This window comes from Streptomyces sp. NPDC093064 (assembly GCF_044754605.1).
GTDB lineage: Bacteria > Actinomycetota > Actinomycetes > Streptomycetales > Streptomycetaceae > Streptomyces.
Map to the genome: position 1 here is coordinate 114284 of NZ_JBIVPK010000012.1, position 114080 is coordinate 228363.

At 72.1% G+C, this 114080-nt stretch carries 101 protein-coding genes and 3 pseudogenes (2 of these 104 running past the window's edge); 58 read left to right on the top strand and 46 right to left on the bottom strand.

All coding sequences use genetic code 11. The features are described from left to right. From ACIQFZ_RS17080 to ACIQFZ_RS17095, 4 genes are all read left to right on the top strand, one after another. Positions 1-259: the 3' portion of a 6-carboxytetrahydropterin synthase gene (locus ACIQFZ_RS17080; protein WP_361410197.1), read on the top strand. The gene continues 140 nt to the left of window position 1, outside the view; the window shows 259 of its 399 coding nt (coding positions 141-399); its start codon lies beyond the left edge, outside the window; its stop codon occupies positions 257-259. Further along, on the top strand, positions 256-1440 hold the full coding sequence (locus tag ACIQFZ_RS17085) for a glycosyltransferase family 4 protein (protein ID WP_402691559.1): 1185 nt from the start codon (positions 256-258) through the stop codon (positions 1438-1440). Before ACIQFZ_RS17080 ends, ACIQFZ_RS17085 begins: the two co-directional genes overlap by 4 nt. Before the next feature lie 161 nt (positions 1441-1601). Continuing rightward, the gene (locus tag ACIQFZ_RS17090; RefSeq protein ID WP_402691608.1) at positions 1602-2570 is read left to right on the top strand and encodes a methyltransferase domain-containing protein; all 969 of its coding nucleotides are present in this window, start codon (positions 1602-1604) and stop codon (positions 2568-2570) included. Next, positions 2567-3892, top strand: coding sequence for a lysylphosphatidylglycerol synthase transmembrane domain-containing protein (locus ACIQFZ_RS17095; protein ID WP_402691560.1), 1326 nt, complete (start codon positions 2567-2569; stop codon positions 3890-3892). Before ACIQFZ_RS17090 ends, ACIQFZ_RS17095 begins: the two co-directional genes overlap by 4 nt. On the opposite strand, the pseudogene ACIQFZ_RS17100 reads toward ACIQFZ_RS17095, so the two are convergent. Then, positions 3775-4524: pseudogene (locus ACIQFZ_RS17100) on the bottom strand (creatininase family protein); the annotation flags it as partial. The gene ACIQFZ_RS17095 and the pseudogene ACIQFZ_RS17100 sit on opposite strands and share 118 nt — an antisense overlap. 38 nt (positions 4525-4562) lie before the next feature. On the opposite strand from ACIQFZ_RS17100, the gene ribA reads away from it, so the two are divergent. Next, positions 4563-5222, top strand: a complete 660-nt coding sequence (ribA, locus tag ACIQFZ_RS17105; RefSeq protein ID WP_383056847.1) for a GTP cyclohydrolase II — start codon at positions 4563-4565, stop codon at positions 5220-5222. Positions 5223-5415: 193 nt separating this feature from the next. Beyond that, a complete protein-coding gene (locus tag ACIQFZ_RS17110; RefSeq protein WP_402691561.1) occupies positions 5416-5877 on the top strand; it encodes a PPOX class F420-dependent oxidoreductase in 462 nt (153 codons plus the stop codon). On the opposite strand, the gene ACIQFZ_RS17115 is transcribed toward ACIQFZ_RS17110, so the two are convergent. After that, a complete protein-coding gene (locus ACIQFZ_RS17115) occupies positions 5844-6773 on the bottom strand; it encodes an NAD(P)-dependent oxidoreductase (RefSeq protein ID WP_365775219.1) in 930 nt (309 codons plus the stop codon). The two genes, ACIQFZ_RS17110 and ACIQFZ_RS17115, sit on opposite strands and share 34 nt — an antisense overlap. A gap of 111 nt (positions 6774-6884) precedes the next feature. On the opposite strand from ACIQFZ_RS17115, the gene ACIQFZ_RS17120 reads away from it, so the two are divergent. Further along, on the top strand, positions 6885-7475 hold the full coding sequence (locus ACIQFZ_RS17120) for a TetR/AcrR family transcriptional regulator (protein ID WP_402691562.1): 591 nt from the start codon (positions 6885-6887) through the stop codon (positions 7473-7475). An 829-nt stretch (positions 7476-8304) separates the two neighbouring features. Here the strand turns inward: ACIQFZ_RS17120 and gnd are convergent. The 5 genes from gnd to ACIQFZ_RS17145 all read right to left on the bottom strand — a co-directional run bounded on the left by gnd (position 8305) and on the right by ACIQFZ_RS17145 (position 13852). Beyond that, entirely contained in the window at positions 8305-9204 is a 900-nt protein-coding gene (gnd, locus tag ACIQFZ_RS17125) for a phosphogluconate dehydrogenase (NAD(+)-dependent, decarboxylating) (RefSeq protein WP_383056889.1), read from the bottom strand. Positions 9205-9241: 37 nt separating this feature from the next. Further along, positions 9242-10168 carry a glucose-6-phosphate dehydrogenase assembly protein OpcA gene (gene opcA, locus ACIQFZ_RS17130; RefSeq protein WP_365429720.1) on the bottom strand — a complete coding sequence of 309 codons (927 nt, stop codon included), beginning with the start codon at positions 10166-10168 and terminating at the stop codon, positions 9242-9244. Continuing rightward, positions 10165-11985, bottom strand: a complete 1821-nt coding sequence (gene zwf, locus ACIQFZ_RS17135; protein ID WP_402691563.1) for a glucose-6-phosphate dehydrogenase — start codon at positions 11983-11985, stop codon at positions 10165-10167. The genes opcA and zwf overlap by 4 nt, the downstream gene beginning before the upstream one ends. Before the next feature lie 113 nt (positions 11986-12098). Continuing rightward, on the bottom strand, positions 12099-12269 hold the full coding sequence (locus ACIQFZ_RS17140; protein WP_365429722.1) for a hypothetical protein: 171 nt from the start codon (positions 12267-12269) through the stop codon (positions 12099-12101). A gap of 170 nt (positions 12270-12439) precedes the next feature. Further along, positions 12440-13852, bottom strand: coding sequence for a glycoside hydrolase family 16 protein (locus ACIQFZ_RS17145; protein ID WP_402691564.1), 1413 nt, complete (start codon positions 13850-13852; stop codon positions 12440-12442). Positions 13853-14114: 262 nt separating this feature from the next. On the opposite strand from ACIQFZ_RS17145, the gene ACIQFZ_RS17150 reads away from it, so the two are divergent. After that, a complete protein-coding gene (locus tag ACIQFZ_RS17150; RefSeq protein ID WP_402691565.1) occupies positions 14115-15452 on the top strand; it encodes a 6-phospho-beta-glucosidase in 1338 nt (445 codons plus the stop codon). A 281-nt stretch (positions 15453-15733) separates the two neighbouring features. Here the strand turns inward: ACIQFZ_RS17150 and ACIQFZ_RS17155 are convergent, their stop codons facing one another. Next, positions 15734-17419, bottom strand: a complete 1686-nt coding sequence (locus tag ACIQFZ_RS17155; protein ID WP_402691566.1) for a carbohydrate binding domain-containing protein — start codon at positions 17417-17419, stop codon at positions 15734-15736. A 157-nt stretch (positions 17420-17576) separates the two neighbouring features. After that, on the bottom strand, positions 17577-18668 hold the full coding sequence (locus ACIQFZ_RS17160; RefSeq protein WP_402691609.1) for an ATP-grasp domain-containing protein: 1092 nt from the start codon (positions 18666-18668) through the stop codon (positions 17577-17579). Between the two features lie 271 nt (positions 18669-18939). Here ACIQFZ_RS17160 and ACIQFZ_RS17165 point away from each other — a divergent pair, with 271 nt between their 5' ends. Beyond that, a complete protein-coding gene (locus ACIQFZ_RS17165; protein ID WP_402691567.1) occupies positions 18940-19800 on the top strand; it encodes a metallophosphoesterase family protein in 861 nt (286 codons plus the stop codon). Continuing rightward, on the top strand, positions 19797-20477 hold the full coding sequence (locus tag ACIQFZ_RS17170; RefSeq protein WP_383056861.1) for a 4'-phosphopantetheinyl transferase: 681 nt from the start codon (positions 19797-19799) through the stop codon (positions 20475-20477). Before ACIQFZ_RS17165 ends, ACIQFZ_RS17170 begins: the two co-directional genes overlap by 4 nt. A 4-nt stretch (positions 20478-20481) precedes the next feature. On the opposite strand, the gene ACIQFZ_RS17175 is transcribed toward ACIQFZ_RS17170, so the two are convergent. The 3 genes and pseudogenes from ACIQFZ_RS17175 to ACIQFZ_RS17185 form a co-directional block, all read right to left on the bottom strand. Then, positions 20482-20709 carry a hypothetical protein gene (locus tag ACIQFZ_RS17175; RefSeq protein WP_402691568.1) on the bottom strand — a complete coding sequence of 76 codons (228 nt, stop codon included), beginning with the start codon at positions 20707-20709 and terminating at the stop codon, positions 20482-20484. Between the two features lie 190 nt (positions 20710-20899). Continuing rightward, positions 20900-21489, bottom strand: a pseudogene (locus ACIQFZ_RS17180) (toxin-antitoxin system, toxin component). Between the two features lie 2 nt (positions 21490-21491). Further along, complete coding sequence (locus tag ACIQFZ_RS17185; RefSeq protein WP_402691569.1) at positions 21492-22145, bottom strand: helix-turn-helix domain-containing protein; 654 nt, start codon at positions 22143-22145, stop codon at positions 21492-21494. A 226-nt stretch (positions 22146-22371) separates the two neighbouring features. Between ACIQFZ_RS17185 and ACIQFZ_RS17190 the strand changes: the two genes are divergently transcribed. After that, entirely contained in the window at positions 22372-23043 is a 672-nt protein-coding gene (locus ACIQFZ_RS17190; protein ID WP_365775228.1) for a hypothetical protein, read from the top strand. A 109-nt stretch (positions 23044-23152) separates the two neighbouring features. Here ACIQFZ_RS17190 and ACIQFZ_RS17195 read toward each other — a convergent pair whose 3' ends face one another. Continuing rightward, entirely contained in the window at positions 23153-23929 is a 777-nt protein-coding gene (locus ACIQFZ_RS17195; RefSeq protein WP_402691570.1) for a cache domain-containing protein, read from the bottom strand. Between the two features lie 42 nt (positions 23930-23971). Then, complete coding sequence (locus ACIQFZ_RS17200; protein ID WP_365418786.1) at positions 23972-24706, bottom strand: GntR family transcriptional regulator; 735 nt, start codon at positions 24704-24706, stop codon at positions 23972-23974. Positions 24707-24864: 158 nt separating this feature from the next. On the opposite strand from ACIQFZ_RS17200, the gene ACIQFZ_RS17205 reads away from it, so the two are divergent. The 10 genes from ACIQFZ_RS17205 (at position 24865) to ACIQFZ_RS17250 (ending at position 37139) form a co-directional block, all read left to right on the top strand. Continuing rightward, positions 24865-25902: an ABC transporter ATP-binding protein gene (locus ACIQFZ_RS17205; RefSeq protein ID WP_365418723.1), complete on the top strand. Its 1038-nt coding sequence runs from the start codon at positions 24865-24867 to the stop codon at positions 25900-25902. Positions 25903-25933: 31 nt separating this feature from the next. Beyond that, positions 25934-27133 (top strand): ABC transporter substrate-binding protein, encoded by a 1200-nt coding sequence (locus ACIQFZ_RS17210; RefSeq protein ID WP_376651184.1) that lies wholly within the window; start codon positions 25934-25936, stop codon positions 27131-27133. A 3-nt stretch (positions 27134-27136) separates the two neighbouring features. Beyond that, entirely contained in the window at positions 27137-28039 is a 903-nt protein-coding gene (locus ACIQFZ_RS17215) for an ABC transporter permease (protein WP_365418728.1), read from the top strand. A gap of 38 nt (positions 28040-28077) precedes the next feature. Beyond that, entirely contained in the window at positions 28078-28893 is an 816-nt protein-coding gene (locus tag ACIQFZ_RS17220) for an ABC transporter permease (protein ID WP_383056868.1), read from the top strand. 63 nt (positions 28894-28956) lie between these two features. Beyond that, positions 28957-29955: a LacI family DNA-binding transcriptional regulator gene (locus tag ACIQFZ_RS17225; RefSeq protein ID WP_383056869.1), complete on the top strand. Its 999-nt coding sequence runs from the start codon at positions 28957-28959 to the stop codon at positions 29953-29955. Positions 29956-30065: 110 nt separating this feature from the next. Then, positions 30066-31418, top strand: coding sequence for an ABC transporter substrate-binding protein (locus ACIQFZ_RS17230; RefSeq protein ID WP_402691571.1), 1353 nt, complete (start codon positions 30066-30068; stop codon positions 31416-31418). Between the two features lie 5 nt (positions 31419-31423). Next, the gene (locus tag ACIQFZ_RS17235) at positions 31424-32377 is read left to right on the top strand and encodes a carbohydrate ABC transporter permease (RefSeq protein WP_402691572.1); all 954 of its coding nucleotides are present in this window, start codon (positions 31424-31426) and stop codon (positions 32375-32377) included. After that, a complete protein-coding gene (locus tag ACIQFZ_RS17240) occupies positions 32374-33249 on the top strand; it encodes a carbohydrate ABC transporter permease (protein WP_376408405.1) in 876 nt (291 codons plus the stop codon). Before ACIQFZ_RS17235 ends, ACIQFZ_RS17240 begins: the two co-directional genes overlap by 4 nt. A 29-nt stretch (positions 33250-33278) precedes the next feature. After that, positions 33279-34886 carry an alpha-amylase family glycosyl hydrolase gene (locus tag ACIQFZ_RS17245; RefSeq protein WP_402691573.1) on the top strand — a complete coding sequence of 536 codons (1608 nt, stop codon included), beginning with the start codon at positions 33279-33281 and terminating at the stop codon, positions 34884-34886. Between the two features lie 69 nt (positions 34887-34955). Beyond that, positions 34956-37139, top strand: a complete 2184-nt coding sequence (locus tag ACIQFZ_RS17250) for a discoidin domain-containing protein (RefSeq protein WP_402691574.1) — start codon at positions 34956-34958, stop codon at positions 37137-37139. Positions 37140-37226: 87 nt separating this feature from the next. On the opposite strand, the gene ACIQFZ_RS17255 is transcribed toward ACIQFZ_RS17250, so the two are convergent. Together ACIQFZ_RS17255 and ACIQFZ_RS17260 are read right to left on the bottom strand one after the other, a co-directional pair. Then, complete coding sequence (locus ACIQFZ_RS17255) at positions 37227-37889, bottom strand: response regulator (protein WP_402691575.1); 663 nt, start codon at positions 37887-37889, stop codon at positions 37227-37229. Positions 37890-37903: 14 nt separating this feature from the next. Next, on the bottom strand, positions 37904-39118 hold the full coding sequence (locus ACIQFZ_RS17260; RefSeq protein ID WP_402691576.1) for a sensor histidine kinase: 1215 nt from the start codon (positions 39116-39118) through the stop codon (positions 37904-37906). Positions 39119-39226: 108 nt separating this feature from the next. Here ACIQFZ_RS17260 and ACIQFZ_RS17265 point away from each other — a divergent pair, with 108 nt between their 5' ends. The 4 genes from ACIQFZ_RS17265 to ACIQFZ_RS17280 all read left to right on the top strand — a co-directional run bounded on the left by ACIQFZ_RS17265 (position 39227) and on the right by ACIQFZ_RS17280 (position 44518). Further along, positions 39227-40168 (top strand): ABC transporter ATP-binding protein, encoded by a 942-nt coding sequence (locus ACIQFZ_RS17265; protein ID WP_402691577.1) that lies wholly within the window; start codon positions 39227-39229, stop codon positions 40166-40168. A gap of 2 nt (positions 40169-40170) precedes the next feature. Next, positions 40171-40905 carry an ABC transporter permease gene (locus tag ACIQFZ_RS17270; RefSeq protein ID WP_402691578.1) on the top strand — a complete coding sequence of 245 codons (735 nt, stop codon included), beginning with the start codon at positions 40171-40173 and terminating at the stop codon, positions 40903-40905. Positions 40906-41306: 401 nt separating this feature from the next. Then, a complete protein-coding gene (locus tag ACIQFZ_RS17275; RefSeq protein WP_365775234.1) occupies positions 41307-43067 on the top strand; it encodes an ABC transporter permease subunit in 1761 nt (586 codons plus the stop codon). A gap of 68 nt (positions 43068-43135) precedes the next feature. Beyond that, on the top strand, positions 43136-44518 hold the full coding sequence (locus ACIQFZ_RS17280) for a nitrate/sulfonate/bicarbonate ABC transporter ATP-binding protein (RefSeq protein WP_365418766.1): 1383 nt from the start codon (positions 43136-43138) through the stop codon (positions 44516-44518). A gap of 19 nt (positions 44519-44537) precedes the next feature. Here ACIQFZ_RS17280 and ACIQFZ_RS17285 read toward each other — a convergent pair whose 3' ends face one another. Continuing rightward, on the bottom strand, positions 44538-44948 hold the full coding sequence (locus ACIQFZ_RS17285; protein ID WP_365418769.1) for a metalloregulator ArsR/SmtB family transcription factor: 411 nt from the start codon (positions 44946-44948) through the stop codon (positions 44538-44540). Between the two features lie 4 nt (positions 44949-44952). After that, positions 44953-46791, bottom strand: coding sequence for a phosphatidylglycerol lysyltransferase domain-containing protein (locus ACIQFZ_RS17290; protein WP_402691579.1), 1839 nt, complete (start codon positions 46789-46791; stop codon positions 44953-44955). 249 nt (positions 46792-47040) lie between these two features. Here ACIQFZ_RS17290 and rodA point away from each other — a divergent pair. Next, positions 47041-48220, top strand: a pseudogene (rodA, locus tag ACIQFZ_RS17295) (rod shape-determining protein RodA). Positions 48221-48230: 10 nt separating this feature from the next. Here the strand turns inward: rodA and ftsW are convergent. Together ftsW and ACIQFZ_RS17305 are read right to left on the bottom strand one after the other, a co-directional pair. After that, positions 48231-49601: a putative lipid II flippase FtsW gene (gene ftsW, locus ACIQFZ_RS17300; protein WP_383058643.1), complete on the bottom strand. Its 1371-nt coding sequence runs from the start codon at positions 49599-49601 to the stop codon at positions 48231-48233. 146 nt (positions 49602-49747) lie between these two features. Then, positions 49748-50134 carry a hypothetical protein gene (locus tag ACIQFZ_RS17305; protein ID WP_383058641.1) on the bottom strand — a complete coding sequence of 129 codons (387 nt, stop codon included), beginning with the start codon at positions 50132-50134 and terminating at the stop codon, positions 49748-49750. A 146-nt stretch (positions 50135-50280) separates the two neighbouring features. On the opposite strand from ACIQFZ_RS17305, the gene ACIQFZ_RS17310 reads away from it, so the two are divergent. Further along, positions 50281-50514, top strand: coding sequence for a hypothetical protein (locus ACIQFZ_RS17310; protein WP_365418778.1), 234 nt, complete (start codon positions 50281-50283; stop codon positions 50512-50514). Between the two features lie 151 nt (positions 50515-50665). Further along, on the top strand, positions 50666-52207 hold the full coding sequence (locus ACIQFZ_RS17315) for an LCP family protein (protein ID WP_383058640.1): 1542 nt from the start codon (positions 50666-50668) through the stop codon (positions 52205-52207). A gap of 122 nt (positions 52208-52329) precedes the next feature. Here ACIQFZ_RS17315 and ACIQFZ_RS17320 read toward each other — a convergent pair whose 3' ends face one another. Continuing rightward, positions 52330-53358, bottom strand: coding sequence for an LAETG motif-containing sortase-dependent surface protein (locus tag ACIQFZ_RS17320; RefSeq protein ID WP_402691580.1), 1029 nt, complete (start codon positions 53356-53358; stop codon positions 52330-52332). Between the two features lie 204 nt (positions 53359-53562). Here ACIQFZ_RS17320 and ACIQFZ_RS17325 point away from each other — a divergent pair, with 204 nt between their 5' ends. Next, positions 53563-54384, top strand: a complete 822-nt coding sequence (locus tag ACIQFZ_RS17325; RefSeq protein ID WP_402691581.1) for a phospholipid scramblase-related protein — start codon at positions 53563-53565, stop codon at positions 54382-54384. A gap of 7 nt (positions 54385-54391) precedes the next feature. On the opposite strand, the gene ACIQFZ_RS17330 is transcribed toward ACIQFZ_RS17325, so the two are convergent. Next, positions 54392-55372 (bottom strand): hypothetical protein, encoded by a 981-nt coding sequence (locus tag ACIQFZ_RS17330; protein ID WP_402691582.1) that lies wholly within the window; start codon positions 55370-55372, stop codon positions 54392-54394. A gap of 317 nt (positions 55373-55689) precedes the next feature. Here ACIQFZ_RS17330 and ACIQFZ_RS17335 point away from each other — a divergent pair, with 317 nt between their 5' ends. Continuing rightward, a complete protein-coding gene (locus tag ACIQFZ_RS17335; RefSeq protein ID WP_402691583.1) occupies positions 55690-56307 on the top strand; it encodes a TetR/AcrR family transcriptional regulator in 618 nt (205 codons plus the stop codon). 156 nt (positions 56308-56463) lie between these two features. On the opposite strand, the gene ACIQFZ_RS17340 is transcribed toward ACIQFZ_RS17335, so the two are convergent. Then, on the bottom strand, positions 56464-57495 hold the full coding sequence (locus ACIQFZ_RS17340; RefSeq protein WP_365421261.1) for a DUF2510 domain-containing protein: 1032 nt from the start codon (positions 57493-57495) through the stop codon (positions 56464-56466). A gap of 184 nt (positions 57496-57679) precedes the next feature. Between ACIQFZ_RS17340 and ACIQFZ_RS17345 the strand changes: the two genes are divergently transcribed. After that, complete coding sequence (locus ACIQFZ_RS17345) at positions 57680-60349, top strand: ATP-binding protein (RefSeq protein ID WP_402691584.1); 2670 nt, start codon at positions 57680-57682, stop codon at positions 60347-60349. Positions 60350-60650: 301 nt separating this feature from the next. Here the strand turns inward: ACIQFZ_RS17345 and pcaD are convergent, their stop codons facing one another. Genes pcaD through ACIQFZ_RS17380 form a run of 7 tightly spaced genes read right to left on the bottom strand, consistent with a single transcriptional unit; the run spans position 60651 to position 67142 of the window. Beyond that, on the bottom strand, positions 60651-61766 hold the full coding sequence (gene pcaD / locus ACIQFZ_RS17350; RefSeq protein ID WP_365775238.1) for a 3-oxoadipate enol-lactonase: 1116 nt from the start codon (positions 61764-61766) through the stop codon (positions 60651-60653). Continuing rightward, positions 61763-63115 (bottom strand): 3-carboxy-cis,cis-muconate cycloisomerase, encoded by a 1353-nt coding sequence (gene pcaB, locus ACIQFZ_RS17355; protein WP_365421252.1) that lies wholly within the window; start codon positions 63113-63115, stop codon positions 61763-61765. Before pcaB ends, pcaD begins: the two co-directional genes overlap by 4 nt. Beyond that, positions 63112-63717, bottom strand: a complete 606-nt coding sequence (gene pcaG / locus ACIQFZ_RS17360) for a protocatechuate 3,4-dioxygenase subunit alpha (RefSeq protein ID WP_402691585.1) — start codon at positions 63715-63717, stop codon at positions 63112-63114. The genes pcaB and pcaG overlap by 4 nt, the downstream gene beginning before the upstream one ends. Positions 63718-63723: 6 nt before the next feature. Then, complete coding sequence (pcaH, locus tag ACIQFZ_RS17365) at positions 63724-64497, bottom strand: protocatechuate 3,4-dioxygenase subunit beta (protein WP_402691586.1); 774 nt, start codon at positions 64495-64497, stop codon at positions 63724-63726. Positions 64498-64516: 19 nt separating this feature from the next. Beyond that, the gene (locus tag ACIQFZ_RS17370; RefSeq protein ID WP_402691587.1) at positions 64517-65719 is read right to left on the bottom strand and encodes a thiolase family protein; all 1203 of its coding nucleotides are present in this window, start codon (positions 65717-65719) and stop codon (positions 64517-64519) included. Beyond that, positions 65716-66360: a CoA transferase subunit B gene (locus ACIQFZ_RS17375; RefSeq protein ID WP_365421240.1), complete on the bottom strand. Its 645-nt coding sequence runs from the start codon at positions 66358-66360 to the stop codon at positions 65716-65718. Before ACIQFZ_RS17375 ends, ACIQFZ_RS17370 begins: the two co-directional genes overlap by 4 nt. Continuing rightward, the gene (locus ACIQFZ_RS17380) at positions 66360-67142 is read right to left on the bottom strand and encodes a CoA transferase subunit A (protein WP_402691610.1); all 783 of its coding nucleotides are present in this window, start codon (positions 67140-67142) and stop codon (positions 66360-66362) included. Before ACIQFZ_RS17380 ends, ACIQFZ_RS17375 begins: the two co-directional genes overlap by 1 nt. Before the next feature lie 241 nt (positions 67143-67383). Between ACIQFZ_RS17380 and ACIQFZ_RS17385 the strand changes: the two genes are divergently transcribed. After that, positions 67384-67848 (top strand): MarR family winged helix-turn-helix transcriptional regulator, encoded by a 465-nt coding sequence (locus ACIQFZ_RS17385; protein ID WP_402691588.1) that lies wholly within the window; start codon positions 67384-67386, stop codon positions 67846-67848. 36 nt (positions 67849-67884) lie between these two features. On the opposite strand, the gene ACIQFZ_RS17390 is transcribed toward ACIQFZ_RS17385, so the two are convergent. Beyond that, positions 67885-68889, bottom strand: a complete 1005-nt coding sequence (locus tag ACIQFZ_RS17390; RefSeq protein WP_383058660.1) for a DUF3048 domain-containing protein — start codon at positions 68887-68889, stop codon at positions 67885-67887. A 204-nt stretch (positions 68890-69093) separates the two neighbouring features. Here ACIQFZ_RS17390 and ACIQFZ_RS17395 point away from each other — a divergent pair, with 204 nt between their 5' ends. Further along, positions 69094-70284, top strand: a complete 1191-nt coding sequence (locus ACIQFZ_RS17395) for a zinc-dependent alcohol dehydrogenase (RefSeq protein ID WP_402691589.1) — start codon at positions 69094-69096, stop codon at positions 70282-70284. Between the two features lie 80 nt (positions 70285-70364). Here ACIQFZ_RS17395 and ACIQFZ_RS17400 read toward each other — a convergent pair whose 3' ends face one another. After that, the gene (locus tag ACIQFZ_RS17400; protein ID WP_365421231.1) at positions 70365-71435 is read right to left on the bottom strand and encodes an ATP-dependent DNA ligase; all 1071 of its coding nucleotides are present in this window, start codon (positions 71433-71435) and stop codon (positions 70365-70367) included. Between the two features lie 74 nt (positions 71436-71509). Here ACIQFZ_RS17400 and ligD point away from each other — a divergent pair, with 74 nt between their 5' ends. Both ligD and ACIQFZ_RS17410 read left to right on the top strand, forming a co-directional pair. Beyond that, positions 71510-72535, top strand: coding sequence for a non-homologous end-joining DNA ligase (gene ligD / locus ACIQFZ_RS17405; RefSeq protein WP_383058626.1), 1026 nt, complete (start codon positions 71510-71512; stop codon positions 72533-72535). A gap of 120 nt (positions 72536-72655) precedes the next feature. Further along, a complete protein-coding gene (locus ACIQFZ_RS17410; RefSeq protein WP_376651204.1) occupies positions 72656-73732 on the top strand; it encodes a LacI family DNA-binding transcriptional regulator in 1077 nt (358 codons plus the stop codon). Positions 73733-73757: 25 nt separating this feature from the next. On the opposite strand, the gene ACIQFZ_RS17415 is transcribed toward ACIQFZ_RS17410, so the two are convergent. Both ACIQFZ_RS17415 and ACIQFZ_RS17420 read right to left on the bottom strand, forming a co-directional pair. Then, positions 73758-74549 carry a VOC family protein gene (locus tag ACIQFZ_RS17415; protein WP_365775242.1) on the bottom strand — a complete coding sequence of 264 codons (792 nt, stop codon included), beginning with the start codon at positions 74547-74549 and terminating at the stop codon, positions 73758-73760. 273 nt (positions 74550-74822) lie between these two features. After that, complete coding sequence (locus ACIQFZ_RS17420; protein WP_402691590.1) at positions 74823-75128, bottom strand: hypothetical protein; 306 nt, start codon at positions 75126-75128, stop codon at positions 74823-74825. Positions 75129-75681: 553 nt separating this feature from the next. Between ACIQFZ_RS17420 and ACIQFZ_RS17425 the strand changes: the two genes are divergently transcribed. After that, positions 75682-75948: a WhiB family transcriptional regulator gene (locus ACIQFZ_RS17425; RefSeq protein WP_376651205.1), complete on the top strand. Its 267-nt coding sequence runs from the start codon at positions 75682-75684 to the stop codon at positions 75946-75948. Here the strand turns inward: ACIQFZ_RS17425 and ACIQFZ_RS17430 are convergent, their stop codons facing one another. The 3 genes from ACIQFZ_RS17430 to ACIQFZ_RS17440 all read right to left on the bottom strand — a co-directional run bounded on the left by ACIQFZ_RS17430 (position 75949) and on the right by ACIQFZ_RS17440 (position 79669). After that, positions 75949-76923, bottom strand: coding sequence for an acyl-ACP desaturase (locus tag ACIQFZ_RS17430; RefSeq protein WP_365432023.1), 975 nt, complete (start codon positions 76921-76923; stop codon positions 75949-75951). 238 nt (positions 76924-77161) lie between these two features. Next, on the bottom strand, positions 77162-77938 hold the full coding sequence (ddaH, locus tag ACIQFZ_RS17435; RefSeq protein WP_365432020.1) for a dimethylargininase: 777 nt from the start codon (positions 77936-77938) through the stop codon (positions 77162-77164). Between the two features lie 105 nt (positions 77939-78043). Further along, the gene (locus tag ACIQFZ_RS17440; RefSeq protein ID WP_402691591.1) at positions 78044-79669 is read right to left on the bottom strand and encodes an ABC-F family ATP-binding cassette domain-containing protein; all 1626 of its coding nucleotides are present in this window, start codon (positions 79667-79669) and stop codon (positions 78044-78046) included. Between the two features lie 311 nt (positions 79670-79980). Between ACIQFZ_RS17440 and ACIQFZ_RS17445 the strand changes: the two genes are divergently transcribed. After that, positions 79981-80655 carry a GPP34 family phosphoprotein gene (locus tag ACIQFZ_RS17445; RefSeq protein ID WP_402691592.1) on the top strand — a complete coding sequence of 225 codons (675 nt, stop codon included), beginning with the start codon at positions 79981-79983 and terminating at the stop codon, positions 80653-80655. A gap of 73 nt (positions 80656-80728) precedes the next feature. Here the strand turns inward: ACIQFZ_RS17445 and ACIQFZ_RS17450 are convergent, their stop codons facing one another. Beyond that, positions 80729-81145 carry an SsgA family sporulation/cell division regulator gene (locus ACIQFZ_RS17450; RefSeq protein WP_383058621.1) on the bottom strand — a complete coding sequence of 139 codons (417 nt, stop codon included), beginning with the start codon at positions 81143-81145 and terminating at the stop codon, positions 80729-80731. 240 nt (positions 81146-81385) lie between these two features. Between ACIQFZ_RS17450 and ACIQFZ_RS17455 the strand changes: the two genes are divergently transcribed. The 3 genes from ACIQFZ_RS17455 (at position 81386) to mmpA (ending at position 82820) form a co-directional block, all read left to right on the top strand. Beyond that, positions 81386-81712, top strand: a complete 327-nt coding sequence (locus ACIQFZ_RS17455; RefSeq protein ID WP_365432008.1) for a plasmid stabilization protein — start codon at positions 81386-81388, stop codon at positions 81710-81712. A 92-nt stretch (positions 81713-81804) separates the two neighbouring features. Further along, positions 81805-82506: an endonuclease V gene (locus ACIQFZ_RS17460; RefSeq protein ID WP_402691593.1), complete on the top strand. Its 702-nt coding sequence runs from the start codon at positions 81805-81807 to the stop codon at positions 82504-82506. Positions 82507-82673: 167 nt separating this feature from the next. Then, positions 82674-82820 carry a morphogenic membrane protein MmpA gene (gene mmpA / locus ACIQFZ_RS17465; protein WP_361410381.1) on the top strand — a complete coding sequence of 49 codons (147 nt, stop codon included), beginning with the start codon at positions 82674-82676 and terminating at the stop codon, positions 82818-82820. Positions 82821-82847: 27 nt separating this feature from the next. Here mmpA and ACIQFZ_RS17470 read toward each other — a convergent pair whose 3' ends face one another. Continuing rightward, positions 82848-84026 carry a saccharopine dehydrogenase NADP-binding domain-containing protein gene (locus ACIQFZ_RS17470; protein WP_365422676.1) on the bottom strand — a complete coding sequence of 393 codons (1179 nt, stop codon included), beginning with the start codon at positions 84024-84026 and terminating at the stop codon, positions 82848-82850. A 231-nt stretch (positions 84027-84257) separates the two neighbouring features. Here ACIQFZ_RS17470 and ACIQFZ_RS17475 point away from each other — a divergent pair, with 231 nt between their 5' ends. The 3 genes from ACIQFZ_RS17475 (at position 84258) to ACIQFZ_RS17485 (ending at position 89015) form a co-directional block, all read left to right on the top strand. Further along, positions 84258-85466 (top strand): CaiB/BaiF CoA transferase family protein, encoded by a 1209-nt coding sequence (locus ACIQFZ_RS17475; RefSeq protein ID WP_402691594.1) that lies wholly within the window; start codon positions 84258-84260, stop codon positions 85464-85466. Between the two features lie 88 nt (positions 85467-85554). After that, complete coding sequence (locus ACIQFZ_RS17480) at positions 85555-86769, top strand: acetyl-CoA C-acetyltransferase (RefSeq protein ID WP_365422681.1); 1215 nt, start codon at positions 85555-85557, stop codon at positions 86767-86769. Positions 86770-86819: 50 nt separating this feature from the next. Beyond that, the gene (locus tag ACIQFZ_RS17485) at positions 86820-89015 is read left to right on the top strand and encodes a 3-hydroxyacyl-CoA dehydrogenase NAD-binding domain-containing protein (RefSeq protein ID WP_402691595.1); all 2196 of its coding nucleotides are present in this window, start codon (positions 86820-86822) and stop codon (positions 89013-89015) included. 8 nt (positions 89016-89023) lie between these two features. Here ACIQFZ_RS17485 and ACIQFZ_RS17490 read toward each other — a convergent pair whose 3' ends face one another. After that, positions 89024-89776 (bottom strand): MerR family transcriptional regulator, encoded by a 753-nt coding sequence (locus ACIQFZ_RS17490; RefSeq protein ID WP_365422686.1) that lies wholly within the window; start codon positions 89774-89776, stop codon positions 89024-89026. 241 nt (positions 89777-90017) lie between these two features. On the opposite strand from ACIQFZ_RS17490, the gene ACIQFZ_RS17495 reads away from it, so the two are divergent. Next, positions 90018-91484 carry an amino acid permease gene (locus tag ACIQFZ_RS17495; RefSeq protein ID WP_365422689.1) on the top strand — a complete coding sequence of 489 codons (1467 nt, stop codon included), beginning with the start codon at positions 90018-90020 and terminating at the stop codon, positions 91482-91484. A 42-nt stretch (positions 91485-91526) separates the two neighbouring features. Then, complete coding sequence (locus ACIQFZ_RS17500; RefSeq protein ID WP_376651211.1) at positions 91527-92009, top strand: macro domain-containing protein; 483 nt, start codon at positions 91527-91529, stop codon at positions 92007-92009. 42 nt (positions 92010-92051) lie between these two features. Here ACIQFZ_RS17500 and ACIQFZ_RS17505 read toward each other — a convergent pair whose 3' ends face one another. Both ACIQFZ_RS17505 and ACIQFZ_RS17510 read right to left on the bottom strand, forming a co-directional pair. After that, entirely contained in the window at positions 92052-93545 is a 1494-nt protein-coding gene (locus ACIQFZ_RS17505) for a M1 family metallopeptidase (protein WP_402691596.1), read from the bottom strand. 150 nt (positions 93546-93695) lie between these two features. Continuing rightward, positions 93696-94631: an FAD-dependent oxidoreductase gene (locus ACIQFZ_RS17510; RefSeq protein ID WP_402691611.1), complete on the bottom strand. Its 936-nt coding sequence runs from the start codon at positions 94629-94631 to the stop codon at positions 93696-93698. Positions 94632-94721: 90 nt separating this feature from the next. Between ACIQFZ_RS17510 and ACIQFZ_RS17515 the strand changes: the two genes are divergently transcribed. Together ACIQFZ_RS17515 and ACIQFZ_RS17520 are read left to right on the top strand one after the other, a co-directional pair. Further along, the gene (locus tag ACIQFZ_RS17515; RefSeq protein WP_383058608.1) at positions 94722-95753 is read left to right on the top strand and encodes an oxidoreductase; all 1032 of its coding nucleotides are present in this window, start codon (positions 94722-94724) and stop codon (positions 95751-95753) included. Between the two features lie 36 nt (positions 95754-95789). Beyond that, positions 95790-97430 carry an ABC-F family ATP-binding cassette domain-containing protein gene (locus ACIQFZ_RS17520; RefSeq protein ID WP_383058607.1) on the top strand — a complete coding sequence of 547 codons (1641 nt, stop codon included), beginning with the start codon at positions 95790-95792 and terminating at the stop codon, positions 97428-97430. A gap of 1003 nt (positions 97431-98433) precedes the next feature. Here the strand turns inward: ACIQFZ_RS17520 and ACIQFZ_RS17525 are convergent. After that, positions 98434-100809: a Tex family protein gene (locus ACIQFZ_RS17525; RefSeq protein ID WP_402691597.1), complete on the bottom strand. Its 2376-nt coding sequence runs from the start codon at positions 100807-100809 to the stop codon at positions 98434-98436. 195 nt (positions 100810-101004) lie between these two features. Here ACIQFZ_RS17525 and ACIQFZ_RS17530 point away from each other — a divergent pair, with 195 nt between their 5' ends. Both ACIQFZ_RS17530 and ACIQFZ_RS17535 read left to right on the top strand, forming a co-directional pair. Further along, positions 101005-101964 carry a GlxA family transcriptional regulator gene (locus ACIQFZ_RS17530; RefSeq protein ID WP_383058603.1) on the top strand — a complete coding sequence of 320 codons (960 nt, stop codon included), beginning with the start codon at positions 101005-101007 and terminating at the stop codon, positions 101962-101964. A gap of 20 nt (positions 101965-101984) precedes the next feature. Then, on the top strand, positions 101985-102620 hold the full coding sequence (locus ACIQFZ_RS17535; RefSeq protein ID WP_402691598.1) for a DJ-1/PfpI family protein: 636 nt from the start codon (positions 101985-101987) through the stop codon (positions 102618-102620). A gap of 8 nt (positions 102621-102628) precedes the next feature. Here the strand turns inward: ACIQFZ_RS17535 and ACIQFZ_RS17540 are convergent, their stop codons facing one another. Continuing rightward, entirely contained in the window at positions 102629-103375 is a 747-nt protein-coding gene (locus ACIQFZ_RS17540) for an enoyl-CoA hydratase/isomerase family protein (RefSeq protein WP_402691599.1), read from the bottom strand. A gap of 124 nt (positions 103376-103499) precedes the next feature. On the opposite strand from ACIQFZ_RS17540, the gene ACIQFZ_RS17545 reads away from it, so the two are divergent. Continuing rightward, positions 103500-104078: a DUF308 domain-containing protein gene (locus ACIQFZ_RS17545; RefSeq protein WP_365422715.1), complete on the top strand. Its 579-nt coding sequence runs from the start codon at positions 103500-103502 to the stop codon at positions 104076-104078. A 233-nt stretch (positions 104079-104311) separates the two neighbouring features. Then, positions 104312-104833: an ATP-binding protein gene (locus ACIQFZ_RS17550; protein ID WP_383058659.1), complete on the top strand. Its 522-nt coding sequence runs from the start codon at positions 104312-104314 to the stop codon at positions 104831-104833. Between the two features lie 8 nt (positions 104834-104841). On the opposite strand, the gene idi is transcribed toward ACIQFZ_RS17550, so the two are convergent. Both idi and ACIQFZ_RS17560 read right to left on the bottom strand, forming a co-directional pair. Next, complete coding sequence (gene idi / locus ACIQFZ_RS17555; protein WP_365422718.1) at positions 104842-105432, bottom strand: isopentenyl-diphosphate Delta-isomerase; 591 nt, start codon at positions 105430-105432, stop codon at positions 104842-104844. A gap of 261 nt (positions 105433-105693) precedes the next feature. After that, the gene (locus tag ACIQFZ_RS17560) at positions 105694-106626 is read right to left on the bottom strand and encodes a cation diffusion facilitator family transporter (RefSeq protein ID WP_376651214.1); all 933 of its coding nucleotides are present in this window, start codon (positions 106624-106626) and stop codon (positions 105694-105696) included. Between the two features lie 468 nt (positions 106627-107094). Between ACIQFZ_RS17560 and ACIQFZ_RS17565 the strand changes: the two genes are divergently transcribed. The 7 genes from ACIQFZ_RS17565 to ACIQFZ_RS17595 all read left to right on the top strand — a co-directional run. Continuing rightward, complete coding sequence (locus ACIQFZ_RS17565) at positions 107095-108894, top strand: DUF5941 domain-containing protein (RefSeq protein WP_365775255.1); 1800 nt, start codon at positions 107095-107097, stop codon at positions 108892-108894. Continuing rightward, positions 108891-109643 carry a sugar phosphate nucleotidyltransferase gene (locus ACIQFZ_RS17570; RefSeq protein WP_383058598.1) on the top strand — a complete coding sequence of 251 codons (753 nt, stop codon included), beginning with the start codon at positions 108891-108893 and terminating at the stop codon, positions 109641-109643. Before ACIQFZ_RS17565 ends, ACIQFZ_RS17570 begins: the two co-directional genes overlap by 4 nt. Then, positions 109631-110695 (top strand): iron-containing alcohol dehydrogenase family protein, encoded by a 1065-nt coding sequence (locus tag ACIQFZ_RS17575; RefSeq protein ID WP_402691600.1) that lies wholly within the window; start codon positions 109631-109633, stop codon positions 110693-110695. The genes ACIQFZ_RS17570 and ACIQFZ_RS17575 overlap by 13 nt, the downstream gene beginning before the upstream one ends. Next, positions 110673-111452, top strand: a complete 780-nt coding sequence (locus ACIQFZ_RS17580) for a CDP-alcohol phosphatidyltransferase family protein (protein ID WP_361410443.1) — start codon at positions 110673-110675, stop codon at positions 111450-111452. Before ACIQFZ_RS17575 ends, ACIQFZ_RS17580 begins: the two co-directional genes overlap by 23 nt. Positions 111453-111505: 53 nt before the next feature. Then, positions 111506-112360 (top strand): glycosyltransferase family 2 protein, encoded by an 855-nt coding sequence (locus tag ACIQFZ_RS17585; RefSeq protein ID WP_376651222.1) that lies wholly within the window; start codon positions 111506-111508, stop codon positions 112358-112360. 101 nt (positions 112361-112461) lie between these two features. Next, a complete protein-coding gene (locus tag ACIQFZ_RS17590) occupies positions 112462-113391 on the top strand; it encodes an ABC transporter permease (RefSeq protein WP_402691601.1) in 930 nt (309 codons plus the stop codon). 13 nt (positions 113392-113404) lie between these two features. Continuing rightward, positions 113405-114080 carry the 5' portion of an ABC transporter ATP-binding protein gene (locus tag ACIQFZ_RS17595; protein WP_365775265.1) on the top strand. Its footprint extends 104 nt past the window's final position, so the window shows 676 of its 780 coding nt (coding positions 1-676); it begins with the start codon at positions 113405-113407; the stop codon falls past the right edge of the window.

Consider the following 114080-nt stretch of genomic DNA (forward strand, 5'->3'; position numbering starts at 1 on the left):
CATCGTCGTCGACATCGGACTGGCCACGCAGGAACTGGGCGCCGTGGTCGGCGAGCTGAACTACCGCAACCTCGACCACGAGCCCGACTTCGCCGGCGTCAACACCTCCACGGAGTTCCTGGCCAAGGTCATCGCCGACCGGCTCGCCGAACGGATCCACAAGGGCGCCCTGGGCGAGGGAGCCAAGGGCCTGGCCGGCCTCACCGTCACCCTCCACGAGTCGCACGTCGCCTGGGCGAGCTACGAGCGTGCGCTGTGACCGACACGACCGTCCACCGCCCCTCGCCCCTGGCCTACCTGCCCGCGCAGCGCGCCGGCTCGGAGAACGTCGGGATCATCCCCATGTCCCTGCGCACCGTGCACTTCGTCCTGCCGGGCGGCGTCGACGACCCGGCCACCCCGAGCGGCGGCAACGCCTACGACCGCCGCGTGAGCCTGGACCTGCCCGGCTTCGGCTGGCAGGTCAGGGCGCATCCCGTGGACGGTTCCTGGCCCCGCCCCGACGCCCGGGCCCGTGACGAACTCGCCCGCGTCCTGCGGGAGTTGCCGGACGGTGCCGTCGTCCTCCTCGACGGGCTGGTCGCCTGCGGCGTGCCCGAGACCATCGTGCCCGAGGCCGAGCGGCTGCGCCTGGCCGTCCTCGTCCACCTGCCGCTCGGCGACGAGACGGGACTCGACCCGGCCGTGGCGGCGGAACTGGACGCCAGGGAACGCCAGGTGCTGCGCGCGGTGTCCGCCGTCGTCGCCACCAGCGACTGGGCGGTGCGCCGCCTCGTCTCCCACCACGGCCTCGCCCCCGACCGGGTCCACGCCGCCACCCCCGGCGCCGACATCGCGCCGCTCGCGCCCGGCACCGACGGGGTCTCCCGGCTGCTGTGCGTCGCCTCCGTCACCCCGCGCAAGGGGCAGCACCGGCTGGTGGAGGCGCTGGCCGCGGTCACCGACCTGCCCTGGAGCTGCACGTGCGTCGGCGCGCTCACCCAGGACCCCGCCTACGTCGACCGGTTGCGCGACCTGATCGCGGAGTACGGCCTGCAGGACCGTTTCCACCTGGTCGGACCGCGGACCGGAGCCGAGCTCGACGCCAGCTACGCCGCCGCTGACCTGATGGTCCTCGCCTCCTACGCGGAGACGTACGGCATGGCGGTCACCGAGGCCCTCGCCCGGGGCGTCCCGGTGCTCGCGACCGACGTCGGAGGGGTGGGAGAGGCGGTCGGCCGCGCTCCCGACGGCGGGGTGCCCGGCATCCTCGTACCGCCGGAGGACCCCGCGGCCCTCGCCGCCGAGCTGCGTGGCTGGTTCGGCGAGACCGACGTCCGGCGCCGGCTGAAGTCTGCCGCCCGCGGCCGGCGCGCCGCCCTCGACGGCTGGGCCAACACCGCGCGCAGCCTGGCCGGCGTGCTCGGCCGGCTGCCGAAGGAACCCAGGAGGGCGGCATGACCACGCCGGATACGTCCACGGAGGCCGCCCGGCCCACCGACGCCGTCCCGTCCCGGCCGGGCCCGCGGGAGCGGTTCGGCCCCGCCCACGGCGCCGCTTCGGGCGCGGCGGGGCGGTCGGCCCCCGAGACGGCGCGGCTCGCAGGAAAGGACCCCTCGGCCATGGCGGAATCCGGCGCGTTCTCCCCGCAGGCGGCTCAGTACTCCGAGACCCCGGCGGTGATTCCGGGGGCCGGGCCCGCGCAGCGGCCCGGGGAGCGGGCCACCGTAAGGCTTCGGGAGGACGTGGCGCAGGAGGAGCCGCCTCGGTACGCCCCCGAGTGGTTGCAGCTCCGGGAGGCGGCGGACGCCGCCGCGCGGGCGACGGAACTGCTCGATCCGCTGCGGATCCGGCTGGTCAACCTGCCGAGCCGGCACGGCGGGCTCGTCGTGCACGACCTGGGGTGCGGCACCGGCTCGATGGGCCGCTGGCTCGCCTCCCGGCTGGACGGCGCCCAGCACTGGGTCCTGCACGACCGCGACCCCTACCTGCTGCACTTCGCGGCGGTGGCCTCCCCGCGCGCGGCCGCCGACGGCAGCCGGGTCACCGTCGAGACGCGGCGCGGCGACGTGGCCCGGCTCACCCCGGACGCTCTGTCCGGCGCGTCCCTGGTCACGGCCTCCGCGCTGCTGGACGTCCTGACCCGCGAGGAGATCGACACCCTCGCCGCGGCCTGCGCCGGGGCGGGCTGCCCGGCGCTGCTGACCCTCTCGGTGGCCGGCCGGGTCGAACTGACCCCGGCCGATCCGCTGGACGCCGAGATCACCGAGGCGTTCAACGCCCACCAGAGGCGCAGCGGGCTGCTCGGTCCCGACGCGGTCGACGCGGCCTGCGAGGCCTTCGCCGCGCACGGCGCCACCGTACGGCTGCACCCGAGTGCCTGGCGGCTCGGCCCCGACCAGCGCGAACTGACCGCCCAGTGGCTACGCGGCTGGGTCGGCGCGGCCGTGGAACAGCGTCCCGAGCTGAAGCCGCGCGCCGACCGCTACCTCGCCGACCGCCTGGAGGCCTGCGCGGCGGGGGAGTTGAGGGCCGTCGTGCACCACAACGACCTGCTGGCGCTGTCCCGGCCGACGGATCGTGCCGCATGAGCGCGCAGACGGTGGACGCACCTCTCGTACGCGACCGGGAGGCGGGGGAGCACGACGCGTCCGGCGCCCCCGACGCGCTCGGCGCACCTGACGGGACCGACGCTCCCAACGTGTCCGACGCGCCCAATGTGTCCCGTCCCCGCGGCACATCAGGCGGCGCCCTCCGCGGTCGTACCCTCCTCGCGGCGCTCTCCCGCCTCAACACCCGTGCCCTGCGTACCCACTTCGGCACTGTCGCCGGAGTCGCCATCCTCGCCGTCCTGTTGTGGCGGCTGGGCACCGGCGTCTTCCTGGACGGGCTGCGGCGGATCGACACGCCGACCCTCCTCCTGGCGCTGGGCATCGGGCTGGTCACCACCGTGTTCAGTGCCTGGCGCTGGCAGTTGGTGGCCCGTGGCCTGCGCATCCGGCTGCCGCTCGGCCAGGCGGTGGCCGACTACTACCGTGCGCTGTTCCTGAACGCTGCGCTGCCCGGCGGCGTCCTGGGTGACGTGCACCGGGCGGTGCGGCACGGGCAGAGTGCCGGCGATCTGGGGCGCGGCGTGCGGGCCGTGGTCCTCGAACGGGTCGCCGGGCAGATCGCGCTCGCCGTCACCGGCGCGGCGGTCCTGCTCGCCCTGCCGTCCCCCGTGCGCGACCAGACGCGGCACCTCGCGGCCCTGCTCGCCTTCGCCGCCGCCGGCGCGTTCGCCATCGTCCTCGCCCTGCGTATGAACCGCGCGCCCTCGCGTCGGGGGCGGGCCCTGCGCCGCACCCTCGCCGAGGCCCGCGAGGGGCTGCTGTCCCGCCGCAACGGGCCGGGCGTCGCGCTGTCCTCGGCCGTCGTCCTGGCCGGACACATCGGGATGTTCGTGGTCGCCGCGCACGTCGCCGGCCCCGCCGCCCCGGTGCTCGTCCTGCTGCCCCTGGCCGTCCTCGCGCTCGTCGCGATGGGACTGCCGCTGAACGTGGGCGGGTTCGGGCCCCGCGAGGGCGTCGCCGCCTGGGCGTTCGGTGCCGCCGGACTCGGCGCGAGCACCGGAGTGGCCGTGGCCGTGGTGTACGGGGTGCTGAGCTTCGTGGCCGGCCTGCCGGGCGCGCTCGTCCTCGTCGCCCGCTGGTACACCGGGATGCGCGCCGGGTCCCGTCCCGCCGAACCGGCCCCGGAACTCGGCCGCGCCTTCGACGGGGACTATCCGCGCCCGCTCCCCGGCAACTCCAAGCCCTCGGACGTGAGCAGCGAGAAATACGGACCGAAGGAATCCGCCAGGCTGTTCAGCAGTTCCTCGCCCTTTTCCGCGGAACCCAGGGAAGGGCGGCCGATGACGCCCGATTCGGTATAGGCGGACATTCCGGCGGTGAGCAGATGCCGCCGGTCGTCCGCGACGAAATCGGCGGACTCGTAACCGGCCCGGACCATTTCCGGATGGGCGTGCAGAAGAATGGAGGTCTCGATTTCCCCCGCGTGCATGTCGGTGAGCGGCGAGGTGCGCACCCCGGCCGCATCGAGGGCCGTCTGCCAGTCCTCCGCGGCGGGGAACAGCGCGAGGCGCTCACCGCGCGCGGAGGCCTCCTGAACGACGTTGCCCAGCACGTAGTTGCCACCGTGACCGTTGACGACCACCAGGGCCTCGACGCCGGAGCGGCGCAGTGAGTCCGCGATGTCCCGCACCACCGCATGAAGGGTCACGGAAGAGATGCTGACGGTTCCCGGCCAGGCGGCGTGCTCGTGCGAGCAGGAGATCGTCACCGGTGGAAGGAGGTGCACCGGGTACGCGTCGGCCATCCGGCGGGCGATGGCACAGGCGACCAGCGTGTCGGTCGCCAACGGGAGGAACGGGCCGTGCTGTTCGAAACTGCCCACCGGCAGGACCGCCACCTGTCGTGAGAGGTCCGCCCCCCGCGTCCGTACGTCTTGCGTGGTGTCCGCCGGCAACAGACCATGTGCCGTCGGCCGCGTTCCCGAACCACTCATTGTTTTCCGGCCTTTCGTCTCTGCTTAGGAATCAGATCATGACAGAAGACCTCGGCGTACTCGGCAAGAAGTCGACCCGGCGCACGGGCGTGGAGCGCGTCGTGAATGCCCCGCTGCCCAGCGTGTACGGGAAATTCCAGGCGGTCGGCTACCTGGACCACGACCGCGGTGACGAACAAGTCGCGCTGGTGCACGGGGACATCGGCACCGACCGGGTCCTGGTCCGGCTGCACTCGGAGTGCCTGACCGGGGACGCCTTCGGCTCCCAGCACTGCGAGTGCGGCGACCAGCTCGCCGCCGCGCTGCGCGCGGTCGTCGCCGAAGGCAGCGGCATCGTCGTCTACTTGCGAGGTCACGAGGGCCGGGGCATCGGGCTGCTCGCCAAGCTGCGGGCGATGGCCCTTCAGGCGGAGGGCCTGGACACGGTCGAGGCCAACCTGGCGCTCGGCCTGCCGGTCGACGCCCGCGACTACGGCGTCGCCGCCGGGATGCTGCACGACCTGGGCGTGCGCTCGGTACGTCTGCTGTCCAACAACCCGCGCAAGCGGGAGGCGTTGGTGCGGCACGGCATCCAAGTCGCCGAGCAGGTCCCGCTGCTGATCCCGCCGTGCGAGAACAACATCACCTACCTGCGGACCAAGCGGGAGCGGCTCGACCACCACCTGCCCCATCTGGACGCGGTGGCGCACCTTTCCTGAGGCGGGCGGACCAGGGCCGCACCGGCGGCCGGACCCGGACCAGGCTGCTCCCGACCGGGCAGTCGGCGACGAAGCGGGAAACCCGGCGGGCGACCGCCGGGATCCCCGCTCCCACCCTCTACGGCAGCAGTCTCTCGGCCGGGGGAGCGACCACTGGGGAATGCGCGGCTCGGCCCCCCTGGTTGACCGGGATATGACTCAGGACACGCCGTACGACGCTGTGCAGGAAGCCCTGCTCGCGCTGCTCTCCGAAAGCCGCGGCGGGGTGCTGGTCACCCTCAAGCGGGACGGTCGGCCCCAGCTGTCGAACGTCGCTCACGCCTACGACCCTGACGAGCGGGTCGTCCGCGTCTCGATCACCGACGACCGCGCCAAGACCCGCAATCTGCGCCGGGACCCGCGGGCGTCCTACCACGTCACCAGCCCGGACCGGTGGGCCTACACGGTCGCCGAGGGCACCGCGGACCTGTCACCGGTCGCCGCGGACCGGTACGACGAGACCGTCGAGGAACTGGTCCGCCTCTACCGGGACGTCCTCGGCGAGCACCCCGACTGGGACGATTACCGCGCCGCCATGGTCCGCGAGCGCCGCCTGGTGCTCCGCCTGCGGGTGGAACGGGCCTACGGCATCCCCAAGGGCGCCGCCGGCGGGTGAGGCGCGCCCTGCTCAGCGGCGGCGCCCGTGCGGGTCCGGCTCTCGATCGCCCGCAGGACCGCCACCATGTCCTGTCCGCCGTGGCCGAGCGACACCGTCTCCTCGAACAGGGCGTGGCACACGTCGAGCAGCGGGGAGGCGGTGCCGGACACGCGTGCCGCCTCGGCGATCAGCCGGTTGTTCTTCAGCACGTCGAGGACGGCCGCCTGGACGTCGAAGTCCCCGGACAGCAGCTTGGGCGCCTTCATCCGGGAGACCGGGCTGGCCATCGGGCCCGCGTCCAGGACCTCGAGGAACAGCCGCGGGTCGAGTCCCTGCCGCTCGGCGAAGTGGAACGCCTCGGTGAGCCCGGTCACCAGCGTGATCAGGAAGAGGTTCACCGACAGCTTCGTCAGCAGCGCGCCCGGCGCGGGGCCGCACACGAACGTCTGCCGGCACAGGGGGGCGAGCAGCGGGCGTACGGTCCGCACCGCTCGCTCCTCACCGGCCAGCATCGCCACCAGGTGGCCGTTCTCCGCCGGGACGCGGGAACCGGAGACGGGCGCCTCGACGTAACTCCCGCCCGCCGCGCGTACGTCGGCCTCCAGGGCGCGTGAGTAGGCGGGCGAGGTGGTGCCCATGTGGACGACCACCCGCCCCGCGACACGCGCGGCGAAGTCCGGCCCGCCCCGGCCAAGGGCCGCGTCGGTGGCGGCGTCGTCCGCCAGCATCGACAGCACCACGTCCGACCGGGCGAACACCCCGCCGGGGTCAGCCGCCACCTCGGCGCCGGCCGCGCGCAGGGGAGCGGTACGGGAGGCCGTGCGGTTCCACACGGTGAGGGGAGTGCCGGAGCGGGCCAGCCGGAGCGCCATGGGCTGCCCCATGACTCCGAGACCGATGAAGCCGACGTTCACGAGGACCGCCCTGAGGTCGAGACCTTGCTATGACAGCGGTCATAGTAGCCGCGCTCATGACGGCGGTCATAGGGTGGGGCGCGAGATGCGTACGGAGCCGGGAGGCCGACGATGACGGGTACCGAGCGGGGACCGCGCGAGCGGATGGTCTTCAGCGCGGCCCAGCTCATCCGGCGCGACGGCGTGGGCGCGACCGGGATGCGGGAGGTGGCCGCCCACGCGGACGCGCCCCGTGGATCCCTCCAGCACTACTTCCCGGGCGGCAAGGAGCAGCTGGTCAACGAGGCGGTGGCCTGGGCCGGCCGGTACGCGGGCCGGCGCGTCGCCCGCTTCATGGCGGGCCTGGTCGAGCCGACACCGGGCGGGCTCTTCGCCGCCATGGTCCGGCAGTGGACCGACGAGTACGAGACGGCCGGATCCCTCTCGGGCTGCCCGGTTGCCGCGGCGACGGTGGACTGCGCCTCGACCCACGCGTCCACCCGGGAGGCGGCGGCCGCCGCGTTCACGGCCTGGCGGGCGCCGGTCGCGGAGGCCCTGGCAGGCATGGGCGTACCGGCCGAGCGGGCCGAGCCGCTGGCCACGCTGATGATCAGCTCCCTGGAAGGAGCGATCATCATGGCCCGCGCCGAAGGAGGCGTACGTCCCCTGGAAACCGTGGCCCGCGAACTGAGCCCCCTCCTGGACACAGCCACACCTCACTGACCACCTCCCGACGCCCCAACGCGCGCCCCGACCGGCACACACGGGGGTACGGCCCCCAATCGCACTCGTACACCTGGCGGCGCGGGGCTCCCCGGGCGTGCCCGTGCGCCTGTCGGCGCGGCACCCGGGCGTGCTCGTGAGCCTGTCAGCAGGGCACCCCGAGCGTGCGGGGATGCCCGTTGGGCGGGCGCCTCGGACGTGCGTGCGCCCCGAGTTCGCCAGTGAGCTTGTCGTCGCGGCCCCCGGGCGTGCTCGTGCGCCTGCCGATGCGGCCTCCGTGCGTGCTTGTGTGCCCGTTGGGCGGGGCACCCCGTGCGTGCTCGCGCGCCTGGAGGCGCGGCCCCCGAGCGTGCTTGTGCGCCCGTTGGGCGGGCGTCTCGCGCGTGCCTGTGCGCTTGGCGGCGCGGCGTGCCGAAAGCACCCGTGTGCCTGCTGGCGCGGCGTCCCGAGCGGGCCCTGCGCTCTGCGGCGCAGTGCGCCTGGTGCTCCGCGTGCCGAGTGGTGCGTCCGGGGCGGAGTGCGCCCGGTGGTGGGCCAAGCGTCTCGTGCCCCTGTCGGCACCGCCCCCGTGTGTGCCTTTGGGGCGGGCGCCTCCGCCCCGAGCTTGCCAGTGCGCCTGTCGGCATGGCGCCCCGGGCGTGCCGGTGTGCCCCTTGGGCGGACGTCTCGGGCGTGCTCGTGCCCCTGGCGGCGCGGTGCCCCGAATGCGTCCGTGCGCGTGGCGGCGCCGCGCCCCGAGCAGGCCCTGCGCCCCGCGGAGCAGCGCGCCCGGTGCTCCGCGTGCTGGGTGGTGCGTCCGGAGCGGAGCGCACCGGCGGTGGGCCGAGCGTCAGTCCTTCTTCGTCCGTTCCTCCGGTGCCGCCTCCACCGCGTGACCGCCGAACTGGTTGCGCAGCGCCGAGACCATCTTCATCTGCGGGGAGTCCTCCTGCCGGGAGGCGAACCGCGCGAACAGGGCGGAGGTGATGGCCGGCATCGGCACGGCGTTGTCGATGCCGGCCTCCACCGTCCAGCGGCCCTCGCCGGAGTCCTCCGCGTAGCCGCGCAGCTTCTCCAGGTGCTCGTCGTCGTCCAGGGCGTCGACGGCGAGGTCCAGCAGCCAGGAGCGGATGACGGTGCCCTGTGTCCAGGAGCGGAACACCTCGCGCACGTCGGTGACCGAGTCGACCTTCTCCAGCAGCTCCCAGCCCTCGGCGTAGGCCTGCATCATCGCGTACTCGATGCCGTTGTGGACCATCTTCGCGAAGTGGCCCGCGCCCACCTTGCCCGCGTGGACGAAGCCGTACGGACCCTGTGGCTTGAGCGCGTCGAAGATCGGCTCCAGCCACCGGACGTGCTCCTTGTCGCCGCCCACCATCAGCGCGTAGCCGTTCTTCAGGCCCCACACGCCCCCGGAGACGCCCGCGTCGACGAAGCCGATGTCCCGCGCGCGCAGCTGCTTGGCGTGCTTCTCGTCGTCCGTCCACCGGGAGTTGCCGCCGTCGACGACGATGTCGCCGGGCTTGAGCAGGGTCGCCAACTGGTCGATGACACCCTGGGTGGCGGCACCGGCAGGCACCATCACCCAGACCGTGCGCGGTGCCTCGAGCCGGTCCACGAGATCGACCAGGTTGTCCACGTCGGAGAGGTCCGGATCGCGGTCGTAGCCCACCACGGTGATGCCGGCGTTGCGGAGGCGTTCCCGCATGTTGCCGCCCATCTTGCCGAGGCCGACGAGACCCAACTGCATCGATGCCATGTCAGTTCACTTCCTGGATGTCGGACATTCAGACGGTCTCCTTGGCGCCCTCGCCGCGCAGGGCGACGGCGTACATCTCGTCGGCGTCGAGGCGGCGCAGCTCCTCGGCGATGAGTTCGGAGAGCGGGCGGACCTTCAGCGCGAGGGTGCGCGGCGGCTGGCCCGGCAGGGTCAGCGTGGCCAGCGGGCCCTCGGGCCGGTCGATGACGACCTCGCCGTTGTCGGTGCCCAGCCGTACGGCCGTGACGACCGGGCCGCCCGAGACCACGCGGTCCGTGCGCACGTCCAGCCGGGCCTCCAGCCAGCGGGCCAGCAGCTCCGCGCTCGGGTTGTCCGCCTCGGCCTCCACGGCCGCCGAGGTCACCCGCATCCGGGCCTGGTCCAGGGCCGCGGCCAGCATCGAGCGCCACAGGGTGAGCCGGGTCCAGGCGAGGTCGGTGTCGCCGGGGGCGTAGTTGCGCGCGCGCGTCTGGAGGATCTCCAGCGGTCGCTCGAAGGCGTACAGGTCGGTGATCCTGCGCTGCGCCAGCTTGCCCAGCGGGTCCTTCGAGGGGTTCTCGGGCGCGTCCACCGGCCACCAGACGACGACCGGCGCGTCCGGCAGCAGCAGCGGCAGCACCACCGAGTCGGCGTGGTCGGACACCTCGCCGTAGGTGCGCAGCACGACCGTCTCGCCCGTGCCGGCCTCGGAGCCGACCCGCACCTCCGCGTCCAGCCGGGAGTGCGTGCGGTCCCGCAGCGTACGGGTGTGCCGCTTGATGACGAGCAGGGTGCGCGAGGGGTGCTCGTGAGAGGCCTCCTCGGCGGCCCTCAGCGAGTCGTAGGCGTTCTCCTCGTCCGTGACGATGACCATCGTCAGGACCATGCCCACGGCGGGTGTGCCGATGGCGCGGCGGCCCCGCACCAGCGCCTTGTTGATGTCTCCCGCTGTGGTGTCGGTGAGGTCGATCTTCATGGCCTGCGCCAGCTCCGTCCGTCTCGTGCGAGCATCTCGTCGGCTTCCGGCGGACCCCACGTGCCCGACGGGTACTGCGCCGGCCTGCCGTGGTCGTCCCAGTACGCCTCCACCGGGTCGAGGATCCTCCAGGACTCTTCCACTTCCTGGGTGCGGGGGAACAGGTTCGCGTCGCCGAGCAGCACGTCCAGGATGAGGCGTTCGTAGGCCTCCGGGCTGGACTCCGTGAAGGACTCGCCGTAGGCGAAGTCCATCGTCACGTCCCGGATCTCCATGGAGGTGCCGGGCACCTTCGAGCCGAAGCGGACCGTCATGCCCTCGTCCGGCTGGACGCGGATCACGATCGCGTTCTCGCCCAGTTCCTCGGTGGCGGTGGTGTCGAAGGGGGAGTGCGGGGCCCGCTGGAAGACGACCGCGATCTCGGTGACCCGGCGGCCCAGGCGCTTGCCGGTGCGCAGGTAGAACGGGACACCGGCCCAGCGGCGGTTGTCGATCTCCAGGCGCAGCGCCGCGTAGGTGTCGGTCTTCGACCGCGCGTTGATGCCCTCCTCCTGGAGGTAGCCGGCGACCTGCCTGCCGCCCTGCCAGCCCGTCGCGTACTGGGCGCGCACGGTGTGGGTGCCCAGGTCCTCGGGCAGCCGCACCGACTTCAGCACCTTCAGTTTCTCGGTGAGCAGCGCCTCGGCGTCGAAGGCGATGGGTTCCTCCATCGTGGTGAGCGCCATCAGTTGCAGCAGGTGGTTCTGGAGTACGTCGCGGGCGGCGCCGATGCCGTCGTAGTAGCCGGCCCGGCCGCCGATGCCGATGTCCTCGGCCATGGTGATCTGCACATGATCGACGTAGGAGCGGTTCCAGACCGGCTCGTACATCTGGTTGGCGAAACGCAGCGCCAGGATGTTCTGGACGGTCTCCTTGCCCAGGTAGTGGTCGATGCGGAAGACCTGCTCCGGGTCGAACACCTCGTGCACGATCCGGTTCAGCTCCCGGGCGCTGGCCAGGTCGTGACCGAACGGCTTTTCGATGACCGCTCGCCTCCAGGAGCCCTGCGGCCCCTCCGCCAGGCCGTGCTTCTTCAGCTGCTGCACGACCTTGGGGAAGAACCTCGGCGGTACGGAGAGGTAGAAGGCGAAGTTGCCGCCCGTACCGCGCGAGGAGTCCAGGTTCTCCACCGCCGCGCGCAGGTGCTTGAACGCCGTGTCGTCGTCGAAGTCGCCGGGGACGAACCGCATGCCCTCGGAGAGCTGCTGCCAGACCTCCTCGCGGAACGGCGTACGAGCGTGCTCCTGCACCGCGTCGTGCACCACCCGCGCGAAGTCCTGGTCCTCCCAGTCCCGCCGGGCGAAGCCGACCAGGGAGAAGCCCGGCGGCAGCAGCCCGCGGTTGGCCAGGTCGTACACGGCGGGCATCAGCTTCTTACGTGACAGGTCCCCGGTGACGCCGAAGATCACGAGTCCGGACGGCCCCGCGATGCGCGGCAGCCGCCGGTCCCGGGGATCACGCAGCGGATTCACCCAATCGGCGGCCGGCGCCACCGGCACCCGGACATCGGCACCCGCGTCCGGTGCCTGGTCTTCCTTGCTGCGGGAGGCTGTGGCCCCGGTGGGGGCCTTGCGGTCGGGCGGTGCGGACCGCGACTCCGGCGCCTGGGCGTGGGTGGTCGCCGACGCCTGGCTGTCCGTGGGGCCGGGACCGGGGCTCGGGGCCGTGGGCTTCGTGGCCGCGGTCGGCGTCCGGCCGCGGGCGGCCGCGGCGGACGGGGGCCCGGTATCGGTCGCCCGGGAGGCCTGCGTCGCCACCTCGGTGGGCTTCTTGCTCATTCCGCGTCAACTCCCTTGCTGTCGAGGGACCTGGCCACCGCGCCCGGCAGGTCGCCTTGCGGCGTGGCCTTCGGTGTGGTGATCACCGTGCCGGGCGCGACCGGCTCGTCCGTCTACAGGGTGTCCTCGTAATACAGGGTGTCCTCGTATGGCGGATCCTTCACCTCGATCGGCGGACCCGCCAGGGTGGAGGCGCCCGCGCCGGACAGGTACCCCGGGGTTGCCGCGGTCACGACTGCCGCGGTCATGGCTGCTTCGATCACGGTGAGCGTCTTCCATGCCACGTTCGGATCATGCACACGACACACGACACACGACACACGACACACGGCACGCGATACGCGACGCACGTCGCCGACGGCAAGGCACGGCAGCGGCCACGGCACGGGTCACGACACGGCACCGGGGCCCCACGCGCGTGCGTGGAGCCCCGGCGCCCGGAGACGCGTGCCGGTCAGTGACCGAAGTCGAACCAGTTGACGTTCACGAAGTCCGCCGGCTGGCCGCTGCTGAAGGTGAGGTACACGTCGTGGGTGCCGGTCACCGGGCTGATGTTCGCCGGGACCGTCCTCCAGGACTGCCAGCCTCCCGTGTTGGCCAGCGCGAAGCTGCCGATGGGGGCGTTGGCGCGGCTGTCCAGGCGCACCTCGACCAGTCCACTGACCCCGCTCGCGGCGCCGCTGGCGACCCGCGCGTAGAACTGCCGGGCCGCGGTGGAGCCGAAGTTCACGCCCTTGTAGAGGGCCCAGTCGCCGTTTGCGACGGAGCCGATGTTCTGGCCGCCGCCGGTGTCGGTGGTCGACTCGGTGACGACGCCGCTCTGGCTGTCGTAGGACTCGGCCTGGATGGGGCTGTAGGCGTCCCGGTTGCCGGACGGGGGAGGTGTCGTACCGCTCCCACCGCCGGAGGACTGGAGCACCTGCACGTAGTCCACGGTCATCGGGTGGCCGGGCTCGGTGCCGCCGTCGGGGCCGCCGCCGAACGCGCCGGGGAAGCCGCCGCCCATCGCCACGTTCAGGATGACGAAGTACCCGTGGTTGGTGGCGTTGGCCCAGGTCGTCGCGTCCACCTGGTTGGCTCGCACGGTGTGGAAGTTGACGTCGTCGAGGTAGAAGCGGATCTCCTCGGGGCCGGTCGACCTGTCCCACTCCATCGCGTAGGTGTGGAAGCCGGCCTGGCAGGTGCTGCCCGTGCACGACGCCGAACCGCCGATGCCCGTCGTCTCCTTGCACGGCCCGTCCGGGTTGGTGCCGCAGTGCATGGTCGCCCAGTTGGTGTTGAGGCCCTGGACGTTCTCCATGATGTCCAGCTCGCCGACCCCGGGCCAGTTCCAGTAGTTGCCGCGGAAGGGCGCGCCCAGCGTCCAGAAGGCGGGCCAGTACCCCTTGGCCGCGGCGCCGGTGACGTTGGGCATCTGGATACGGGCCTGCACGCGCAGCTTGCCGCCGGACGGGGGCTGGAAGTCGGTGCGCTTGGTCTCGATACGTCCCGAGGTCCAGTTGCCGGAGGCGTCCCGGCGCGGGGTGATGAGCAGGTTGCCGCTGCCGTCCAGGGAGACGTTGCTGGTGCTGGAGGTCATCGTCTCGACCTCGCCGGTACCCCAGTTGGCGGCGCCGCCCAGGTACGAAGTGCCGATGTCGTACTGCCAGTTGGCAGTGTTGACACCGCTACCGGCCGGGCCGTCGAAGTCGTCGAGGAAGACCTGTGTCCAGCCCGACGGGGGTGTGGGGGCGGAGGCGTTCGCGGGCAGGGTCCCGGCGGTGGCGGCGGCCGCCGCCAGGCCGAGTGTGCCGAGGGCGGCGACGAGCGCGCGCCGCACGGAACGTCTGCGGCGCGTATCGGCGGGTGCGACGGGGGGTTCACTCATGGGGGGTGCCTCTCGGGTACGGAGTGGGGGTGCTCGGATGCCTTGCTCCAACACGTACGGGGAGGTCGTGAGAGCGCTCTCAATCGTGTTTGCGCGGCCAATGTGCCCCCGGGCTCCGCCACCGTCAAGAGTTGAAACAGAGAAAGTCCTTGCGCGGAACGGGAGTTCAAGGCTTCACCACAACAGAACGGACGTCCGACGTGTCCCTGGCCCGCGTCACCGGCCCCCGGCGCGGGGGCGGACGTGGACGTAGGGTGCAGGCGTGAGGCTGACGATTCTGGGCGGCGGCGGATTCCGCGTGCCGCTGGTGTACGGGGCACTGCTCGCCGACCGTGCCGAGGGCCGGGTCACCGAGGTCGTCCTGCACGACCTGGACGCCGGACGGCTGTCCGCGGTCACCAGGGTGCTGGCCGAACAGGCCGCCGGGGCACCGGACGCGCCGGTGGTGCGGGCCACCACCGACCTGGACGAGGCCCTGCGCGGCGCCGACTTCGTGTTCTCCGCCATCCGCGTCGGCGGCCTGGAGGGGCGCGCGGACGACGAGCGGGTGGCGCTCGCCGAGGGCGTGCTCGGCCAGGAGACGGTGGGCGCGGGCGGCATCGCCTACGGACTGCGCACGGTACCCGTCGCCGTCGGGATCGCCCGGCGGGTGGCCCGGCTGGCACCCGACGCCTGGGTCATCAACTTCACCAACCCGGCCGGACTGGTCACCGAGGCCATGTCCCGTCACCTCGGCGACCGGGTGATCGGCATCTGCGACTCGCCGGTCGGCCTCGGCCGGCGCATCGCCCGGGTGCTGGGCGCGGACCCCGGGCGGGCGTGGATCGACTACGCCGGCCTCAACCACCTCGGCTGGGTGCGCGGACTGCGCGTGGACGGCCGCGACGAACTCCCGCGCCTGCTCGCCGACCCCGAACTGCTCGGCTCCTTCGAGGAGGGCAGGCTCTTCGGCGCCGAATGGCTCCGGTCGCTGGGCGCGATCCCCAACGAGTACCTGCACTACTACTACTTCAACCGCGAGGCCGTACAGGCCCACCAGGGGCCCGGGAAGACCCGCGGCGCCTTCCTGCGCGACCAGCAGGCCCGGTTCTACGAGGAGTTGCGGGATCCGCAGGCCGCCGCCCTCCCGGCCTGGAACCGCACCCGCGCCGAGCGCGAGGCCACCTACATGGCGGAGAACCGCGAGGCGGCGGGGGCGGGGGAGCGGGAAGCCGACGACCTCTCCGGCGGCTACGAGAAGGTCGCCCTCGCCCTGATGCGGGCCATCGCCCGCGACGAGCGCACCACGCTGATCCTCAACGTCCGCAACCGGGACACCCTTTCGGCGCTGGACGCCGAGGCCGTCGTCGAGGTGCCCTGCCTGGTCGACGCGAACGGCGCCCACCCGGTTTCGGTCGGCCCGCTGCCCGGGCACGCGACCGGGCTGGTCTGCGCGGTCAAGGCGGTCGAGCGGGAGGTGCTCGCCGCGGCGGGGACGGGCTCCCGTGCGACGGCCGTGAAGGCCTTCGCGCTGCACCCGCTGGTCGACTCCGTGAACGTCGCCCGCCGGCTCGTCGACGGCTACCTCGCCGTCCATCCCGGCCTGGCGTATCTCAGGTAGTCCGCCGGGCCGGCCGGTCGCTCCCCCGTACGGCGACCGACCGCCCCGACCCCCCGTCCCCCGTTTCCCCCGTGGTCCCCCGTGGTCCCCCGTCTTCCCCGTTCCCCCACCCTTGAGAGTCGCTGGTCCGGGCCCTGATACACCCCCGGCGGAAAAAAACCGGAAGAAGTTGCGGACGAAGTCCCGGAAGCGGTCCCGGAAGAAGCCCGAAGAGGGCGTCCCCCCAGGTCCGGGGACCCGGGGGGACGTCAACGGCGTGCGGTATGCGACTGGTTGTGGGCTCAGCCGGTGAAGCCCGCCGTAATCGAGGTGAACTGCCAGTTGTTCTGGCTGATGCCGGAGCAGTTCTCCGCCACGCCGCCGCCCGGGCAGGGCCGGTCGCGGTTGACCGACCAGAAGGCGAGCCGTGCGATGTGGTGGCCGTTGGCCCAGTCCCGTACCTGGGTCCAGATCGCCGGGGTCGTGTTCTCCTGCTGGTCGGACAGGCCGTTCATGCCGGAGATGCCGATGTGGGAGTAGGCGGTGGCGTCGTCCCAGCCGAAGGTCGACTTCAGCTTGGCCTTCAGGCCCTCGGCCGCGTTCACGGTGTTGCCGTACATGTCCGCGCCGCCGCCGAAGTCGAACGGCATGATGGTGAAGACGTCGATGTCCGCGTTCAGCGACTTGGCCTGCTCGATGAGCCGGTTGCCGTAGTAGGTCGGGCCGGTCGTCGAGGTGCCGAAGGTGACGATCGTCTTGAGACCGGGGTTGTTGGCCTTGACCGTCTTGAGTGCGGTGAGGATCTTGGCCTGCACGGCCTCGTTCTCGAACTCGTCCGAGTTCTCGACGTCCATGTCGACCGCCTTCAGGCCGTAGGCGTCGATCACCTTCTGGATCGCCCCGGCGAGCGCGCTCGCGGAGGAGCAGTTGGCCCCGAGCTTGCTGCCGCTCCAGCCGCCGAACGAGGGGACGACGTCACCGCCCGCCGAGCGGATCTGGTTGATGGCGGTCTGGTCGACGCCGCCGGTCAGCGGCCGCTGGCTGTCCCAGGACGGGGTGCAGCCGCCCGAGTCGAGCACGAACGCCATCGTGAACCACTTGATGCCGGTCGTGCTCATCACCGAGGTCGCGCTCGGTGGGCTGCCCCAGCCCTCGTACAGGTACGGAGCCGCCTGCTTGAAGCCGCCGCCACCGCCGCCGCTGCCCGCGTCGGTGGTGACCGTGACGGAGTTGGAGGCGCCGGAGACGTTCCCGGCGGCGTCGCGCGCCTTGACCGTGAAGGTGTAGGAGGTGCTCGGCGACAGGCCGCTCACCGTGGCGGACGTACCGGAGACGCTCAGCACCTGGCCGGCGCCGCTGTAGACGTCGTACGCCGTGACGCCGACGTTGTCCGTGGCGGCGTTCCACTTCAGCGACACGCTGGAGGACGTCTTGCCGGTGGAGGTCAGGCCCGCCGGCGCGGTGGGCGCCTGGGTGTCGCCGCCGCCACCGCCGGGGCCGTCCAGGCTGATGTCGTCGGCGTAGTAGGTGCCCTGCGCGTACCAGCCGTGGACGTAGACGGTCGCGCTGGTCTGGCCGGCGCCGGTGGTGAAGGAGACCGACAACTGGCTGTACGCCGACGGGGACGAGGTCCAGGTCGAGGCGCCGCCGTCGACGCCGAGGTAGACATAGGAGCCGCGCACCCAGCCGCTCAGCTTGTACGTCGTGTTGGGCTGGACCGGGACGGTCTGGGTGCACTGGGCGTTGTCGCTCGACGTCACCGCGCCGGCGAGGGCCTTGGAGCCGCCGTGCACGGGGGAGGAGACCACCGAACCGAGGTTGCCGGTGCAGGTCCAGGGGGAGAGGCCGCCCGACTCGAAGCCGGGGTTGTTCAGGATGTTGGCCGCGTGGGCCGTGCCCGGCAGGGCGATGGCCCCGGCGAGCGCCAGGGCCGCGGAGCCGAGCAGGGCGAGGAACCGACGTCCGGGACGTCTCAATGTGTCGCGCACGCTATCTCCCTGAAGATATGGGGGTGTTCGGGAGGCACAGAGGTGCAGAGAGGTGCAGGGCGGGCCGTGCAGGAGGTGCGCAACCAAGTTGGTATGGACCAATCCGGGTGTCAAGACATGACGCCGTGATTGGTCCCTACCGATCCCGGAGGGGCCGCTACGCCGGGGCCCCCGTGCGGGCCACGGTCGCTTGTGCGGGCATCTCGCTCCGCGGCCGGACCATCGCCTCCGGCCGCAGCGGACGCGGCCCCGACACCACCGTGTAGTCCTGCCCGAGGAACGGCGGCGCCACCACCCCCTGATCCTCACCGAGCGCCAACTGCACGGCGGCCCACGGGGCGTTGACCCCGCACTGCGCGAGCTGGTGCAGTCCGCCCGCCGGGCGCGGGTTCACATCCAGCAGTACCGGGCGGTCGCCGTACATCCGGAACTGGATGTTGGACAGATAGTGCAGCCCGAAGCCCTCCGCGATCCGCCGGGCGGGCTCCAGCCACTGCTCGTGCAGCGTGAAGCCGCGGCGGCGGCCGTTCTTGGTGCGCCCCACGGCCAGCCGGATCCGGTTGTCCGGCCCGGTCAGGCAGTCGACCGACACCTCCGGCTGCTCCAGCCGGGGCATCACCAGCCAGTCCACCGGACCGTCCGCCTGCTCCAGGGCCCGCAGGACCAGGTCCAGCGGGACGTGCGGGCCGGGGAAGCCGCTCAGCTGCCTCAGTGAGAAGGGCGCGCGCGTGATGACGCGGAAGCCGACGCCGCCCGCACCTGCCGCGGGCTTGAAGCACGCCAGATGCCCGGACTCCTCCAACGCTGTTACCGCGGTCACGAGTTCGCAGGCCGTGCGGACCCGCCACCACGGCGGCACCGGTACGCCGATCGACCGGGCCGCCTCGTACGCCGTCGCCTTGTCCGCGAAGACGGCCACCGCCTCCGGCGTCGGCGCGAGCAGCGCGGTGCCCGCGGCCGCGAAGTCGGCGCGGTGCGCCACGATCGCGGCCTGGTTCAGCCGCGGCACGAACACGTCGATGCCGCGCCGCGCGCACTGGTCCAGCGCGTACTCGACGTAGGCGGCGGGGGACAGGCCCTCCGGTTCGAGCTCCGCGGTGTCGGCGGCGGCCAGCACGGGCGAGTCGGCGTCGCCGTGCGTGGCATGGATCTCGACGGTCCGGTCGCCGGGATTTCTCCGCAGCTGATCCATGAAGAAGACGTTCTCCGCGTACGTGCGGTTGAGCCAGACGCGTACGCGGGAGACCATGCGGGCCGCCTTTCGGGGGGTCGCGGGCAGGGCGAAGTGGGCCGAGCCCGGCCAGAGGGGAAGGAGGGACACCAAGCCGCCCTGCGCGAAAGGGAGTTGAGGCGGCGGTGTTGGGGTGATCATACGACTTCCGCAGACCGGGTCGTGCCACACGGAGGCACCGCCCGACCCCCTGTGGCGCAACGTCCACGACCGCCGCGGGCCGCGCTTGTCTCCGTGCCGCCGGATGTGCTCTTGTGGTGCCCATGATGTGGGCGACAGGGGGCGAGAGGTGACGGGGAAGGCCGGTGAGGCCGGGCGGCTGCTCGCCATCAGCGACCTGCACATCGGCTACAGCGAGAACCGCGCCCTGGTCGAGCGGATGGCCCCGGAACGGGAGGACGACTGGCTGCTCGTGGCCGGCGACGTCGCGGAGACCGTCGCCGACATCCGCTGGGCCCTGAAGACACTGGCGGGCCGGTTCCGCAAGGTGGTCTGGGTCCCCGGCAACCACGAGCTGTGGACCCATCCGCGCGACACCGTCACCCTGCGTGGCGTCGCCCGCTACGAGCACCTGGTCGAGCTGTGCCGCGAACTGGGCGTGACGACGCCCGAGGACCCCTACCCGGTCTGGGACGGGCCGGGCGGCCCGGTGGCCGTGGCACCGCTGTTCCTGCTCTACGACTACTCCTTCCTGCCGGCCGGCTGCGCGACCAAGGACGAGGGACTGGCCTACGCGCACGGCACGGGCGTGGTCTGCTCGGACGAGTTCCTGCTGCATCCGGACCCGTATCCGACTCGCGAGGCCTGGTGCGCGGCCCGAGTCGCCGAGACCGAACGCAGACTCGCCGCACTCCCCGGCGACCTGCCGACCGTGCTCGTCAACCACTACCCGCTCCACCGGCACCCGACGGACGTCCTGTGGTACCCGGAGTTCGCCATGTGGTGCGGCACCCGGCGCACCGCCGACTGGCACCGCAGATTCCGCGCGGCCGCCGTGGTCTACGGCCACCTCCACATTCCGCGGACCACCCACCACGAGGGCGTCCGCTTCGAGGAGGTGTCGGTCGGGTACCCCCGAGAGTGGCGCAAGCGCAAGGACCCCCCGGGCAGGCTGCGCCCCATTCTTCCCCTGGAGGTCGGAACCCGGTGATCGAGGAGTTGCTGCCGGACTCGGTGGTGGCCGTGGAGGCGTACGGCGACGACGAGACCGACCTGGCCCCGCTGCACCCCGAGGAGCAGGCGGCGGTGGCGCGGGCGGTCGGCAAGCGCCGGCGCGAGTTCGCCGGCGTGCGCGCCTGCGCCCGCGTCGCCATGGAGAAGCTCGGCGTGCCGCCGCGGCCCGTGCTGCCCGGCGAGCGGGGCGCCCCGCGCTGGCCGGAGGGGCTGGCGGGCAGCATGACCCACTGCGAGGGCTACCGCGCCGCCGCCCTGGTCCGCGCCACCGACCTGGCCTCCCTCGGCATCGACGCCGAACCGCACGCTCCGCTCCCCGAGGGCGTGCTGTCCACCATCGCCCTGCCCGCCGAGGCACGGCGTCTGGCGCGGTTGGCCGCGCTGCACCCCGGTGTGCACTGGGACCGGCTGCTGTTCAGCGCGAAGGAGTCCGTCTACAAGGCCTGGTTCCCGCTCACCGGCAAGTGGCTGGACTTCGAGGAGGCGGACGTCGAGGTGAGCACCGCCGCGGGCCCGGCGTCGCGCGGCGAATTCCGCGCCCGGCTCCTCGTCCCGGGCCCCCTGGTCGACGGACGGCGCCTCGGCCACTTCGAGGGGCGCTGGACCGTGCGTCAGGGCCTGGTGGTCACCGCGGTGACGGTCCCGCGCGCCTGAGGGGTCACGGCCCCGGGCACCAGCTGTGCAGAAGCCGGAAGAACGCCTCCTCGTTGCCCGTCAGGCCCGCCCGGGCCAGCGCCTGTTCCGCCTCGGCGAGCACGGAGGGCGGGACCACCGGTGGGCGGGCGCCGCCCGGAGGGCTGTCGAAGGCAGCGCGAACCGTGTGCAGGAGCCTGAGATAGGCCTGGACGGCGGTGCGTTCGTGGTCGGTCAGTACGACGGTGGGCATGGATCGCTCTCCCCGGTTTCGGCGTCACACGGTCGCGCGCCCGGTCGCCCGGACGGCGCACGGCGCCTCCGCACGGCGGTGGCGCGGCCTCCAGCTTGCCGCCCACCACTGACAATGCCCTCGCGCTCCGCGCCGGTTCGCCCACTCAGCTCAGGCGAATCAAACCCCGGGCGCCTCGGACATCTTGCCCCTACGGCCGGTTCCTGCCCGGGCCGTCCCCTTCCACCCGCCGCCCCAGGTAGCCGAGGGACGCCTCGATCCGCCCGGCCGGATGGTCGCGCCGCACCGGCCCGCGCAGGGACGAACCCGCGAGCCACGTACGGAACTTGCCGGCCGGCGGCAGACCGAAGCTCTTCGCCTCCTCCTCGGCGAGGGCGAACCGGCTGCGCGCGGCGGCATGGCGCACGGCCGCCCGGAGATCGGTGCCGTCGTCGAGCAGGCGTGTGGCGACCCCGGCACCGTCCTCGTGATGGCCGCGGTGCCCGGCCCGCATGTGCCGCAGCTCGTGGCCGAGGATCACCAACTGGTGGTCGGGGGCGGTGCGTTTCTCGACGAGGACCAGGTCCTGGTCGGTCATGTCGGGCCACAGCCCGCCGGCGGTTCCGGGCGGGAAGGCGGCCGTACGGAAGCGGACGGGCCGCCGCGGCGCCGGCTCATCGCCTCGCACAGCGCGGCGTACGGGCCGGCGGGCCGGGCCCGGGCCGGCAGTGTCACCTCGCCGACCGGATCGGCGCACAGCCGGCGCGTGTCCCTGCCGATGCGCACGCGTCTTTTCGGCATCACTACTCGGGCCGCTTGACGCTCTCCAGAAGCATGTCCAGCCACTCGGCGACCTTGTCGCGGTGCTGGTCGGTGGGCAGCTGCGCGGCCCGCCAGGCGATTCCGCGCACGCCGTGGTCCTGGAGCAGCCGCTCCAGCGGGTCGTCGGCGGCCGTCTCCGCCTCCCGCTCGCGGTCGGCGAGCCGCTGGAGGAGTTCCTGCTCGGTGTGCTGAAGGGCCCCCGCGAGCGCCTCGGGGTCCTCGGCGGTGAGGAATCCGGCGTGCACCCGGAAGAACCGCTGGATGGCGTCGCAGTGCTCCATGGTGGGGCGCCGGTCGCCGTTGATGAGGGCGCCCGCCTGCTGCCGCGACATGCTCGCGCCGTCGGCGATCTCCTGCTGGGTGTAGCGGCGCCCGTTGGGCTTGAGCCGGGTGCGGCGCAGCAGGCCGAGCCGTTGCAGGAAGCGGGCCTGCACGTCCGGCTCGCCCGCGGTCCGGCCGCTCAGCAGGGTTCTGACCACGGGCTCCGGCACGCCGCAGGCCGCGGACAGGCGGCCGACGTCGAAGACCTCCGCCTGGGGCACGTCGAGCCGGTCGGCCAGCGCGGTGACGCGTGCGACGACGGCCGGCAGCACGGCCGAGGCCGTGGCGCCCGGATCCTCGATGCCATCCGTCACCGACAGATCTCCTACGTCTCTCACAGGCTTCTCACAAAGGCGGGGTGCCGTGAACTTCCCGGAGAGTAACCGGTCGTTCGAACTCGCATCCAGGTCTCGCCACAACTGTGGCCAATTTCAGCCGTCAACCGGCATGGAATGCCACGATAGTTGACACGCCTCACGGAGGGGAAGCAGGATCAAGGCGCCGCGTGAAGGCCGCAGAGGCAAGAGGGGTGACCTCCCGATGGCACATCAGGCAGGAGGGCAGCGGCCGGCGCCGCGGGCCGTCCCCGTTCGTTCCGAGGCGCAGGCCTACCTCCGGGACTACACCACGTTCCTGGAGGCCGTCCCCTTCCCGTCCCTCGTCGTCGACCACGCCTGGGACGTGGTCCTGACCAACAGCGCTTTCACGTCACTCTTCCGTGGCGTCGGTCCGCACCCGACGGCCATGCCGGGCGACAACTTCCTCCGGTTCGTGCTGTTCCACCCGGACGCGGGCACGGTCCTCGGCGAGCACGAGTCCCGCTGGTGCCTGCCGATGCTGGCGCACTTCGCCGCCACGGTGGAGCGCAGTGGCCACGACCACGGACTTCAGGCCATCCTCCAGGACATCGCCGAGGACCCCATCATGGAGGCCGCGTACCGGCAGGGGCTGCCGCACTGGCTCCGCGCGGTCGGCGAGACGGCGGTCGTGTCCGACGGCTCGGTGCGTCCCCTGCTGCACCCGGACCCGCGCTGGGGCGCCACCGAGTGCCGCATCATCGAGGAGACCCCGGCGACCCTCCAGGACCTCGGCTACACCCGCCTCACCCTGGTCCTCCGCGAGGCCCGCCGTCCCGCGCCCGTGCGGCGCAGGACGGGGCGGGCCCGCCGTCCGGCCGGCCACCTGAGCGTGGTCTCGGCCCCGGAGGGCTGACCCGGCACCGTCGGCGTTCAGGTCGCCGACGGCGCCGGGCCGCTCCGGCCACGGGGGCGACCGGAGACGGTGAGCCCTCCGGGCGCCGGTCGTCGACATCCCGGCCCGGTCACGAGGGCCTGATCACCAGGATCAGGGGCACGCCTCGGCACGGCACCAGGTGGTTTCCGTCGTGGGTTCTGGGGTGGCCCCGTTCCAGAACCGCCGAGAAGTCCGGGCCCCTGGTCAGGGAGCCGGCCAGATGGGCCGGGTCGGCGGAGGCCGCCACGCGGCCGCGGGCGTTCACCAGGTGGGCGGGGCCGGGCAGTTCGCGCAGCAGTGGCAGTACGGCCGCCTCGAAGTGCCGTAGATACACATCGGCCGCGGCCACGCCCGCGAAACGGCCCGCCACCTGGACCGGCGCGGACAGGGTCAGGCTGTACTCGTCGGAGCACAAGTAGTCGACGTAGGGCCCGGCGACGGCCCGCCGCCCGGTGTCGCGGGGCAGGACGAACCAGTCCCAGTGGGTGTAGTCCGAGTACGCCGACTGCCGCGGATCCAGGTCGAGCAGCAGCGGCCGCACGTCCCCCCGCGCGGTGCACTGCCACCACTCCAGCCAGGCCGGCACGTCGGCCAGCAGCCCCGGCGCGGCGACGAAACCGGCCCCCGACACGAGTTCCTCGCGGCCCAGGCGCAGATGCAGCCCCGGCCGCAGCGCGGCGAGGTCGGCGCTCGCCGGTGCGCGGCCCTCGGCGACCACCCGCGCCAGCAGACCCGCCGTCTCGGCGCGGATCTCGGCGACCGCGTCGAAGACCGCCTCCAGCGTGCGGCCCACGCGCGCGGCGACACGTTCCCCGGCACACGCCTCGTGGGTCGTGGTCGCCGCCCCGGCACCTACGCGGCTCATGCTCATGGCGTCCTCCAGCGGACAGGGCCGGACGCCGTGTCGTCAGAGGCCCAGCCGCACGGCGATGAGTCGCGCCGCGGACTCCTGGACGCACCGCTCCGCCAGCGTACGGGCCGTATCACGGGCCCCATCCTGCACGGCGGAGACGACGGCGCGATGACGATCTGCGACTTCTTCACGATATTCGTCGTCGCCGAGCACCAGGCACAGCAGCGCACCGACCTCCGTCTGGAGCGCGATCTGCTCCCGGGTGAGCCGCGCGGACTGCGCGGCCGCCGCCAGTTCCACATGGAACCGGCCGTAGACCCGGCTGCGGGCCGCCGCGTCCTCGGCCGCCGCCAACTCCTCGACGGTACGCAGGAGCGGGCCCAGATCGCCGGACTCGGTGCGCTCGGCCGCCAGTCCGGCCGCCGCGCCCGACAGGGCGGCCCAGTGGTCGCTGAGGTCGCGCAGCTCCTCCGTGCTCCAGCCGCGCAGCCGGGTCTTCAGCCGTTCCTCGCCCGGAACTTCGGGCAGGGAGACAAAGCTGCCGCCGCCGCGCCCCCGCCGGGTGGTGACCAGACCCTGCTGCCGCAGCGCCATCAGCGCCTCCCGCAGGGTCACCGTGGACACACCGAGCTGCCCGGCCAGTTCGCTCTCGCCGGGCAGCTGCTCCCCCTCGGCGAGCAGCCCGAGTTCGATGGCGTCGCCGATCCTGCGCACCACCGCGTCCACCCGTGCCCGGCTCTCCACCGGCGCGAAGACGACTCTGCGGGGGCCGGCTTCACCCGCGTCCACCGTCCCGCGCGGGCTCCCGGCCCCGTTCTCGACGTGTCGCTGCTTCACGGCCACCACCTTGCCAGTTGACCCAAGTTTTACCCAGAGACGGTCTTGAGCTTTGAACTATGAGTTCATAGGTTTCCGCTCAACGTTCATGAGCGTCAGAAAGGTTCCGCATGAGGGGAGTTGCCGTCCGGCTGCAGGGTCTGCGCAGGACGTTCGGGGAGACGACCGCCGTGGACGGGGTCGACCTGGAGATCCGGGACGGGGAGTTCTTCTCCATGCTCGGCCCCTCCGGCTCGGGCAAGACCACGGTCCTGCGTCTGATCGCCGGCTTCGAGTCCCCGGACGTGGGCCGCGTGGAACTCGCCGGGCAGGAGGTCACCGGCCTCGCCCCCTTCGAACGGGACGTCCACACCGTCTTCCAGGACTACGCCCTCTTCCCGCACATGACCGTCGAGCAGAACGTCGCCTATGCCCTGAAGATCCGCAAGGTGCCCAAGGCCGAACGGCTCGTCCGCGCCCGCAAGGCCCTCGCCGAGGTGCGCCTCGAAGGCTACGGCGGACGCCGCCCGGCCGAACTCTCCGGCGGCCAGCGCCAGCGCGTCGCCCTCGCCCGCGCCCTGGTCGGCCGTCCCCGCGTGCTGCTGCTCGACGAGCCCCTCGGCGCCCTCGACCTCAAGCTGCGCGAGCAGATGCAGGTCGAACTCAAGGCGCTCCAGCGGGAGGTCGGCATCACCTTCGTGTTCGTCACCCACGACCAGGAGGAGGCCCTGACGATGAGCGACCGCATCGCCGTCTTCCACCAGGGCCGCGTCGAACAGGTCGGCACCCCCGCCGAGATCTACGAACGCCCGGCGACCCCCTTCGTGGCGTCCTTCGTCGGCAGCTCCAACCTCCTCGAGGGCGAGTCGGCCCGGCGGATCCTCGGCACCCCCGGAACGCACAGCATCCGGCCGGAGAAGATCCGCGTCCTGAAGGAGTCCGCCGTCGCCGACGAGCCCGAGCAGGCGACCGCCACGGGCACCGTCGCCGAGGTCGTCTACCTGGGCGACTCCACCCGCTTCCTGGTCGACCTCGACACCGGCGGCCGCCTCACCGCACTCCAGCAGAACCTGGAGACCTCCGCCGAGGACGTCGCCGCCTACCGCGGCACCCGGGTACGGCTGGCATGGCACCGCCGCCACGCCGTCCAGGTCCCCGACGCCCGCTGAGCACCGCACCCCCTCACCCATGGAGTACGTCGTGCGCCTGACCCGAACCCTCCAGACGGCCGCCGCCCTCACCCTGCTGCTCGCCGCCACCGCATGCGGCTCCTCCGACTCGGGGAGCGGCAACTCCGCGACCGGCCTCAACCCTCCCGACCTCAAGGCGCAGTCCGAACTCGGCAAGACCGAGGGCCGGGTCAACGTGATCGCCTGGGCCGGCTACGTCGAGGACGGCTCCAACGACCCGAAGGTCGACTGGGTCGGCGACTTCGAGAAGCAGACCGGCTGCCAGGTCCACTCCAAGGTCGCGGCCAGCTCCGACGAGATGGTCAAGCTGATGAAGACGGGGGAGTACGACACCGTGTCCGCCTCCGGCGACGCCTCCCTGCGCCTGATCGCCTCCGGCGACGCCGCCCCGGTCAACACCGACCTCGTGCCGAACTACAAGGACGTCTTCGACGACCTGAAGATGCAGGCCTGGAACTCCGTCAAGGGCAAGGCCTACGGCATCCCGCACGGCCGCGGCGCCAACCTGCTGATGTACAACACCGAGAAGGTGCGGCCCGCGCCCACCTCCTGGTCGGCCGTCTTCGACGACGCGGCCACGTACAAGGGCCACGTCACGGCCTACGACTCGCCCATCTACATCGCCGACGCCGCCCTGTATCTCAAGGCCACCAGGCCCGAGTTGAAGATCAAGGACCCGTACGCGCTCGACCAGAAGCAGTTCGACGCCGCCGTCGCCCTGCTGAAGAAGCAGAACGCCGACGTCGGAGAGTACTGGGGCGACTACCTCAAGGAGGTCTCCGCCTTCAAGAGCGGGGACTCCCTGGTCGGCACCACCTGGCAGGTGATCGTGAACCTCGCCGCCTCCGAGGGCGCCAAGGTCAAGGCGTTCGTGCCGAAGGAGGGCGCGACCGGCTGGTCCGACACCTGGATGATCTCCGCCAAGGCCAAGCACCCCAACTGCGCCTACAAGTGGCTGGACTGGATCGTCTCCCCGAAGGCCAACGCCCAGGTGGCCGAGTACTTCGGTGAGGCCCCCGCCAACGCCAAGGCCTGCGACCAGACCGGCGACAAGAACTTCTGCGCCACCTACCACGCGGCCGACACCGCCTACTGGAAGCGCGTCGCCTTCTGGAACACGCCGATCCCGCAGTGCCTGGACGGTCGTACGGACGTCAAGTGCGTCCCGTACGCCAAGTGGGTGCAGGCCTGGACCGAGATCAAGGGCTGAACCATGACCGTCACCGCCCAGGCCGCCGCACGGCAAGGCTCCAGGGCCACCGTCCGGCGGCTGGCCGGGATGCTGCACCGCCGCCCCCGGCTGCGCCTCTCCCTGCTGCTGACCGCCCCGCTGATGTGGCTGGCCGTGCTGTACCTCGGCTCGCTGACCGTGCTGTTCCTCTCCGCCTTCTGGACGACGAACTCCTTCACCTCCGAGGTCGTCAAGGTCTGGTCGGTGGACAACTTCCGCGCCCTGCTGACGACTTCCGTCTTCCACCAGGTGATCCTGCGCAGCGTCGGCGTGGCCCTGGCGGTCACCGCCCTGTGCGCGGTGATCGCCTTCCCGCTCGCCTTCTGCACCGCGCGCGTCGCCCGGCCCCGGTGGCGCCCCCTGCTCGTGGTCGCCATCCTCACGCCGCTGTGGGCGAGTTACCTGGTCAAGGTGTACGCCTGGCGGCTGATCCTGTCCCAGGGCGGGCTCGCGGACTGGATGCTGAGGCCGTTCGGGCTGAGCGGCCCCGGTTTCGGCCTGCCGGCCACCCTCCTCACCCTGACCTACCTCTGGCTGCCGTACATGATCCTGCCGATCCACACCGCGCTGGAGCAGCTTCCGGCCAACCTGCTCGACGCCTCCGCCGACCTCGGGGCGCGCCCCTGGCGCACCTTCCGGTCGGTGATCCTGCCGATGGTGCTGCCGGCGGTCGCCGCCGGGTCGGTCTTCACCTTCTCACTCAGCCTGGGCGACTACATCACCGTGCAGATCGTCGGCGGCAAGACCCAGCTGATCGGCAACCTCGTCTACTCCAACATCGAACTCAACCTGCCCATGGCCGCCGCGCTCGGCACGGTCCCCGTCGTCGTCATCCTGCTCTATCTGCTGGCGATGCGGCGCACCGGCGCCCTCAGCAGCCTCTGACCGTCCTCGGCAGCCTTCCCAGGGGGGTGTACCACGTCATGCAACTCTCCCGTGGCGCGCGTATCGCGCTGCGCGCCGCCGCCGCCTTCGGCTTCGCGGTGATCTACGTCCCGCTCCTGCTGGTCCTCGTCAACTCCCTCAACCCGGATCGCAGCGCCAGTTGGCCGCCGCCCGGCCTGACCCTGCACTGGTGGTCGGTGGCCTGGGGCAACTCGGGAGCGCGCGATGCCGTCTGGGTCTCGGTGAAGGCGGGCCTGGGCGCCACCGCGATCGCCCTGGTCCTCGGCACGCTCATCGCCTTCGCGGTGGCCCGGCACCGCTTCTTCGGCCGCGACACCCTCTCCTTCGCGGTCGTCCTGCCGATCGCGCTGCCCGGCATCGTCACCGGCATCGCCCTGAACTCCGCCTTCTCCACGGTGCTCCGGCCGCTCGGCGTCGGCCTCGGCCTGTTCACCGTGGTCGTCGGGCACGCCACCTTCTGCATCGTCGTCGTCTTCAACAACGTCGTGGCCCGGCTCCGCCGCACCTCCGGCTCCTACGAGGAGGCGGCGATGGACCTCGGTGCGAACACCTTCCGCGCCTTCGCCGACGTCACCTTCCCACTGGTGCGCTCGGCCCTGTTCGCCGGCGGCCTGCTCGCCTTCGCCCTGTCCTTCGACGAGGTCGTGGTCACCACCTTCACCGCCGGACCCGGCGTCGAGACCCTGCCCATCTGGATCTTCAACAACATGACCAGACCGCAGCAGGCCCCCGTGGTGAACGTCGTGGCGGCCGTACTGGTGCTCCTGTCCGTCCTCCCGATCTACGTCGCCCAGCGCCTGTCCTCGGACACGGCGACGGAGAGCAGGCTCTAGCAGGGCAGCGGTCGGCCTGCCTTTACGCAAGCAGTTTGCGTTTCTTGCGCTAGGCTTGCGTGTATGACGCGACGACTTGCGGAAGTGGCGAAGAAGGTCGGGGTCAGTGAGGCCACGGTCAGCCGGGTGCTCAACGGGAAGCCCGGAGTGTCCGACGCCACCCGGCAGGCGGTGCTCTCCGCGCTGGATGTGCTCGGGTACGAGCGGCCCACGCAGCTGCGCGGCGAGCGGGCCCGGCTGGTGGGCCTGGTCCTGCCCGAGCTGCAGAACCCGATCTTCCCGGCCTTCGCCGAGGCCATCGGCGGCGCGCTGGCGCAACTCGGGCTCACCCCGGTGCTGTGCACCCAGACCAAGGGCGGGGTCTCCGAGGCGGACTACGTGGAGCTGCTGCTGCAACAGCAGGTCTCCGGCGTCGTGTTCGCCGGCGGGCTGTACGCGCAGGCGGACGCGCCGCACGACCACTACCGGCGGCTCGCGGACCGCAAGATCCCCGTGGTGCTGGTCAACGCGGCCATCGAGGACCTCGGATTCCCCGCGGTGTCCTGCGACGACGCGGTCGCCGTGGAGCAGGCCTGGCGCCATCTCGCCTCCCTCGGGCACGAGCGGATCGGCCTGGTGCTCGGGCCGGGCGACCATATGCCGTCGGCGCGGAAGCTGGCCGCGGCCCGCGCCCTCGCGGGCGAGCTGCCCGAGGAGTACGTGGCCCGGGCGATCTTCTCCATCGAGGGCGGCCACGCGGCCGGGGCCAAGCTGATCGACCGCGGGGTGACCGGCTTCATCTGCGCCAGCGACCCGCTCGCGCTCGGCGTCGTACGGGCCGCCCGGCGCAAGGGACTCGACGTACCCGCCCAGATCTCCGTCGTGGGATACGACGACTCCGCGCTGATGAACTGCACGGAACCGCCGCTCACCACGGTGCGCCAGCCCATCGAGTCGATGGGCAAGGCCGCGGTCGAGCTGCTCAACGCGCAGATCGGCGGCACCTCCGTACCGGCCGACGAGCTGCTGTTCGAGCCGGAACTGGTGGTCCGCGGCTCCACCGCGCAAGCACCGCGCGCCTGAGATCCAGTCTACTGTCAAATAATTACAGATTCTGCGTGACATCTTGCGGACCACTGTCGCCGGTGCTTGAGTGTGCGGCGCCCACAGCTCCTGTCCAGAGGGGTCCACCGATGTCAAGTACCGGCTTCCGCCGCACCTTTGTGGCGATCGGCGTCTGTTCCTCCCTTGCCCTCGTCGCCACGGCCTGCGGGTCGTCGGACGACGAGTCGTCCGGCGGCAAGACCCGCATCACCGTCAACTGCGAGCCGCCCAAGAGCGCCAAGGTCGACCGGAAGTTCTTCGAGGAGGACATCGCCTCCTTCGAGAAGCGGAACCCGGACATCGACGTCGTCGCGCACGACGCCTTCCCCTGTCAGGACCCGAAGACGTTCGACGCCAAACTGGCCGGCGGCCAGATGGAGGACGTCTTCTACACCTACTTCACCGACGCCAAGCACGTCGTGGACATCAACCAGGCGGCCGACCTCACCCCGTACGTCAAGGAGCTGAAGAGCTACGACACCATCCAGCAGCAGCTGCGCGACATCTACACCGTCGACGGGAAGATCTACGGCATCCCGCGCACCGGCTACTCGATGGGCCTGATCTACAACCGCAAGCTCTTCGAGAAGGCGGGCCTCGACCCCGACAAGCCGCCGGCCACCTGGGAGGAGGTCCGCGCCGCCGCCAAGAAGATCGCCGCGCTCGGCGGCGGCACCGTCGGCTACGCCGACTACAGCGCCCAGAACCAGGGCGGCTGGCACTTCACCGCCGAGCTGTACTCGCAGGGCGGCGACGTCGTCGACGCCGACGGCAAGAAGGCCACCGTCGACACCCCCGAGGGCCACGCCGTCCTGCAGAACCTGCACGACATGCGCTGGGCCGACGACTCGATGGGCAGCAAGCAGCTCCTCGTCATCAACGACGTGCAGCAGATGATGGGTTCGGGCAAGCTCGGCATGTACCTCTCCGCCCCCGACAACATCCCGATCCTGGTCAAGGAGAAGGGCGGCAACTACAAGGACCTGGCCCTCGCCCCCATGCCCGGCGGCAAGGGCACGCTCATCGGCGGCGACGGCTACATGTTCAACAAGAAGGCCACACCCGACCAGATCCGCGCCGGCCTCAAGTGGCTCGACCACATGTTCCTCACCCCGGGCGCCGGCTTCCTCGGTGACTACGCCCGCGCCAAGAAGAACGACGGCCCGGTCGGCCTGCCCGAGCCGCGCCTGTTCACCGGCGCCGCCGACGCCAAGGACCAGGAGGTCAAGAAGGCCAACGCCAACGTCCCGGTGGAGAACTACCAGGCCTTCCTCGACGGCAACAAGAACATCCAGCTCAAGATCGAGCCGCCGAACGCCCAGCAGATCTACTCCGTCCTCGACGGCGTGGTCTCCGCCGTCCTCACCAAGAAGGACGCGAACATCGACCAGCTCCTCAAGGACGCCTCCGGCAAGATCGACAGCATCCTGGCCCGGAGCTGACGGCGATGACGAAGACGGCAGCGCGGCGATCCGCCCCGGCGGTCGCCGTACGCCCCCTCCCGGCCCCGCCCCCGGCAGGGGGCCGGGGGCGGCGGCGATTGCGCGACCAGCTCCACGCCTACGGATTCCTCCTCGGCGGCCTGGTCTGCTTCGCCCTGTTCTCCTGGTACCCGGCGATCCGCGCGGTCGTGATCGCCTTCCAGAAGTACACGCCGGGCTCCGAGCCCGAGTGGGTCGGCACCGCGAACTTCACCCGTGTCCTGCACGACCCGGAGTTCGCGGCGGCCTGGCGCAACACGCTCACCTTCACGCTGCTGGCCCTGCTCATCGGCTTCGCCGTCCCGTTCGTCCTCGCCCTGGTCCTCAACGAACTCCGCCACGCCAAGGCCTTCTTCCGGGTCGTGGTCTATCTGCCGGTGATGATCCCGCCGGTGGTGAGCGCCCTGCTGTGGAAGTGGTTCTACGACCCCGGCGCCGGACTCGCCAACGAGGCGCTGCGCTTCCTGAACCTGCCCACCTCGAACTGGACCAACGGCGCCGACACCGCCCTGGTCTCCCTGGTGATCGTGGCGACCTGGGCCAACATGGGCGGCACCGTCCTGATCTACCTGGCCGCGCTCCAGTCCATCCCCGGCGAGCTGTACGAGGCCGCCGAGTTGGACGGCGCGAACCTCCTCCAGCGCGTCCGGCACGTGACGATCCAGCAGACCAGGTTCGTCATCCTGATGCTGATGCTCCTTCAGATCATCGCCACCATGCAGGTGTTCACGGAGCCGTTCGTCATCACGGGCGGCGGCCCGGAGAACGCGACGGTCACCGTCCTCTACCTGATCTACAAGTACGCCTTCCTCTACAACGACTTCGGCGGGGCCTGCGCGCTCAGCGTGATGCTCCTGGCCCTGCTCGGCGCATTCTCCGCCGGCTACCTGCGGCTCACCCGCTCCGAGGGGGACGCATGAGCACCCGGACCCTCGTCTCTCCGGCCGTCCTGGCCCGCCCGCGCGGGAAGGCCGTCTACTGGACCGTGTTCACCGGTGTCGTCCTGCTCTTCGCGCTCGCCTTCCTCTTCCCGGTCTACTGGATGGCGACCGGCGCGATGAAGTCGCCGGACGAGGTCGCGCAGACCCCGCCCACTCTGCTGCCGAAGCGCTGGCACCTCGACGGCTTCACCGACGCCTGGGACCTGATGCAGCTCCCGCAGCACCTGTGGAACACGGTGGTGCAGGCCGCCGGTGCCTGGGCGTTCCAGCTGGTCTTCTGCACGGCCGCCGCCTACGCCCTGTCCAAGCTGAGACCCGCCTTCGGCAACGTGGTCCTCGGCGGCATCCTGGCCACCCTGATGGTCCCGGCCCAGGCCCTGGTCGTACCGAAGTACCTGACGGTCGCCGACCTGCCGCTGATCCACACGAGCCTGCTCAACGACCCCCTCGCGATCTGGCTGCCGGCCGTCGCCAACGCCTTCAACCTCTATCTCCTCAAACGGTTCTTCGACCAGCTCCCGCGGGACGTGCTGGAGGCCGCCGAGATCGACGGCGCCGGACGGCTGCGCATCCTGTGGTCGGTGGTGCTGCCCATGTCCCGGCCGGTCCTCGGCGTAGTCTCGATCTTCGCGCTGGTCGCCGTGTGGCAGGACTTCCTCTGGCCGCTGATGGTCTTCTCCGACACCGACAAGCAGCCGATCAGCGTGGCCCTCGTCCAGCTGTCGCAGAACATCCAACTGACCGTGCTGGTAGCCGCGATGGTGATCGCCAGCATTCCGATGGTCGCCCTGTTCCTCGTCTTCCAGCGGCACATCATCGCCGGGATCAGCGCCGGCAGCACCAAGGGCTGACACGGCCCCTCGACAGAAAGGCACGCACTGTGGGACAGCCCACCCATGCCCGGAAGCAGACCGACTGGTGGCGCTCCGCCGTCATCTACCAGATCTACGTGCGCAGTTTCGCGGACGGCGACGGGGACGGCACCGGCGACCTCGCCGGAGTCCGCGCGAAGCTCCCGTACCTCGCCGAACTCGGCGTCGACGCCCTGTGGTTCAACCCGTGGTACCTGTCGCCGATGAAGGACGGCGGCTACGACGTCGCCGACTACCGGGCCATCGACCCGGCCTTCGGAACCCTCGCGGAGGCGGAGAAGCTGATCTCGGAGGCCCGGGAACTGGGCATCCGCACCATCGTCGACGTCGTTCCGAACCACGTCTCCGACCAGCACCCGTGGTTCCGCGCCGCGCTCGCCGCGCCGCCGGGCAGTCCGGAGCGCGAACTGTTCCACTTCCGCGTGGGGCGCGGCAAGCACGGCGAACTGCCGCCCAGCGACTGGCCGTCCCAGTTCGCCGGCTCCACCGAACCGGTGTGGACCCGGCTGCCCGACGGCGACTGGTACCTGCACCTGTTCACACCCGAGCAGCCCGACCTCAACTGGGCCCATCCGGCAGTCCGCCAGGAGCACGAGGACATCCTGCGCTTCTGGTTCGAGCGGGGCGTCGCGGGCGTCCGCATCGACTCGGCCGCCCTGCTCGCCAAGGACCCCGCGCTGCCGGACTTCGTCGAGGGCCGCGATCCCCACCCGTTCGTCGACCGCGACGAACTCCACGACATCTACCGCTCCTGGCGGGCCGTGGCCGACGCCTACGGCGGCGTCTTCGTCGGTGAGGTGTGGCTGCCCGACCCGGAGCGTTTCGCCCGCTACCTGCGCCCCGACGAACTCCACACCGCCTTCAACTTCTCCTTCCTGTCCTGTCCCTGGGACGCGGGACGGCTGCGGGACTCGATCGACACCACGCTCGCCGAGCACGCCCCCGTGGGGGCACCCGCCACCTGGGTGCTGTGCAACCACGACGTCACCCGCACGGTCACCCGCTACGGCCGCGCCGACACCGGCTTCGACTTCGCCACCAAGGCCTTCGGCACCCCCACCGACCTGCCCCTCGGCACCCGCAGGGCCCGCGCGGCCGCCCTGCTGTCCCTGGCCCTGCCCGGCTCCGTCTACGTGTACCAGGGCGAGGAACTCGGCCTGCCCGAGGCCGACATCCCCCTCGACCGCGTCGAGGACCCGATGCACTTCCGCTCCGGCGGCACCGACCCCGGCCGCGACGGCTGCCGGGTCCCGCTGCCCTGGGCGGCCGACGCGCCGTACGCCGGCTTCGGCTCCCACGAGGAACCGTGGCTGCCGCAGCCCGCCGACTGGCCCGCGTACGCCGTCGACCGGCAGCAGCGCGACCCCTCCTCGATGCTCACCCTCTACCGGGAGGCGATCCGCCTCCGCCCGGCCTTCGGCGATGCCCCCCTGACCTGGCTGCCCGCCCCCGAAGGAGTCCTCGCCTTCACCCGCTCGGCGGGCACGACCTGTGTCGTCAACCTCGCCGCCGCGCCCGCCGAACTCCCCGGACACACAGAACTCCTGCTGCGCAGCGGCCCCTTGGACGAGAACGGCCATCTCCCACAGGACACGGCGGTCTGGCTGCGCGCCTGAATCCGCGCAGCCGGCCCGTCGCAACGCACGGCGCTATCCCCGTACCCCCCACCACGAAGGGATCAGCACATGCACGCGAACACCAGGGCCAGATCAGCCCGGCGCCTGCCGGCCATCGGGGCGAGCGTCGCCCTCGCCGCCGGCATGCTCGTCACCCTCGGCGCACCCGCCGCCCACGCCGCGGCCGGCGCCACCCTCCCCTTCACCTCGGTCGAGGCCGAGTCCGCCACCACGAGCGGGACCAGGATCGGGCCGGACTACACCCAGGGCACCCTGGCCTCCGAGGCCTCCGGACGCCAGGCCGTCCGGCTGGCCACCGGGCAGCGCGTGGAGTTCACCGTGCCGCGGGCCGCCAACGCCGTGAACGTCTCCTACAGCGTCCCCGACGGCCAGTCCGGCACGCTCAACGTGTACGTCAACGGCACGAAGCTGACCAAGACGCTCGCGGTCACCTCGAAGTACTCCTACGTCGACACCGGCTGGATCGCCGGCGCCAAGACACACCACTTCTACGACAACGCCCGGCTGCTGCTGGGGCAGAACGTCCAGCCCGGCGACAAGGTCGCCGTCGAGGCCGCCAACGTCCAGGTCACCGTGGACGTCGCCGACTTCGAGCAGGTCGCCGCGGCAGCCTCCCAGCCCGCCGGATCGGTCTCCGTCACCTCCAAGGGCGCCGACCCCAGCGGCCAGGGCGACTCCACCCAGGCCTTCCGGGACGCCATCTCCGCCGCACAGGGCGGCGTGGTGTGGATCCCACCGGGCGACTACCGGCTCACCTCGTCCCTCGGCGGTGTCCAGAACGTCACCCTCCAGGGCGCGGGCAACTGGTACTCGGTCGTGCACACCTCCCGTTTCATCGACCAGTCCAACTCCTCGGGGAACGTGCGCATCAAGGACTTCGCGGTCATCGGCGAGGTCACCGAGCGCGTCGACTCCAGCCCCGACAACTTCGTCAACGGCTCGCTCGGACCGAACTCCTCCGTCTCCGGCATGTGGCTCCAGCACCTGAAGGTCGGCCTGTGGCTGACCGGCAACAACGACAACCTCGTCGTCGAGAACAGCCGCATCCTCGACACCACCGCCGACGGCCTCAACCTCAACGGCACCGCCAAGGGCGTGAAGGTCCGCAACAACTTCCTGCGCAACCAGGGCGACGACTCGCTCGCCATGTGGTCGCTGTACGGTCCGGACACCAACAGCAGCTTCGAGAACAACACCATCTCGCAGCCGAACCTCGCCAACGGCATCGCGATCTACGGCGGCACGGACATCACGGTGAAGGACAACCTGATCTCCGACACCAACGCCCTCGGCAGCGGCATCGCGATCTCCAACCAGAAGTTCCTCGACCCCTTCTCACCGCTGGCCGGCACCATCACCGTGGACGGCAACACGCTGGTGCGCGCCGGCGCGATGAACCCCAACTGGAACCATCCGATGGGCGCGCTGCGCGTCGACTCCTACGACAGCGCCATCAACGCCACCGTCCGCGTCACCAACACCACGATCACCGACAGCCCGTACAGCGCCTTCGAGTTCGTGTCGGGCGGAGGTCACGGCTACCCGGTCAAGGGCGTCACCGTCGACGGCGCGACCGTGAAGAACACCGGCACGGTCGTCGTCCAGGCCGAGGCGCAGGGCGCGGCGACCTTCCGGAGCGTCACCGCCACCGGCGTGGGCGCCGCGGGCATCTACAACTGCCCCTACCCGGCCAACTCGGGCAGCTTCGCGCTGACCGACGGCGGCGGCAACTCCGGCTGGAACTCCACCTGGTCGGACTGCTCGACCTGGCCGCAGCCGGGCCAGGGCAACCCCGACCCCGACCCGGGCCGCAACCTCGCCAAGGGCCGCCCGGCCACCGCCACCGGCTCCCAGGACGTCTACACCCCGGGCAACGCGGTGGACGGGAACGCCAACACCTACTGGGAGTCCACCAACAACGCCTTCCCGCAGTCCCTGACGGTCGACCTGGGATCGAACCAGGCCGTACGCCGACTGGTGCTGAAGCTGCCGCCGTCCTCGGCCTGGGGCGCCCGTACCCAGACCATCACCGTGCAGGGCAGCACCGACGGCTCGACCTACTCCACCGTCGTCGGCTCCCAGGGCTACCGCTTCGACCCGGCCACCGGCAACACGGCCACCGTGTCATTGCCGGGCAACACCAACCTCCGCTGGCTCCGCCTGACCGTCAGCGCCAACACCGGCTGGCCCGCAGGCCAGTTCAGCGAAGTGGAGGCCTACCTGACCCCGTGACCGCCGGTGTCCCGCGCTTCGCCGCCCGGAGCAGGACGAGGCGCCGCGAACGCGGCGAAGCGCGGGACCACCCGCTCGCCCCGAGGCTCAGCCCGGGGCGACGAAACCGGATTCGTACGCCGCGATGACCGCCTGTGTGCGGTCGCGGGCGCCGAGTTTGGCCAGCAGGGAACTCACGTGGGACTTGATGGTCTCGGTGCCCACCACCAGGCGCGCGGCGATCTCCGCGTTCGACAGGCCGCGCGCCATGAGACGCAGTACCTGCCCCTCCCGCTCGGTCAGCGCGGCCCGCTCCATGGCCGTCCGGGCCGCGGCGTTGCCGTGGTCCTCGCCGTACCGGGTGGCCAACTCGCGCAGCGCCGCCGGGAACAGCAGGGAGTCGCCCGCGGCCACCAGCCGTACCGCGTGCACGATCTCCGCCGGCCGCGCCCGCTTGAGCAGGAAGCCGTCGGCGCCCGCGCGCAGCGCCCCGTACACGTACTCGTCGTTCTCGAAGGTCGTCACCACCACGATCTTCGGCGGGTCCGGCACGGTGCGCAGCACGGCCCGGGTGGCCTCGATGCCGTCCATCAGCGGCATCCGTACGTCCATGGCCACGACGTCGGGGCGCAGTTGCCGCACCAGGGGGATCACGGCGGCCCCGTCGGCCGCCTCGCCCACCACCTCGATGTCCGGCTGCGCCTCCAGCACGGCCCGCAGGCCCGCCCGTACGAGCGGTTCGTCGTCGACGAGGAGAACGGTGATCGGCATCCGGCCAGCGTAGATCAGCGCAGTGGCAGGTCGACGCGCACCAGCCACCAGCCGTCGTCCTGCCCCGCCTTGGCCTCGCCGCCGAGCAGTGCCGCTCGCTCCCGGATTCCGCGCAGCCCGCGGCCGCCACCCGCGCCGGCCGCGGAGACCGCCCCGGTCAGCGGATTGCGCACCTCCAGCCGCAGCCGTGCCTGCTCCACGGCGATGCGTACGCGGACGTGGACGGGCCCCGCGTGCCGCAGCACGTTGGTGAGCGCCTCCTGGAGCATCCGGTAGCCCTCGCGGGAGACCGGCCCGGGCACGTCCTCCAGCGGCCCGGTCACCTCGGCGTCGACCCGAGCGCCCGAGGACCGCGCGGATTCCAGCAACCGGTCCGCCTCACCGAGGGCGGGACGAGGGCCGGTCGGCCGTCCCGCGTCCCGCAGCATGAGCAGAACCTTTTCCAGGTCCTCCAGCGCGGCCCGGCCGGTCTCCTCGATGGCCTCCAGCGCCCGGTCGGTGAACTCCGGGTCGGCGGCCGCCCGGGCGGCACCCGCCTGGACCACGGCCAGAGTCAGCGCGTGGCCGAGGGAGTCGTGCAACTCCTGTGCGATCCGGTTGCGTTCCAGCAGCCGCTCGGTGCGCTCCTCCAGCCCCGACAGACGCTCCCTGACCGACGGCCCGAGCAGGCGGCGGGCGGCCTGGGCCATGAGGGCGCCCGTTGCGGCGGCCATCGCGAGCAGTATCAGCACGGGCGCCGGGACGAGGAGGGCGTACCACCAGCCGGACCCGGGAACCTGAAGGAACGGGTCGGCGACGGTGGGATCCCCGGCGGCCGCCCCGACGAGCGACAGTGAGAACGCCATCAACTGGCCGGACACCAGCGCGACCGCGAGTCCCGCCTCCATGCGCAGCACCATCCAGGCACCGGTTCTGGCCCGGTCGGTCCACGAGGCGGACGGCGCGGCGGAGACCCCCGGATCCTCCTCGCCCCTCACCCGCGCGTGCGGCCCGGGGAACAGCATCAGCCGCGCCTGGAGCCCCTCCGCACGGCGGATCGAGGGCACCAATGCCACGGCCAGGACCAACGGGACCGGAAGGAGCGCGATCAGTGCCCAGTCGCCGGGCGTCGGAGCGACCAGGCCGGGATAGACCATGGCGCAGACGAACGGCACGATCGACCCCACCAGCAGGTGGAGCCAGCGGGTGTAGGTGACCGCACGTGTCAGCGGTGACAGCAGGCCGAGCATGCGGTCATCCTGGCAGAGCGGGCGGGACCGGCGGCTCCCCCGGACGGGGGAGGCGGTCTCCTCCGGCGGGGGAGGCCCGGCCCCCGCTCGTCGGGCCAGGCTGAAGCCATGACCAGCATCCATGTGCAGGGCCTCACCAAGGAGTACGGCGGCACCCGGGCCGTCGACCGTCTGACGTGCACCATCGAACCGGGCCGGGTCACCGGGTTCCTCGGTCCCAACGGCGCCGGCAAGTCCACCACCATGCGGCTCGTCCTCGGCCTCGACCGCCCCACCGCCGGCTCCGCCACCGTGGGGGGCCGCCCCTACACGGCCCTGAGTGAACCCCTGCGCACCGTCGGCGCGCTGCTGGACGCGCAGGCGGCCCACGGTTCCCGTACCGCCCGCGACCAGTTGCGCTTCCTCGCCGTCAGCAACCGCATCCCGGCCCGCCGCGTGGACGAGGTGCTCGAGGAGACCGGTCTCGCCACGGTGGCACGCCGCCGCATCCGTACCTTCTCCCTCGGCATGCGCCAGCGTCTCGGCGTCGCCGCCGCGCTCCTCGGCGACCCGCCCGCCCTCATGCTGGACGAACCCGCCAACGGCCTCGACCCGGAAGGGATCGTCTGGATCCGCGAGTTGCTGCGCCGGCTGGCCCGGGAGGGCCGCACGGTCCTGGTCTCCAGCCACCTGATGAACGAGACCGCGGCCTTCGCCGACCACCTCGTCGTGCTCGGCCGGGGCCGGCTCCTCGCCGACACCGCCATGGAGGACTTCATCGAACAGCACAGCCACCCGCGCGTCCGGGTGCGCGCCGGCGCCCCCGCCCGGCTGCGGGCCGTGCTGCTGGCCGAGGGGTACGCGGTGGCGGACGGCGACGGCGGCCCGCTGGTGGTCGACGGCGCCAGAGCCGAGCAGGTCGGAGCCGTCGCCGCCCGCGAAGGCATCCCGATCCTCGAACTCACCGACGAACGGGCCTCCCTGGAGCAGGCCTATCTCGCACTCACGACCGGCGAGGCCGAGTTCGCCGCCGCGGCCGCCGCGTCCCCGACCACCCCGCAGGAGGTGTGACCATGTCCGTCACCGCTGTTCTCCACTCCGAGTGGATCAAGATCCGGTCGGTCCGGGCGAGCTTCGGCTCGCTCATCGCGGTCTTCGCCGCCACCCTGGCCATCACCCTGCTCGTCTACTCCACCGTCGGCCGGGCGGAGGCGATCGGCGGCGAGGATCCTCTCTTCGGAGCCTTCTACGCGATCAACTTCGCGCAGATCGCCGCCATCGCCTTCGGGGCCACCGCCGTCTCGTCCGAGTACGCGGGGGGCGCCCTGCGGATCTCCCTGTCGGCCGTGCCGCGCCGGGGCCTGCTCTGCGCGGCCAAGGCGGCGGTCGTGGGTGCCGCCTCCCTCGCCGTGGGGCTCGTGACCGGATTCACCACCTTTCTCGTGGGCCAGGCGTTCCTGGGGGAGTACGCCATCGGCCTCGGCTCGCCGGGAGCGCTGCGGGCCTGTGTCGGCGCCGGGATCTACCTCGCCCTGATGGCCCTGTTCGCCGCGGGACTCACCTTGCTGCTGCGCAGCGCCGTCGCGGTGCTCAGCCTGCTCATCCCGTTCATCCTGATCGTGTCCTTCGTGATCGGGGACATCGCCGAGGGCGCCTCCCGCTATCTGCCCGACCGGGCCGGACAGCAGGTCCTGCACCAAGAGGCGGCGGGCGGCCTCGGCCCCTGGACGGGGCTCGCGGTGACGGCGCTGTGGGCGGCGGCCGCGCTGCTGGCCGGCTGGTGGGCGGTGCGCCGCCGCGACGCCTGACATCCGGGCCCCGGGGGCTCTCGACCGCCGGGGCCGCTCTATTTGCGTATCGACGCAATAAACGGCACACTGCCTGTCGGCACCCGCCTGTCGCGCCGTGCGCGAGGCCCGTGCTCCCCGACGGAACCGCATGGCTGAACGGAGGCACTCGTGGACATCGACCCACCCAGTCCGAGCGGCCTCCTCGGCAGTCTCTGACCGCCGCCCAGGTCGTCCGCTTTCTTCTTTCGCTTCTCTTTCCTCCTCCTTCTTTGCCTCTTCTCCTCTTCTTCTCTTTTCGCCGCTTTCTCGCCGTACCCTGTCATGTCGGCCCTGGGCGAGCTCCACCCGCTTCGCGGTGCGCTCGCACCAGGGCACCCATGTGCCGCAGTCCGGGCGAAGCGCGGTTGGAGGTGCCTGTGATGTCGTTCCGGACGAGTGCGCCCGCCTCGCGGTCGCGGGCCTCGTTCCCCGCCCGGTTCGCCGGCGGTCTGTCCCGGATGACCTGGGTGGACCTGGTCGTCGCCGCCGCGGTGGTGGTGCTGCTGTACCTCACCCTGCGAGTGGGGAAAGGGATCACGGTCTCGTTCTCCACCAGCCAGTCGGCGAAGGTGGACACCGGCGTCGGCCAACTGCCCTATGACGCCGCCCGCTCGCTGCTGCGCATGTTCGTCGCCCTGGCCCTTTCCACGGCGTTCACCTTCGTCTACGCCTACGCCGCCGCCAAGAGCCGCCGTCTGGAACGGGTCCTGATTCCGGCGCTGGACATCCTTCAGTCCGTGCCGGTGCTGGCGTTCCTGACGGTGGCGGTGACCGGGTTCGTCGCCCTGTTCCCGGGCTCGATGCTCGGCCTGGAGTGTGCCGCGATCTTCGCCATCTTCACCTCCCAGGCGTGGAACATGACGTTCGGCTTCTACCACTCCCTCACCTCGCTGCCCCGCGAGCTGGACGAGCTGTCACGGTCGTTCGGCTTCACCCGGTGGATGAGGTTCTGGAAGGTGGAGCTGCCCGCCGGGATGATCAGCCTGGTCTGGAACGGCATGATGAGCTTCGGTGGCGGCTGGTTCTTCCTCGTCGCCTCCGAGGCGGTCACCCTCGGTCACACCGACTACGCCCTGCCCGGGGTCGGCTCCTACGCCGGGGCCGCGATCGCCGACGGCGACCTGGCCAAGGTCGGCTGCGCCATCCTCACCATGGCGGTCATGGTGATCGGGGTGAACTTCCTGTTCTGGCGGCCGCTGACCGCCTGGGCGGAGAAGTTCAAGATCGAGCAGTCCGAGGCCAGCGAGGTGCAGCGGTCGGTCGTCCTGGACTTCCTGCGGCGCTCCGACTGGCCCCGGCTCGCCGGCCGCCTGCTGCGCCCCGTCGGCCGGGCGCTGAGCCGGGCCGGGAGCGTCTTCGGCACCGACGACCGGCCGCTCGTGGTGCCGCGCGGCAAGCGGCGCGCCGGAGACGTCGCCTTCGCCCTGGTCGCGGGCGGGCTGGTCGTCTGGGGCCTGGTCGACCTCTGCCTCTACCTGTACGACCGCACGGGCCTGGGCGTGTTCGGCGAGCCGCTGCTGCTCGGGCTCGCCACCCTGGCCCGCGTCGCCGTCCTGGTGGCCGTGGCCACGGTGGTGTGGGTGCCGATCGGCGTGAAGATCGGCTTCTCGCCCCGGCTGACGAGGATCGCCCAGCCGGTGGTGCAGGTGCTGGCGTCCTTCCCGGCGAACTTCCTCTTCCCCCTGGCCGTGTGGTGCTTCCTCCGAACCGGCCTGAGCATCGACATCGGCGGCATCTTCCTGATGGCGCTGGGCGCCCAGTGGTACATCCTCTTCAACACCATCGCCGGCGCCATGGCGATCCCCACCGACCTGCGCGAGGCCATGGACGACCTCGGGGTGAGAGGCTGGCAGCGCTGGCGGCGGCTGATCATCCCCGGCATCTTCCCCTCCTACGTCACCGGCGGCATCACCGCCTCGGGCGGCGCCTGGAACGCCTCCATCGTCGCCGAGGTCGTCACCTTCGGCGGCGTCACGCTCACCGCCACGGGCCTGGGCGCCTACATCGCCCGCGCCACGGAGGAGGGCAACCATCCCCAGCTGATCGCGGGCGTCGTCGTGATGAGTGCCTACGTCGTCTGCCTCAACCGCTTCCTCTGGCGCCGCCTGTACCGACTGGCAGAGTCCCGGTACTCCCTGTGATCCCCTTCCGTCCGCACCCCGGGCCCACCCGTAGTCCTGTCTCCGCACCCCACAGCTTGGACCCTGCCATGGCGATGAACACCCTTCCGGCCACCGAGAACACCCGCCCGGCCGACGGCGAACTGCTGCTGGAGACCGTCGGCCTGACGAAGTCGTACGCCGGCGCCGACGGCGAACTGCCCGTGCTCTCCGGCATCGACCTCGAGATCCGCGCGGGTGAGGTCGTCGCGCTGCTGGGCAAGTCCGGCTCGGGCAAGTCGACGCTGCTGCGCTGCATGGCCGGACTCGTCCCGGCCAGCTCCGGCACCGTCAGCTACAAGGGCGCCGCGCTGACCGGCGCCAACCCCGGTACGGCGATGGTGTTCCAGACCTTCGCGCTGCTGCCCTGGCTGACCGTGCAGCAGAACGTCGAACTCGGCCTGGAGGCCAAGGGCGTGCACCCCGTGGAGCGCGCCGAGGCCGCCCGCCTGGCCATCGACCTGATCGGCCTGGACGGCTTCGAGTCCGCCTACCCCAAGGAGCTGTCGGGCGGCATGCGCCAGCGCGTCGGCTTCGCCCGCGCGCTGGTGGTCGAGCCGGACGTGCTGATGATGGACGAGCCGTTCTCCGCCCTGGACGTGCTCACTGCGGAGAACCTGCGCGGCGAGCTGATGGAGCTGTGGGAGTCCGGCCAGTTCCCCACCCGGGCCATCGTGCTGGTCACCCACAACATCGAGGAGGCGGTCCTGATGGCCGACCGGATCGTGGTGCTCGGCTCCCGCCCCTACGGCACTATCCGGGAGGTGTTCGAGGTCGGCCTGGACCGGCCACGCGACCGAAACTCCGCCGCCTTCGAGGACATGATCAACCGCGTCTACCGCACCATGACCGGCCGGCAGAAGGAGGGCCGTACCCCCGGCCGCCAGGAGCCGGCCGACCTGGAGAGGCGGACGGTGGCCAACACCCCGCTGCCGCAGGCGAGCGTGGACGGGCTGTCGGGCCTGGCGGAGCTGGTGCTGCACCGCGGCGGGCGCTGCGACCTCGCCGATCTCGCCGACGACCTCGGCCTCGAGGTCGACGACATCCTGCCCCAGGTCGACGCCCTGGACCTGCTCGGTTTCGCCGGGTTCAGCGGCAACGACCTGCTGCTCACCGACACCGGCACCGCGTTCGCCGGGGCCGACGTCCAGGAGTCGAAGACCATCTTCGCCCGGGCCGCGATCCAGTTGCCGCTGGTCAAGGTGATCACCAGCAGTGTGCGCGGTAAGGCCGACGGCACCGCGCGGGCCGGCTTCTTCCGCGATCTGCTGGCCCATCACTACACCAGCGAGCAGGTCGACCAGCAGTTGGAGACGGCCACCGACTGGGGCCGCTACGCCGAGTTGTACGCCTACGACGCCGGCCCCGAGGAGTACCGCCGCGACGACACCGGCGACGCGGCCGGACCCACGGGCACCCAGTACCCCGCCTGAGCACCGTGAGGAGGCAGCCTCACGGGGTGCCGCCCAGGGCCGGGCGGTGTGAGAGCGCCGGGTTGGTGGCGGCGGCCCGCCGGGGTGCGAGCGCGCTCTCCTCGCCGTCGGGGCCGCCGGTTCCCGGGCCACCGTCTTCGGCACCCGCGAGGTGCGCGGCCTCCAGCAGCGGACGCACTCCCGCGGCCCGGTAGAAGATACGCGTGCCCTCCCGGCGTGTCGTCACCAGACCGGCTGCCCGGAGTTTGGCCAGGTGCTGGGACGTCGCGGCCACGTGGGCGCCCAGCATCTGGGCCAGCTCGCTCACCGGCTGCTCACCGTTGCTGAGTGCCCACAGCAGCCGGTAGCGGGAGGGGTCCGCCACAGCCTTGAGCACGGCCACCGCCCGGTCTGCCGCCTCGGCGTCCCACACCTGTCCTTGCGCATCCATGCAACTAGGATACCGGTGGCCCTCCGGGCGGCTCGAACGCGGCGGGCTCCGCCTCGGCGGGCTTCGCCTCCGAGGACACGGGTACGGGCTTCGGCCGCCGGGGCTTTTGCCGCCACGGGGTGGGCCAGGACAGATTGAGGAACGCCTCGGCCTGGAGCGCGGCCAGGCTGATGCGGAGCAGGTCGCGGGCTGTGGGGTAGACCAGGAAGCGCGGCTCCCACTGGGGCTGGAACTTGGCGTTGAACTTGTACAGCGACTCGATCTGGAACCAGCGGGAGAGGAACAGCAGCAGGCCGCGCCAGGCGCGCAGGGCCGGTCCGGCGCCCAGGCGCTCACCGCGGGCGAGGGCGGCGCGGAACATGGCGAAGTTCAGCGAGACACGGTTGACACCGAGGCCGGGCGCCTCCTGGAGGGCCTTGACGATGAGGAGTTCGTTCAGCCCGGGGTCGGCGGTGCGGTCGCGGCGCATCAGGTCCAGGGAGATCCCGTCCCGGCCCCAGGGCACGAAGTGCAGGACCGCGCGGATGTCCCCGCCGGGCGCGGGGGCGCCGGCGTCCGGTTCCTTGTGGGCGGTGACGACTACGCAGTCGCCGTCGCCCACTTCGCCGAAGCGGCCGAGGGCCATGGAGAAGCCGCGCTCCACCTCGGTGCCGCGCCAGGCGGCCGCCGCGGCGCGGATCTGCTCGGTCTCCTGCTCGGACAGGTCGCGCACGCGGCGGATGCGGCAGGTGTAGCCGCCCCGCTCGATGCGGTTGACCATCTGCCGGACATTGCGCATCGGCCGCCCGGACAGGGTGAAGGCGCCGGTGTCGACGACGGCCTCGTCGCCGATCTCCAGCGCGTTCAGGCCGGCTTCGCGGGTCCACACCTCGCCGCCGGTCTCGCTGCACCCCATCACCGCGGGGACCCAGGCGTGCCGGGCGGCGGTGTCCATGAACTCCTTGATGGCGCCCGGCCAGGCCTCCACGTCGCCGATCGGATCGCCGCCCGCGAGCATCACGCCGGACACCACCCGGTAGGCGATCGCCGCCTTTCCGGTGGGGGAGAAGAGCACGTTCTTGTCGCGGCGCAGCGCGAAGTAGCCCAGCGAGTCCCGCTCGCCGTGCCGTTCCAGCAGGGCGCGCAGCCGCCGCTCCTCGTCGTCGCCGAGGACGGGTACGGGTGTGGAGGGGCGCAGTGCGAGGTAGAGGGTGGTGGCCGCGGTCAGCAGGCCGAGCCCGGCGAGCGAGAAGTACACGAGGTCGCTGGTGCGCTCGCTGGAGTAGTGCACCGGTCCCTCGATGCCGATCAGACCGTAGGCGACGTGCTGGATACGGTCGGACAGCGAGGCCGCGACGACCTTCCTGGGGTGCGCGCCGACGATCAGCAGTCCCGCGCCGAAGCTGAAGGCGCTCAGCAGGAGGAAGTTCCACACCGCCCGCCACCGGGTGCGCGGGTCGGACAGCGCGTAGAACTCCCGGCGGGCGACGAGCAGCAGTACGAACAGCAGCACCGTGACGGCGCCGGGCACATGCTGGTGCCAGCGCAGCAGTTGCAGTGCCGCGCCCGTGGGCAGCAGGATCATCACCGCCCGCCAGGCCCGCCGTTTGCGGCGCCGCAGGGCGTGCGCCAGCATCACCATCAGCACGCCCACGATCAGCGAGGCGGCGGTGGCCAGGGTGGACACGGCCCCGGGCAGGGCGACGGCCAGAGTCTGCACTCGCGCGTGCCGCATACGCGGGAAGATCGCCCCCGCGACGTCGAGTGCGCCCACGAGCAGGCACAGGTAACCGGCCACGGCGGGCACTCGGTGGTATGAGACGGCGCGAAGACGGTTCCGCGAGGAGCCTTCGTCAGTGGTCACGGAGTCCTTCACGAGGGGCCAGCGTAGAGCCTGCTGAGCAGGTGTGACCACGGGCGGGGGCCGGTGAACACGCAATCCTTCGGCGTGCTTCACTTAACGGATTGCGCAACTGGGCGATGATGGCGTTCCGTGCCGTGCGGGATCCGGGACAGCCTGCCGGGGCGCGGCCGGAGCGAACCGGAGTGCGGCGGATCGAACCAGAGCGAACCAGAGTGAAGGAGAGCCGCGATGGAGGTCGGGAGCGGGCTCATGGGGCCGGGGGCCGTCCGGGGGACGTTCCGGCGCGCGGGACCGCGGCCGCCTACGGCCTTCGGTTCGGTCCTGCGGCGGCTGGACTGGCCGCTGCTGGGCGCCGCGCTGGCGCTGTCGGTGCTCGGCTCGCTGCTGGTGTACTCCGCGACCCGCGGCCGCACCCAGCTGACCGAGGGCGACCCGTACGCCTTCCTGACGCGCCATCTGATCAACACCGCCATCGGGATCGCCCTGGCCGTCGGCACCATGTGGCTGGGCCCGCGCAGGCTCCGGGACCTCGTCCCCGTCCTGTACGGCGTCACGCTCCTGCTGGTCCTCGCGGTGCTGACTCCGCTGGGCGCCACGATCAACGGGTCACGCCGCTGGATCATGATCGGCGGGATGTCCATCCAGCCGGCGGAGTTCGTCAAGGTCGCCATCGTGCTGGCCATGGCCGTGCTGCTGGCCACCAAGGTGGACACGGGCGACCGGCCGGGCCCGGACAGCCGCAGCGTCCTGGAGTCCCTGGCGGTGGCCGGCGTGCCCGCCCTGCTGGTCCTGCTCACGCCGGACCTCGGGCAGTTCATGGGCATCGGTGTGATCGTGCTCGGGGTGCTGCTCGCCTCCGGTGCCTCCACGCGCTGGGTCACCGGGCTGCTCGCGGCCGGAGTCCTGGGTGCCGTGGCGGTGTGGCAGCTGCATCTGCTGGACCAGTACCAGATCAACCGGTTTGCCGCGTTCGCCGATCCCGCCCTCGACCCGTCCGGGGTCGGCTACAACACCAGCCAGGCCAGGATCGCCATCGGGGCCGGCGGCCTGCTGGGCCAGGGGCTGTTCCACGGAGCGCAGACCACCGGGCAGTTCGTGCCCGAGCAGCAGACCGACTTCGTCTTCAGTGTGGCCGGGGAGGAGTTGGGCTTCCTGGGTGCCGGGGCGCTGATCGCCCTGCTCGGCGTGGTGCTCTGGCGCGCACTGCGCCCGCGCCTGCCCCGACCTGTACGGAACGGTGGTCGCCACCGGCATCGTGGCCTGGCTGGCCTTCCAGGCGTTCGAGAACATCGGCATGAACCTCGGCATCATGCCGGTCACCGGACTGCCGCTGCCGTTCGTCAGCTACGGCGGCTCGTCGATGTTCGCCGGCTGGGTGGCCGTGGGCATCCTCCAGGGCATCCGTCTGCAACGCCCGCTGGCTGCCTGACCCCAGCACCTCAGCGGCGGCGCCGGGGGCGGCGCAGCAGGGCCGAGCGGACCCGGCGCTTGCGGCCCTCCAGTGCCGTACGGACGGCGGGTTCGCTGCGGGCCGCGGCGAGCAGGAGCCCCACCGCGTACAGGGTCGCGATCAGCGAGCTGCCGCCGTAGGAGAACAGCGGCAGGGGCACGCCCGCGATGGGCACCAGCCCCAGGACGCCGCCGAGGTTGATGAAGGTCTGCACCGCGAGCCAGGTGACGATGCCGCCGGTCGCCAGGCGGACGAACGGGTCGTTGCGGCGGGTGGCGATGCGCAGGCCGCCCGCGAACAGCGCGGCGAACAGGGCCAGTACGGACAGGGTGCCGAACAGACCCAGTTCCTCCCCGGTGACGGCGAAGATGAAGTCGGTGTGCGGCTCGGGCAGTTGGCCCCACTTCTCCACGCTGGCGCCGATTCCGTTGCCGAACAGGCCGCCCGTCGACAGCGCGTACAGGCCGTGCACCACCTGCCAGCACTGGTCGTTCGGGCCCGGGTCGCTCGCGCCGAGGCAGGCGAACCGGGACACCCGGTGCGGGGCGGTCATGATCAGTACGGTGGCCAGGAGCGCCGTGCCCGTCAGGGCGGCCCCGAAGAGCCGCAGCGGCGCACCGGCCAGCCACAGCAGACCGAACAGCACGGCGCACAGGATGACCGCGGTCCCCATGTCCCCGCCGAGCATCATCAGTCCCAGCAGCAGCAGGGCACCGGGCGCGAGCGGCACGAGCAGGTGCTTCCACTGGCCCAGCAGCTTGTGCTGCTGCTTGCGGGCCAGCAGGTCCGCGCCCCATACGACGAACGCGACCTTGGCGAACTCGCTGGGCTGGAGCACGAACGGTCCGCCCAGGTCGAGCCAGTTGGTGTTGCCGTTGACGGTCCGCCCCAGCCCCGGCACCTGCACCAGCGCCAGCAGCAGTACGGACCCGGCCAGCAGCGGATAGGCCAGCCACCGGTGCGTCTTCACCGACATGCGGGCGGCCGGCACCGCCAGCGCTGCGCCGATCACCGCGGCCATGATCTGCCGACGCAGATAGTAGGTCGGCGGCAGACCGGAGCGCAGCGCCTGGATCTGCGAGGAGGAGAACACCATCACCAGCCCCAGGCCGGCGATCAGGGCCGCACTGCCCGCCACCAGGTAGAAGCCGGTGAGCGGCCGGTCCCAGGCCCGCCGCAGCCGCGCGAGGGCGCGGCGCGGGAGCGCGGTGGGGTCGGGCATCCGTCTCGCACGCCCGCCGCGCGGCCGGCCCGCCGGTTCCGGGGCCCGCGGCGGGGCCTGTCGGCGTCCACGCGCCGCCGGGGCGCCCTGGGTGCCCGGCACGCGCTTCTTCGCGCGGACACTCTGTGAATTGCGCATGTGTGCAACCGTAGAGCCGCGGGAGCGGTCCCCCTCGGTGCGGCGCTCCGGTGCCGGTGCCGAATCGCCGTTTCGCGGCACGCGTGAATGCGCCCGCGGCCCCGGCCGCGCGGAACGTGCTGTCATCGTGGTCGTCCGCCGTCCCGTCAGGAGCGCGGCGCGCGACCGCGCCGGAACGGGTTCCAGAGCCGGCGTGGTCCGCGGCCCGAGGCCCGTGGCCCGCCGTCCAGCAGGAGGCGGGCGGTGTCCTCGGGGCCCAGGGGGGCACGGCCGGGGCGGCGGGTCCAGAAGAGGGCCAGGTGGCGCTCCAGATCCTCCCGGCCGTCCTCCTCGGTGCGCGCGGCCAGGACCAGGCCTTCCTCGCCGTCCGGGGCGCGCAGGTCGACGAGGCACCCCTCGACGGTGAAGGCCGTGTACTCCCCGTCCACCACGTCCATGGCCTCCAGTCCGTCCTCCGTGGCCCGGAGTGAGGGGAAGACGGCAAGTTCCTCGTCCCGGTCGAAGACCATGACGATGTCGGCAGGATGGCTCACGTCGCCCATCATCCCCGGTCAGGACCCCAATTGGCCAGCGGGGCAAGGGTGATGGCGGATTATGGGCCCGACGGCTCCCACCCCGAAGCCCCGGGGGGCGGGAAATCTCCTCGGGTCAACAATTGCGCAACCCTTAAACTGTCCCCATGGAATCTGGTGGTGGCGTCATGGGGCAGGAGGCCGCGGTGCTCGTGGGCGGGCCGGCGGACGGGATGCGGGTCAAGGTCGCCGGGCGGCCATGGGTGCTTCAGGTGTCGTTTCCTTGCCAAGCAGAGGCGCCGCGGGGTGACGTGCGCGTGGAGGCGGTGTACGTCTACCGCCGCGACGTGCGAGTGAAGGGCGAGCCCCTGCGGTACGGCTTCGACGTGGCCAGCCCCTGACCGGTCCCGCCGGATCGGAGGTGCGGGCGGGCCGGTCGCGCACCCCGTTGCGGAGCCCCCTCATCAACTGTTGCTACATTGCGCAACTGTACAACCATTGGGTGGGGTCAGTCGTCCCCTCTGTACGAGTACGACGGATGAGGGTGCGCGCATGACGACCAGCCACAAGACCGCTCCTTCGCGCCGCCGGAGCAGGGGCGTCCCACCCCAGCGCGGGGGTGGCTCCCGCCGCCGCGCCTCCGGCGGCCGCAAGCGCGCACGGACGACCCTCGTCATGGCGCTGTCCCTGGTGGTGCTCGGCACGGCGGGTCTGGGCTGGCTCTATCTGAAGCTCAACGGCAACATCAACACCTTCGGCGCCGACGGCCTGTCCAGCGACCGGCCCGAGGTCGGCTCGTCCAAGGGTGAGAACGTCCTGGTCATCGGCTCCGACGCGCGCGTGGGCGGCAACGACGCTCTCGGTGGCGGCAGCAAGGACGACATCGGCCGCTCCGACACCGCGTTCCTGCTGCACGTCTACGCCGACCACCGGCACGCTCTCGCCGTGTCCATCCCCCGGGACACCCTGGTCACCATCCCGCCCTGCAAGCTCCCCGGCGGCGGCTGGACCGAGCCGCAGCCGAACACGATGTTCAACGCCGCGTACTCCGTGGGCAACACCGCCGAGGGCAACCCCGCCTGCAGCCAGAACACCGTCGAGCACCTCACCGGGCTGCGCGTGGACCACACCGTCGTCGTCGACTTCAAGGGATTCGCCGCGCTCACCGACGTGGTGGGCGGGGTGCCGGTGTGCGTGCCGCAGGACATCTACCAGAAGGACCTCAACCCCAACCGGGCCACCCGCGGCTCGCTGCTGTTCAGCAAGGGCGAGCAGAAGGTCTCCGGGAAGCAGGCGCTGGACTGGGTCCGCATCCGGCACGGCATCGGCGACGGCTCCGACATAGGCCGGATCAAGCGCCAACAGGCGTTCGTCGCCAGCCTCATCAAGAAGGTCAAGGCCGACGGGTTCACCCCGACCAAGCTGTTCCCCCTCGCCGATGCCGCCACCAAGTCGCTCACCGTGGACCCCGGTCTGAGCTCGGCCGACAAGCTGCTGTCGTTCGCGATGTCGCTGAAGGACGTTGACCTGCACAACACCAAGTTCGTCACCATCCCGTGGCGCTATGAGGGTGCGCGGGTCGCCATCGTGGAGCCGGACGCCTCCGAACTGTGGGCCGCGCTCAGGGCCGACCGCACCATCGACGGCAAGGACGCGGGCGGCAAGAAGAACAAGAAGGGCAAGGCGGGTGCCTCCGCATCCCCGGACGCCGGTCAGGGCGACTTGGGGAAGGGCATCGACGTGGATGTCTACAACGGCACCACCAACCCCGGCCTCGCCATCCGCGGCGCGTCCGTCCTCACCGGCCGCGGCTTCACCGTCACCGGCACCGGTAACGCGGGCAGCCAGAACCACGCCACCACCCTCGTCCAGTACGGTCCCGGCCGGCAGGCCGAGGCCGAGACGGTCGCCAAGCTCTTCCCCGGGGCCGAACTCCAGGCCCTGACCGGCCCGGGCATCAACGTGGTGCTGGGTGAGGACTTCACGGCCGCCGCGGACGGCGCCTCGGCCGCGCCGACCTCCGTGCCCACGTCGGTGGCGGCGGACGCCCGCTCGGCCGACGACGACCTGTGCTCCAACTTGTCCTACGGGTAGGACAGAGCGCCGGCGCGGCGCTCTGTCCGCCCGGCTCGGTCGGCAGCCGGCCGCCGACGGCGAAGGGCCGCACCCGCTCTTGCGGGTGCGGCCCTCGTGTTTCAGCGCGTCAGGGACGCGAATCAGGCCGTGGCAGCGCCGCTGCCGGCCTTGCGGCGACGCACGACGAACACGGCGCCCGCGCCGACGGCGACCGCGGCGCCGCCCGCCACCGCGATCATCGGCAGCGCCGAGCTGGAGCCGGTCTCGGCGAGGTGGCCCTGCGGGACGATCTCGTTGTCGCCGGCGGGCTTGGCCGGCAGCGGCTTCCGGCCGCCCTGCGGCTTGGCGTCGCCCGGGGTGCCCGCGTTCGAGCCGGCGGCGAGGACGTCGAACTGGTAGAAGTCGTCGTCGCTGGCGAAGACGCAGTTGCCCTTGTCATCGGCGTACATGCCGATGGAGATGGCGAAGCCCAAGCCGGCCGGGGCCTTCTTGTCCACGCTCAGCCGCAGGTCGATGGAGAAGGACTCCTTGGCCTGGACATCGGTGTAACCGAGGTAGCCGCTGGTCTCGTCGTTCACGTCCACCGAGATGTTCTGCCACGTGCCGGTGGTCGGGTCCTGGTACTGCAGGGTGAGGAAGCGCGACTCGTCCGTGTACTTCTTGTCGTCGATCAGGGCCGCGAACACACCCATGTCGACGCGCTTGTAGGTGTTGTTGCCGGAGTTCTTGACGTTCAGCTTGAAGTTGTGGAATCCGCTGCCCGCGGTGATCTTCGAGGGCAGGCCGGACAGGCTGGTGCGCAGGTTCTTGTCCTGCTTCAGGTCTTCGGTGTCGTTGCACGCCTGCGGGCCCGGCGTCTCGGACGGCGAGGCGCTGGGGGTGGCCGACTCCTTGTCGGTGGTGCCCTCGTCCTTCGAGTCGGACCCCGTGTTCGCGGACTTCTTGCCGGTGTCGTTCGACTTGTTGTCGTCGCCGGTGGTGGTGGTGGTGGTGTCGTCGGCGCTCTTCGACGGGTCCTCGGTCGTGGTGGTGTCGTCGGCGCTCTTCGACGGGTCCACGGTCTCGGTGGTGTCGTCGGCGCCGGTGGATCCGCCCGGGTTGTCGGTCGTCTCGGCGGCCGTCGGGGTCGGAGACTCCGTGGCGAAGGCGGCGGGGGCCGCAAGAAGCACAGCGGGTGTGATGGCTGCCGTGGCTGCTGCGAGCGCCAGAGAGCGGCGAATCTTCATTGCGAACCTCGAAAAACTGAGTGGCCGATGTATTCGCACAGGAGATCGCCGAGGGCCGTGAAAGGTTGCCCAGAAATCCGCAGGTCAATGTGTGGCGTGCGTCACTCGCGCACATGGGTTCCGTCTGCCCGGCGGTAGTGTGCGCCGGTGAGTACGTATTCGAACACACCGGCAGGTTGGTACCCGGATCCGCACGGAGCGGCCCAGGCGCTGCGTTACTGGGACGGTTCCCAGTGGACGGAGCACACCCACGTCGACCAGCAGGCCCACGTCGCGCAGCAGGTGCCGCCGCAGCAGGCCGCCCACGACCCCCGCGTGCAGCGGCAGGTCCAGCACCAGGCCGGGGTCGCTCCGGGCGCCCAGGGCGGCGGCTCGCTGTTCAGCGAGCCGGTGCTCGTGGTGAACCAGAAGGCCAAACTGATCGAGCTGACCAACGAGTACGAGGTCTTCGACCAGCATGGCAACCGGATCGGCACGGTCACCGAGATCGGGCAGAGCGCGCTGAAGAAGGCGATGCGGTTCGTCTCCAGCCTCGACCAGTTCATGACGCACAGGCTCGAGATCCGCGACGCCTACGGCACACCCCAGTTGGTGCTCACCCGGCCGGCGAAGGTCTTCAAGTCGCGGGTGGTGGTCTCCCGTCCGGACGGCTCCGAGATCGGCGAGATCGTCCAGCAGAACGTCTTCGGCAAGATCAACTTCGCGATGAACGCGAACGGGCAGCAGGTCGGCGCGATCAAGGCGGAGAACTGGCGCGCCTGGAACTTCGCCATCGTCGACCACGCCGACAACGAGGTCGCCCGGATCACCAAGACCTGGGAGGGCCTGGCCAAGACGATGTTCACGACCGCCGACAACTACGTCCTGCAGATCCACTACCAGCTGCCCGAGCCGCTGCTGAGCCTGGTGGTCGCCACGGCGCTGACCGTCGACACGGCGCTCAAGCAGGACTCGCGCGGCTGGAACTGACCGCCGGTCACAGCGGGGTGAGGTGTCCCGGCCCCAAGGGCTGGGACGGCAGCGCCGGTTCCTGGGCGGGCGGTTCCGTCTCCAGGGCGAGCACGGCGGCCACGGGATGGTCCGGGACGCCACCCTGTCCGATGTGCTCAGGTCCGGGTGCCGGGTTGGCGTCCGTGGGTCGCGGGGTCGCCCTCGAGAGCGCCACGACCCCCCAGGAGGCGAGGGCCGCGCCCGCCGACGCCAGCAGCACGCCCGTCGCGCCGCCCCTCACCCCCTGGCCCAGCAGGGTGAGTCCGATCAGCGCGGCCGCTGCCGGGTTGGTCAGCGTCAGCACCGCGAGCGGGGCGCCGAGCCCGTCCCGGTAGGCGGTCTGCGACAGCAGCAGACCACCGGTCGCGAAGGCCGCGACGAGCAGCGCCACCATGATGACGCGGGCGCTGAGCAGGGGGCCGGAGTGGTCCGTGGCGGCCACCGTCACCGTCTGGGTGAGCGCGGAGGCCACGCCCGAGGCGACCCCGGACGCGGTCGCGTGCCGCAGGCCCGGCCGCGCCCCGGGCCGTGACAGCGCGCCGATCAGAACGGCCGTGGCACCCGCCACCGACAGTGCCTCGACGGGGCTCAGCACGCGCACCGGGGCCGGCCCGGAGGCCGCGAGGAGCAGGGCGGCCAGTCCGAGCAGCGTGCATGCGGTGCCCAGCCACTCGGCCGCCGCGACCCGCCGCCCGGCCATCCGTGCCCCCAGCGGCACGGCGGCCACCAGAGTGAGCGCGCCGAGCGGCTGGACCACGGTCAGCGGACCGTACTTCAGGGCCACCACATGCAGCAGGGCCGCCGATCCGTTCAGTGCGACGGCCCACCACCAGGCGCCGGCGCGGAGGAGTCCGCGCGCACCCGTTCCGCGGGTGCGCGCGGCAAGCCGTTCCTGGGCCACCGCGGCGGTCGCGTACGCGACGGCCGAGAACAGCGACAGGACGACGGCCGTCAGAGCGGCGTTCACCGGCCCGCCCCTGCCGGGGCGTTCCCCTCGGCCGGCCCGGACTCGTGGGCGAGCGGGCGCCGCGCCGGTCCGTCGGGCTCCGCTTCGGCGGCCTCGCTTCGGGATGTCATGCCAGGCCCTCTCGTGGTGGTGCGTGGGATGGTGCTGTCCGCATCCGCGTCGATGTACGGTACATCGACACGAGAGCGTACCGATACGGCAGTGTACCGATACGCATGCGTACCGGTACACTGCCGTATCGATGGACCTTCGCCACACCGGAGAGCGGGCCCGGAGCCCGGGCCTGAACTCCCGGGACACGAGTGAGGAGCGCAGCGATGACATCGCAGGCCGCGGACGAGCCGGAGACGGTTGTCGCCCCGCGCCGCTCCAAGCTCACGCCGGAGCGTGAGCAGGAGTTCTTCGACGCCGTACTCGAACAGATCCGCGAGCACGGCTACGACGCCGTCTCCATGGAGGGAGTCGCCGCCAGCACCCGGTGCAGCAAGTCCACGCTCTACCGGCAGTGGCGGACCAAGCCGCAGTTCGTGGCCGCCGCCCTGCGCTCCAGCGGCCGCTGCCGCTTCGCCGGCATCGACACCGGCTCGCTCGCCGAGGACCTGCGGCGGGTCGCGCTGGCCGCGGGCCAGTGGTCGGGCCGGGACACCCGCCTCCTCCAGGCGCTCGGGCACGCGATCACGCTGGACCCCGAGCTGAAGCGGGCGCTGCGCGAGACGCTGGTCGAGCCGGAGGTCGCCGCGCTGCGGGCGATCCTGCGGCGCGGGGTGGAGCGCGGCGAGGTCCGCGCGGACAACCCGGCGCTGGAGTTCGTGCCCGCGCAGTTGTTCGGCGTCCTGCGCATCCGGCCCGTGCTGGAGGGGGAGTACGCCGACCCGGACTACGTGCTCCGGTTCCTGGAGGCCGCGGTGCTGCCGGCACTGGGTCTCGGTTCATGACCCAGGCCACCGTCCCCGGGATGACCGGGCGGTGACCTGTCCGCGCCGCACCGTGGGGACGGGGGCGGCGCGCACCCCCGGCCGGGCGGGGTACCTCTGGAGCGGAGAGGTGCCCCGCCCGGCCGCCTTGGGTCCGGGTACGGCTCGGAAGCCGGCTCAGACGCTCTGGCCGTTGCCGCCGCCCGAGGAGGCCTCGATGCCCCGGGTGATGTCGTCGATCACGGACTGCGACTCCCCGACGTCGAGGCCGAAGCGGACGACGACGAGTTGCCGGGAGTCGGCGGGCGAGGGGAAGGCCAGGGTCTCCACGTACCCGTCGGCGCCCTTGCTGGTGACGGCCTTCCAGCGGACCAGGTAGCCCTTCTGCCCGGCCACGGTCACCGCCTTGGAGGCCAGCACCTGGTGGGAGGTTATGCCGCCGTAGGCCTCGCCCCCGTAGGAGTCCTCGGCGTTCTTCGCTATGTCGGCCTTGGCGACCTCCTCGGGCGTGCTCCCGCGGACGCCCAGCGCGAGCGCGGGCGCCGAGTAGGCGCCGCCCTTGGTGCAGTTCTTGGACGTGTCGCCGGGGCACTTGTAGGAGTCGTTCGACGTGACCTGGGCGCCCACCCCCAACTCCTGGCCGTACCAGCCGTCGGGCACGGGCAGGCTGATGCCGCTGACCGCGTCGGTCACCGAGCCGCTCCTGATCTTCGGCGCCTCGGACGGCCCGCCGTCGGACCCGCCGGACCCACCGGACCCGCCGGAGTCGCCCGAGCCCCCGCCCGGGCCGCCGAAGGGGCCGCGTTCCTCGCCGGTGCCGCCCCGGTCGTCCTGTCCCTGCCGGGACCCGGCACGGCCGTCCTTGCCGCCGACGTCGTTGGCCAGCGCGTACACGCCGACGCCGATGCTCGCCAGCACCGCGGCCGCCACCGCGACGGCGATGCCGATACGCAGGCCGCGGCGCGCGGGGGCGGGCGGCCGGCCCGGGTATCCGGGGTGCGCCGGATAGCCCGGGTATCCCGGATACCCCTGCTGGGCCGGGTACGGCCCGGGGGCCGCCTGCTGCGCCGGGGGACCCCACACGGCGGCCGATCCGACGGGACGGGTCTGGTCCGTCCATGCCCTGCCGTCCCACCAGCGCTCGGTGGCGGGGCCGTCACTTGTCTGCCCGGGGTCGGGGTACCACCCGGGAGGAGTCACCTGCGTCATGTGCCTACCGTATGAGGCGTCGGTGAAAGCCCGATGAGAGGACCCCGGTCCCGCTCCCGGCGCAGCCCTCATTACCCCAGGTCACCCGTCAGGGCAACAGGTGACGGGACCGGCCGCCGCATCGACCGCTCGGGGGCTACGCTCGAAGTCTGCATGCCGTCTGGCGACTTGGGGAGGTAGCGGGATGACGGAGGTACGGCCGGGCACGGCCGCCTCGGGCTCGCTGTGGGAGCGTGACGAGGAACTCACCGCCGTCGTCAGCGCGATCGACGTCCTGTGCGCCGACCGCGCGTCCTCGGGAGGGCTGCTGGTCCTGGAGGGGGAGGCCGGTCTCGGCAAGACCGCCCTGCTGACCGAGACCCGCCGTATCGCCGGGGAACGCGGCTGCGCGGTGTGGTCGGCGCGCGGCGGGGAGACCCTGCGCTCCGTCCCCTTCAACGTGGTGCGGCAGCTGCTCCAGCCCGCGCTCCTGTCGCTGATGCCCGAGGAGGCCCGCGAATACCTCGGCGACTGGTACCACATCGCCTGCCCCGCCCTCGGCATCGCGGAACCCCGGGACGGGCAGGCCGACCCGCAGGGCGTGTGCGACGGACTGGTCGCCGCCGTGCGCCGGCTGGCCGAGCGCGAGTGGCCGCTGGTGCTGCTGATCGACGACGCCCACTGGGCCGACGTGGAGACGCTGCGCTGGCTCGCCACGTTCGCCGAGCGCCTGGAGGCCCTGCCCGTACTGCTCGTCGTGACCCGCCGGCCCGGCGGGTTCGGCGGCGAGGGCGCCCGGTGCCTGGACGCGGCCGTCGCCGTCGCGGGCGTGCACACCCTGAACCCCCTCACGCCCGAGGCGACCGCCGGACTCACCCGCACCACCCTCGGCCCGCACGCCGACGCCCCGTTCTGCCGCGAGGTCTGGGCGGTCACCGGCGGCAACCCGTACGAGACCGTCGAACTGCTCGCCAAGGTGCGCGACAGCGAACTCGAACCGGTCGAGGCCCAGGCCGCCGAACTGCGCCCCCTGAACCGCTCGGCCCGCGGCGGCGGCCTCGTCGCCCGCCTGGAGGAACTCGGCATCGACGCCACCCGGTTCGCCTGGGCCGCCGCCGTCCTGGGCACCGGCATCTCCGCGGAGCTCGTCGCCCGGCTGGCCACCATGAACCGCGACGACGCCGAGCGCTGCGCCGAACTGCTGCGCCGCGCCCGCATCCTCACCGAGCCGGACCCGGCGAGCACCCGGGGCGGCGGCGGGGACCTGGAGTTCGTGCACCCGCTGATCGCCACCGCCGTCTACAACTCCATCCCGGACGCCCTGCGCACCGCCATGCACGGCATCGCCGCCCAGGTGGTCGCCGACTCCGGGTTCGGCGCCGCCGCGGCCTCCCGGCACCTGCTCCAGGTCCACCCGGACGACGACCAGGAACTCGTCGAGCAGCTCCGCGAGGCGGCCCGCGAACACCTCGCCGTCGGCGCGTCCGACGCGGCCCGCCGCTGCCTGGAGCGGGCCCTGCTGGAGCCGCCGACCCCCGGAACGCACGCACGCGTGCTCTACGAGCTGGGCTGCGCCACGCTGCTGACCGCGCCCGCCACCACCATCGAGCACCTCCAACGCGCGCTCGCCATGCCCGGCCTGGACGGCGCCACCCGCGTGGACGCCGTGTGGCGGCTGTCCCAGGCCCTGCTGCACAACGACCAGCTGGAGGAGGCAGTCCGCACGGTCGCGGCGGAGGCCGCCCGCCACGAACCGGGTCCCACCCGGATGCGGTTGCAGGCCGTCCAGTACATGTGGGAGGGCCTGTACACCGGCGGTACCAGCTCCCCGGACCGCTCCGAGCAGCTCGCCGGACTCGCCGCCGGCTGCACCGGACGTGACAACTCCGAGCGCGCCCTGCTGATCCTGCGCGGCTTCGACGCCATGACCCGCGGCGAGAGCGCCGAGGAGGTCGTCGAGATGTGCGACCGGGCCCTCGTCAACGGCCGCCTCGCCCCCGGACTCGGCTGGACCGACACCGAGTGGGGCATCGAACTGCTGCTGATGCTCGCCAGCGCCTACGCCTACTGCGACCGCCTCGACCGCGCCGAAACCCTCTACACCGAGGCCCTGCGCGCCTACGAGACCGCCGGCTGGAGCGGCGGCCACCTCGCCCTCGCCCACGCCTACGTCGGCCTCGGGCACCGCAGGCGCGGCCGGCTGCGGGAGGCGGAGGAGGCCCTGCGCGCAGCGCTGCGCCTGGCCGAGCGGATCGGCCGCGGACTGCCCCTGTACTGGACCGCGACCTGCAACCTCGTCGACACCCTGCTCGCCCGCGGCCATGTCGAGCGGGCCTGGGAGGTCGCCGAGCAGCATGCCTTCGCCCCGCCCTACCCGTCCACCATCGTGCTGCCCGATCCGCACAGCGTGCGCGGCCGGCTGCTGCTGGCCCTCGGCCGAACCGAGGACGCCGTCAACGAACTGGAGGCGGCCGAGAAGGCGGCGGCCGCCCGCGGCCACCAGAACCCGGTGACGGTGCCCTGGGCGGCCGACCTGGCCCGCGCGCTCGCCACCGAGGACCCCGAGCGGGCGGGCCGGCTCGTCGCTGACCTCCGCCGCCAGGCCGAGCGGTTCGGCACCGACACCGCCATAGGAGAGGCCCTGCGATGCGCCGCGGCCCTGGAGACCGGCCAGCGCGCGGTCCGGCTGGCCGCGCAGGCCGTCACCTACCTGGAGGCCTCTCCCTGCCAGTACGAACACGCCGTCGCCCGCGTCGAGTTCGGCATCGTCTCGCGCTCGGCCGCCGAGCTGGGCCGGGGCCTGGCACTGGCGCGCTCGTGCGGCGCGGACGGCCTGGCGGAACAGGCGGCGCGCCTGCTGGAGTCGGAACACTGAGTGGGCCGGGCCCCGTTGTAGGGCCCGGCCGGCGGAACATGCCGCGTGCGCGGGGTCCGGTACGCCCGTCCGCGTCTTGCGGACGCGCGCGCCGGACCGCGCTCATCTGGGCCGACGGTGACTGTAGCCGTCCCGCGACTTGATCGGCCGGACGGGCCCTGGTGCACACCCGGGAGCCGGGAGCCGGGACGCCGCCGCCGGTGTCCGTGCTCACGTCGGCGGCCGGCGGTGCGGGCCACCGACGGCGCCACGGCCCGTCGGGTCACTCGTCGTTACTCTCGTCACCCTTCGTTACCCCTCGTCACTCCTCCCCGGATTCCTCCGCCAGCACCCGCTGGGCCACCGCGAACGCCGAGTTCGCCGCCGGGACTCCGCAGTACACGGCGCTCTGGAGCAGCGCCGCGCCGATCTCCTCCGGGGTGAGGCCGTTGCGGCGGGCCGCCCGTACGTGCATGGCCAGTTCGTCGTAGTGGCCGTGCGCGATCAGCGCCGTCAGGGTGATCAGGCTGCGCTCGCGGCGGCTCAGCGTCGGGTCGGTCCAGATCTCGCCCCAGGCGTAGCGGGAGATGAAGTCCTGGAAGCGGGCCGTGAACGGGGTCTGCCGGGCCTGCGCCCGGTCGACGTGCGCGTCGCCGAGCACCTCGCGGCGCACCTCCATGCCCCGCCGGGGAGCACCGTCGAGGTGGGTGCGCAGCGCCGCCAGGACCGCCTCGGGGCACTGCGCGGGCGCCAGGTGCGAGGCGCCGGGAATCTCCACCAGCGCCGAGCCCGGCACCGCGTCGGCGATCTGCCGCAGATGCGCGGGCGGGGTGGCCGGATCCTCTCGGCCCGCGACGAGCAGCGTGCGCGCGCCGATTTGAGGCAGCAGGTCGGTCAGATCGAAGGCGGCCAGCGCGTCGCAGCAGGCGGCGTACGCCTCCGGGTCGGCCTCCCGGTGGTCCCGGACCAGCTCCGGCACGGTGAAGTCACCGGCGAACCACCGGGCGTCGGCGCTCTCGACCAGCCAGTCCAGCCCGTCCCGCCGGACCCGTTCGGCCCGCTCCTGCCACGCTTTGGCGCCGTTGAAGTGGGCCGACGAGCAGATGACAGCGAGCGAGTCGACGCGTTCGGGGTGGTGCACGGCGAGGTGCAGACCCACCGCACCGCCCAGCGACACCCCGGCGTACACGAACCGTTCGATGCCGAGCGAGTCGGCGAGCGCCAGCACCAGGCCGGCGAGGTCGCCGACGGTCGCGCCGGGCCCGATCAGCCCGGCCGGCGAACCCCCGTGCCCGGGCAGGTCCCAGCGGACCACCCGGTGGGAGATCGCCAGCTCGGGCGCGACCTTGTCCCACAGCGCGTACGACGTGCCGAGGGACGGCCCGAGCAGCAGTGGGGGAGCGGAGGCGGGGCCTTCGAGAAGGTGGTGCAGGGTCAACGTCGCTCCAGGGCACGGTCGGTGAGGGCTCCGGCGGAGCCGGTGTAACGGGCCGGGTCGGTGAGCTCGGCCAGGTCGACGTCCTTCAACTCGGGCTGTTCCGACAGGAGGTCCCCAAGGCTTCGGTTCTCGGTGTAGGTGCGCCGGGCGAGTTCGGTGAGCAGCTCCTTCGCCCGGGCACGGCCGAGCATCGGGGCCAGTTCGGCCGACAGCCGCTCGGAGACGATCAGCCCGTGGGTCAGCCCGAGATGGGCGCGCATCGCGTCCGCGTCCACTCGCAGCCCCTCGGTCAGCTCCGCCGCGTCGCGGGCCGCGCCGCCGACGAGCCGCAGCAGTTCCCGCAGCGGCTCCCACTCGGCATGCCAGGCGCCGGGCGGCCGTTCGTCCTGCGCCGCCAGCGACCCGTAGAGGGTGGCCGCGAGTTGCGGCGCACGCCGGGCGGCGGCCGCGATCAGCGTGGACCGCACGGGGTTCGCCTTGTGCGGCATGGCGGAGGAACCGCCACCGCTGCCCTCGGCGAGTTCGGCGGTCTCCGTGCGGGTCAGGACCAGCACGTCCACGGCGATCTTGCCCAGCACCCCGGCGGCGAAGGCGAGGCATCCGGCGAGGTCGGCGACCGGGGTGCGCAGGATGTGCCACGGCAACAGCGGCTCGCACAGGCCCAGTTCACGGGCGTACGCGGTGACGAGCGCGGTCGGGTCCTCGGCGCCGTACGCGGCGAAGGCCGCCAAGGTCCCCGCCGCACCGCCGAGTTGGACGGGCAGGGAGTCCCGCACCCGGGTCAGGCGGTCCCGGGCGTCCAGCACCAGGGATCGCCACCCGGCCGCCTTCAGACCGAACGTCGTCGGCACGGCGTGCTGGGTCAGCGTCCGGCCCGGCATCGCCGTGTCGCGGTGGGCGGCGGCCGTCCGGGCCAGCGCCTGTTCGGTGCGGGCCAGGTCGGCGAGGACCAGGTCCAGGGTCCGCACGGCGACCAGCATCGTCGCCGTGTCCATGATGTCCTGGCTGGTCGCGCCCCGGTGGACGCAGGGGCCGTACTCCTCGCCCACGGCCTCGGTGAGGTCGGCGACCAGCGGGATGACCGGGTTTCCGCCGCCGCGGGCGCGCTCCGCGAGCGCGCGCACGTCGAAGCGGCCTGGATCGGCCGCCCGGGTCACCGCCTCGGCCGCACGGGCCGGGACGAGGCCGAGCGCGGCCTGGGCCCGGGTGAGCGCCGCCTCCGCGTCGAGCAGAGCCCGCAGATAAGCGGAGTCACTCGTCGCGGACGCGGCGGGGGAGCCGGCCCAGCCCGGACCGAGCAGACCGACGTCGAAACCGACGGCGGCGGGATCAGCGGCAGGTGGTGTCACCGGAACTCCAGGAAGACCGTCTCGCCCTCGCCCTGAAGGCGGATGTCGAAACGGTGTGCCCCACTGCCCTCCCGCGCGGCGATCAGCGTGCCGCGCCGCTCCTCGTCCACCTGGGCGAGCAGCGGGTCGGCGGCCAGCGCGGCCTCGTCGCCGGGCAGGTAGATCCGGGTGAACAGATGCACGAGCAGTCCGCGGGCGAACACGCACACGCTGAGGTAGGGGGCGTTTTGTCCGCGCGCGCCGGGCCGCAGCGTCCGCACGTACCAGTGGCCGTCGACGTCGGTCTGGATGCGGCCGAAGCCGGTGAACTCCACCCCGTTGCGGCCGAGGTGGTCGCCGGAGGCCGGGTCGCGTCGCATCGAGCCGTCCACGGCCGGCAGGTTGCCGTCCGGGTCGGGCCCCCACACCTCCACGAGGGCGTCCGGCAGGGGCCGCCCCTCGCCGTCGTACACGTATCCGTGCACGGTGACCGTGTCCGGGTGCCCCAGGGGCGCGATCTCCTCGCCGCCGCGGAAGGGGAGCGCGTAGCCGTAGAAGGGGCCCACCGTGTGCGACGGAGTGGGCAGCACGTTCTCGGGGCTGCTCGTGTCGATCTTCGTCATGGCAGGTCAGCGTCCTTCTTCGATCCAGGTGGCGTGCGGGCCGTCCAGCACGATGTCCCAGTGGTAGCCGAGCGAGAACTCCGGCACCGACAGGCTGTGGTCGTAGGTGGCGACCAGCCGCTGCCGGGCCGCGTCGTCCGTCACGGACTGGAGGATCGGGTCGTACGCGAACAGCGGGTCGTTCGGGAAGTACATCTGCGTCACGAGCCGCTGCGTGAACGCCGTGCCGAAGACCGAGAAGTGGATGTGCGCCGGACGCCAGGCGTTGACGTGGTTGCGCCACGGGTACGGGCCCGGCTGGATCGTGGTGAACCGGTAGAAGCCGTCCGTGTCGGTCAGCGTGCGGCCGACGCCGGTGAAGTTGGGGTCCAGCGGGGCGTCGTGCTGCTCGCGCTGGTGAGCGTAGCGGCCCGCGGAGTTGGCCTGCCAGATCTCGACGAGCTGGCCGCGCACGGGCCGCCCGTCGCGGTCGAGCAGCCGCCCGGAGACGGTGATCCGCTCACCGATCGGCTCCCCCGTGTGCTGCCGGGTGAGGTCGTTGTCGACCCCGGTGATGTCCCGCTCGCCGAACGCGGGCGAGGACAGTTCGACCAGCTCCGGATCCTTGGCGGCGTCGATGGCGACCAGCGGCTGCTTCGGGTGGCGCAGCACCGAGGAGCGGTACGGCGCGTAGTCGCGGCGCGGATGGTGCTCGACCGGGGCGCCGTCGGCGACGCGCTTCTCGTACGCGGCGTGCTCGGCCGCGACCTCCTGGTCGATGTCGTGCTGAGTGAGAGCCATGGGGATTCCTAGCGCTTCCTTAGCGTTCGAGGACGAGGGCGAGGCCCTGGCCGACGCCGATGCAGAGGGTGGCGACGCCGACTCCTCCGCCCTTGCGGGCGAGTTGGTGGGCGACGGTGCCGGCGAGCCGGGCGCCGGAGGCGCCGAGCGGATGGCCGAGTGCGATGGCCCCGCCCTGGGGGTTGAGGATGCCGGGGTCGAACTCGGGCCACTCGGCGACGCATCCGAGGACCTGGGCGGCGAAGGCCTCGTTGAGTTCGAGGGTGTCGAGGTCGGCGAAGGTCTTCCCGGCCTTGGCCAGGGCCCGGTTGACGGCTTCGACGGGGGCGAGGCCGAAGTAGTGCGGGTCGGTGGCGCTCACACCGCTGGCGGAGATCCGGGCCAGGGGTTCACGGCCGGTGGCCTTAAGGCCTTCCTCGTCGGTCAGGAGCAGGGCGGCGGCGCCGTCGTTCAGTGGGGAGGCGTTCCCGGCCGTCACCGTGCCGTTCGCCGTGCGGAACGACGGCTTGAGCTTCGCCATGGCCGCCAGGGACGTGTCCGGACGTACGGACTCGTCGGCGGCGAAGACCAGCGGGTCGCCCTTGCGCTGCGGGACGGCGATCGGCGCCAACTCGGCCTCGAGCAGGCCCTGTTCCTGCGCGGCGGCGGCCTTCTGATGACTGCGCAGCGCGAACTCGTCCTGCTGCTCGCGGCTGATCTTGTGCTTCCCGGCGATGAGTTCGGCCGACTCGCCGAGCGGGACGGTCCACTGCGGTTCCATCCTGGGGTTGACCATGCGCCAGCCCAGGGTGGTCGAGTACATCTCCGCGTGTGCGGCAGGGAAGGCCCGGTCGGGCTTGGGCAGCACGTAGGGGGCGCGGGTCATGGACTCCACACCGCCGGCCACGGCGATCGAGGCGTCGCCGACCGCGATGGCGCGGGCGGCCTGGATCACCGCCTCCAGGCCGGAGGCGCAGAGCCGGTTGACGGTCACGCCGGGCACGGAGGTCGGCAGGCCGGCCAGCAGGCCGGCCATGCGGGCGACGTTGCGGTTCTCCTCGCCGGCACCGTTGGCGTTGCCGAAGTAGACGTCCTCGATCCGGACCGGGTCCAAGTCGGGCGTACGGGCGAGGAGTTCGCGGATCGCGTGGGCGGCGAGGTCGTCCGGGCGGACGCTCGCCAGTGCGCCGTTGTAGCGGCCGATCGGGGTGCGGACCGCGTCGACGAGGTAGACGGTCTTCACAGCAGGTCCTTTGCGACGGTCAGCTTGGCGTCGGTCCTGGCGGTGACCTCGCCGACGCTGACGCCGGGCGCGGTCTCGACCAGGACGAGTCCGTCGTCGGTGACGTCCAGGACGCCGAGGTCGGTGATGATCCGGTTCACGCACGCCTTGCCGGTCAGGGGCAGCGCGCACTGTTCGAGGATCTTCGGGGAGCCGTCCTTGGCGGTGTGGGTCATCACCACGATCACCGTGCGGGCGCCGTGGACCAGGTCCATCGCCCCGCCGATCCCGGTGATCATCTTGCCCGGTATCGCCCAGTTGGCAAGGTCACCGCCCGCGGAGACCTGCATGGCACCCAGCACGGCGACGTCGATGTGCCCGCCACGGATCATCGAGAACGACAACGCCGAGTCGAAGAACGAGGCCCCCGGCAGGACCGTCACCGTCTCCTTGCCCGCATTGATCAGATCGGGGTCGACGGCGTCCTCGGTGGGGTAGGGGCCGGTGCCCAGGATGCCGTTCTCCGACTCCAGGACCACCTCCACACCCTCCGGCAGGTAGTTCGGGATCAGCGTGGGCAGACCGATGCCCAGGTTGACGTACTGGCCGTCCCGCAGCTCCCGCGCGGCACGGGCGGCCATCTCCTCACGCGTCCAGGCCATCAGCTGCTCACCGTTCCTCGTGCCGAAGGCGCCGAAATGGTGCGCTGTTCGATCTTCTTGTCCGCCGCCTGCTCCGGCGTGAGGGCGATTACCCGCTGGACGAAGATGCCCGGCAGGTGCACCGCGTCCGGATCGATCTCACCCGGCTCGACCAGTTCTTCCACCTCGGCGATGGTGACCCTGCCGGCCATGGCGGCCAGCGGGTTGAAGTTCCGGGAGGACTTGTTGAACACCAGGTTCCCGTGCCGGTCGCTCTTCGCCGCCCGCACCAGCGCGAAGTCGGTCCGGATCCCCCGCTCCAGCACGTACTCGGTGCCGTCGAACTCGCGGACCTCCTTCCGTGGCGACACCAGCGCCACCCCGCCCCGGCCGTCGTAACGCCAGGGCAGTCCGCCCTCGGCGACCTGCGTGCCGACCCCGGCCGGGGTGTAGAAGGCGGGGATCCCGGCGCCGCCGGCCCGCAGCCGCTCGGCCAGCGTGCCCTGCGGGATCAGCTCCACTTCCAGCTCACCGGCCAGATACTGCCGCGCGAACTCCTTGTTGGCGCCGATGTAGGAGCCCGTCACCCGCGTGATCCGGCCCGCCGCCAGCAGGACCGCCAGACCCGACTCCATCGCGCCGCAGTTGTTGGACACCACCGACAGCCCGCCCACCCCGCGCTCGTACAGCGCCTGGATGAGCACGTTCGGCACCCCGCTCAGCCCGAAACCGCCGACCGCGAGCGACGCGCCGTCCGATACGTCGGCCACCGCCTCCACGGCCGTGGCGACCACCTTGTCCATCGAATCAAGCCTCATCTCTGCCGAGCATCCAGCAACCGCAGATAGTCAGCACACTGACTATTTCGTGGGTTCCCTCACGCTGCCACTTGGGGCGTGCGCAGTCAATACCGTCTTGACCAGGATGAGCAGGACGGTCGAGGCGCCGGGGAACCCGTGATGTACGGCTGGCTCGTCGGCGGTATCGTTCAGTGCACCTACAGAACGCCACGGATGACACGACGGACCGACGCGAGGAGCGCACATGGGCGCGGTGGACCTCTCGACCCACCCCGGGCATCTGGCCCGGCGGTTGCAGCAGGCGCACTACCTGCTGTGGAACACGATGGTCTCCGAGGAGATCACCTCGCCGCAGTTCGCGGTCCTGAACGTGCTCGTCGCCGAGCCGGGGCTCGACCAGCGCACGGTGGGGGAGCGGGTGGGCCTCGACCGGTCCACCATCGCGGAGGTGATCAGCCGCCTCGGCCGTCGCGGGCTGCTCGACAAGGTGCGTGACCCGCAGGACGGCCGCCGTTTCATGCTGCGGCTGACCGGGGAGGGGCGGCGCACCCACCGGAAGCTCACCGTGCGCACGGCCCGGATGAACCAGGTCTTCCTGGGGCCGCTCAGTGCCGACGAGCAGGCCCTCTTCTTCGACCTCATCCGGCGGGTCGCGGACGCGGCCGAGGGACTGCGCCATCCGCCGGAACCCTTCGCCACGCAGCCCTGATCGCGTCCACCGCCGTCGCCGGTCATCGCCCACACGTCACCGGTCCGGGGTGAAGACCACCCAGACCTGACCCCGGGCGAAGTTCACGTCCGTGCCGTCGGCGGCCGTGAACCGCGTGCCGTCCGCCGCGCCCGGGCGCTTCCAGGTGGCGTCGTACACCCGCCCGTCGCGCAGTACCTCCGCCTTCCCCGAACCGACGGTCTCGGTGTACGGGGTGTAGTTGCCGAGCACGTCGTGCAGATCCGACTTGCGTACCCTCACGTGCTGCACCACGACCGTCGTGGGCACCACCTGCTGCCCGTCGGTCGTGACGGTCTGGCGGCCGTCCATCGCCACCTTCCAGCCGTGCCGCCCGGCGGACCAGGTGAAGGTGAACCGGGCCGCCGGGTACCGGACCGTGCGCGAGGTCTCGGCGCGGCCGCCCGCTGGTGCCGGGCCGTAGTGGAAGCCGGTGGTCAGCGCGTCCGCTCCCGGGGCCGAGTCCAGGAGCTTGTCGGGGCGCAGGTAGAGGTTGTGCGGGGCCGGCTTGGCGGTGCCCCGGAAGTACGCGTCGGGCTTGTTGTCGGGCGCTCTGGGGGACAGCGGGGCGGCGTCGATCAGCGGCAGCAGTTTCTTCTGGGCGCCGGAGAAGGCGAGCGTGGGACGGTCGAACTGGCGCAGCAGTTCGAGGTCGGACTCGCGCGCGCTGCGCACCGGCCCGACGACCGGGGGCAGTCGGGTGGCGTAGACCGCCATCAGCCGGCTCAGCCCGCCTTCGACCTGCTCCGCGTACACGATGTCGGCGGCGTTCAGACCGGTCTGGGGGCGGGCCGCTCCCACGTTGTCGATCTTGACGGCGAGGACGGGGCCGGCGTGCGCCGGACTCGGTGCCGGGGTCTGCGGCAGCTCCCGCACCGACCTCGGGGTCTCTCCCTTTCCGTCCTGCCCGTCTTCGACGGTGCCGTGCCGCGCCGTGCAGCCCGTCGCCAGGGTGGCCGTCGCCATGGCGGCCAGCAGCGCCACCGCCGAGGCGGAGTAGCGCACGCGCACGCTTCGTCCCAAGTCCACCGTTCAGCCCCCGTCTCCGTGCCTCTGTCTTTTGACTGTGTGTTTATCCGCTCATCGATGGCCATACCCGTTCGGTTCTGATCGAGCGCGTCCGGTGGGCCGATCGGCCCAATGAGCCGGCCGGCGGTTCGGCGGGGCGGGCCCCGGGTACCCGGGCGCGGCATGGGAGAGGCAGAACCACGGAGGGAGCGCGCCGCGATGAAGGCAGTGACGTGGCAGGGCAAGCGCGACGTTCGGGTGGACGAGGTCCCCGACCCGAAGATCCAGGAGCCGACGGACGCCGTCATCCGGATCACCTCGACCGGCCTGTGCGGCTCCGATCTGCACCTCTACGAGGTGCTCACGCCGTTCATGACACCGGGGGACATCCTCGGCCACGAACCCATGGGCATCGTGGAGGAGGTCGGCGCCGAGGTGCCGAACCTCAAGCCCGGCGACCGGGTGGTCGTACCGTTCCAGATCTCCTGCGGCCACTGCTTCATGTGCTCCGCGGGCCTGACGACCCAGTGCGAGACCACCCAGGTCACCAGCGAGGGCATGGGCGCCGCCCTGTTCGGCTACACCCGCCTGTACGGCGCCGTGCCGGGCGCCCAGGCCGAGTACCTGCGCGTCCCGCAGGCCCAGTTCGGCCCGATCAAGCTCCCTGAGGGCCCGCCTGACGACCGGTTCCTCTACCTCTCGGACGTGCTGCCGACCGCCTGGCAGGCGGTCGCGTACGCCGAGGTGCCGCGCGGCGGGAGCGTGGCCGTACTCGGTCTCGGCCCCATCGGCGACATGGCGTGCCGGATCGCCAAGGCGCGCGGCGCCGAGCGGGTGTTCGGCGTGGACCTGGTCCCGGAACGGCTGGTCCGGGCGCGCCGGCGGGGCGTCGAGACATACGACCTGCGCGGCTTCGACAACGAGAAGGAACTGGTCGCGGCGATCCGCGACGAGACACAGGGACGCGGGCCCGACGCCGTGATCGACGCGGTCGGCACCGAGGCGCACGGCAGCGCGGCCGCCCGTCTCGTCCAGCAGGCCGAGGCTGTGCTGCCGCACGCGCTGAGCGCACCGCTCGCGGAACGCTTCAGCGTGGACCGGCTCGCCGCCCTGCACGCCGCCATCGAGCTGGTGCGCCGCGGCGGCACGCTCTCCCTGAGCGGCATCTACGGCGGCACGGCCGACCCGATGCCGATGATCACGCTCTTCGACAAGCAGATCCAGATGCGCATGGGCCAGGCCAACGTCCGCCGCTGGACCGACGAGATCATGCCCTATCTGACGGACGAGGACCCGCTCGGCGTCGACGACTTCGCCACGCACCGGCTGCCGCTGTCGGACGCCCCGCACGCGTACGAGATGTTCCAGCGCAAGCAGGAAGGGGCCGTCAAGGTCGTCATGCGGCCGTGAGTCCGCCAAGGTCGTCAAGCGGCCGTGAGCGCGGGCGGCCCGCGTCCGGGGCGCCGCGCACGGGCTCGGGGCCGGCGGGCTCAGGGGCGGGAGCCGAAGACCTCCGCCAGGTCGTAGCGGACCGGCTCCTCCAACTGGGCGTAGGTGCAGCTCTCCGGCGCGCGGTCCGGGCGCCAGCGGCGGAAGCGGGCAGTGTGCCGGAACCGCGCCCCGTTCTCCATGTGGTCGTAGGCCACCTCGGCCACCCGCTCCGGCCGCAGCGGCACCCAGGACAGGTCCTTCTTCCCCGACCAGCGGCTGGGCGCGCCGGGCAGCCGGGCCGCCTCGTGGGCCGCCTCGTCCGACCAGGCCGCCCACGGGTGCCCGGTGACGTCGTCCATCCGCAGCGGCTCCAGCTCCTCGATCAGCTCGGCGCGCCGCTTCATCGGGAACGCGGCGGACACACCGACGTGTTGCAGGGTGCCCCGGTCGTCGTACAGGCCGAGCAGCAGGGAGCCGACGACGGGGCCGCTCTTGTGGTGGCGGTACCCGGCGACCACCACGTCCGCCGTGCGCTCGTGCTTGACCTTGAACATGGCCCGCTCGTCCTGGAGATAGCGCAGCCCCGGCGGCTTGGCGACGACACCGTCCAGGCCGGCGCCCTCGTACTGCTCGAACCAGCGCCGGGCCACCTCGATGTCGGTCGTGGCGGGTGCCACGTGCACCGGAGCGGTGACCCCCGCCAGCGCCCGGACCAGCAGCGCGCGCCGGTCGGACAGCGGCACGTCCAGCAGGGACTCGCCGTCCAGGGCGAGCAGGTCGAAGGCCACGAAGGAGGACGGGGTCCGCTCGGCCAGCATCCGCACCCGGGAGTCGGCCGGGTGGATCCGCTCGGTCAGCGCGTCGAAGTCCAGCCGGCCCTCCCGCGCGATCACGATCTCCCCGTCCAGCACGCACCGCTCGGGCAGCCGCTCCTTGAGCGCCTCGACCAGCTCGGGAAAGTACCTGGTCAGCGGCTTTCCCGTACGGCTGCCGAGCTCGACCTCGGCTCCGTCGCGGAACACGATCGCCCGGAACCCGTCCCACTTCGCCTCGTACTGCATGTCCGGCGGGATCCTCGCCACCGACTTGGCGAGCATCGGCTTCACGGGGGGCATCACCGGCAGGTCCATGCCTAGATTCTGCGCGCCCGCGCGCGTGCTCGCCCGGTGTGCGAGGTCAGCGAGCTGCCCCTACCGTGGCTCGCATGGGCGATGCGGTGGAACTGGAGGTGGGCGGGCGGACCGTGCGGCTGTCCAGCCCGGACAAGGTGTTCTTTCCCGAGCGCGGGTTCACCAAGCTGGACATCGCCCGGTACTACCAGGCCGTCGCCCCCGGCATCCTGCGCGCCCTGCGCGACCGCCCCACCACCCTGGAGCGCTACCCGGACGGCATCACCGGCGAGTGGTTCTTCCAGAAGCGGGCGCCCAAGGGCATGCCCGCGTGGATTCCCACCGCCCACATCACCTTCCCCAGCGGCCGCAGCGCCGACGAGATGTGCCCCACCGAGGAGGCCGCCGTGGTGTGGGCCGCCCAGTACGGCACGCTCACCTTCCACCCCTGGCCGGTACGCCGCGACGACGTCGACCACCCCGACGAACTGCGCATCGACCTCGACCCCCAGCCCGGCACCGACTTCGCCGACGCCGTGCGCGCTGCCCACGAACTGCGGTCCGTTCTGGAGGAGTTCGGGGGCCTGCGCGGCTGGCCCAAGACCTCCGGCGGCCGCGGCCTGCACGTGTTCGTGCCGATCCAGCCGCGCTGGACCTTCACCCAGGTACGGCGTGCCGCGATCGCCGTGGGCCGGGAGATGGAACGCCGGATGCCCGAACACGTGACGATCAAGTGGTGGAAGGAGGAGCGCGGCGCCCGCATCTTCCTGGACTACAACCAGACGGCCCGCGACCGCACCATCGCCTCCGCCTACTCCGTGCGCCCCCGCCCCCACGCCCCCGTCTCGGCGCCCCTGCGCTGGGAGGAGGTCGACGCCGCCCGACCCCAGGACTTCGACGTGGCCACCATGCCGTCCCGGTTCGCCGAAGTCGGCGACGTGCACGCCGACATGGACGACCACACCTTCTCCCTGGAGGCGCTGCTGGAACTGGCCACCCAGGACGAACGCGACCACGGCCTCGGCGATCTGCCCTACCCGCCCGAGTACCCGAAGATGCCGGGCGAGCCGAAGCGGGTCCAGCCGAGCCGGGCGAAGAAGGAGGGTCCGGCCGCCGGCTGAGTGCGGGGGCTGAGTGCGCGGGTACCACTGGTGGGAGGCGCACTGCGGGTCGAGAGCGCTCTCATGACGGGGCCCGGGCGCGGCTATCCTGATCCGCAAACGCCGGTGAGGAGCGCAGAAGTGACCGAGACAGCGTCGCGTCCCACGTTGGAGGCCGTGGCCGCACGTGCGGGGGTGTCGCGGGCCACCGTGTCCCGGGTGGTGAACGGCGGCGACGGGGTGAGGGAGCCGCTGGCCGAGCGGGTGCGGCGGGCCGTGGAGGAACTCGGGTACGTGCCGAACCAGGCCGCCCGCAGCCTGGTGACCAAGCGGCACGACGCCGTCGCCGTCGTCGTCGCCGAACCGGAGACCAGGGTCTTCGCCGACCCCTTCTTCGCACTGCAACTGCGGGGCATCAGCAAGGAGCTGACGGCCCACGACTCGCAGCTCGTGCTGCTGCTGACGGAGGGGCGCGACGACCACGCCAGGGTCGGGCGCTACCTCGCCGGCGGTCACGTCGACGGCGCGCTCGTGTTCTCGCTGCACCTCGACGACCCGCTGCCGGGGCTGATCCGGCGCGCCGGGGTGCCGACCGTGTTCGGCGGGCGGCCCGGCTGGAGCGACGACACCGCCCCCGGCGCCGCGGACTCCGCGCGGAAGGCCGGGAACTCCGCGGTCGTCTATGTCGACAGCGACAACCGGGGCGGGGCGCGGGCGGCCGTACGGCATCTGGTCGGCCTCGGCCGGACCAGAATCGGGCACATCACCGGCGCCCTCGACCAGACCTCGGCGGTGGACCGGCTCGACGGCTTCCGGGACGTGATGGTCGACGCCGACCCCCGGCTGATCGTGGAGAGCGACTTCACCCCGGCCGGCGGCGAGCGCGCCATGCGCGAACTCCTCGACCGCTGCCCGGACCTGGACGCGGTGTTCGCCGCGAACGACCTCACCGCCTCCGGTGCCCTGCGTGTGCTGCGCGAGCGCGGGCTGCGGGTCCCCGACGACGTCGCCGTGGTCGGCTTCGACGACATGCTGCCCGTGGCCGAGCAGACCGAGCCGCCGCTGACGACCGTGCGTCAGGACATCGAGGAGATGGGCCGGCTGATGGCCCGCCTCCTGCTGCGCGGCCTCGACGGGCAGGGCGCCGAGGCCGGGGTGGGCGGCGCGCCGCGCAGCGTCATCCTGCCGACCACCCTCGTACGGCGCGCGTCCGCGTGAGCCCCGCCGGGCTGCCGGGGCGGCCTCACGTCTGCGGCGGGGCGCTCCTGATCACCGCGAAGCGGGCGCCGTAGGGGTCGGCGAGCCTGGCGATGCGGCCGACGCCCGTGACGTCGGTCGCGGGCACCCGGACCCTGCCGCCCAGCTCCTCGGCCCTGGCCACGGTCGCGTCCGTGTCCGGGACCTCGAAGTACGGCAGCCAGTACGCGCCCGTCTTCGCCTCGGTCGGGTCGTCGGCGAGGGCCACGATGCCGCCGAACATGGCGTCCTCGCCGCCCTCGGCGGGGTTCACGCATGTGTAGGTGCCGCCGGGGAAGGGCACCGCGGAGGTCTCCAGGCCCAGCACCTTGTTGTAGAACGCTGCCGCCGCGGCGATGTCCGCCGTGTACAGCTCGACCCAGCACAGCGAGCCCGTCTCGCCGGCCATGTCCACGCCCTTGATCCGCCCCGGCTGCCAGATGCCGAACGGCACGCCCGCCTTGTCGGCGAGGACCGCCATGTGCCCCTCGCCCATCACGTCCATGGGCTGGACCAGCACGGTGCCGTGCGCCTCCTCGGCGGCCTTGGCGGTCGCCGCCGCGTCGGCGCTCTGGAAGTACACGGTCCAGGAGGGCGGCCCCTGCTCCGGCGTGGTCTGCATCCCGCCGGCCACTGTCCTGCCGCCGAGCTGGAAGAAGCCGTAGCCACCGGCCTGCGGCCCGGCCGACTGGAACCGCCAGCCGAAGAGAGCGCCGTAGAAGGAGCCGGCGCCGTCGATGTCGGGGGTGCCGACGTCGATCCAGTTAGGAGCGCCGTTGACGAAACGGGTGGTGAGCATCCTTGCCCTCCTTCGAAGGTGCCCGGTTGTCTGCACTGCCGAGTCTGTCACCGCCCACCGACAACCGCCGCCGCAACACGACCCCCCACCGGGCTGCGCCATGACGGCGAGGTCCGGCCCGGGGACGCGCTCACCACTCGGACTCGGGCCGCTGCACGGCGAGTGTCCGGCCTGGGCCTTGTGGCTGCCGCGAGACAACGACGGCCGGCCCTGGAACGGCGTCGCTGCGCGGGCTCGGAGCTGCTGCCCCGGTCGACTGCGGTGGTCGCGGGGTTACCCGGTCGCGGTCGCCGCCCCGGCTCCTTGCGGCACCTCGGTCACGACGGCCGCCCCTCGGGACCGCCACACGGCACGGTGACCGGACTGGTCGAGGGTCGCGATGGTCGTCCCTGGGCGCCGTCGTACGGCGACGGTGGGTTGCTTGGGGCGTGGTTGTCGCGCGGCGACGGCGGCGGGCCTGCGGGCGAGGTTGCCGCTCGGCTCGGGGCTGTTGCCTCGGTCGAGAGCGGTGATCGCGGGCGCGGCGGTCGTCCAGGGGGCGTGGCTGTCAATCCTGCGCGTGGCCGTTGTCCTGGTCATGCTGCTCGACGGCCCGCGGTGGTCGGCCCGGTGGCGGCGGTCACCTGGTCGTGGCGGTGAACCTGCTGGCGGTGCTCGCCAGGAAGAGGTGGTCGCCCCGTGCCGAGGCGGTCACCTGCCCGGTGCGGTCACCCCGCTGACAGCGTTCACCTGGCCGCTACGGTCGCTCTGCTGACGGCGGTCACCCGGCCGCCGCGGTGAACCCGCTGGCGTTGGCCGCCTGGCAGCGGCGGTCGCCCTCCGCCGAGGCGGTCACCCGTCCGCTGCGGTCGCGCCGCTGACGGCGGTCACGTGCCCGTGGCGGTCGCCCCGCTGGCGGCAGTCACCTGGCTGCGCTGGTCGCCCCGGTGGCGGTGGTCGCCCGGCCGCGGTGGTCGGCCCGGTGGTCGTCCCTTCCGGCACGCGTGGAGTGCCCTCGTGTTTTGGGGCGGTCCGCGCGCCGCCGTGCGGTTCGGGTGGGGGTGCGGTCATCATCGAGGCGGTGGGTGGCTGCGGGGGACGCGTTGAGCCGGTGTTGATCGAATGTTTCGCGTCGACCGGCACGATCCCGTTCATGCACTTCGAGACGACCACCCCGGCCGACATCGCCTGGCAGGACCGGGCCCTGTGCGCGCAGACCGGGGCCGACTTCTTCTTTCCCGAGCCGGGCAGCTCGGTGCGTGAGGCGAAGCGCATCTGCGGGATGTGCGAGATGCGCTCGGCCTGCCTGGAGTACGCCCTCGCGAACGACGAACGCTTCGGCGTCTGGGGCGGCCTGTCCGAGAAGGAACGGCAGGCCCTCGGGCGGACCGGGCGGTCCGCCCCGTGCGCGAACGGCTGATCAGGCGCCGGCCCGCGCCGCCATCCGCGCCCGCCGCGCGGCGAGCCGCTCGTCGAACTTCGTCGCCTCGTCGTCCAGCCCGCCCATGAACAGGCCCAGCTCCTCCTGCGCCTGCAGGCCCTCGGGGCCGAGGCCGTCGATCTCCAGCACCTTCAGGAAGCGCAGCACCGGCTGGAGCACGTCGTCGTGGTGGATGCGCAGGTTGTAGACGCCGCCGATGGCCATCTGCGCCGCCGCCCGCTCGAAGCCGGGGATGCCGTGGCCGGGCATGCGGAAGTCGACCACCACGTCCCGCACCGCCTGCATGGTCAGGTCGGGCGCGATCTCGAAGGCCGCCTTGAGCAGGTTGCGGTAGAAGACCATGTGCAGGTTCTCGTCCGTCGCGATGCGCGCCAGCATGCGGTCGCAGACCGGATCGCCGGACTGGTGCCCGGTGTTGCGGTGCGAGATACGGGTGGCGAGCTCCTGGAAGGCGACGTACGCGACCGAGTGCAGCATCGAGTGCCGGTTGTCGGACTCGAAGCCCTCGCTCATGTGCGCCATCCGGAACTGCTCCAGCTTGTCCGGGTCGACCGCGCGCGAGGCGAGCAGGTAGTCGCGCATCACGATGCCGTGCCGGCCCTCCTCGGCCGTCCAGCGGTGCACCCACGTGCCCCAGGCGCCGTCCCGGCCGAACAGGGTGGCGATCTCGTGGTGGTAGCTGGGGAGGTTGTCCTCGGTCAGCAGGTTGACCACCAGAGCGATCCGGCCGACCTCCGTGACCTTGGACTGCTCCTTGTCCCAGGCCTCGCCGTCCTCGAAGAGACCGGGGAAGTTGCGGCCGTCGCTCCAGGGCACGTACTCGTGCGGCATCCAGTCCTTGGCGACCGTCAGATGCCGGTTCAGCTCCTTCTCGACCACTTCCTCCAGCGCGTACAGCAGCCGCGCGTCGGTCCATGCGGACGGGCTGCCGAGGTGAGGAGAGGTGAGGGTCACGGAAACTCCAAGGGGACGCGCGGGGAAGCGGGGGCGGGCAGGGCGGAACGGAACGGCCCGGCGAGCGGTGCACGGGAACCTACGGGATCGTAGGCTACGAAACCGTAGGTTACGAATCCGTAGGTTAAGTTCGCCGTAAAGGTGGCTGATCAGAAGGGTGCAGAAAAGGAGTTGACGGACGCCCAGAAGCACTCCAGGACCGCAGGTCCCGGGGTTGGAACAGGCGCCGCCTGCCTCGTCAGGCGTACAACTCCCGCAACCGTACCGAGAGGCACGTCACACAGCCTTCGAGCTTCTCGAACTCGCCGATGTCCACCACGACCGGCTCGAAGCCGAGGTCGCCCAGCAGTTCCGCCGTCTTCGGCGCGCTCGCCGCCATCAGCAGCCTGTCGCCGCCGAGCAGCACCACATGGGCGCCGGACTCCTCCGGCACCGGCAGGAAACGCGGGTACAGCGACGGCGTGTCCACCTTCGGGATGTGCCCGATGACCGTCCCGTCGGGCAGCGCCGTCACCGCCGACTTCAGATGCAGCACCTTGCTCACCGGTACGGTCACGACCCGCGCCCCGAGCGGCTCGAACACCGCCCGCAACTGCCGCACACCGGCCGCGTTGGTGCGCCCGCCGCGGCCGACGTAGACCGTGTCGCCGACCTTCAGCACGTCCCCGCCGTCCAGCGTGCCCGGCTCCCAGACCCAGTTCACCGAGCAGCCCAGACGGGCCACGGCCTGCTCCACCCCGGCGGTCTCGCCACGCCGGGACCGAGCGCCCGGACGGGTGATCAGGGCGACGTTTCGGTACACGACGACGGTGTCCTCCACGAACACCGCGTCGGGGCAGTCGTCGGCCGGTTCGACCTCGACCGTCTCCCAGCCGTGGCCGCGCAGCGCCTCGACGTACGCCTCCCACTGCCGCACCGCCAGTTCGACGTCGACCTCCTCCCGCTCGACATGCGTCACCAGCCCTTCGGCGAGACGCGGACCGGGGTGGCGGACGAGGGCCTTCTTGGTGGGCACGAGGGGCCTTTCGTGTCTGCACGCGGGCGGTTCCCGGCGCGGCCGTGACCGCACCGGGCCGCCATCATGCGACAAGCGTCCGCCCGGACAAAAGCCCGCCGGGCGCTAAGCGGGATTCGCGACGGATTCCCAGGTGGTTTCCCGCAGTTCCCCTTCCTCCAGCAGCAGCCAGCGGGTGATGCCGAGGGACTCCAGGAACGGCAGGTCGTGGCTGGCCACGATCAGGGCGCCCTCGTAGGACTCCAGGGCCGTCGTCAGCCGGCGCACGCTCGCCATGTCCAGGTTGTTCGTCGGCTCGTCGAGCATGAGCAACTGCGGCGCGGGCTCGGCCAGCAGCAGCGCGGCCAGCGCGGCCCGGAAGCGTTCGCCGCCGGACAGCGAAGCCGTGAGCTGGTCGGCGCGGGCGCCCCGGAACAGGAAGCGGGCCAGCTGGGCCCGGATCCGGTTGTTGGTGGCGCCCGGCGCGAGACGGGCCACGTTCTCGGCCACGCTCAGCTCGCCGTCGAGGATGTCCAGCCGCTGCGGCAGGAACCGCGCCGGCACATGCGCGGTCACCTCGCCCGACACCGGCGCCAGCTCCCCGGCGACGGTACGCAGCAGCGTCGTCTTGCCCGCCCCGTTGCGCCCGACCAGCGCGACCCGCTCGGGACCGCGCAGGTCGAGACCTCTGTCGACGCACGCGCCGTACGCCAGTTCCAGATCCCGCAGGGTGAGCACGGTACGGCCCGGCGGTACGGCCGTGTACGGCAGGTCGACGCGGATCTCGTCGTCGTCCCGGACCGCCTCCGCCGCCTCGTCGAGCCGTTCCCTGGCCTCGGCGAGCCGCTCCTCGTGCATGATGCGGTGCTTGCCCGCGGACTCCTGCGCCGCGCGCTTGCGGGCGCCCATGACGATCTTCGGCTCGCGCTTCTGGTCCCACATCTTCTGGCCGTACCGCTTGCGCCGGGCCAGCTTGACCTGGGCGTCGGCCAGTTCGCGCTGCTGCTTGCGCAGGTCGGCCTCGGCGACGCGCATCATGCGCTCGGCCGCCTCCTGCTCCAGGGCGAGGGCCTCCTCGTACGCCGAGAAGTTCCCGCCGTACCAGGTGACCTGGCCGGAGTTGAGGTCGGCGATCTGGTCGACGAGCTCCAGGAGTTCGCGGTCGTGGCTGACCACGACCAGCACGCCCGGCCAGGACTCGACGGCCGCGTACAGCCGGCGGCGCGCGTGCAGGTCGAGGTTGTTGGTCGGCTCGTCGAGCAGCAGCACGTCCGGCCGGCGCAGCAGCAGCGCGGCCAGCCGCAGCAGCACCGACTCGCCGCCCGAGACCTCGCCGATGGTGCGGTCCAGGTCGATGCGGCCGAGCCCGAGCTCGCCGAGGGTGGCCAGGGCGCGCTCCTCCACGTCCCAGTCGTCGCCGACCGTCTCGAAGTGCTCCTCGGCGACGTCACCGGCCTCGATGGCGTGCAGCGCGGCCCGCTGCGCGGCGATGCCGAGCGCCTCGTCGACCCGCAGCGCGGTGTCGAGCGTGACGTTCTGCGGAAGGTGTCCCACCTCGCCGGTGACGCGGACGGCACCGCCGGCCGGTTCGAGTTCGCCGGCGATCAGCTTCAACAGGGTGGACTTTCCCGAGCCGTTGACGCCGACCAGGCCGGTCCTGCCCGGACCGAAGGCGATGTCGAGGCCGGTGAAGACGGGGCTGCCGTCGGGCCAGGCGAAGGAGAGGGAGGTACAGGTGATGGATGAGGACATGCGCGCCTCGCGATTGCTGGGTGCGGTCAGGGGCAGACGCGTGTGAGGCACCGCGGGGCGAGGTCACCGTGTGGAACGGGGGTCACGGGGCATGAGAAGAGCCCTGGGCCGGATTTCCTTCGGGACGGCTCGGACGCCGAGGTCGCGCGCCACGTACACACCTGACCGGTGCGACGCGGTGCCTCAGGACCTCAGACGAGCAACGTCCTTCTCCAATCGACGGCAACAGGACCGCTGAAAACGGTAGGAGGGGCCGGGGCACCTGTCAACGAAATAATGGGTGGGCCCGAGCCCCCCGGAAGGAGGCCCCCGTGCCCGACGGTTCGCTCTCGCTGCCCGCCCGGCTCTACCTGCTGGCCTGGGACACCAAGCGGCTGAAGATCACCGGCACCGCCCAACTGCACCACCTGGTCCGGGCCGGCGCCCTGACCGAGCTGGCCCAGCGCGGACTGCTCGTCGACGACGACGGCATCGCCGTACCCGCCAACTTGGACACCGACACCGGGGACCCGGTGCTCGACGGACTGCTCGAACTCGTCCGGGAGTCCCGGCCCCGCCGCTGGAAGACCTGGGTGACGCTGCACGCCCGAACCACCCTCGACGCCGTGCGGGAGCAGCTGGCCGCCGAAGGGTTTCTGCGCGCCGAGCGGCGCCGGGTCCTCGGTGTCCTCCCGTCCGTGGACTACGCCCTGGAGCGCGTCGCCGTCGTGGACGCGTTGCGGGAGGAGGCACGCCGGGCGCTGGAGGGCCCGGTGCCGGCCGCGGAGGTCTCCGAACGCGACGCGGCCGTCGTCGCTCTCGCGGCCGCCGCCGAACTGCGCACCCTGGTGCCCGCCAAGGACCGCAAGCGCCACCGGCAGCGGATCGAGGAGCTGACCGAGCGCAGCGGAGCCGCGGCCCCCGCGCTGCGCCGCGTGGTGCGCGAGGTGAGCGCGGCGGTGGTCATGGCGACCACGGCGGCCTCCGCCGCCGCGGCGAGCGGCTGACCGGGACCGTCCGGGCCCCGGGGCCGTCAGCCCCGGGCGCCCCGCCCACGGGCCCCGGACCGGATGGGGGCCGTCAGCAGGCGTCCCGCATCAGCTCCGCCAGATCGTGGTCCAGGTCGAACTGGAGGTGCTCCAGACCGAGCGGCACCAGCTCGCTCGTGGCCTCCAGGAAGCGCCGTATCTCACCGCTGCGGACATGCACCACGGCCGTGCCCTCGGGGGCGTGGAACTCCATGACGGTGCGGTCGAAGCCGTACGGCCGCACCCGTACGTCGCCGTCGCCCTCGGGCTCCCGCAGGCCGGCCGCCAGCAGGTCACGGGCGAAGAGCCAACAGACGTCCACGCCTTCGAGGGTGGCCGGGGCCGGGAAGGTCATCCGGACGGCGAACGGGTCGCGCCGGTCGTAGTGCAGCGTGGCGGGAATGCTGGGCATCCGTGGCGTGGCGGAGACCAGGCGCGCCTCCACGAACTGCTCGATGTCGGTGGACATGGCCTTGCTCCCTTGTGACGGCTGGACGAACCTCCGGTCGGATGAGGCCGGGCACTGGAAGAGACGACGGAAGCCGCCGATCCGTGCACACGAGGAGCGAGTGACCTCCGTCACCGCGCTCATTCACGGACGTGGCACGCCTCTCGCGTCGCTCGACTGGACGACTGGATATCGCCCGATATGGCGAACCGATCCAGAATTGCCGGTATCCGTTCCTTGCACAGAGAGGAAGTGAACGGCATGCCACGCGGTTCCAGTTCCAAGCGCGAGCGCCAGTACGAGCACATCAAGCAGAGCGCGCAGGTCCGGGGGGAGAGCACCGAACGCGCCAGGGAGATCGCCGCGCGCACGGTGAACAAGGAGCGTGCCCGCAGCGGCGAGTCGAAGACCGCCGGTCGCACCTCCACCCAGGACATGTCCTCCGGCAGGCGGGGCGGGCAGCGTTCGGGCCGGGGCTCCGAGGGGCCCACCTACGACCAGCTCTACGAGGAGGCCAAGCGGCGCAACATCCACGGCCGCTCGGACATGAACAAGCAGCAGCTGCGGCAGGCCCTGGGCAGAGGCTGACCCCCGGTGCCCAGCCGGGCGGGCCCGCCTCCGGTCAGGAACGCGGGCCCGCCCCGCCGTGCCGTACCCGTTGGCCGTACGCTCGGCCCATCATGACGACGACCGTACGCGTTCCCGCGGGCTGGCCCGCCACCGATGAGCAGGCCCGCGCCGTCCAGGACGAGTTGCGCGAACGGGTGGTGCGGGACGAGCCGGGCCCGCCGCCCGGTACGGGCCACGTCACGGGGGTCGACGTGGCCTACGACGACGAGCGGGATCTCGTCGCCGCGGCGGCCGTCGTCCTGGACGCCGCCACCCTGCGCGTCGTCGCCGAGACCACCGCCGTCGGGCGGATCTCCTTCCCCTACGTGCCCGGGCTGCTGGCCTTCCGTGAGATCCCCACCGTGCTCGCCGCGCTGGACGCCCTGCCCTGCCCGCCCGGCCTGGTCGTCTGCGACGGCTACGGGCTGGCCCACCCCCGGCGCTTCGGACTGGCGAGCCACCTCGGTGTGCTGACCGGACTGCCGACGATCGGCGTCGCCAAGAACCCGTTCACCTTTACCCACGAGGATCCGGACACCCCGCGCGGCAGCGCCTCCCCGCTGCTCGCCGGCACCGAAGAGGTCGGCCGGGCCCTGCGCACACGGGACGGCGTCAAGCCGGTCTTCGTCTCCGTCGGCCACCGGGTGAGCCTGGACAACGCCTGCGGGCACACCCTCGCCCTCACCCCGCACTACCGTCTCCCGGAGACGACCCGCCGCGCCGACGCCCTGTGCCGCCGCGCCCTGCGCGAGGCCTCGGAGGACAGGGCCTAGAGTCACGGGGGCGCGTGTCCGGCTCCGGAGCCCAGCTCCGAGGCCCGGCTCTGGGTTCGGGTCCGAGGCCCGGCTCCGGGGTCCGGGTCCGAGGCCCGGTTCTGAGTACGCCATCTGAGTATCCGTACGGATGTGGCCACCGGGAGCCCGTAGGCAGGCTGTGGTGCATGACGACGCACCGTTCCCACAAGCCCCTCGCCGACCCGGCCCGCCCCGTCGAGCGTGCCGTGAACACCGCCCTGATCCTCGCCGCACTGGCCGGGCTCGGCTGGATAGCCGGGATGATCTGGACCGTGGCCGACTGGTCGCTGTAGCCCGGTGCCGCCGTAGGCCGGTCGGGTCTAGCGGCTCGTCGCGATCCGGAAGGTGATGCCTGCCCGGCGCAGGCGGTCGATGAGGGCGTCACCCATGGCCACCGCCGTGGTGACCTGGCCCGCCGTCGGCGGGAGGTCGTCGAGCGCCAGCGCGAGCGCCGACTCGGCGAACATCTTCGCCGTCTCGCCGTACCCCGGGTCGCCGCCCGCCACCTCGGTGAACACCCGCCGTCCGCCGCCCTCGCCCACGAACCGCACCGAGAACCAGCTCCTGGCCCGCTTCTCCGCGCTGGGCCCCTCACCGGGCTGCAGTCGTCCGGACAACCAGCGCCGGGCGGGCGGCAGTTGGGCGGCGGTCAGGACCGCGCCGAGGGCGGCGGCACCGCCCACGGCGACCGGCAGGTGCCGCACGGCCGCGTAGTGGCGGTAGCGGAAGTCCGGGCCGTAACGTTCCAGCACGCGCGCGGAGCGCCGCACGATCTGCGGGTCGATGGTCGGCAGCGGCACCGCCCAGGCGCCCACCTCCCCGGCGAACCGCGGCGCGCCCGTCGGCGTGACCGCCCGCCGCCCCAGCAGCCGCGGCTCGTGCCGCGCCCGTTCCCGCGCGGCGGCCCGGACCCGCAGGGGACGGGCGAACTGGCTGAGCGCCGACGCGAGGGTCCCACCCGAGAAGGCGGCGTCCACCCGGACGAATCCGTCCACGGTCAGCGGTACGCCCTCCGGCAGCTGCCGGACGGTGAAGTACACGCCCAGGTCGGGCGGTATGGAGTCGAATCCGCAGGCGTGCACCAGGCGTGCCCCGGTCTCGCGCGCGCGTGCGTCGTGCCGGACGTACACCAGGTCCACGAACTCGGGCTCGCCGCACAGGTCCAGGTAGTCCGTGCCGCTGTCGGCGCAGGCGGCGACGAGTTCCTCGCCCACCGCCGCGTAAGGGCCCACGGTGGTGGCCAGCACGCGCGCCTGCCGGGCGAGGTCGCGCAGGGAGTCCGGGTCGGCCGCGTCCGCGCGCAGCACTCCGACGGACGCACCCGAGGGCAGCCGCTCGCGCAGTTCCCGGAGCCGCTCCTCGCTGCGTCCGGCGATGGCCCAGCGCAGCCCTTCGGGGGCGTGCGCGGCGAGGTACTCGGCGGTGAGCGCCCCCACGAAGCCGGTGGCTCCGAAGAGGACGACGTCGTACGGACGGTCGGAGTTCCTCAGCCTGCTCATGACACTCCTCGCTCTCGCAGCCCGCGCCGCTGTCCGTGGCCGAGGCTAGCGTGAGGAGTGCGCGGTCCGGCGGCGAGGGCCCGGCGGTGAAGGCGCGGCGGTGCGGGATACGGCCACGAGGCCACCGGGTACGCCTTGGCTAAGCGCTTGCTCGCCAAGGGCTTGTATCCGCTGGAACACGTTCTTAGCATCATCGGTGTTACATCGGTTGTGTCACAGTGAGGGGACCTGATGACAACGGCAGAGGCGGCGGGGCGGCACGGGCCGCTGACCGGTGTGCGCGTGGTCGAGCTGGCCGGCATCGGCCCCGGCCCGTTCGCCGCGATGCTGCTGGCCGACCTGGGCGCCGACGTCGTCAGGGTGGACCGCCCCGGCGGCGCCGGACTGGGCATCGATCCCGCCCACGACATCACCAACCGCAACAAGCGCTCGGTGGTCGTCGACCTGAAGTCCCCGGGCGGCCCCGCCCGCGTCCTCGACCTCGCAGCCCGCGCCGACATCCTCATCGAGGGCTACCGCCCCGGCGTCGCCGAGCGCCTCGGCGTCGGCCCCGGGGCCTGCCACGCCCGCAACCCGCGGCTGGTCTACGGCCGGATGACCGGATGGGGCCAGGACGGACCGCTCGCCCCGCGCGCGGGACACGACATCGCCTACATCGCCGTGACCGGCACCCTCGGCATGATCGGCGAACCGGACACGCCCCCGGCCGTCCCCGCCAACCTCCTCGGCGACTACGCCGGCGGCTCCCTCTACCTCGTGGTCGGCGTCCTCGCCGCCCTGCACCACGCGCGCGCGACCGGCACCGGCCAGGTCGTGGACGCCGCGATCGTCGACGGTACCGCCCACCTCTCCGCGATGATCCACGGCATGCTCGCCGCCGGCGCCTGGCAGGACCGCCGCGGGGCCAACCTCCTGGACGGTGGTTGCCCGTACTACGGCACCTACGAGACCGCGGACGGCCGGTACATGGCGGTCGGCGCCCTGGAGCAGCGGTTCTACGACGAGTTCACCGGACTGCTCGGCCGGGCGGAGCACGCCGGGGCCCGTACCGACCACACCCGCTGGGGGGAACTGCGCGAGGCGGTCGCCGCCCGCTTCAAGTCCCGCACCCAGCAGGAGTGGACCGCGGTCTTCGAGGGCTCCGACGCCTGCGTGGCCCCCGTGCTGTCGCTGCGCGAGGCCCCGCACCATCCGCACCTCGCCGCCCGCGGCACCTTCACGGAGCACGCCGGCCTCAGCCAGCCCGCCCCCGCGCCCCGCTTCTCCGCCACCCCCACCGCCGTCCGCACCGGCCCCGCCCGGCCCGGCGACGGCACGGCGGCCGTGGCCCGCGACTGGGACCTGCCCGCACTCCTGGAGGACGGGATGGACGGGATGGACGGGAAGCGCGAGAAGGTCGGGACGGACGGGAAGGCAGATGACGGGGAGGACGGCTCCTGACGGACCCACGACCACGACACGTTCCCCCGACCCGCCCCGGCTCCTCCCCACCGCCTCCAGGACACCACCCTCGTCGAAAGGCTTGTCAGTGAGCACCGAAGCGTACGTGTACGACGCGATCCGCACCCCGCGCGGGCGCGGCAAGGCCAACGGCGCCCTGCACGGCACGAAGCCCATCGACCTGGTCGTCGGCCTCATCCACGAGATCCGCGACCGCTTCCCCGGACTCGACCCGGCCGCCGTCGACGACATCGTGCTCGGCGTCGTCGGCCCGATCGGCGACCAGGGCTCCGACATCGCCCGGATCGCCGCCATCGCCGCGGGACTGCCGGACACGGTGGCCGGTGTGCAGGAGAACCGCTTCTGCGCCTCCGGCCTGGAGGCCGTCAACCTGGCCGCCGCCAAGGTGCGCTCCGGCTGGGAGGACCTGGTCCTCGCGGGCGGCGTCGAGTCGATGTCCCGGGTGCCGATGGCCTCCGACGGCGGCGCCTGGTTCAACGACCCGATGACCAACCTCGCCGTCAACTTCGTACCGCAGGGCATCGGCGCCGACCTGATCGCCACCATCGAGGGCTTCTCCCGACGGGACGTCGACGAGTACGCGGCCCTGTCCCAGGAGCGCGCGGCCACCGCCTGGAAGGAGGGCCGCTTCGACCGCTCCGTCGTCCCGGTCAGGGACCGCAACGGGCTCGTCGTCCTCGACCACGACGAGCATCCGCGCCCCGGCACCACCGCCGACTCGCTGGCGGCACTCAAGCCGTCCTTCGCGGACATCGGCGAACTGGGCGGCTTCGACGCCGTCGCCCTGCAGAAGTACCACTGGGTGGAGAAGATCGACCACGTCCACCACGCGGGCAACTCCTCCGGCATCGTGGACGGCGCCTCGCTGGTCGCCGTCGGCTCCCGCGAGGTCGGCGAGCGGTACGGACTCACCCCCCGCGCGCGGATCGTCTCCGCCGCCGTCTCCGGCTCCGAGCCCACCATCATGCTCACCGGGCCCGCTCCCGCCACCCGCAAGGCGCTCGCCAAGGCCGGCCTGACCATCGACGACATCGACCTCGTCGAGATCAACGAGGCGTTCGCGGCGGTCGTGCTGCGCTTCGTGAAGGACATGGGCCTGTCCCTGGACAAGATCAACGTCAACGGCGGCGCCATCGCGCTGGGCCACCCGCTCGGCGCCACCGGCGCGATGATCCTCGGCACCCTCGTCGACGAACTGGAGCGCCAGGACAAGCGCTACGGTCTCGCGACCCTCTGCGTCGGCGGCGGCATGGGCGTCGCCACGATCGTCGAGCGCGTCTGACCCGCCCCCAGCGGCGCCCTCAGAACCCAGACTTCAACGGAGACCCCGACATGACCGAGAGCACCACCATCCGCTGGGAGCAGGACGACACCGGCGTCGTCACCCTCGTCCTCGACGACCCCGACCAGTCCGCGAACACCATGAACCAGGCGTTCCGCGACTCCCTCGCCGCCGTCGCCGACCGGCTGGAGACGGAGCGGGAATCCGTCCGCGGCATCATCCTCACCTCCGCGAAGAAGACCTTCTTCGCGGGCGGCGACCTGCGCGACCTGATCCGGGTCACCCCGGACACCGCCCAGGAGCTCTTCGACGGCGGCCTCGCGCTCAAGCGGAACCTGCGCCGTATCGAGACCCTGGGCAAGCCGGTCGTCGCCGCGATCAACGGCGCGGCCCTGGGCGGCGGTTACGAACTCGCCCTGGCCTGCCACCACCGGATCGCGCTCGACACCCCCGGTACGAAGATCGGCTGCCCGGAGGTGACCCTCGGCCTGCTTCCCGGCGGCGGCGGGGTCGTCCGCACCGTACGGCTGCTGGGCATCACCGACGCCCTGCTCAAGGTGCTGCTCCAGGGCACCCAGTACAACGCGCGGCGCGCCCAGGAGAACGGGCTCGTCGACGAAGTGGCCACCTCTCAGGACGAGTTGCTGGCCAAGGCCCGCGCCTTCATCGACGCCAACCCCGAGTCCGGGCAGCCCTGGGACAAGCCCGGCTACCGCATCCCGGGCGGCACCCCGGCGAACCCGAAGTTCGCCGCCAACCTGCCCGCCTTCCCGGCCAGCCTGCGCAAGCAGACGAACGGCGCCCCCTACCCGGCCCCGCGCAACATCCTGGCCGCCGCCGTCGAGGGCGCCCAGGTCGACTTCGAGACCGCCCAGGTCATCGAGGCCCGCTACTTCGTGGAACTGGCCGCGGGGCAGACCTCGAAGAACATGATCCAGGCGTTCTTCTTCGACCTCCAGGCCGTCAACTCCGGCGCCAGCCGGCCCCAGGGCGTCGAACCCCGCCAGGTCCGCAAGGTGGCCGTTCTCGGCGCCGGGATGATGGGCGCGGGCATCGCCTACGCGTGCGCCCGCGCGGGCATCGAGGTCGTCCTGAAGGACGTGTCCCCGGAGGCCGCCGCCAAGGGCAAGGGCTACTCGGAGAAGCTGTGCGCCAAGGCCGTCGCCAAGGGCCGTACCAGCCAGGAGAAGGCGGACGCGGTGCTCGCCCGCATCACGCCCACCGCGGAGACCGCCGACCTCGTGGGCTGCGACGCGGTGATCGAGGCCGTCTTCGAGGACCCGGCGCTCAAGCACAAGGTGTTCCAGGAGATCGAGCAGGTCGTCGCGCCGGACGCGCTGCTGTGCTCCAACACTTCCACCCTGCCGATCACTCTGCTCGCCGAAGGCGTGGAGCGCCAGACCGACTTCATCGGGCTGCACTTCTTCTCACCCGTGGACAAGATGCCCCTGGTCGAGATCATCAAGGGCGAGCGCACCGGCGACGAGGCGCTGGCCCGCGCCTTCGACCTGGTCCGGCAGATCAACAAGACCCCGATCGTCGTCAACGACTCGCGCGGCTTCTTCACCTCCCGGGTCATCGGCCAGTTCATCAACGAGGGCGTGGCGATGGTCGGCGAGGGCATCGAGCCGGCGTCCATCGAGCAGGCGGCGGCCCAGGCGGGCTACCCGGCCAAGGTGCTGTCCCTGATGGACGAGCTGACCCTCACCCTGCCCCGGAAGATCCGGGCCGAGTCGCGGCGGGCGGTGGAGGAGGCGGGCGGCACCTGGACCCCGCACCCCGCGGACGCGATCGTCGACCGCATGGTCGACGAGTTCGGCCGCACGGGCCGCAGCGGCGGCGCCGGCTTCTACGACTACGGCGAGGACGGCGCTCGCGCCGGACTGTGGCCGGGTCTGCGTGAGCACTTCACGACACCGGGGTACGAGATTCCGTTCCGGGACATGCAGGAACGCATGCTCTTCGCCGAGGCGCTCGACACGGTCAGGCTCCTGGAGGAGGGCGTCCTGACCTCCGTCGCCGACGCCAACATCGGCTCGGTCCTCGGCATCGGCTTCCCGGGCTGGACCGGCGGGGTGCTGCAGTACATCAACGGCTACGACGGCGGCGCCGGGGCAGGGGCCGGTCTGCCCGGCTTCGTGGGACGTGCGCGGGAACTCGCCGAGCGCTACGGCGAGCGTTTCACCCCGCCGGCGCTGCTGGTGGCGAAGGCGGAGAAGGGGGAGACCTTCACCGACGCGCGCTGACGGGCCGCTCAGCCGGACGGCGGCTCCTGAGGCCCCCGGGGATCCGCTCCCCGGGGGCCCTCTCGCCCGGCCGTGTCCAGCCACTCCCGCAGCTCCTCCTTCAGCGAGCGCTGGAAGGTGGTGAGCAGGGCCTGCACCACCAGGGGGTGCATATGGGCGGAGAGGGACTTCACGTCGCGGGTGTCGCGTTCGGCGACGGCGTCGCGCAGCAGCTTCGACAGCTCGTGGGCGGCCGTACGCGCGTGCTCGGTCAGCACCGTGCGGGCGGCGAGGATCGTCTCCTGGGACAGGGGTACGTCGAGGAGCTCCACGCCGAGTCGCAGCAGACCGGAGTCGACGCGGAAGGACTCGCCGTCGGCCTCGACGACGTTCATCGCGGCCAGCCGCCGGACGTCCTCCTCGCCGAGCGGCCGGCCGGCCCGGCGCTCCAGCTCCCGCCGGGACAGCGACTCCGCGGTGTCCGGCGCCCAGGACGCGACCACCGCGCGGTGGATGGCGAGGTCGTGCGGGGTGAGGTCCGGCGGCAGCTGCCGCAGATGACGTTCGATCGCGGCGAGCGTCATGCCCCGCAACTGCATCTCCTCGATCAGCGCCAGGCGCGCCAGGTGCTCCTGGCCGTAGCGGCCCACCCGGCGCGGGCCGATCACCGGCGGCGGCAGCAGGCCCCGGCCGCTGTAGAAGCGGACCGTGCGCACCGTGACACCGGCCCGTGCGGCCAGCTCGTCGATCGTGAGGGTCGGCTCGTCGGCGTCGGTCGTCATCGCAGCAGTATCGCTGTCTCACCGACGCTGTGAAAGCCCTGACCTGCTGGTGTATGGCTGGTGGCCGATGAGTGAATGACGCGTGTGAGAAGTCCCGCTCTGTGACGTACGCCATCGCAGGGGAACCGACCGCCGGGGATGCTGCCGTTCTGGTCTGTGCCGCGACATGGGTGGTGCGGGCCGCGACACGTACGGACACCCGGGCGCACGCTGCCCGGGGCACCAGAAAGTGGAACCACCCTTGAGCAAGGATGCCGTGCCCACGGCACAGGTCGCCCCCCACCCCCAGGCGACCGGGACGCCCGCCGACGCGGGCGACGCCGGATACAGCAAGGACCTCAAGCACCGCCACGTCAACATGATCGCCATCGGCGGGGCGATCGGCACCGGCCTCTTCCTCGGCGCGGGCGGCCGCCTGCACAACGCGGGACCGGCGCTGGCGCTGGCCTACCTCGTCTGCGGCGTCTTCGCGTTCTTCGTCGTCCGGGCCCTCGGCGAGCTGGTCCTGTACCGGCCCTCGTCCGGCTCGTTCGTGTCGTACGCGCGCGAGTTCCTCGGCGAGAAGGGCGCCTACGTCGCCGGCTGGATGTACTTCCTGAACTGGTCGACGACCGGTATCGCCGACATCACGGCGATCGCGCTCTACACGCACTACTGGAGCATGTTCACGTCCGTCCCGCAGTGGGTGCTCGCGCTGATCGCCCTCGCCGTGGTCCTCGCCGTGAACCTGATCTCGGTGAAGATCTTCGGCGAGATGGAGTTCTGGTTCGCGATCGTCAAGGTCGCCACCCTGGTCGGCTTCATGCTGATCGGCGTCTTCCTGCTGGCCACGCAGCACGACGTCGGCGGCCGGACCCCGGGCCTGAGCTCGATCAGCGACCACGGCGGGTTCTTCCCGCACGGCGTGATGCCGGTCGTCCTCGTCATGCAGGGCGTGATCTTCGCCTACTCCGCCCTGGAGATGATCGGTGTCGCCGCCGGTGAGACCGCCGAGCCGGAGAAGATCATCCCGCGCGCGGTGAACTCGATCATGTGGCGGGTGGGCCTGTTCTACGTCGGCTCGGTCATCCTGCTCGCCCTGCTGCTGCCCGGTTCGGTCTACTCGGCCGGGGAGAGCCCCTTCGTCACCGTCCTGTCGAGGATCGGCGTCCCGGCGGCCGGCGACGTCATGAACCTCGTCGTCCTCACGGCCGCCATGTCGTCGCTGAACTCCGGCCTGTACACCACCGGCCGCATCCTGCGCTCCATGGCCGCGGCGGGCTCCGCTCCGAAGTTCACCGGGGTGATGAGCCGCACCCGGGTCCCCTACGGCGGCATCCTCCTGACCTGCGCGGTCTGCGTGCTCGGCGTCGGCCTGAACTACCTCATGCCCAGCCAGGCCTTCGAGATCGTGCTGAACGTCGCCTCCCTCGGCATCGTCAGCACCTGGGTGACCATCATGATCTGCCACCTGGTCTTCGTCCGCCGTGCCAAGGCCGGCCTGCTCACCCGCCCGCACTTCCGCCTTCCCGGCAGCCCGGTCACCGAGATCGCCACGATCGTCTTCTTCGTCGGCTGCCTTGCCATGATGTGGAACGACCCCGAGGTGGGCCGCAAGACCCTCCTGCTGATCCCGCTGATCGCCCTGCTCCTGGTGGCCGGCTGGTTCGGCGTCCGCCGCCGCGTCTCCCGAACGGCCGACCGGGAGCTCTCCGGAATCACGGAGTAACGGCCCCACACCGCTGTCAGGGCCACCCCGTACGGGGGCGTCATGCCGGAGATCACATACATCCGGGGTGACGCCACCGCGCCCTCCGCCGAGGGCGTCAAGGTGATCGCCCACGTCTGCAACGACATCGGCGGCTGGGGGAGGGGCTTCGTCCAGGCCCTCTCCCGGCGCCGGCCGGAGCCGGAGGCCGCCTACCGGGCCTGGCACCGGGACCGTGCGGACAACGACTTCGGCCTTGGTGCCGTCCAGCTCGTCCGGGTGGAGCCGGATGTGTGGGTGGCCAACATGATCGGCCAACGCGGCATCCGGCGCAGAGGCGAGGCCGTCGCGCCCGTGCGGTACGAGGCGATCGACACCGCACTGGACCGGCTCGCCGTCCGTGCGGTCGAACTCGGCGCGTCCGTCCACATGCCCCGAATAGGCTGCGGCCTGGCCGGCGGCACCTGGGACCGGATCGAGCCGCTGATCGACGAACGGCTGGTGCGCCGGGGGATCGCGGTGACGGTGTACGACCACGAGGGGTGAGGCCGGGCGGCCCGGGGTCTGTCCCTGCCGCCCGGCCGTGGCTCACCTCGTGTGCACGTCGTTCGTCGCCTCGATCTTCTTCCACGACCTCGGCTGCTCGGGCGCCGCCGGCGTCTTCGCCAGGGACGCCGCGCGCGCCGCGGGTGCGGCCGGCTTGGACGGCTGGAACAGCCAGGTGTCGAAGAGGGCCGCAAGCGGCTTGCCGGAGACCTTCTCGGCGTACTCCTGGAAGTCGGCCACGGAGGCGTTGCCGTAGGCGTGCTTCTTCGGCCAGCCCTTCAGAAGGGCGAAGAACGCCTTGTCGCCGATCTCGTTGCGCAGCGCCTGGACGGCGAGCGCGCCCCGGTCGTAGACCGCGATGTCGAACTGGTCGTCAGGACCCGGGTCGCCCGGCGCGACCGTCCAGAAGCGGTCGTCGGCGGGGTGCGAGGCGTACACCCAGTCCGCCAGCTCCTGCGCGGTGCCCTCGCCCTCGTGCTCGGACCACAGCCACTGGGCGTAGCGCGCGAAGCCCTCGTTGATCCAGATGTCCTTCCAGCCCTTGAGCGACACGCTGTCGCCGTACCACTGGTGGGCCAGCTCGTGCACGACCACGGACGTGTTGGAGCCCTTCGCGAACTGCCTCGGGCTGTAGTACACCCGGGTCTGCGTCTCCAGCGCGTACCCGGTCGTCGTGTTCGGCACATAGCCGCCGGCCGAGCTGAACGGATATGGCCCGAAATAGCCGCTCAGCCAGTCGACGATCTCCCCGGTGCGCTCGACGCTCGCGCGCGCCGCCCCGGCGTTGTCGCCGAGGTCCCTGCTGTAGGCGTTGAGGACGGGGACGCCGTCCTCCGAGGTGCCCGTCGTGATGTCGAACTTCCCGATCGCGAGCGTGGCCAGATACGTGGCCTGCGGCTTGTTCTGGCGCCAGTTGTACCGGGTCCAGCCGAGCTGCGAGCCGGTCGACTGGAGAGTGCCGTTGGAGATCGCCTGCGTGCCGTCCGGCACGGCCACCGACACGTCGTAGGTGGCCTTGTCACTCGGGTGGTCGTTGCTCGGGAACCACCACCAGGCCGCCTCCGGCTCGTCCGCCGCGATCCCGCCGTCCGGAGTGCGGTGCCAGGTGGTGAAGCCGTACGCGCTCTTCGTGGACGGCACCCCGCTGTAGCGGACCACCACCGTGATCGGAGTGTTCCTGGCCAGCGGCTTCTTCGGGGTGACCACCAGCTCGTGCTGGCCGGAGGTGGTGAAGGCGGCCGTCGCGCCGTTGACCCGGACCTCGCTGACGTCCAGCAGGAAGTCCAGGTCGAAGCTGGACAGGTCCTGCGTGGTCCGCGCCTCGATCGTCGCCGTGCCCTCCAGCTCGTCCGTGACCGGCTGGTACTTCAGCCTGAGGTCGTAGTGGGAGACGTCGTATCCGCCGTTGCCGTAGTACGGGTAGTAGGGGTCGCCGATGCCCGGTGCGCCGGGGGAGTGGCTCGCGGCCGATGCCGGGATCGCCAGCAGCAGGGTGGCCGCCGCCAGTGCGCCCGGCGCGATCATTCTGCGGTGCACGTCAGCTCCAAGTCGTAGGGACACGAGGTTCGTTCGGAGCCTATTCAGTCCCGTGGGTCACAAACATGTCCATGCCCACCGCTGTCACACGATCGCCATTCGGCCGTCATGAGTGACACATGCTCAGAGGCCTTTCCGGCCCCAGCCCGCTCAGACGGCCGGGTACGCCAGCGCGGCCGCCCGGCGCGCACAGCCCCAGGCCACGGTGACCCCGGCCCCGCCGTGCCCGTAGTTGTGCACCAGCACCCGCCCGCCCGGCAGTTCCTCGCGCTCCAGCCGTACCGCGTGCCGGGACGGCCGCAGCCCGACCCGGTGCTCCAGCACCCGCGCCCCGGCGATCTCCGGCCGGAGAGCCGCACACCGCTCGACGATCCGCTCGGCCACCGCCGGATCGGGCGTCAGCGACCAGTCGTCCTCCTCGGCCGTGCCGCCGAGCAGGAGCCGGCCCGGCTGCGGGAAGACGTAGGTCGGGGACTGCGAGGCGGGGTCGACGGACGTCAGCCACGTCGTGATCCCCGGGTTCTCCACGACCACGAGCTGACCGCGCACGGGACGCATCGCGGGATCGGGGACGAGCTCACGTGCGCCGAGGCCGGCGCAGTTCACGACGACCGGGGCGTCGACCGCCGCCAGATCCGTCACTTCCCGTTCCTCCACGATGCCGCCCGCCGCGGTCAACCGCTCCCGCAGCCACGGCAGATGAGCCGACATGTCGATCAGCGGAAGCCGCGCCCACAGCGCCGTGCCCGCCGCCCACTCCCCGGCGTGCGCCGGGCGCAGACCGGGCACCCGCGCCGCCCACGGCCCCAGCGAGTCGAGCCGCGTCCCGCCGTGCACGCCCTCGACCAGGCGTACGCCCGTCTCGTCGGGACGCCCGGCCAACTCCTCGTACACCGCCAGGGATTCGAGTGACCACTCCCCGACGAGCGACTCCGGCTCGATCCGGTACGGCCACCACAGCGCGCCCGCGACCGCCGACGTCGTCCGCTCGGCCGGTTCACGCGTCCACACCCGCACCCGCCGGCCGCGCTCGGCCAGCACGACGGCCGTCGTCAGCCCGATGACGCCGCCGCCGACCACCACCACCTCGACACCCGGCCCACTGTCCACGCGGCGCACGGTAGCGGAAGGCGCACACCGTGCTCACCTCGCCCCCTGGCCGGGAATACTCATGGCATGCCTGCCGAGTACACGACCTTCGGCCTGGCCCCGGCGACGCGTCCCGGGGAGATCCTCGCCGACGGCGGTCACCAACTCCACCGGGACTTCGTGGACTTCGTCGTGGACGGACGGCCCTTGCTCTTCCGGCTCGCCGACCTGGACGCGGTCTCCCCGCTCGCCTCCGACATCCCGCCCGCGATCCTCGCCGCCCAGGTGCGCGGCCTGCTGCTGGAGAACGAGGCGCCGCTGCCGGGAGGCCGGTACCTCGTCTACGGCTGCCCCGAGTGCGAGGACCTGGCCTGCGGCGCGGTCACCGCCGTCATCGAGAGGGCCGGCGCCGACGAGGCGGACTACGTCTGGCGGGACTTCGCCTGGCAGACGGACGAACACGCCGACCTGGAACGGGACGGCTACCACGGCATCGGCCCGTTCCGCTTCGCCGGCGCCGAGTACCGCGCGGCACTGGGCGCGCTGCTGGACGGCGGCGGCCCCGCGCCCCGCCGCCGGGTGCTGCTCGTCGGGGCCCGGGTCGCCGCCCTCGCCAGACTCGCCGCCGCCCTGCGCGCCATCGGCATCGGCGCCGACATCACCCGCGACCCGCTCCACGTCCACGCCGACGAACTGCGCCAGTACGGAGCCGTCGCCTTCGGTCCGGCGGTCGGCCCGGCCGAACGCGCCGCCGTCCGGGGCGCCTTCGAGCGCGCGGGCGCCGACGTGGCCTACGTCGACGGGCCGGCCCCGATCGTGCCGCTCCTGGTCGCCCAGATCGAACAGGCCCTGGACCGCGTTCCTGTGGAGCGGCGCCGGCTGACCCGGCTGGCGGCCGCAGACGGCGTGGCGGACGTCGAGGTCACCTCCGCCTGCCGGGTCCGGCTCACCGTCCACCGCCTCGACCGGTTCCACCGCAGCCACACCCAGGAGGTCTTCGACGGCGTCCTGGAGCCGGGCCGGCACCGGCTCGCGCTGGGCGCCGGGGCGGTGAAGCGCAGGTCCTTCGTGGTGGCGCGCACGGCAGGGGGCGTGCTGGTGGCGGCGGTGGCGCACTGAGCGCGTCGGGGCACGGCCATTAGGATCGGTCCTCTGATGACTGCCACCCTCGTTGCCAAGAACCTCGCCGCCGGGCACGGCGACCGCGCGCTGTTCGCCGGACTGGATCTCGTCGTCGCGCCCGGGGACGTGATCGGGCTGGTCGGCGCCAACGGCGCGGGCAAGTCCACGCTGCTCAGGATGCTCGCCGGGCTGAGCACCCCGGAGCAGGGTGAGATCACCCTGTCCCCGCCGACGGCGAGCGTCGGGCACCTTCCCCAGGAGCCGGAGCGGAGGCCAGGGGAGACCGTACGGGAGTTCCTCGCCCGGCGCACCGGGGTGGCCGAGGCCCAGCGGGCGATGGACGAGGCCACGCAGGCCCTCGTCGAGGGAGCGCCGGGCGCGGACGACGCGTACGCGACCAGCCTGGAGCGGTGGCTCGGCCTCGGCGGCGCAGACCTCGACGAGCGCGCCGAGGAGGTCGCCGACTCGCTCGGCCTGGCCGTCGGCCTCGACCAGCCCATGACGTCCCTCTCGGGCGGCCAGGCGGCCCGCGCGGGACTCGCCTCGCTGCTGCTGTCCCGCTACGACGTCTTCCTGCTCGACGAGCCGACCAACGACCTCGACCTGGCCGGCCTGGAGCGCCTGGAGCGGTTCGTGACCGGGCTGCGCGCCGGGACGGTCGTCGTCAGCCACGACCGCGAGTTCCTTGTGCGTACCGTCACCAAGGTCCTCGAACTCGACCTCGCCCAGGGCCGGATCAACCTCTACGGCGGCGGATACGCTGCCTATCTGGAGGAGCGGGAGGTGGCCCGCCGGCACGCCCGCGAGGACTACGAGGAGTACGCCGACAAGCGGGCCGCCCTCCAGGACCGTGCCCAGACACAGCGCGCCTGGATGGACAAGGGCGTGAAGAACGCCCGGCGCAAGGCGGGCAGTGACAACGACAAGATCGGCCGCAAGTTCCGCAGCGAGGCCAGTGAGAAGCAGGCCGCGAAGGCCCGCCAGACCCAGCGCATGATCGAGCGGCTCGAGGTCGTCGAGGAGCCCCGCAAGGAGTGGGAGCTGCGCATGGAGATCGCGTCGGCCCCGCGGTCGGGCGCGGTCGTCGCCACGCTCCGGGACGCGGAGGTGCGCCGCGGCGGCTTCGTGCTCGGCCCGGTGTCCCTCCAGATCGACTGGGCGGACCGGGTGGCGGTCACGGGCGCCAACGGCGCGGGCAAGTCGACGCTGCTGGGCGCGCTGCTGGGGCGGATCCCGGTGGATGCCGGGCACGCTGCCCTGGGCTCCGGTGTGCTGGTCGGCGAGGTCGACCAGGCCCGCCGCTTCTTCCACGGCCCCGAGTCCCTGCTGGACGCCTTCTGCGCGGCGGTGCCGGACACCGAGCCGGTGGAGGCGCGCACGCTGCTCGCCAAGTTCGGCCTGAAGGCGGACCATGTGACGCGTCCCGCCGCGACGCTCTCCCCGGGCGAGCGCACCCGGGCCGCGCTCGCCCTCCTCCAGGGCCGGGGAGTCAACCTCCTGGTCCTGGACGAGCCCACCAACCACCTGGACCTGCCGGCCATCGAGCAACTGGAATCGGCCCTGGACTCCTACCAGGGAACCCTCCTGCTGGTCACCCACGACCGCCGCATGCTCGACGCCGTACGCGTCACCCGCCGGCTGGAGGTCGCCGCGGGCAAGGTGACGGAACACTAGGCCGTTTCCTGCCTTGGCCGGACCCGCGGTAAACGCTCCGACGCGGGGTCTTACACTCGGTCACCGTTGCCCAGCGGAACGAAACCGCAGATCGGAAGGCATGGTCACCCATGTTCCAAGACGCCCCCATTTATCACCAACTCGTAGCCGAGCGAGGCGACGTGCCCGCACGCGTACGGGACGCGGCCACGGCCATACACAGGCAACTCGAGGACGTGATGCGAACAGGGCGGCCCAACGCCGCCTTCCAGCCAGGCCCGCCGCCGCCCCCAGGCGCGACCCCACGCCCCCACTCGGAACTCCCCCCGGGCCAGCACCCGCCGCGATAACGCCTCTGCTGCCACGAGCCGGGCCAACGGGTGGCCCCTGTCGCCCCGTCGACGGTCCTGCCGCTACGGGACGGTCAACGGCCCCAGCCGGTACAGCCCGGTCAACTGCCCCCAGCCACCGGCCGGTCAACTGCGCACTGCAATCGGCCGGTCAGAGGGCTGACAGATGGCAGTCGGCCGGCGTTCTGTTGCTGTGCGGGTCGGTCGACTGACCGCAGCCACCAGTCCGTCAGCGGCACGTCGCCACCGGTCGGTCAACTGCCCCGCCGTCCCGCCCGGTGAAGGGGTGGCCGGTAGCAGTCGGGTGACGTCCGCTGCTGCGGGTCGGGCAACGGCCTGACGCCACTGGCCGGGCCAACGGGTCGTTGTTGTCGCTCCGTTGACGGTCCGCCGCCACGGGGCGGTCTACGGCTCACCCGGGTTCAGCCGGGTCAACTGCCGCCGCCAGCGGGCGACTGCCCGCGGCTACCAGCTCGTCACTGGCGTGCCACCACCGGCGGCTCGACTGCCCGCCACCACCGGCCCGCCCGTGGCCCGCCGTCCCCGGCCGGTCAATGGGCAGCCGGGCGGCGGTCCGCTCGTAGTGGTCGTCCACCGGCACCGGCCCCCGGCCGGTTCAGGAGGTCCGCCCCGGACCCGCCCACCGGTGGTGGGGCGAGTCCGGGGCGGGTGGGTCAGCGGCGGGTGTTCTTCGGGTCGAGGAGGCCCGCGCGGCGCAGGGCGTCGGCCATCGCGCTGTTGGCGGGCGGGGGTGCCTGGCGGGAGCCACCGCCGCCACCGCCACCGCGGCCCTGGCGCTGCTGCGGCGGGCGCCCGCCGCGCCGGCGGCGCTCGCCGCCGTCTCCCTGCCCCTGACGGTCCTGCGCCGCCGCCTCGTCGTCCAGACGCAGCGTCAGCGAGATCCGCTTGCGCGGGATGTCGACCTCCAGCACCTTCACCTTGACGATGTCACCGGGCTTGACGACGTCCCGCGGATCCTTCACGAACTGCTTCGACATCGCCGAGACGTGCACCAGACCGTCCTGGTGGACGCCGACGTCGACGAACGCGCCGAAGGCCGCCACGTTCGTCACCACGCCCTCCAGGACCATCCCGGACGCCAGGTCGGAGATCTTCTCGACGCCCTCCTTGAAGGTGGCCGTCTTGAACGCGGGCCGCGGGTCGCGCCCCGGCTTCTCCAGCTCCCGCAGGATGTCCGTCACCGTCGGCAGACCGAACGTGTCGTCCACGAAGTCGGCCGCCCTGAGCGAGCGCAGCACCCCGGTGTTGCCGACGAGCGAGGCGACCTCCTGGCCCGCGGTCTTCACCATCCGGCGGACCACGGGGTAGGACTCGGGGTGCACGCTGGAGGAGTCCAGCGGGTCGTCGCCGCCGCGGATCCGCAGGAAGCCCGCGCACTGCTCGTAGGCCTTCGGGCCGAGCCGCGAGACGTTCTTCAGCTGCGCACGCGAGGTGAACGGCCCGTTGGCGTCCCGGTGCGCCACGATGTTCTCCGCGAGTCCCGAGGTGACGCCGGAGACGCGCGCGAGCAGTGGCACGGACGCGGTGTTCACGTCCACGCCGACGCCGTTCACACAGTCCTCGACCACCGCGTCCAGGGAGCGGGACAGCTTCACCTCGGACAGGTCGTGCTGGTACTGGCCGACACCGATCGACTTGGGGTCGATCTTGACCAGTTCGGCCAGCGGGTCCTGGAGCCGGCGGGCGATGGAGACCGCGCCGCGCAGGGAGACGTCCATGTCGGGCAGTTCCCGCGAGGCGTACGGCGACGCCGAGTACACCGAGGCGCCCGCCTCCGACACCATCACCTTGGTGAGCTTCAGCTCCGGGTGCCTGGTGATGACGTCGGCGGCCAGCTTGTCGGTCTCCCGGGACGCCGTGCCGTTACCGATCGCGATCAGCTCGACCGCGTGCTCCTTGGCCAGCCGGGCCAGCTTGGCGACGGCCTCGTCCCACCGGTTGGCCGGCACGTGCGGGTGGACGACGTCGGTGGCGACGACCTTGCCGGTCGCGTCGACCACGGCGACCTTCACACCCGTACGGAACCCGGGGTCCAGGCCGAGGGTCGAGCGAGTGCCGGCCGGCGCGGCGAGCAGCAGATCGCGCAGGTTGGCCGCGAACACGTTCACCGCCTCGTCCTCCGCGGCCGTGCGCAGCCGCAGGCGCAGGTCGATGCCCAGGTGGACGAGGATCCGGGTGCGCCAGGCCCAGCGGACCGTGTCCTGGAGCCACTCGTCGGCGGGCCGGCCGCGGTCGCCGATCCCGAACCGGTGGGCCACCATCCCCTCGTACGAGGACGGGCCGTCCACCGGCTCCTCAGGCTCCAGGACGAGGTCCAGGACCTCCTCCTTCTCGCCCCGCAGCATCGCCAGGATCCGGTGCGAGGGCAGCTCGGTGAACGGCTCGGCGAAGTCGAAGTAGTCGGCGAACTTGGCGCCCGCCTCCTCCTTGCCCTCGCGCACCTTGGCGGCCAGCCGCCCGCGCCCCCACATGCGCTCGCGCAGCTCGCCGATCAGGTCGGCGTCCTCCGAGAACCGCTCGGTGAGGATCGCCCGCGCGCCGTCCAGGGCCGCCTGCGGATCGGCGACGCCCTTGTCCGCGTCGACGAAGGCGGCGGCCGCCGCCAGCGGATCCACGCCAGGGTCGCCGAGCAGGCCCTCGGCCAGCGGCTCCAGGCCCGCCTCCCGGGCGATCTGCGCCTTGGTCCGCCGCTTCGGCTTGTACGGCAGGTACACGTCCTCCAGCCGTGCCTTGGTCTCGGCGCCGCGGATCTGCGCCTCCAGTTCCTCGGTGAGCTTGCCCTGCTCGCGCACCGACTCCAGGATCGCCGTCCGCCGGTCCTCCAGTTCCCGCAGATAGCGCAGCCGCTCCTCGAGCGTGCGCAGTTGCGCGTCGTCGAGCATCTCGGTCGCTTCCTTGCGGTAGCGGGCGATGAAGGGCACCGTCGAACCGCCGTCCAGCAGCTCCACGGCGGCCTTGACCTGCCGCTCCCGTACGCCGAGCTCCTCGGCGATCCTGCCCTCGATGGACGCTGTGAGGGGTGTCGTCACGATCCCGTACCGCCTTCTCCACTCCGGTGTGCGCCGCAATTGTGGCAGGCCCCGCCGACAACCGGGCCGCAGGGCGCCACCCGGCGAGGCGCACCCCTGCCGCCGCCCGCACCGGCGGAGAGGGGGCGGGGTGTGGCGGGAAAGGTGGGAAACCCGTCATTGCGGCCATCCCCCGGTCCGCGAAGAATCGGTCGCATGGCGCAGCGAACCGTTCTCGTCGTCCTCTTCGACGGCGTCCAGAGCCTCGACGTCACCGGCCCCGTGGAGGTCTTCGCCGGTGCCGACCGGCACGTACCGGGGGCGTACCGCATCCACACGGCCTCCCTGGACGGCGGTCCCGTACGCACCTCCAGCGGTCTGACCCTGGTACCGGACTCCCCGCTCCCCGAGGCGCCCGCGCCGCACACGCTGCTCGTGCCCGGCGGGGAGGGCACCCGCCGGCCGGACCCGCGTCTGGTCGACTGGGTCCGCGCGCACGGGCCGGGGGCCGCGCGCCTGGTCTCGGTGTGCACCGGCGCGATCCTGCTGGCCGAGGCGGGCCTGCTGGACGGCCGCCGGGCCACGACCCACTGGGCGTACTGCGCCAAGCTGGCCCGCGACCACCCCGCCGTCGAGGTCCACGCCGACCCGGTCTACGTGCGCGACGGGGACGTGGCGACGTCGGCCGGCGTGACCTGCGGCATCGACCTGACCCTCGCGCTCGTCGAGGAGGACCTCGGCCGCGACGTCGCGCTGAGCGTCGCCCGTCACCTGGTGGTCTTCCTGCGCCGGCCCGGCAACCAGGCCCAGTTCAGCGCCCAGCTCGCCGCGCAGACGGCACGGCGCGAGCCCCTGCGGGACGTACAGCAGTGGATCACCGAGCATCCGGCGGACGACCTGTCCGTCGAGGCGCTCGCCGCCCGTGCCCGCCTCTCGCCGCGCCACTTCGCCCGCGCGTTCCGGGCGGAGACCGGTACGACCCCCGGCCGCTACGTCGACCGGGTCCGCCTCGAACACGCCCGCCGGCTGCTGGAGGACACCGCCGACGGCGTCGAGGAGATCTCCCGCGCCAGCGGCTACGGCACACCGGAGGCCATGCGGCGCGCGTTCGTCAAGGCGCTGGGCGCCGCCCCGGCCGAGTACCGGCGGCGGTTCCGCCCCGCTCCCGCCACCTGACACCCACCGGAGGAAATCCCGTGCAGATCGCCATCGTCCTGTTCGACCGCTTCACCGCCCTGGACGCCGTGGGCCCGTACGAGACCCTCAGCAGGCTCCCCGGCGCGCGGACCGTCTTCGTCGCCGAACGGACCGGACCCGTCCGCACCGAGACCGGGCACCTCGCGCTCACCGCCGACCGGACCCTGGACGAGGTCACGGACCCCGGCATCGTCGTCGTCCCGGGCGGCCCCGGCCAGGCGTCGCAGATGGAGAACGAGACCCTGCTGGACTGGCTGCGCACCGCCGACGCCACCAGCTCCTGGACCACCTCCGTGTGCACCGGCTCGCTGCTGCTCGCGGCCGCCGGACTCCTGGACGGCCGCCGCGCCACCTCGCACTGGCTGGCCCTCGACCAGCTGAGGCGCTTCGGCGCCGAGCCCACGGGGGAGCGGGTCGTCTTCGACGGCAAGTACGTCACGGCCGCCGGCGTCTCCTCGGGCATCGACATGGGCCTGACGCTGCTCGGCCGGATCGCCGGCGACGAACACGCCCAGGCCGTCCAACTGCTGACCGAGTACGACCCGCAGCCGCCCTACGACGCCGGATCCCCGGAGAAGGCGCCCGCGCACCTCGTCGAGGAGTTCCGCGCCAACAGCCGCTTCGTGCTGACGTAGGCGGCCGGCTACCGCACGCTCCAGGTGAACCGTGGGGTCCGGCGTTCCAGGAACGCGGCGACCCCCTCCGCGGTGTCGTCGCTTGCTTGTGCCTGCTTGGTCCAGTGGGCGTCGCGGTCCGTGCGGCCGTCCGCGAACTCCTTCGCCGCGGCCTGCGTCAGCTGCGAGCGCGCAGTGAGGATCCTGGTGAACTCCGTGATCCGCTTGGCGAGTTCGCCCTCGGGCAGCACCTCGTCGACCAGTCCGGTGCGCAGCGCGCGCTCCGCGTCGATCAACTCGCCCGAGAAGAGCAGGTACTTGGCGGTCGCCGGGCCCACCAGGGAGACCAGGCGGCGGGTGGAGGAGGCGGGGTAGACGATGCCCAGTTTGGCCGGCGTCACCCCGAACAGCGCGCCCGCCTCGGCGAACCGCAGGTCGCAGGCCGCCGCGAGCTGGGCGCCGCCGCCCACGCAGTACCCGCGCACCGCGGCCAGCGTCGGCTTGGGGAACGCGGCGAGCGCCTCCTCGGCCTGCCCCGCCAGGCGCTGCGCCTCCCGCGGCGAGCCGCGCAGCGTGGAGATGTCGGCACCGGCGCAGAACGTCGCGCCCGACCCGGTCAGCACCAGCGCCCGGACGCCCGGATCGGCCGCGAGGCCGTCCAGGAGCGGTGGCAGCGCCCGCCACATCGCGGCGGTCATCGCGTTGCGCTTGGCCGGGTGGTGGACCATGACGGTGGCCACCGCGTCGGTGACGTCGTGCAGCAACTGCGGCTCCATGCGCCGGATGCTATCCGCCGGGCCGAGCGTTTGATCAAGAAGGGGCGGGGGAGAGATACGACACGGCAACAAACGGAACAAAAGGTGGAAACCGGGGGGATCGTGCGGCTTTGAGGAGGCGCCGATGGCCAGGTTCACCAAGCCCCGCAGCGAGACGGCGAGGATGCGCCGCGGTTTCGGCTGGCTCGCCGGACTAGGGGTGCTCCTGGTGGTCGCCGGACTCGTCGGGCTCGTCTACACGGCCGCCGTCACGCTGACCTCCATGCTCCTGTTCGGCTGGCTGCTGCTGATCGGCGGTCTTGTCGGGCTGCTGCACGCGGTCCAGGCGCGCGGCTCGAACTTCTTCTGGCTCGGTGTCATCGTGGCCGCCCTGAACATCGCGGCGGGCGTGGTGGTCATCGGACATCCGCACGCGACCGCCGCGGCGCTCACCATGTTCGCGGCCCTGCTGTTCCTGACCGGTGGCCTGTTCCGGGTGGTCGGCAGCGTCGTGGTGCGCGGCCCCCAGTTCGGCTGGACGCTGCTGCTGGGCGCCTTCTACCTGCTGCTGGGCATCATGGTGCTGGCCTCCTGGCCGAGCAGCAGCCAGTACGTCATCGGCGCGTTCTTCTCCCTCGCCCTCCTCTTCGACGGCCTCGGCCTGATCGCGACCGGCTTCGGCGGCCGCCGCATCGTCGGCATGGTCTCCGACCGGACGGCCTGACTGTGCCGTCCCGGACGGGCCGGGCACGGGAGGCACATGGACCGTACAACCCGAAAAGTTCGCGATGTCGGCGCGGACGGGACAGGAACGGTCCCTGCCGTGACGGATTCGTACGCGAACGGTCACAAGGCGCTTGAAACACGCTGACTTGTGTTCAGTCCTTGGGCTGAGAGCGGTGCGTTACCAACACTCGACCTGTGGTGACAATCGAGCGCGAGGATGGCGACCGGACGATGGACAACCACGGGCGCGGGTACGGCTCACGCCCGGAGGGCGGCGCGGGGGCACCTCTCCACGACGTACCGCCGGATCCGCTGCCGTACGAGGGGGTCTGGCGGTTCACCGCGCCCGCCGCCGACGCCTCGGTCCCGCAGGCCCGGCACGCGGTCCGGGACCTGCTGCTGCGGCAGGGCGTCCCGGTCTCGGACGACCTGGTCCACGGCCTGCTGCTGATCGTGTCCGAGCTGGTCACGAACGCCGTACGGCACGCGGCGCTGCTGTCGCCGATGCTCGCCGTGGAGGTCGCGGTCGGCGCCGAGTGGGTGCGGGTGTCCGTGGAGGACAACCACCCCTACCGCCCGACCGCCCTGGAGGCCGACCACGGGCGCACCGGCGGGCGCGGGCTGCTCCTGGTCCGTGAGATCGCGCGGGAGGCCGGCGGGGTCTGCGACGTCGAGCACACCGCGAGCGGCGGCAAGGTCATCTGGGCCGCCCTGCCGCTCAAACCCGCGCATCAGCTGGAACAGCACCCCTGAGGTCCGACTTACCAGCCGGCGGGACCCGTCAGTTCCCTGATCGCGGGACGGGCCGCGTCCAGCACGGTCGGGAACCAGACGGAGAAGGTGTCCCGCGCGTGCCGCTCCGCCAGCTCGGCGGGCGTCACGAACTCCGTGGCGCCGACCTCCTCCGGGTCCGGCCGCAGCGGGGACTGCACCAGGCCGACGAAGAGGTGGTTGTACTCCTGCTCCACCAGGCCCGAGTCCGGGTCCGGGTGGTGGTAGCGGACCGTGCCCGCCTCGGCGAGCAGCGACGGGGAGATCCCCAGCTCCTCGTACGTGCGCCGGGCCGCCGCCGCCATGGGCGACTCACCGGGGTAGGGGTGGCCGCAGCAGCTGTTGGACCACACGCCGGGGGAGTGGTACTTGCCCAGCGCCCGCTGCTGGAGCAGCAGCCGGCCGCGGTTGTCGAACAGGAATACGGAGAAGGCGCGGTGCAGCCGTCCTGGTGGCTGGTGGGCGGACAGCTTCTCCGCGGTGCCGATCGTCACGCCGTCCTCGTCGACCAGTTCCAGCAAGATCGCGTCCGCGGTGCCGTTCGACGAGCTGTGCTTCGCGGTGGCAGGTGTGGTCGACATACCCATCCTTCACTTCGGTCCTCGAGTCCCAAGTCTGCCGTACGAAACCGGCACTCCCGGCACTCCGCATGTCCCGCGCGGCGCCGTGGTCCGCGACAGTCACGGGCCGGGCACCGTAGGTGATCGTGCCCGGACGGGCACGCCCGGAACCGTCCGGGCGCCCCGCGGAGTGGACACGGGCGCACACCGCGCCTCCGTGTACCGGCGCGGGCGCCGTGCGCGCCGGGCGCCCCTTCGGTCAGGACTGCGGGGAGTGTCCCGTCAGTGGCACAGCCGGGCCTCGTGCTCCGCGTGCCCGCTCGGCTCCAGCTGGAAGGTGCAGTGCTCCACGTCGAAGTGGTCCCCGAGGCAGCCCTGGAGCTCGTGCAGTAGCTTCTCGTGGCCGATGGCGCTGAGCGCGTCGGACCGGACGACCACGTGCGCGGAGAGTACCGGCAGACCCGAGGTGATCGTCCAGGCATGCAGGTCGTGCACGTCCTCCACGCCGTCCAGCTCCAGAATGTGCTCCCGCACCTCGTTCATGTCGACGTTCTTCGGGGCCGCCTCCAGCAGCACGTCGAGCGTCTCGCGCAGCAGCCGGAAGGTGCGCGGCACGATCAGCAGGCCGATGAGGAGGGAGGCGACGGGGTCGGCGGCCTGCCAGCCGGTGAGCAGGATCACCGCCGCCGAGATCATGACGGCCACCGAGCCGAGCGCGTCCGCGGCCACCTCCAGGAAGGCACCGCGCACGTTCAGGCTCTCCTTCTGGCCGCGCATCAGCAGCATGAGGGAGATCGAGTTCGCCACCAGGCCGATCGCGCCGAACACGATCATCAGCCCGCCGTTGGTGGGCGCCGGGGTGAGGAACCGCTGGACCGCCTCGTAGAGCACATAGCTGCCGACGCCGAGCAGCAGCAGGCAGTTGGCGAGCGCGGCGAGGATCTCCGCGCGGGCGTAGCCGAAGGTGCGGTTCCCGCTCGGCGGCCGGTTGGCGAAGTGGATGGCCAGCAGCGCCATACCGAGGCCGACGGCGTCGGTGGCCATGTGGGCGGCGTCCGCGACCAGCGCCAGCGAGTCCGCGAGCAGGCCGCCGACGATCTCCACCACCATCACGGTGAGCGTGATCGACAGCGCGATGCGCAGTGTGCCGCGGTGCGCGGCGCCGGCCGTACCGCCTGCGCCGTGCGCGTGCCCGTGGTCGTGACCGGCCCCCATGGGATGACCGCCCTTTCCGTATTGCGTCCGGGATCACAGTGAACTACGGGCGGGGGGTATGGGGCAACGCGGCACTGAACACCGTTGTCATGTGCCCTGACCTGCGCAAACGAACCGCAGGTCAGGGTGCGCGGACGACTCGGGCGCCGGGGTGCGGCAGTCGGCCCCGCACATCGAGGAGACCCTTTGGTGGTCAGCCATGTCATGGCCGTCCATGCCATGTCGGGGCCGGATGTGACGAATACCCGATCTGGTGCGGAGTTTGTGGCCCGGCGGCCGGATCACCCATGATGATCGCGGCGAAGGCTGCGGCAGACCACGTCGATCAGGCCGGTGAACGGGCGGTGAACGTGGGCTTCCCGCCATCCGATAGCCTCTGCCGACATGCCGCCCGGGTGCCACAGGCAGGCGGGTCCCCTATATGCACATGACCGGCGCGGGCGCGTCGGCCCCCAGGGAGTGAGTTCGTTGTCGACCGCCATCCTGACCGGTCAGCCGGTCCCCGGATCGTCGATCGAGGGCGATCTGCGGTCCCTCGGATTCGACGTGCGGGTCGCCTCCGACGGCACCGACGCCGAGACGCTGCTCGCCCAGGTGCCCGGTGACCAGCGGGTCGCCATCGTCGACGCCCGGTTCGTCGGCCATCTGCACGCGCTGCGACTGGGTCTGACCGACCCCCGCTTCCCGCTCGCCGCCGTCCCCGGCGCGATGACCGCCCGCCCGGCCGGCCGCCAGGCGCTGACCCGTGCGATGGCGCGCGAGAACTCCGCCGGCGGCAGCACCGCGGTCGCCGTCGCCGGCCTCGCCGACCGGATCTCCGAAGCCCTGGACGCCGACGGCTCCGAGGTGCACCGCCCCGTGCTCGGCACTCTCGTCGCCGCCGTACCCGAGGACCCCCAGACCCGCAACGAGGCACGCCAGGCCGTGGCCGCCGTCGACGACGAGGCCGTCCGCCTGAAGTCGGCCGTCAAGGCCCGCGACGGCTTCTTCACCACCTTCTGCATCAGCCCGTACTCGCGCTACGTCGCCCGCTGGTGCGCCCGCCGAGGGCTGACCCCCAACCAGGTCACCACGGCCTCCCTGCTCACCGCGCTCATAGCCGCGAGCTGCGCCGCCACCGGCACCCGCGGCGGCTTCGTCGCCGCCGGCGTGCTGCTCATCGCCTCGTTCGTACTGGACTGCGCCGACGGCCAGCTGGCCCGCTACTCGCTTCAGTACTCCACCCTCGGCGCCTGGCTGGACGCCACCTTCGACCGGGCCAAGGAGTACGCCTACTACGCAGGCCTCGCGCTCGGCGCCGCCCGCGGCGGCGACGACGTCTGGGCCCTGGCCCTGGGCGCCATGATCCTTCAGACCTGCCGGCATGTGGTCGACTTCTCCTTCAACGAGGCCAACCACGACGCCACTGCCAACACCAGCCCCACCGCCGCGCTCTCCGACAAGCTGGACAGCGTCGGCTGGACGGTCTGGGTGCGCCGGATGATCGTTCTGCCCATCGGCGAGCGCTGGGCGATGATCGCGGTCCTGACGGCGGTCACGACCCCCAGGATCACCTTCTACGTCCTGCTCGCCGGCTGCGCCCTCGCGGCGACGTACACCACGGCGGGCCGCGTCCTGCGGTCCGTGACGCGCAAGGCGCGGCGCACCGACCGGGCGGCGCAGGCGCTGGCGGACCTCGCGGACAACGGGCCGATCGCCGACCTCGTCGCCAGGCTGCGCGATCCCAATGCGCGCTGGTACCTCAGCTCCCCGTTGCTGCATGCCCTGGCCGGCGTGGTGTTCCTCGCCGGCGCCCTGTACTCCGGCGTGCCCATCGTGGGCGCCACCTTCTACGTCGCCTTCGCGGGCCTGGCCCTCTCCCAGCCCCTCAAGGGCTCCCTCGACTGGCTCGTCCCCCCGCTGTTCCGCGCCGCCGAATACGTCACCGTGCTGGTGCTGGCGGCCAGAGCGGAGGTGAACGGAGCCCTTCCTGCGGCTTTCGGCCTGGTGGCGGCCGTCGCCTACCATCACTACGACACGGTGTACCGCATCCGCGGCAACGCCGGAGCGCCGCCGGTCTGGCTGGTGCGCGCCCTCGGCGGGCAGGAGGGGCGCACGCTGCTCGTCACCGTGCTGGCCACGGTGCTCACCGCCTCGCAATTCCAGGTCGCGCTCACGGTCCTCGCCGTGGTCGTCGCCCTGCTGGTGCTCACCGAGAGCATCCGTTTCTGGGTGGCCTCTCATCTGAGGGGCGCGCCCGCAGTACACGACGAAGGAGAACCCGCATGATCGGCCTCGTGCTGGCGGCCGGCGCCGGACGGCGCCTGCGCCCCTACACCGACACCCTGCCCAAGGCGCTGGTGCCGGTGGGGCCCGACGGCGCGGAGGACGGCCCCACGGTCCTGGACCTCACCCTCGGCAACTTCGCCGAGGTCGGCCTGACGGAGGCCGCGATCATCGTCGGCTACCGCAAGGAGGCCGTGTACGAGCGCAAGGCGGCCCTGGAGCGGAAGTACGGCCTGAAGCTCACCCTGATCGACAACGACAAGGCCGAGGAGTGGAACAACGCCTACTCCCTTTGGTGCGGCCGTGACGCCCTCAAGGACGGCGTGATCCTCGCCAACGGCGACACCGTCCACCCGGTCTCCGTCGAGAAGACCCTGCTCGCCGCCCGCGGCGACGGCAAGAAGATCATCCTCGCCCTGGACACGGTGAAGTCGCTCGCCGACGAGGAGATGAAGGTCGTCGCCGACGCCGACCGGGGTGTGCGGCGGATCACCAAGCTCATGGACCCCGCCGAGGCCACCGGCGAGTACATCGGCGTCACCCTCATCGAGGGCGACGCGGCCCCCGAGCTGGCCGACGCGCTGAGGGTCACCTTCGAGCGGGACCCGCAGCTGTACTACGAGGACGGCTACCAGGAGCTCGTCAACCGCGGCTTCACGATCGACGTGGCACCGATCGGCGACGTCAAGTGGGTCGAGATCGACAACCACGACGACCTCGCCAAGGGACGTGGAATCGCGTGCCTGTACTGACCCGGCTCATTCCGTCGCCCGTCGCTGTCGACATCCGCCGGGGCGCGCTCGACGACCTGGCCGTGATCCTCTCCGACGAGCGGATCTCGCCGTCCGGGCGGCTGGCCTTCGCCATCAGCAACGGCTCCGGCCGGCTGCTGCGCGAGCGGTTCGCCGCGGCCTTCCCGAGCGCCGACTGGTTCGAAGACGCCGATGGCACCATCGACGGTGCGGTCAGGCTCGCCGACTCCATCAAGAAGGCCGGCCGCTACGACGCGGTGGTCGGCCTCGGCGGCGGCAAGGTCATCGACTGCGCCAAGTACGCGGCGGCCCGCGTGGGCCTGCCGCTGGTCGCGGTGGCCACCAACCTGGCCAACGACGGGCTCTGCTCGCCGGTCGCCACGCTGGACAACGACGCGGGCCGGGGCTCGTACGGCGTGCCCAACCCGATCGGCATCGTCATCGACCTCGATGTGATCCGCGAGGCACCGGTGCGCTTCGTGAGCGCCGGCATCGGCGACGTGATCTGCAAGATCTCCGCCGTGGCCGACTGGGAACTGTCGCACCGCGAGACCGGTGAGAAGATCGACGGCCTCGCCGCCGCGATGGCCCGGCAGGCGGCCGAGGCCGTGCTGCGGCACCCCGGCGGCATCGGCGACGACTCGTTCCTGACGACGCTCTCCGAGGCCCTGGTCCTGTGCGGCATCTCCATGTCGGTGGCCGGGGACAGCCGTCCGGCGTCGGGTGCCTGCCACGAGATCAGCCACGCGTTCGACCTCCGGTTCCCCAAGCGCAACGCGCTCCACGGCGAGCAGTGCGGCCTCGGCGGCGCGTTCGCCACGTATCTGCGGGGCGACGTGGAGACGGCCGGACAGATGGCCGAGGTGCTGCGCCGGCACGGGCTGCCGGTGCTGCCCAAGGACATCGGCTTCACGATGGACGAGTTCGTCCGGGTCGTCGAGTTCGCCCCGGAGACCCGGCCCGGCCGCTACACGATCCTCGAACACCTCGACCTCAAGACCGACCAGATCAAGGACATCTACGCCGACTATGTCAAGGCCATCGGTAGCTGAACTGAGACCGGTCGTCCATCCGGCAGGGGTGAAGGACCGGCGCAGCGGAGAGCACTGGGCGGGACGCCTCTACATGCGCGAGGTGTCCCTGCGGGTGGACCGCTACCTGGTGGGCACCAGGGTCACGCCCAACCAGCTCACGTACCTGATGACCGTCTTCGGCGTCCTCGCGGCCCCGGCCCTGCTGGTGCCGGGGATCGCGGGCGCCGTGCTCGGCGTGCTGATGGTCCAGCTCTACCTGCTGCTGGACTGCGTCGACGGCGAGATCGCCCGCTGGAAGCAGCAGTTCTCGCTGGGCGGGGTCTACCTGGACCGGGTCGGGGCCTATCTCACCGACGCCGCCGTCCTGGTCGGGCTCGGGCTGCGCGCCGCCGACCTGTGGGGTCCCGGGCGCATCGACTGGCTGTGGGCCTTCCTGGGGACCCTGGCCGCTCTCGGCGCGATCCTGATCAAGGCCGAGACCGACCTCGTCGGCGTGGCCCGCCACCAGGGCGGGCTGCCGCCGGTCCAGGAGAGCGCGGCCGAACCGCGCTCGTCGGGCATGGCGCTGGCCCGCCGGGCCGCCGCGGCGCTCAAGTTCCACCGGCTGATCCTCGGGATCGAGGCGTCGCTGCTGATCCTGGTTCTCGCGATCGCCGACACGATCAGGGGCGACCTGTTCTTCACCCGGCTCGGCACGGCCGTACTCGCCGGCATCGCGCTGCTCCAGACCCTGCTGCACCTGGTGTCCATCCTCGTCTCCAGCAGGCTGAGGTGAGCGGCGTGACCTCTGCGAACGCTCCGCTCAAGGTCGGCGCCGTCGTCATCACCATGGGCAACCGGCCCGAGGAGCTGCGGGCCCTGCTCGACTCGGTCGCCAAGCAGGACGGCGACCGCGTCGAGGTGGTGGTCGTCGGCAACGGCTCGCCCGTCCCGGACGTCGCAGAGTTCTCGTCGGTTGTACGGACCGTCGAGCTGCCGGAGAACCTCGGCATCCCCGGCGGCCGCAACGTCGGCATCGAGGCCTTCGGCCCGGCCGGCGGCGACGTCGACATCCTGCTCTTCCTCGACGACGACGGCCTGCTCGCCCGCAACGACACCGCCGAGCTGTGCCGCCGGGCCTTCGCCGCCGACGACCGGCTCGGCATCGTCAGCTTCCGCATCGCCGACCCGGACACCGGCGTCACCCAGCGCCGCCACGTGCCGCGGCTGCGCGCCGCCGACCCGATGCGCTCCTCCCGGGTCACCACCTTCCTGGGCGGCGCGAACGCCGTCCGCACCAAGGTCTTCGCGGAAGTCGGCGGCCTGCCGGACGAATTCTTCTACGCGCACGAGGAAACCGACCTGGCATGGCGGGCCCTCGACGCGGGCTGGATGATCGACTACCGGTCCGACATGGTGCTGTACCACCCGACGACCGCGCCTTCGCGGCACGCGGTCTACCACCGCATGGTCGCCCGCAACCGGGTCTGGCTGGCCCGCCGCAACCTCCCGGTGCTCCTCGTCCCGGTCTACCTTGGGGTGTGGCTGCTGCTCACCCTCGCCCGCCGCCCCTCGCGTCCGGCCCTGAGGGCCTGGTTCGGCGGCTTCCGGGAGGGCTGGACCACACCCTGCGGCCCGCGCCGGCCCATGAAGTGGCGTACGGTGTGGCGACTCACCCGACTGGGCCGGCCGCCGGTCATCTGACAAGATCGTTCCCCCGAGTACGCGGCACCACCAGGCCGGTGCTCGAGCCACGGCCGTACATCCGCACTGGCAGCGCATCTCGAAGACGAAAGTTTCCACTTGTGAGTGAGACAACGCATGACGGCGGCGTCGCCCTCGGCGCGGCTCCGTCGCCCGACGAGGGTCTTACCCCAGTCCAGCTTGCCGACAAGTACGGGCTGTCCGTCAGCGGCGCCCGGCCCCCGCTCGGGGAGTACATCCGGCAGCTGTGGGGGCGGCGCCACTTCATCCTGGCCTTCTCCCAGGCGAAGCTGACCGCACAGTACAACCAGGCCAAGCTCGGCCAGCTCTGGCAGGTGGCGACGCCGCTGCTGAACGCCGCCGTGTACTACTTCATCTTCGGCCTGATCCTCCACACCAGCCGCGGCATGTCCCAGGACGTGTTCATCCCGTTCCTGGTGACGGGCGTGTTCGTGTTCACCTTTACCCAGACCTCGGTCATGACCGGCGTACGTGCCATCTCCGGCAACCTCGGTCTGGTGCGGGCGCTGCACTTCCCGCGCGCCTCCCTGCCGATCTCGTTCGCGCTGCAGCAGCTCCAACAGCTGCTGTTCTCGATGCTCGTGCTGTTCCTGGTGGTCGTGGGATTCGGCAGTTACCCGGGCCTGTCCTGGCTGCTGATCGTGCCGGCGCTGGCGCTGCAGTTCCTGTTCAACACCGGGATGGCGCTGATCATGGCCCGGCTGGGCGCCAAGACTCCCGACCTCGCCCAGCTCATGCCGTTCGTCACGCGGACCTGGATGTACGCCTCGGGCGTGATGTTCTCCCTCAGCATCATGCTCGAAGGGAAGCCGGACTGGGTCATCCGGCTGATGCAGCTCAACCCCGCCGCCATCTACATGGACCTGATCCGCTTCGCGCTGATCGACGGCTACGACTCCTCGCACCTGCCGCCGCACGTCTGGGCCGGCGCCCTCGGCTGGGCCGTGCTCGTCTTCGTCGGTGGCTTCGTGTACTTCTGGAAGGCGGAGGAGAGGTACGGCCGTGGCTGACCGGGACCATCACATGCGCGACGGCGGGCAGGTGCCCACCGTGATCGCGGACGAACTGCACATCGTCTACCGCGTCAACGGCGCCAAGTCCGGCAAGGGCAGCGCCACCGCCGCGCTCAGCCGCATCCTCAAGCGGGGCTCCGACGACACGGCGCGGGGCGTGCGCAAGGTGCACGCCGTCAAGGGCGTCTCCTTCGTCGCCTACCGCGGCGAGGCGATCGGCCTGATCGGCTCCAACGGCTCCGGCAAGTCCACGCTGCTGCGCGCCATCGCCGGCCTGCTGCCCGCCGAGAAGGGCCGGGTCTACACCGACGGCCAGCCCTCGCTGCTCGGCGTGAACGCGGCGCTGATGAACGACCTCACGGGCGAGCGCAACGTCATCCTGGGCGGACTGGCCATGGGCATGTCGCGCGAGCAGATCATGGAGCGCTACGAGGGGATCGTCGACTTCTCCGGCATCAACGAGAAGGGCGACTTCATCACCCTGCCGATGCGCACGTACTCCTCCGGCATGGCGGCCCGGCTGCGCTTCTCCATCGCCGCCGCCAAGGACCATGACGTCCTCATGATCGACGAGGCGCTGGCCACCGGCGACCGCAAGTTCCAGACGCGCTCCGAAGCGCGTATCCGGGAGCTGCGCAAGGAGGCCGGCACGGTGTTCCTGGTCAGCCACAACAACAAGTCGATCC

Bases quoted from the DNA above. Each gene is read 5' to 3' on its own strand.
- ACIQFZ_RS17090 (WP_402691608.1), top strand. From the start codon at position 1,602: ATGGCGGAATCCGGCGCGTTCTCCCCGCAGGCGGCTCAGTACTCCGAG.
- ACIQFZ_RS17095 (WP_402691560.1), top strand. From the start codon at position 2,567: ATGAGCGCGCAGACGGTGGACGCACCTCTCGTACGCGACCGGGAGGCG.
- ribA (WP_383056847.1), top strand. From the start codon at position 4,563: ATGACAGAAGACCTCGGCGTACTCGGCAAGAAGTCGACCCGGCGCACG.
- ACIQFZ_RS17110 (WP_402691561.1), top strand. From the start codon at position 5,416: ATGACTCAGGACACGCCGTACGACGCTGTGCAGGAAGCCCTGCTCGCG.
- ACIQFZ_RS17120 (WP_402691562.1), top strand. From the start codon at position 6,885: ATGACGGGTACCGAGCGGGGACCGCGCGAGCGGATGGTCTTCAGCGCG.
- gnd (WP_383056889.1), bottom strand. From the start codon at position 9,204: ATGCAGTTGGGTCTCGTCGGCCTCGGCAAGATGGGCGGCAACATGCGG.
- opcA (WP_365429720.1), bottom strand. From the start codon at position 10,168: ATGAAGATCGACCTCACCGACACCACAGCGGGAGACATCAACAAGGCG.
- zwf (WP_402691563.1), bottom strand. From the start codon at position 11,985: ATGAGCAAGAAGCCCACCGAGGTGGCGACGCAGGCCTCCCGGGCGACC.
- ACIQFZ_RS17145 (WP_402691564.1), bottom strand. From the start codon at position 13,852: ATGAGTGAACCCCCCGTCGCACCCGCCGATACGCGCCGCAGACGTTCC.
- ACIQFZ_RS17160 (WP_402691609.1), bottom strand. From the start codon at position 18,668: ATGGTCTCCCGCGTACGCGTCTGGCTCAACCGCACGTACGCGGAGAAC.
- ACIQFZ_RS17175 (WP_402691568.1), bottom strand. From the start codon at position 20,709: ATGCCCACCGTCGTACTGACCGACCACGAACGCACCGCCGTCCAGGCC.
- ACIQFZ_RS17190 (WP_365775228.1), top strand. From the start codon at position 22,372: ATGGCACATCAGGCAGGAGGGCAGCGGCCGGCGCCGCGGGCCGTCCCC.
- ACIQFZ_RS17195 (WP_402691570.1), bottom strand. From the start codon at position 23,929: ATGAGCCGCGTAGGTGCCGGGGCGGCGACCACGACCCACGAGGCGTGT.
- ACIQFZ_RS17205 (WP_365418723.1), top strand. From the start codon at position 24,865: ATGAGGGGAGTTGCCGTCCGGCTGCAGGGTCTGCGCAGGACGTTCGGG.
- ACIQFZ_RS17215 (WP_365418728.1), top strand. From the start codon at position 27,137: ATGACCGTCACCGCCCAGGCCGCCGCACGGCAAGGCTCCAGGGCCACC.
- ACIQFZ_RS17220 (WP_383056868.1), top strand. From the start codon at position 28,078: ATGCAACTCTCCCGTGGCGCGCGTATCGCGCTGCGCGCCGCCGCCGCC.
- ACIQFZ_RS17225 (WP_383056869.1), top strand. From the start codon at position 28,957: ATGACGCGACGACTTGCGGAAGTGGCGAAGAAGGTCGGGGTCAGTGAG.
- ACIQFZ_RS17230 (WP_402691571.1), top strand. From the start codon at position 30,066: ATGTCAAGTACCGGCTTCCGCCGCACCTTTGTGGCGATCGGCGTCTGT.
- ACIQFZ_RS17235 (WP_402691572.1), top strand. From the start codon at position 31,424: ATGACGAAGACGGCAGCGCGGCGATCCGCCCCGGCGGTCGCCGTACGC.
- ACIQFZ_RS17240 (WP_376408405.1), top strand. From the start codon at position 32,374: ATGAGCACCCGGACCCTCGTCTCTCCGGCCGTCCTGGCCCGCCCGCGC.
- ACIQFZ_RS17250 (WP_402691574.1), top strand. From the start codon at position 34,956: ATGCACGCGAACACCAGGGCCAGATCAGCCCGGCGCCTGCCGGCCATC.
- ACIQFZ_RS17255 (WP_402691575.1), bottom strand. From the start codon at position 37,889: ATGCCGATCACCGTTCTCCTCGTCGACGACGAACCGCTCGTACGGGCG.
- ACIQFZ_RS17260 (WP_402691576.1), bottom strand. From the start codon at position 39,118: ATGCTCGGCCTGCTGTCACCGCTGACACGTGCGGTCACCTACACCCGC.
- ACIQFZ_RS17265 (WP_402691577.1), top strand. From the start codon at position 39,227: ATGACCAGCATCCATGTGCAGGGCCTCACCAAGGAGTACGGCGGCACC.
- ACIQFZ_RS17270 (WP_402691578.1), top strand. From the start codon at position 40,171: ATGTCCGTCACCGCTGTTCTCCACTCCGAGTGGATCAAGATCCGGTCG.
- ACIQFZ_RS17275 (WP_365775234.1), top strand. From the start codon at position 41,307: ATGTCGTTCCGGACGAGTGCGCCCGCCTCGCGGTCGCGGGCCTCGTTC.
- ACIQFZ_RS17280 (WP_365418766.1), top strand. From the start codon at position 43,136: ATGGCGATGAACACCCTTCCGGCCACCGAGAACACCCGCCCGGCCGAC.
- ACIQFZ_RS17285 (WP_365418769.1), bottom strand. From the start codon at position 44,948: ATGGATGCGCAAGGACAGGTGTGGGACGCCGAGGCGGCAGACCGGGCG.
- ftsW (WP_383058643.1), bottom strand. From the start codon at position 49,601: ATGCGCAATTCACAGAGTGTCCGCGCGAAGAAGCGCGTGCCGGGCACC.
- ACIQFZ_RS17310 (WP_365418778.1), top strand. From the start codon at position 50,281: ATGGAATCTGGTGGTGGCGTCATGGGGCAGGAGGCCGCGGTGCTCGTG.
- ACIQFZ_RS17315 (WP_383058640.1), top strand. From the start codon at position 50,666: ATGACGACCAGCCACAAGACCGCTCCTTCGCGCCGCCGGAGCAGGGGC.
- ACIQFZ_RS17335 (WP_402691583.1), top strand. From the start codon at position 55,690: ATGACATCGCAGGCCGCGGACGAGCCGGAGACGGTTGTCGCCCCGCGC.
- ACIQFZ_RS17340 (WP_365421261.1), bottom strand. From the start codon at position 57,495: ATGACGCAGGTGACTCCTCCCGGGTGGTACCCCGACCCCGGGCAGACA.
- ACIQFZ_RS17345 (WP_402691584.1), top strand. From the start codon at position 57,680: ATGACGGAGGTACGGCCGGGCACGGCCGCCTCGGGCTCGCTGTGGGAG.
- pcaG (WP_402691585.1), bottom strand. From the start codon at position 63,717: ATGACGAAGATCGACACGAGCAGCCCCGAGAACGTGCTGCCCACTCCG.
- pcaH (WP_402691586.1), bottom strand. From the start codon at position 64,497: ATGGCTCTCACTCAGCACGACATCGACCAGGAGGTCGCGGCCGAGCAC.
- ACIQFZ_RS17375 (WP_365421240.1), bottom strand. From the start codon at position 66,360: ATGGCCTGGACGCGTGAGGAGATGGCCGCCCGTGCCGCGCGGGAGCTG.
- ACIQFZ_RS17380 (WP_402691610.1), bottom strand. From the start codon at position 67,142: ATGGACAAGGTGGTCGCCACGGCCGTGGAGGCGGTGGCCGACGTATCG.
- ACIQFZ_RS17385 (WP_402691588.1), top strand. From the start codon at position 67,384: ATGGGCGCGGTGGACCTCTCGACCCACCCCGGGCATCTGGCCCGGCGG.
- ACIQFZ_RS17395 (WP_402691589.1), top strand. From the start codon at position 69,094: ATGAAGGCAGTGACGTGGCAGGGCAAGCGCGACGTTCGGGTGGACGAG.
- ACIQFZ_RS17400 (WP_365421231.1), bottom strand. From the start codon at position 71,435: ATGGACCTGCCGGTGATGCCCCCCGTGAAGCCGATGCTCGCCAAGTCG.
- ligD (WP_383058626.1), top strand. From the start codon at position 71,510: ATGGGCGATGCGGTGGAACTGGAGGTGGGCGGGCGGACCGTGCGGCTG.
- ACIQFZ_RS17415 (WP_365775242.1), bottom strand. From the start codon at position 74,549: ATGCTCACCACCCGTTTCGTCAACGGCGCTCCTAACTGGATCGACGTC.
- ACIQFZ_RS17420 (WP_402691590.1), bottom strand. From the start codon at position 75,128: ATGACCAGGACAACGGCCACGCGCAGGATTGACAGCCACGCCCCCTGG.
- ACIQFZ_RS17425 (WP_376651205.1), top strand. From the start codon at position 75,682: ATGCACTTCGAGACGACCACCCCGGCCGACATCGCCTGGCAGGACCGG.
- ACIQFZ_RS17440 (WP_402691591.1), bottom strand. From the start codon at position 79,669: ATGTCCTCATCCATCACCTGTACCTCCCTCTCCTTCGCCTGGCCCGAC.
- ACIQFZ_RS17450 (WP_383058621.1), bottom strand. From the start codon at position 81,145: ATGTCCACCGACATCGAGCAGTTCGTGGAGGCGCGCCTGGTCTCCGCC.
- ACIQFZ_RS17455 (WP_365432008.1), top strand. From the start codon at position 81,386: ATGCCACGCGGTTCCAGTTCCAAGCGCGAGCGCCAGTACGAGCACATC.
- ACIQFZ_RS17460 (WP_402691593.1), top strand. From the start codon at position 81,805: ATGACGACGACCGTACGCGTTCCCGCGGGCTGGCCCGCCACCGATGAG.
- mmpA (WP_361410381.1), top strand. From the start codon at position 82,674: ATGACGACGCACCGTTCCCACAAGCCCCTCGCCGACCCGGCCCGCCCC.
- ACIQFZ_RS17470 (WP_365422676.1), bottom strand. From the start codon at position 84,026: ATGAGCAGGCTGAGGAACTCCGACCGTCCGTACGACGTCGTCCTCTTC.
- ACIQFZ_RS17475 (WP_402691594.1), top strand. From the start codon at position 84,258: ATGACAACGGCAGAGGCGGCGGGGCGGCACGGGCCGCTGACCGGTGTG.
- ACIQFZ_RS17485 (WP_402691595.1), top strand. From the start codon at position 86,820: ATGACCGAGAGCACCACCATCCGCTGGGAGCAGGACGACACCGGCGTC.
- ACIQFZ_RS17490 (WP_365422686.1), bottom strand. From the start codon at position 89,776: ATGACGACCGACGCCGACGAGCCGACCCTCACGATCGACGAGCTGGCC.
- ACIQFZ_RS17500 (WP_376651211.1), top strand. From the start codon at position 91,527: ATGCCGGAGATCACATACATCCGGGGTGACGCCACCGCGCCCTCCGCC.
- ACIQFZ_RS17515 (WP_383058608.1), top strand. From the start codon at position 94,722: ATGCCTGCCGAGTACACGACCTTCGGCCTGGCCCCGGCGACGCGTCCC.
- ACIQFZ_RS17520 (WP_383058607.1), top strand. From the start codon at position 95,790: ATGACTGCCACCCTCGTTGCCAAGAACCTCGCCGCCGGGCACGGCGAC.
- ACIQFZ_RS17530 (WP_383058603.1), top strand. From the start codon at position 101,005: ATGGCGCAGCGAACCGTTCTCGTCGTCCTCTTCGACGGCGTCCAGAGC.
- ACIQFZ_RS17540 (WP_402691599.1), bottom strand. From the start codon at position 103,375: ATGGAGCCGCAGTTGCTGCACGACGTCACCGACGCGGTGGCCACCGTC.
- ACIQFZ_RS17545 (WP_365422715.1), top strand. From the start codon at position 103,500: ATGGCCAGGTTCACCAAGCCCCGCAGCGAGACGGCGAGGATGCGCCGC.
- ACIQFZ_RS17550 (WP_383058659.1), top strand. From the start codon at position 104,312: ATGGACAACCACGGGCGCGGGTACGGCTCACGCCCGGAGGGCGGCGCG.
- idi (WP_365422718.1), bottom strand. From the start codon at position 105,432: ATGTCGACCACACCTGCCACCGCGAAGCACAGCTCGTCGAACGGCACC.
- ACIQFZ_RS17560 (WP_376651214.1), bottom strand. From the start codon at position 106,626: ATGGGGGCCGGTCACGACCACGGGCACGCGCACGGCGCAGGCGGTACG.
- ACIQFZ_RS17570 (WP_383058598.1), top strand. From the start codon at position 108,891: ATGATCGGCCTCGTGCTGGCGGCCGGCGCCGGACGGCGCCTGCGCCCC.
- ACIQFZ_RS17580 (WP_361410443.1), top strand. From the start codon at position 110,673: ATGTCAAGGCCATCGGTAGCTGAACTGAGACCGGTCGTCCATCCGGCA.
- ACIQFZ_RS17585 (WP_376651222.1), top strand. From the start codon at position 111,506: ATGGGCAACCGGCCCGAGGAGCTGCGGGCCCTGCTCGACTCGGTCGCC.